General features: G+C 62.2%; 107 protein-coding genes, 2 tRNA genes and 2 pseudogenes (2 of these 111 running past the window's edge). 45 read left to right on the top strand and 66 right to left on the bottom strand.

The genetic code is table 11. The annotated features are described in order from the left end of the window. A protein-coding gene (locus tag NKI46_RS09325; protein WP_352562511.1) for a cytochrome P450 crosses the window boundary here: on the top strand, positions 1 to 3,237 show its 3' portion. 1,086 nt of this gene lie to the left of the window's left edge; the window shows 3,237 of its 4,323 coding nt (coding positions 1,087-4,323); its start codon lies off the left edge, out of view; the stop codon is at positions 3,235 to 3,237. Between the two features lie 30 nt (positions 3,238 to 3,267). Here the strand turns inward: NKI46_RS09325 and NKI46_RS09320 are convergent, their stop codons facing one another. After that, positions 3,268 to 3,954, bottom strand: a complete 687-nt coding sequence (locus tag NKI46_RS09320; RefSeq protein WP_352745858.1) for a Crp/Fnr family transcriptional regulator — start codon at positions 3,952 to 3,954, stop codon at positions 3,268 to 3,270. 507 nt (positions 3,955 to 4,461) lie between these two features. Here NKI46_RS09320 and NKI46_RS09315 point away from each other — a divergent pair. The 5 genes from NKI46_RS09315 to NKI46_RS09295 all read left to right on the top strand — a co-directional run bounded on the left by NKI46_RS09315 (position 4,462) and on the right by NKI46_RS09295 (position 12,285). Continuing rightward, the gene (locus NKI46_RS09315; protein ID WP_352459003.1) at positions 4,462 to 6,726 is read left to right on the top strand and encodes a DNA/RNA non-specific endonuclease; all 2,265 of its coding nucleotides are present in this window, start codon (positions 4,462 to 4,464) and stop codon (positions 6,724 to 6,726) included. 16 nt (positions 6,727 to 6,742) lie between these two features. Further along, positions 6,743 to 7,726 carry a trypsin-like peptidase domain-containing protein gene (locus NKI46_RS09310; protein WP_023696135.1) on the top strand — a complete coding sequence of 328 codons (984 nt, stop codon included), beginning with the start codon at positions 6,743 to 6,745 and terminating at the stop codon, positions 7,724 to 7,726. A 304-nt stretch (positions 7,727 to 8,030) separates the two neighbouring features. Then, positions 8,031 to 9,161 carry a hypothetical protein gene (locus NKI46_RS09305; protein WP_156929790.1) on the top strand — a complete coding sequence of 377 codons (1,131 nt, stop codon included), beginning with the start codon at positions 8,031 to 8,033 and terminating at the stop codon, positions 9,159 to 9,161. Beyond that, positions 9,158 to 11,818 (top strand): DNA/RNA non-specific endonuclease, encoded by a 2,661-nt coding sequence (locus NKI46_RS09300; RefSeq protein ID WP_352745853.1) that lies wholly within the window; start codon positions 9,158 to 9,160, stop codon positions 11,816 to 11,818. The genes NKI46_RS09305 and NKI46_RS09300 overlap by 4 nt, the downstream gene beginning before the upstream one ends. A 194-nt stretch (positions 11,819 to 12,012) precedes the next feature. Then, positions 12,013 to 12,285, top strand: a complete 273-nt coding sequence (locus NKI46_RS09295; protein WP_352745851.1) for a hypothetical protein — start codon at positions 12,013 to 12,015, stop codon at positions 12,283 to 12,285. A gap of 86 nt (positions 12,286 to 12,371) precedes the next feature. On the opposite strand, the gene NKI46_RS09290 is transcribed toward NKI46_RS09295, so the two are convergent. The 5 genes from NKI46_RS09290 to NKI46_RS09270 form a co-directional block, all read right to left on the bottom strand. Beyond that, on the bottom strand, positions 12,372 to 13,292 hold the full coding sequence (locus NKI46_RS09290; protein ID WP_023738840.1) for a DNA adenine methylase: 921 nt from the start codon (positions 13,290 to 13,292) through the stop codon (positions 12,372 to 12,374). After that, positions 13,289 to 13,696 carry a hypothetical protein gene (locus NKI46_RS09285; protein ID WP_023738841.1) on the bottom strand — a complete coding sequence of 136 codons (408 nt, stop codon included), beginning with the start codon at positions 13,694 to 13,696 and terminating at the stop codon, positions 13,289 to 13,291. The genes NKI46_RS09290 and NKI46_RS09285 overlap by 4 nt, the downstream gene beginning before the upstream one ends. Continuing rightward, on the bottom strand, positions 13,693 to 14,625 hold the full coding sequence (locus tag NKI46_RS09280; RefSeq protein WP_023738842.1) for a ParB N-terminal domain-containing protein: 933 nt from the start codon (positions 14,623 to 14,625) through the stop codon (positions 13,693 to 13,695). The genes NKI46_RS09285 and NKI46_RS09280 overlap by 4 nt, the downstream gene beginning before the upstream one ends. A gap of 449 nt (positions 14,626 to 15,074) precedes the next feature. Beyond that, positions 15,075 to 15,149 (bottom strand) — tRNA-Val (locus NKI46_RS09275). 128 nt (positions 15,150 to 15,277) lie between these two features. Further along, complete coding sequence (locus NKI46_RS09270) at positions 15,278 to 15,961, bottom strand: phosphoglycolate phosphatase (protein WP_023738844.1); 684 nt, start codon at positions 15,959 to 15,961, stop codon at positions 15,278 to 15,280. 155 nt (positions 15,962 to 16,116) lie between these two features. On the opposite strand from NKI46_RS09270, the gene rpiA reads away from it, so the two are divergent. The 3 genes from rpiA (at position 16,117) to gor (ending at position 18,968) form a co-directional block, all read left to right on the top strand. Continuing rightward, positions 16,117 to 16,848, top strand: a complete 732-nt coding sequence (rpiA, locus tag NKI46_RS09265; RefSeq protein WP_023738845.1) for a ribose-5-phosphate isomerase RpiA — start codon at positions 16,117 to 16,119, stop codon at positions 16,846 to 16,848. Beyond that, entirely contained in the window at positions 16,835 to 17,452 is a 618-nt protein-coding gene (locus NKI46_RS09260) for a DUF2059 domain-containing protein (protein ID WP_023668979.1), read from the top strand. The genes rpiA and NKI46_RS09260 overlap by 14 nt, the downstream gene beginning before the upstream one ends. 124 nt (positions 17,453 to 17,576) lie before the next feature. Continuing rightward, the gene (gene gor, locus NKI46_RS09255) at positions 17,577 to 18,968 is read left to right on the top strand and encodes a glutathione-disulfide reductase (protein WP_023738846.1); all 1,392 of its coding nucleotides are present in this window, start codon (positions 17,577 to 17,579) and stop codon (positions 18,966 to 18,968) included. A gap of 74 nt (positions 18,969 to 19,042) precedes the next feature. Here gor and mgtE read toward each other — a convergent pair whose 3' ends face one another. Further along, positions 19,043 to 20,410, bottom strand: a complete 1,368-nt coding sequence (gene mgtE, locus NKI46_RS09250) for a magnesium transporter (protein ID WP_352745847.1) — start codon at positions 20,408 to 20,410, stop codon at positions 19,043 to 19,045. A 290-nt stretch (positions 20,411 to 20,700) separates the two neighbouring features. Then, positions 20,701 to 22,587 (bottom strand): ABC transporter ATP-binding protein/permease, encoded by a 1,887-nt coding sequence (locus tag NKI46_RS09245; protein WP_352745844.1) that lies wholly within the window; start codon positions 22,585 to 22,587, stop codon positions 20,701 to 20,703. Between the two features lie 441 nt (positions 22,588 to 23,028). Between NKI46_RS09245 and NKI46_RS09240 the strand changes: the two genes are divergently transcribed. Further along, entirely contained in the window at positions 23,029 to 23,625 is a 597-nt protein-coding gene (locus NKI46_RS09240) for a hypothetical protein (RefSeq protein ID WP_352745842.1), read from the top strand. A gap of 125 nt (positions 23,626 to 23,750) precedes the next feature. Here the strand turns inward: NKI46_RS09240 and NKI46_RS09235 are convergent, their stop codons facing one another. Then, positions 23,751 to 24,431: a DsbA family oxidoreductase gene (locus NKI46_RS09235; RefSeq protein ID WP_352745839.1), complete on the bottom strand. Its 681-nt coding sequence runs from the start codon at positions 24,429 to 24,431 to the stop codon at positions 23,751 to 23,753. 49 nt (positions 24,432 to 24,480) lie between these two features. After that, a complete protein-coding gene (locus NKI46_RS09230; RefSeq protein WP_352745836.1) occupies positions 24,481 to 26,301 on the bottom strand; it encodes an extracellular solute-binding protein in 1,821 nt (606 codons plus the stop codon). Between the two features lie 260 nt (positions 26,302 to 26,561). Here NKI46_RS09230 and NKI46_RS09225 point away from each other — a divergent pair, with 260 nt between their 5' ends. Next, positions 26,562 to 27,185, top strand: a complete 624-nt coding sequence (locus NKI46_RS09225) for an invasion associated locus B family protein (RefSeq protein WP_023668972.1) — start codon at positions 26,562 to 26,564, stop codon at positions 27,183 to 27,185. A gap of 81 nt (positions 27,186 to 27,266) precedes the next feature. Here NKI46_RS09225 and hspQ read toward each other — a convergent pair whose 3' ends face one another. After that, on the bottom strand, positions 27,267 to 27,590 hold the full coding sequence (gene hspQ / locus NKI46_RS09220; RefSeq protein WP_023668971.1) for a heat shock protein HspQ: 324 nt from the start codon (positions 27,588 to 27,590) through the stop codon (positions 27,267 to 27,269). A gap of 224 nt (positions 27,591 to 27,814) precedes the next feature. Here hspQ and NKI46_RS09215 point away from each other — a divergent pair, with 224 nt between their 5' ends. After that, positions 27,815 to 28,777, top strand: coding sequence for an AEC family transporter (locus tag NKI46_RS09215; RefSeq protein WP_352519922.1), 963 nt, complete (start codon positions 27,815 to 27,817; stop codon positions 28,775 to 28,777). On the opposite strand, the gene NKI46_RS09210 is transcribed toward NKI46_RS09215, so the two are convergent. Then, positions 28,754 to 29,965 carry a UbiH/UbiF family hydroxylase gene (locus tag NKI46_RS09210; protein WP_352519923.1) on the bottom strand — a complete coding sequence of 404 codons (1,212 nt, stop codon included), beginning with the start codon at positions 29,963 to 29,965 and terminating at the stop codon, positions 28,754 to 28,756. The two genes, NKI46_RS09215 and NKI46_RS09210, sit on opposite strands and share 24 nt — an antisense overlap. Before the next feature lie 95 nt (positions 29,966 to 30,060). On the opposite strand from NKI46_RS09210, the gene NKI46_RS09205 reads away from it, so the two are divergent. From NKI46_RS09205 to NKI46_RS09170, 8 genes are all read left to right on the top strand, one after another. Further along, positions 30,061 to 30,948, top strand: a complete 888-nt coding sequence (locus NKI46_RS09205; RefSeq protein WP_023734009.1) for a DUF2182 domain-containing protein — start codon at positions 30,061 to 30,063, stop codon at positions 30,946 to 30,948. A 14-nt stretch (positions 30,949 to 30,962) separates the two neighbouring features. Beyond that, positions 30,963 to 31,577, top strand: coding sequence for a DUF1326 domain-containing protein (locus NKI46_RS09200; RefSeq protein ID WP_352519924.1), 615 nt, complete (start codon positions 30,963 to 30,965; stop codon positions 31,575 to 31,577). Continuing rightward, entirely contained in the window at positions 31,574 to 32,404 is an 831-nt protein-coding gene (gene pcsA, locus NKI46_RS09195) for a phosphatidylcholine synthase (protein WP_023668966.1), read from the top strand. The genes NKI46_RS09200 and pcsA overlap by 4 nt, the downstream gene beginning before the upstream one ends. A 17-nt stretch (positions 32,405 to 32,421) precedes the next feature. Next, positions 32,422 to 33,399: a quinone oxidoreductase family protein gene (locus NKI46_RS09190; protein WP_023668965.1), complete on the top strand. Its 978-nt coding sequence runs from the start codon at positions 32,422 to 32,424 to the stop codon at positions 33,397 to 33,399. Between the two features lie 209 nt (positions 33,400 to 33,608). Then, positions 33,609 to 35,186, top strand: coding sequence for an ABC transporter ATP-binding protein (locus NKI46_RS09185; RefSeq protein ID WP_023816059.1), 1,578 nt, complete (start codon positions 33,609 to 33,611; stop codon positions 35,184 to 35,186). Beyond that, positions 35,183 to 36,307 (top strand): ABC transporter permease, encoded by a 1,125-nt coding sequence (locus NKI46_RS09180; protein WP_352745831.1) that lies wholly within the window; start codon positions 35,183 to 35,185, stop codon positions 36,305 to 36,307. The genes NKI46_RS09185 and NKI46_RS09180 overlap by 4 nt, the downstream gene beginning before the upstream one ends. Next, positions 36,307 to 37,227 carry an ABC transporter permease gene (locus NKI46_RS09175; RefSeq protein ID WP_023668962.1) on the top strand — a complete coding sequence of 307 codons (921 nt, stop codon included), beginning with the start codon at positions 36,307 to 36,309 and terminating at the stop codon, positions 37,225 to 37,227. Before NKI46_RS09180 ends, NKI46_RS09175 begins: the two co-directional genes overlap by 1 nt. 50 nt (positions 37,228 to 37,277) lie before the next feature. Continuing rightward, positions 37,278 to 38,345, top strand: a complete 1,068-nt coding sequence (locus NKI46_RS09170) for a BMP family ABC transporter substrate-binding protein (RefSeq protein WP_023682527.1) — start codon at positions 37,278 to 37,280, stop codon at positions 38,343 to 38,345. 139 nt (positions 38,346 to 38,484) lie between these two features. On the opposite strand, the gene rimO is transcribed toward NKI46_RS09170, so the two are convergent. The 6 genes from rimO to NKI46_RS09140 form a co-directional block, all read right to left on the bottom strand. Next, a complete protein-coding gene (gene rimO, locus NKI46_RS09165) occupies positions 38,485 to 39,798 on the bottom strand; it encodes a 30S ribosomal protein S12 methylthiotransferase RimO (protein WP_023691314.1) in 1,314 nt (437 codons plus the stop codon). Positions 39,799 to 39,937: 139 nt separating this feature from the next. Next, on the bottom strand, positions 39,938 to 40,597 hold the full coding sequence (locus NKI46_RS09160) for a TerC family protein (protein ID WP_023668959.1): 660 nt from the start codon (positions 40,595 to 40,597) through the stop codon (positions 39,938 to 39,940). A gap of 262 nt (positions 40,598 to 40,859) precedes the next feature. Then, positions 40,860 to 41,267: a DUF930 domain-containing protein gene (locus NKI46_RS09155; protein WP_032904882.1), complete on the bottom strand. Its 408-nt coding sequence runs from the start codon at positions 41,265 to 41,267 to the stop codon at positions 40,860 to 40,862. A gap of 119 nt (positions 41,268 to 41,386) precedes the next feature. Then, positions 41,387 to 42,313, bottom strand: a complete 927-nt coding sequence (locus NKI46_RS09150; protein ID WP_352745828.1) for a glycosyltransferase family 2 protein — start codon at positions 42,311 to 42,313, stop codon at positions 41,387 to 41,389. Then, positions 42,314 to 43,534: an FAD-dependent oxidoreductase gene (locus NKI46_RS09145; RefSeq protein WP_352745825.1), complete on the bottom strand. Its 1,221-nt coding sequence runs from the start codon at positions 43,532 to 43,534 to the stop codon at positions 42,314 to 42,316. 43 nt (positions 43,535 to 43,577) lie between these two features. Next, the gene (locus tag NKI46_RS09140) at positions 43,578 to 43,967 is read right to left on the bottom strand and encodes a sugar 3,4-ketoisomerase (RefSeq protein WP_352745822.1); all 390 of its coding nucleotides are present in this window, start codon (positions 43,965 to 43,967) and stop codon (positions 43,578 to 43,580) included. Between the two features lie 431 nt (positions 43,968 to 44,398). On the opposite strand from NKI46_RS09140, the gene NKI46_RS09135 reads away from it, so the two are divergent. Next, entirely contained in the window at positions 44,399 to 45,121 is a 723-nt protein-coding gene (locus tag NKI46_RS09135) for a hypothetical protein (RefSeq protein WP_023668954.1), read from the top strand. Positions 45,122 to 45,468: 347 nt separating this feature from the next. Here the strand turns inward: NKI46_RS09135 and NKI46_RS09130 are convergent, their stop codons facing one another. Further along, the gene (locus NKI46_RS09130; RefSeq protein WP_023668952.1) at positions 45,469 to 45,660 is read right to left on the bottom strand and encodes a DUF3606 domain-containing protein; all 192 of its coding nucleotides are present in this window, start codon (positions 45,658 to 45,660) and stop codon (positions 45,469 to 45,471) included. A gap of 186 nt (positions 45,661 to 45,846) precedes the next feature. Between NKI46_RS09130 and NKI46_RS09125 the strand changes: the two genes are divergently transcribed. Then, positions 45,847 to 46,008, top strand: a complete 162-nt coding sequence (locus tag NKI46_RS09125) for a hypothetical protein (protein ID WP_352654748.1) — start codon at positions 45,847 to 45,849, stop codon at positions 46,006 to 46,008. Between the two features lie 136 nt (positions 46,009 to 46,144). Here the strand turns inward: NKI46_RS09125 and NKI46_RS09120 are convergent. After that, a tRNA-Ser gene (locus NKI46_RS09120) sits at positions 46,145 to 46,234 on the bottom strand. Between the two features lie 212 nt (positions 46,235 to 46,446). Further along, on the bottom strand, positions 46,447 to 46,926 hold the full coding sequence (locus NKI46_RS09115) for an MgtC/SapB family protein (protein WP_352745819.1): 480 nt from the start codon (positions 46,924 to 46,926) through the stop codon (positions 46,447 to 46,449). A gap of 295 nt (positions 46,927 to 47,221) precedes the next feature. Here NKI46_RS09115 and NKI46_RS09110 point away from each other — a divergent pair, with 295 nt between their 5' ends. From NKI46_RS09110 to NKI46_RS09080, 7 genes are all read left to right on the top strand, one after another. Beyond that, positions 47,222 to 48,430: a septal ring lytic transglycosylase RlpA family protein gene (locus NKI46_RS09110; protein ID WP_352745817.1), complete on the top strand. Its 1,209-nt coding sequence runs from the start codon at positions 47,222 to 47,224 to the stop codon at positions 48,428 to 48,430. A gap of 102 nt (positions 48,431 to 48,532) precedes the next feature. Then, a complete protein-coding gene (locus NKI46_RS09105; RefSeq protein WP_023738862.1) occupies positions 48,533 to 49,699 on the top strand; it encodes a D-alanyl-D-alanine carboxypeptidase family protein in 1,167 nt (388 codons plus the stop codon). A 72-nt stretch (positions 49,700 to 49,771) separates the two neighbouring features. Beyond that, complete coding sequence (gene tmk / locus NKI46_RS09100; protein WP_023668949.1) at positions 49,772 to 50,446, top strand: dTMP kinase; 675 nt, start codon at positions 49,772 to 49,774, stop codon at positions 50,444 to 50,446. Beyond that, the gene (locus NKI46_RS09095) at positions 50,443 to 51,498 is read left to right on the top strand and encodes a DNA polymerase III subunit delta' (RefSeq protein ID WP_023730621.1); all 1,056 of its coding nucleotides are present in this window, start codon (positions 50,443 to 50,445) and stop codon (positions 51,496 to 51,498) included. Before tmk ends, NKI46_RS09095 begins: the two co-directional genes overlap by 4 nt. Positions 51,499 to 51,588: 90 nt before the next feature. Further along, positions 51,589 to 53,139 carry a methionine--tRNA ligase gene (gene metG, locus NKI46_RS09090; RefSeq protein ID WP_023738863.1) on the top strand — a complete coding sequence of 517 codons (1,551 nt, stop codon included), beginning with the start codon at positions 51,589 to 51,591 and terminating at the stop codon, positions 53,137 to 53,139. Then, positions 53,139 to 53,927 (top strand): TatD family hydrolase, encoded by a 789-nt coding sequence (locus tag NKI46_RS09085; RefSeq protein WP_023728031.1) that lies wholly within the window; start codon positions 53,139 to 53,141, stop codon positions 53,925 to 53,927. The genes metG and NKI46_RS09085 overlap by 1 nt, the downstream gene beginning before the upstream one ends. A 3-nt stretch (positions 53,928 to 53,930) precedes the next feature. Further along, on the top strand, positions 53,931 to 54,740 hold the full coding sequence (locus NKI46_RS09080; RefSeq protein ID WP_023738864.1) for an MBL fold metallo-hydrolase: 810 nt from the start codon (positions 53,931 to 53,933) through the stop codon (positions 54,738 to 54,740). A 55-nt stretch (positions 54,741 to 54,795) separates the two neighbouring features. Here NKI46_RS09080 and NKI46_RS09075 read toward each other — a convergent pair whose 3' ends face one another. Beyond that, positions 54,796 to 55,521 carry a GNAT family N-acetyltransferase gene (locus tag NKI46_RS09075; RefSeq protein ID WP_245260427.1) on the bottom strand — a complete coding sequence of 242 codons (726 nt, stop codon included), beginning with the start codon at positions 55,519 to 55,521 and terminating at the stop codon, positions 54,796 to 54,798. A gap of 333 nt (positions 55,522 to 55,854) precedes the next feature. Between NKI46_RS09075 and NKI46_RS09070 the strand changes: the two genes are divergently transcribed. Next, positions 55,855 to 56,436: a hypothetical protein gene (locus NKI46_RS09070; protein WP_023738865.1), complete on the top strand. Its 582-nt coding sequence runs from the start codon at positions 55,855 to 55,857 to the stop codon at positions 56,434 to 56,436. 75 nt (positions 56,437 to 56,511) lie between these two features. Here NKI46_RS09070 and NKI46_RS09065 read toward each other — a convergent pair whose 3' ends face one another. The 9 genes from NKI46_RS09065 to NKI46_RS09025 form a co-directional block, all read right to left on the bottom strand. Then, positions 56,512 to 56,841 carry a hypothetical protein gene (locus NKI46_RS09065; RefSeq protein WP_023696110.1) on the bottom strand — a complete coding sequence of 110 codons (330 nt, stop codon included), beginning with the start codon at positions 56,839 to 56,841 and terminating at the stop codon, positions 56,512 to 56,514. Beyond that, a complete protein-coding gene (locus NKI46_RS09060) occupies positions 56,838 to 56,987 on the bottom strand; it encodes a hypothetical protein (RefSeq protein WP_023738866.1) in 150 nt (49 codons plus the stop codon). The genes NKI46_RS09065 and NKI46_RS09060 overlap by 4 nt, the downstream gene beginning before the upstream one ends. Before the next feature lie 44 nt (positions 56,988 to 57,031). Then, positions 57,032 to 57,940, bottom strand: coding sequence for an alpha/beta fold hydrolase (locus tag NKI46_RS09055; protein WP_352459153.1), 909 nt, complete (start codon positions 57,938 to 57,940; stop codon positions 57,032 to 57,034). Positions 57,941 to 57,992: 52 nt separating this feature from the next. Further along, a complete protein-coding gene (locus tag NKI46_RS09050; protein WP_031253419.1) occupies positions 57,993 to 58,769 on the bottom strand; it encodes a DUF8605 domain-containing protein in 777 nt (258 codons plus the stop codon). 107 nt (positions 58,770 to 58,876) lie between these two features. Continuing rightward, positions 58,877 to 59,653, bottom strand: coding sequence for a pyrroline-5-carboxylate reductase (locus NKI46_RS09045; protein WP_023710519.1), 777 nt, complete (start codon positions 59,651 to 59,653; stop codon positions 58,877 to 58,879). 23 nt (positions 59,654 to 59,676) lie between these two features. Next, positions 59,677 to 60,555, bottom strand: a complete 879-nt coding sequence (locus NKI46_RS09040; protein ID WP_023738870.1) for an aldose 1-epimerase family protein — start codon at positions 60,553 to 60,555, stop codon at positions 59,677 to 59,679. A 175-nt stretch (positions 60,556 to 60,730) separates the two neighbouring features. Continuing rightward, positions 60,731 to 61,447, bottom strand: a complete 717-nt coding sequence (locus NKI46_RS09035) for a Bax inhibitor-1/YccA family protein (RefSeq protein ID WP_023738871.1) — start codon at positions 61,445 to 61,447, stop codon at positions 60,731 to 60,733. A 38-nt stretch (positions 61,448 to 61,485) separates the two neighbouring features. After that, positions 61,486 to 62,262, bottom strand: coding sequence for an anti-sigma factor family protein (locus NKI46_RS09030; RefSeq protein WP_023710522.1), 777 nt, complete (start codon positions 62,260 to 62,262; stop codon positions 61,486 to 61,488). After that, positions 62,259 to 62,792 (bottom strand): sigma-70 family RNA polymerase sigma factor, encoded by a 534-nt coding sequence (locus NKI46_RS09025; RefSeq protein WP_023688465.1) that lies wholly within the window; start codon positions 62,790 to 62,792, stop codon positions 62,259 to 62,261. Before NKI46_RS09025 ends, NKI46_RS09030 begins: the two co-directional genes overlap by 4 nt. A 175-nt stretch (positions 62,793 to 62,967) precedes the next feature. Here NKI46_RS09025 and NKI46_RS09020 point away from each other — a divergent pair, with 175 nt between their 5' ends. The 3 genes from NKI46_RS09020 to mazG all read left to right on the top strand — a co-directional run bounded on the left by NKI46_RS09020 (position 62,968) and on the right by mazG (position 65,620). Next, complete coding sequence (locus tag NKI46_RS09020) at positions 62,968 to 63,405, top strand: DUF3592 domain-containing protein (RefSeq protein WP_023706554.1); 438 nt, start codon at positions 62,968 to 62,970, stop codon at positions 63,403 to 63,405. A 129-nt stretch (positions 63,406 to 63,534) separates the two neighbouring features. Next, positions 63,535 to 64,719 carry an amino acid aminotransferase gene (locus NKI46_RS09015; RefSeq protein ID WP_023691284.1) on the top strand — a complete coding sequence of 395 codons (1,185 nt, stop codon included), beginning with the start codon at positions 63,535 to 63,537 and terminating at the stop codon, positions 64,717 to 64,719. Positions 64,720 to 64,795: 76 nt separating this feature from the next. Next, positions 64,796 to 65,620 (top strand): nucleoside triphosphate pyrophosphohydrolase, encoded by an 825-nt coding sequence (gene mazG, locus NKI46_RS09010; RefSeq protein ID WP_023738872.1) that lies wholly within the window; start codon positions 64,796 to 64,798, stop codon positions 65,618 to 65,620. A gap of 6 nt (positions 65,621 to 65,626) precedes the next feature. On the opposite strand, the gene hflX is transcribed toward mazG, so the two are convergent. From hflX to dusB, 8 genes are all read right to left on the bottom strand, one after another. Further along, entirely contained in the window at positions 65,627 to 67,018 is a 1,392-nt protein-coding gene (gene hflX / locus NKI46_RS09005) for a GTPase HflX (protein ID WP_023738873.1), read from the bottom strand. Further along, positions 67,019 to 67,264, bottom strand: a complete 246-nt coding sequence (gene hfq, locus NKI46_RS09000; RefSeq protein WP_006202172.1) for an RNA chaperone Hfq — start codon at positions 67,262 to 67,264, stop codon at positions 67,019 to 67,021. A gap of 145 nt (positions 67,265 to 67,409) precedes the next feature. Beyond that, on the bottom strand, positions 67,410 to 68,270 hold the full coding sequence (locus NKI46_RS08995) for a D-amino-acid transaminase (RefSeq protein WP_352745807.1): 861 nt from the start codon (positions 68,268 to 68,270) through the stop codon (positions 67,410 to 67,412). A gap of 102 nt (positions 68,271 to 68,372) precedes the next feature. After that, positions 68,373 to 69,734, bottom strand: coding sequence for a nitrogen assimilation response regulator NtrX (gene ntrX, locus NKI46_RS08990; protein WP_023668929.1), 1,362 nt, complete (start codon positions 69,732 to 69,734; stop codon positions 68,373 to 68,375). Then, positions 69,724 to 72,012, bottom strand: coding sequence for a sensor histidine kinase NtrY-like (locus NKI46_RS08985; protein WP_352745804.1), 2,289 nt, complete (start codon positions 72,010 to 72,012; stop codon positions 69,724 to 69,726). Before NKI46_RS08985 ends, ntrX begins: the two co-directional genes overlap by 11 nt. A gap of 144 nt (positions 72,013 to 72,156) precedes the next feature. Beyond that, positions 72,157 to 73,614 carry a nitrogen regulation protein NR(I) gene (gene ntrC / locus NKI46_RS08980; protein WP_352745802.1) on the bottom strand — a complete coding sequence of 486 codons (1,458 nt, stop codon included), beginning with the start codon at positions 73,612 to 73,614 and terminating at the stop codon, positions 72,157 to 72,159. Next, positions 73,611 to 74,756: a two-component system sensor histidine kinase NtrB gene (locus tag NKI46_RS08975; protein WP_352745799.1), complete on the bottom strand. Its 1,146-nt coding sequence runs from the start codon at positions 74,754 to 74,756 to the stop codon at positions 73,611 to 73,613. Before NKI46_RS08975 ends, ntrC begins: the two co-directional genes overlap by 4 nt. Then, positions 74,753 to 75,775 (bottom strand): tRNA dihydrouridine synthase DusB, encoded by a 1,023-nt coding sequence (gene dusB, locus NKI46_RS08970; RefSeq protein ID WP_352745796.1) that lies wholly within the window; start codon positions 75,773 to 75,775, stop codon positions 74,753 to 74,755. Before dusB ends, NKI46_RS08975 begins: the two co-directional genes overlap by 4 nt. A gap of 139 nt (positions 75,776 to 75,914) precedes the next feature. Between dusB and NKI46_RS08965 the strand changes: the two genes are divergently transcribed. Both NKI46_RS08965 and NKI46_RS08960 read left to right on the top strand, forming a co-directional pair. Next, on the top strand, positions 75,915 to 77,138 hold the full coding sequence (locus tag NKI46_RS08965; RefSeq protein ID WP_352745794.1) for a bifunctional 2-C-methyl-D-erythritol 4-phosphate cytidylyltransferase/2-C-methyl-D-erythritol 2,4-cyclodiphosphate synthase: 1,224 nt from the start codon (positions 75,915 to 75,917) through the stop codon (positions 77,136 to 77,138). Then, positions 77,135 to 77,644, top strand: a complete 510-nt coding sequence (locus tag NKI46_RS08960; protein WP_352745791.1) for a CinA family protein — start codon at positions 77,135 to 77,137, stop codon at positions 77,642 to 77,644. Before NKI46_RS08965 ends, NKI46_RS08960 begins: the two co-directional genes overlap by 4 nt. On the opposite strand, the gene NKI46_RS08955 is transcribed toward NKI46_RS08960, so the two are convergent. The 11 genes from NKI46_RS08955 to eno form a co-directional block, all read right to left on the bottom strand. Beyond that, on the bottom strand, positions 77,620 to 78,081 hold the full coding sequence (locus NKI46_RS08955) for a type II toxin-antitoxin system RatA family toxin (protein WP_023835245.1): 462 nt from the start codon (positions 78,079 to 78,081) through the stop codon (positions 77,620 to 77,622). The genes NKI46_RS08960 and NKI46_RS08955 overlap by 25 nt on opposite strands. 11 nt (positions 78,082 to 78,092) lie before the next feature. Further along, on the bottom strand, positions 78,093 to 79,058 hold the full coding sequence (gene lipA / locus NKI46_RS08950) for a lipoyl synthase (RefSeq protein ID WP_023668921.1): 966 nt from the start codon (positions 79,056 to 79,058) through the stop codon (positions 78,093 to 78,095). A gap of 208 nt (positions 79,059 to 79,266) precedes the next feature. Next, positions 79,267 to 79,524 (bottom strand): GlsB/YeaQ/YmgE family stress response membrane protein, encoded by a 258-nt coding sequence (locus tag NKI46_RS08945; protein WP_023668920.1) that lies wholly within the window; start codon positions 79,522 to 79,524, stop codon positions 79,267 to 79,269. A gap of 102 nt (positions 79,525 to 79,626) precedes the next feature. After that, the gene (gene lpdA / locus NKI46_RS08940) at positions 79,627 to 81,075 is read right to left on the bottom strand and encodes a dihydrolipoyl dehydrogenase (RefSeq protein ID WP_352745788.1); all 1,449 of its coding nucleotides are present in this window, start codon (positions 81,073 to 81,075) and stop codon (positions 79,627 to 79,629) included. A gap of 22 nt (positions 81,076 to 81,097) precedes the next feature. After that, a complete protein-coding gene (locus tag NKI46_RS08935) occupies positions 81,098 to 81,739 on the bottom strand; it encodes an SGNH/GDSL hydrolase family protein (RefSeq protein ID WP_352745785.1) in 642 nt (213 codons plus the stop codon). Then, positions 81,736 to 82,155: a hypothetical protein gene (locus NKI46_RS08930; protein ID WP_352745784.1), complete on the bottom strand. Its 420-nt coding sequence runs from the start codon at positions 82,153 to 82,155 to the stop codon at positions 81,736 to 81,738. Before NKI46_RS08930 ends, NKI46_RS08935 begins: the two co-directional genes overlap by 4 nt. Positions 82,156 to 82,169: 14 nt before the next feature. Next, positions 82,170 to 83,591, bottom strand: coding sequence for a pyruvate dehydrogenase complex dihydrolipoamide acetyltransferase (locus NKI46_RS08925; protein ID WP_352745783.1), 1,422 nt, complete (start codon positions 83,589 to 83,591; stop codon positions 82,170 to 82,172). 18 nt (positions 83,592 to 83,609) lie between these two features. Further along, entirely contained in the window at positions 83,610 to 85,031 is a 1,422-nt protein-coding gene (locus NKI46_RS08920; protein WP_023734036.1) for a pyruvate dehydrogenase complex E1 component subunit beta, read from the bottom strand. Between the two features lie 15 nt (positions 85,032 to 85,046). Continuing rightward, entirely contained in the window at positions 85,047 to 86,093 is a 1,047-nt protein-coding gene (pdhA, locus tag NKI46_RS08915) for a pyruvate dehydrogenase (acetyl-transferring) E1 component subunit alpha (protein ID WP_023682559.1), read from the bottom strand. Between the two features lie 195 nt (positions 86,094 to 86,288). Next, positions 86,289 to 86,612, bottom strand: a complete 324-nt coding sequence (locus NKI46_RS08910; protein WP_352745779.1) for an FtsB family cell division protein — start codon at positions 86,610 to 86,612, stop codon at positions 86,289 to 86,291. A gap of 137 nt (positions 86,613 to 86,749) precedes the next feature. Continuing rightward, positions 86,750 to 88,024, bottom strand: coding sequence for a phosphopyruvate hydratase (gene eno / locus NKI46_RS08905; protein WP_023688446.1), 1,275 nt, complete (start codon positions 88,022 to 88,024; stop codon positions 86,750 to 86,752). Positions 88,025 to 88,127: 103 nt separating this feature from the next. Here eno and NKI46_RS08900 point away from each other — a divergent pair, with 103 nt between their 5' ends. Continuing rightward, positions 88,128 to 89,708, top strand: a complete 1,581-nt coding sequence (locus NKI46_RS08900; protein WP_352459013.1) for a glycoside hydrolase family 19 protein — start codon at positions 88,128 to 88,130, stop codon at positions 89,706 to 89,708. Positions 89,709 to 89,817: 109 nt separating this feature from the next. Then, complete coding sequence (locus NKI46_RS08895; protein WP_023668910.1) at positions 89,818 to 89,940, top strand: hypothetical protein; 123 nt, start codon at positions 89,818 to 89,820, stop codon at positions 89,938 to 89,940. Between the two features lie 82 nt (positions 89,941 to 90,022). Here NKI46_RS08895 and NKI46_RS08890 read toward each other — a convergent pair whose 3' ends face one another. The 6 genes from NKI46_RS08890 to NKI46_RS08865 all read right to left on the bottom strand — a co-directional run bounded on the left by NKI46_RS08890 (position 90,023) and on the right by NKI46_RS08865 (position 93,115). Then, positions 90,023 to 90,388: a PRC-barrel domain-containing protein gene (locus NKI46_RS08890; protein ID WP_023668909.1), complete on the bottom strand. Its 366-nt coding sequence runs from the start codon at positions 90,386 to 90,388 to the stop codon at positions 90,023 to 90,025. Between the two features lie 84 nt (positions 90,389 to 90,472). Continuing rightward, positions 90,473 to 90,676, bottom strand: a complete 204-nt coding sequence (locus NKI46_RS08885; protein ID WP_023668908.1) for a dodecin family protein — start codon at positions 90,674 to 90,676, stop codon at positions 90,473 to 90,475. A 97-nt stretch (positions 90,677 to 90,773) separates the two neighbouring features. Further along, positions 90,774 to 91,652, bottom strand: coding sequence for a 3-deoxy-8-phosphooctulonate synthase (gene kdsA, locus NKI46_RS08880; protein WP_027050832.1), 879 nt, complete (start codon positions 91,650 to 91,652; stop codon positions 90,774 to 90,776). Beyond that, the gene (locus tag NKI46_RS08875) at positions 91,649 to 92,521 is read right to left on the bottom strand and encodes a VOC family protein (RefSeq protein WP_023738883.1); all 873 of its coding nucleotides are present in this window, start codon (positions 92,519 to 92,521) and stop codon (positions 91,649 to 91,651) included. Before NKI46_RS08875 ends, kdsA begins: the two co-directional genes overlap by 4 nt. Before the next feature lie 55 nt (positions 92,522 to 92,576). Beyond that, positions 92,577 to 92,867 carry a Dabb family protein gene (locus NKI46_RS08870; protein ID WP_023696086.1) on the bottom strand — a complete coding sequence of 97 codons (291 nt, stop codon included), beginning with the start codon at positions 92,865 to 92,867 and terminating at the stop codon, positions 92,577 to 92,579. Positions 92,868 to 92,980: 113 nt separating this feature from the next. Continuing rightward, positions 92,981 to 93,115, bottom strand: coding sequence for a hypothetical protein (locus tag NKI46_RS08865; protein WP_023696085.1), 135 nt, complete (start codon positions 93,113 to 93,115; stop codon positions 92,981 to 92,983). A gap of 259 nt (positions 93,116 to 93,374) precedes the next feature. Here NKI46_RS08865 and NKI46_RS08860 point away from each other — a divergent pair, with 259 nt between their 5' ends. Further along, positions 93,375 to 94,625, top strand: coding sequence for an SAM-dependent methyltransferase (locus NKI46_RS08860; RefSeq protein WP_023696084.1), 1,251 nt, complete (start codon positions 93,375 to 93,377; stop codon positions 94,623 to 94,625). A gap of 60 nt (positions 94,626 to 94,685) precedes the next feature. On the opposite strand, the gene NKI46_RS08855 is transcribed toward NKI46_RS08860, so the two are convergent. Further along, on the bottom strand, positions 94,686 to 96,665 hold the full coding sequence (locus tag NKI46_RS08855) for a bifunctional 2',3'-cyclic-nucleotide 2'-phosphodiesterase/3'-nucleotidase (RefSeq protein WP_023738884.1): 1,980 nt from the start codon (positions 96,663 to 96,665) through the stop codon (positions 94,686 to 94,688). A 141-nt stretch (positions 96,666 to 96,806) separates the two neighbouring features. Then, a pseudogene (locus tag NKI46_RS08850) lies at positions 96,807 to 98,073 on the bottom strand (NAD(P)/FAD-dependent oxidoreductase). A 181-nt stretch (positions 98,074 to 98,254) separates the two neighbouring features. Here NKI46_RS08850 and NKI46_RS08845 point away from each other — a divergent pair. Then, on the top strand, positions 98,255 to 98,920 hold the full coding sequence (locus NKI46_RS08845) for a 5-formyltetrahydrofolate cyclo-ligase (protein WP_352745775.1): 666 nt from the start codon (positions 98,255 to 98,257) through the stop codon (positions 98,918 to 98,920). On the opposite strand, the gene NKI46_RS08840 is transcribed toward NKI46_RS08845, so the two are convergent. After that, a complete protein-coding gene (locus tag NKI46_RS08840; RefSeq protein ID WP_023668897.1) occupies positions 98,917 to 99,390 on the bottom strand; it encodes an Lrp/AsnC family transcriptional regulator in 474 nt (157 codons plus the stop codon). The genes NKI46_RS08845 and NKI46_RS08840 overlap by 4 nt on opposite strands. A 155-nt stretch (positions 99,391 to 99,545) precedes the next feature. On the opposite strand from NKI46_RS08840, the gene ald reads away from it, so the two are divergent. Beyond that, positions 99,546 to 100,661, top strand: coding sequence for an alanine dehydrogenase (gene ald / locus NKI46_RS08835; protein ID WP_352745773.1), 1,116 nt, complete (start codon positions 99,546 to 99,548; stop codon positions 100,659 to 100,661). A gap of 274 nt (positions 100,662 to 100,935) precedes the next feature. Continuing rightward, positions 100,936 to 102,171, top strand: coding sequence for an outer membrane protein (locus tag NKI46_RS08830; protein ID WP_081725379.1), 1,236 nt, complete (start codon positions 100,936 to 100,938; stop codon positions 102,169 to 102,171). Positions 102,172 to 102,561: 390 nt separating this feature from the next. Here NKI46_RS08830 and NKI46_RS08825 read toward each other — a convergent pair whose 3' ends face one another. The 6 genes and pseudogenes from NKI46_RS08825 to NKI46_RS08800 form a co-directional block, all read right to left on the bottom strand. Then, the gene (locus tag NKI46_RS08825; protein ID WP_023736671.1) at positions 102,562 to 103,029 is read right to left on the bottom strand and encodes a DUF1203 domain-containing protein; all 468 of its coding nucleotides are present in this window, start codon (positions 103,027 to 103,029) and stop codon (positions 102,562 to 102,564) included. Positions 103,030 to 103,167: 138 nt separating this feature from the next. Continuing rightward, positions 103,168 to 103,272, bottom strand: a pseudogene (locus NKI46_RS08820) (OmpA family protein); the annotation flags it as partial. Between the two features lie 19 nt (positions 103,273 to 103,291). Next, positions 103,292 to 103,855 carry a GNAT family N-acetyltransferase gene (locus NKI46_RS08815; RefSeq protein ID WP_023682574.1) on the bottom strand — a complete coding sequence of 188 codons (564 nt, stop codon included), beginning with the start codon at positions 103,853 to 103,855 and terminating at the stop codon, positions 103,292 to 103,294. A gap of 5 nt (positions 103,856 to 103,860) precedes the next feature. Next, positions 103,861 to 104,712: a 3-mercaptopyruvate sulfurtransferase gene (sseA, locus tag NKI46_RS08810; protein WP_352745771.1), complete on the bottom strand. Its 852-nt coding sequence runs from the start codon at positions 104,710 to 104,712 to the stop codon at positions 103,861 to 103,863. A gap of 95 nt (positions 104,713 to 104,807) precedes the next feature. After that, the gene (locus NKI46_RS08805; RefSeq protein WP_352745768.1) at positions 104,808 to 105,551 is read right to left on the bottom strand and encodes an alanyl-tRNA editing protein; all 744 of its coding nucleotides are present in this window, start codon (positions 105,549 to 105,551) and stop codon (positions 104,808 to 104,810) included. After that, complete coding sequence (locus NKI46_RS08800) at positions 105,551 to 106,585, bottom strand: cysteine synthase A (RefSeq protein WP_023738892.1); 1,035 nt, start codon at positions 106,583 to 106,585, stop codon at positions 105,551 to 105,553. The genes NKI46_RS08805 and NKI46_RS08800 overlap by 1 nt, the downstream gene beginning before the upstream one ends. A 214-nt stretch (positions 106,586 to 106,799) precedes the next feature. On the opposite strand from NKI46_RS08800, the gene NKI46_RS08795 reads away from it, so the two are divergent. Both NKI46_RS08795 and NKI46_RS08790 read left to right on the top strand, forming a co-directional pair. After that, entirely contained in the window at positions 106,800 to 107,621 is an 822-nt protein-coding gene (locus NKI46_RS08795) for an SDR family oxidoreductase (RefSeq protein ID WP_023710548.1), read from the top strand. 70 nt (positions 107,622 to 107,691) lie between these two features. After that, a complete protein-coding gene (locus NKI46_RS08790; protein WP_352745765.1) occupies positions 107,692 to 108,672 on the top strand; it encodes an alpha/beta hydrolase in 981 nt (326 codons plus the stop codon). Positions 108,673 to 108,766: 94 nt separating this feature from the next. Here NKI46_RS08790 and NKI46_RS08785 read toward each other — a convergent pair whose 3' ends face one another. Beyond that, on the bottom strand, positions 108,767 to 110,203 hold the full coding sequence (locus NKI46_RS08785; RefSeq protein WP_031193338.1) for a DEAD/DEAH box helicase: 1,437 nt from the start codon (positions 110,201 to 110,203) through the stop codon (positions 108,767 to 108,769). A gap of 410 nt (positions 110,204 to 110,613) precedes the next feature. Between NKI46_RS08785 and NKI46_RS08780 the strand changes: the two genes are divergently transcribed. Together NKI46_RS08780 and NKI46_RS08775 are read left to right on the top strand one after the other, a co-directional pair. Beyond that, a complete protein-coding gene (locus NKI46_RS08780; RefSeq protein WP_023682585.1) occupies positions 110,614 to 112,146 on the top strand; it encodes an acyl-CoA carboxylase subunit beta in 1,533 nt (510 codons plus the stop codon). A gap of 6 nt (positions 112,147 to 112,152) precedes the next feature. Then, positions 112,153 to 112,582, top strand: partial view of a M48 family metallopeptidase gene (locus NKI46_RS08775; RefSeq protein ID WP_352745762.1) — the beginning only. It continues 641 nt past the right edge of the window; 430 of the gene's 1,071 nt are visible here — the first part of the coding sequence; the start codon lies at positions 112,153 to 112,155; the stop codon falls past the right edge of the window.

Raw genomic sequence — 112,582 nt, 5'->3', positions numbered from 1 at the left:
TTCGACACATCGCGCCCGTATCGCGACTACATGGTGTTCGGCCACGGCATTCATCAGTGCATCGGCGCCGAGATTGCCAGGATCCAGATCGGCGAAAGCCTGCGCGCCCTGTTCCAGAAGCAGGGCGTGCGCCGCATGCCCGGCAAGGCCGGGCGGATGACCCGCATCGGCGCCTATCCCGAAACCCTCAAGGTCGATTTCGAACGGGCAGAACTCTGCCGCACCGTAACGCAGTCCATGGTGACGGTGGTCTGCCCGGTCACCCGATCCGCGTCGCTGGATGCTGTCCGCGACAAGGTTGCCAGCCTCGGCAACCCGGCCGTCGAAGATATCCGCACCGCGCTCGATATTGCCGGCACCGTCCACTTCACCAGCCTGACCGTGGTCGGCACCGGCGAGATCGGCGCTGATTCCGGTCAGGAAAAAGGAGCTCTGGTTCTCGAGATTTCCGGTGACGGCAGCATCGACGATGTCATCGATGCGGTCACGCACGCCATCGGGCACCGGCTGCGGCCGATCTTCAAGGATGTCTGCGATCTGCGCGACGGCGGCGCATTGAACGATTTCCTGCGCAAGCACAATGTCGACATATCGCCGTCCTTCGGCAGCAATGCCGGACTGGTGTTTTCGGGCACGCCGGGGCACTCGGTCCAGCGTATCAAGGCCGAGCAGCAGCTTTTCGAAGCCGTCCGCGACATCGTCGAGCGGCCACGCAAAGGCGCCGGCAACGCTCCTGCCGTGCTCGCTGAAGTTCGCCAGCATGTCCAGTCATTAGGGACGTTTGCCTGGGCGTTCGAGCCGGCCGAGAGCCTGCTGGAAAAGCCGCCGGGTCATTGGGGCCGTGCCCTGATGACGACGTTGCTGGTACCACCGGTCTTCGTCACGGTGGCGATCATCTGGGCTGCTTGCTGGTACATGACCTACAGTGTGGTGTTCGGCAGATCTATCGACATCAGTTCCCAGGAAATCTCCTTCACCGCCATAGCCGTAGCAATCACCTCACTTCTGTTGTCGGGACTTGGAGTGTTGGTGGCAGCGGCGCTGCTGGCGTTTTCGTGCTTGCTGGCGCTGCGACGCCGCGAGGACAGGGATCGGCCGGAAAGCACATCGATCGGCATATCTGAATTGAACGCGATACTCGTCAAGGAGGGCCACGCGGCACAGAACCATCTGACTGCGATTTCGACGATGAAGGCCGGCATCCTGCGGCGGCTGGCGCTCAGGTTTTCTTTCTACCTGATCTCGATAGCTGCCCAGAAGGTGTTCAAGCCAGGCTTCCTCAACACCATCAACACGATCCATTTCGCCCGCTGGATACTGCTGCCCGGCTCCAACCGATTGATGTTCTTCTCCAACTACGGCGGCAGCTGGGAAAGCTATCTTGAGGACTTCATCGCCAAGGCGTCCGCTGGCCTGACCGGCGTGTGGAGCAACACCGTGGGCTATCCACGCACACGATGGCTGTTCCTGGACGGCGCGCGCGACGGCGATCGTTTCAAGCGCTGGGCGCGGCGCCAGCAGGTGCCGACCCTGTTCTGGTACTCCGCCTATCCCCAAATCAACACAGAGCGCATCCGGATCAATTCCCGGGTCAGGCGCGGCATTGCTTCCGCCGTCGGCAACGAGGCGCGCGACTGGCTGAGCTTGTTCGGTTCGCTACGGCGCCCGGCGAGCGAAACGACCACCGTTCAAAAGACCACTTCGCTGCTGGCCAATATCAGCTCTGCCTTTCCGGCGCCTCTCGAACAGCAGCTGGAAACCGGCGAGATCCAGTCCATCTTCTTCGGCCCGCTCGGCCCGCTCGCTTATTCGCATATGCTTGCGATCCGGGTGCCGGACAAGTTGCCGGCGCCCAAGCGCAGAGCCTGGCTCGATTTCGTTGTCGAGCAGACGAGTTTCGGCGAAGGCAGGCCCGCCGGGCGAGCTATGATAGTCGCCTTTGGTCCCGGTGGCCTGCGGCAGTTTGGGCTCGACGAGGGTGTGGAGGGCGATCCACTGGAAACATTTCCGATCGCCTTTCGCCATGGCATGGGCAATCCCGAGCGTGGGCGCATACTGGACGACCGAGGCCGCGACGGCCCGGACGAATGGGAGTGGGGGTCGTTGGAGAACCCTGTGGACCTGGTCATCGTCTGCTATGCTGAAGACCTGGGACGGTTGAAGACCGAGATTGCCACCGTGAGACGAAAGACGACCGGTGCAGGCATGAAGGTCGTCGCCGAACTGCCGCTCGCCGTAAACCGGGGTCCGACCGACACGAAGACGAAATCGTCCGACGGGGCAAAGCGTGACGATCGGTCGGAACGTGGGCCAGCCTACGAGCATTTCGGTTTCGCGGACGGGATTTCGCAGCCGATTGTCCGGGGCACGACCCGCGCCAGCAGGGGCGCCGCGCCCATGCATCTGGTCGCGCCCGGCGAGTTCCTGTTCGGCTATCGTGATGAGCATGGGTTCTATCCAGCCTCGCCCTCGGTAAGCGCATCACGCGATCGGACCGGAATCCTTTCGCAGGTGCGCCGTAGCCGGCTGATTCCGGGCCTGCCGCCACCGCCGCGCGATTTCGGGCGCAACGGTTCATTCCTGGTTATTCGCCAGTTCGAGCAGCACGTCGACGTCTTCAACAACTACTGCAAAAAGGCTGCAGCCTTGGTCGCGAGCCAACTCGGCAACCAAGCCATCACGCAAGACTGGATTGCCGCCAAGATGCTCGGCCGCTGGCAGAACGGTAGCTCGCTGGTGCGCAACCCCGATCATCCGGGACGCGTCATCGACAACAACTTCGCCGCTGGCGCCGAGGATCCGCAAGGCCATCGCTGCCCGCTTGGTGCCCACATTCGCCGTTCCAACCCACGCGACACGCTGGGTGAGGACCGCGATACGCAGATCAATATCGGCAAGCGCCATCGTATCCTGCGGGTCGGCCGTACCTATGAGAAGCAGGACGGCAAGAATGGCAAGGTCGAAAAAGGGCTGCTGTTCATGTGCCTCAACGCCGACATAGAGCGCCAGTACGAATTCATTCAGCAGACCTGGGTTTCGTCGGCCACGTTCCAGGGCCTCGTCGCTGAAAAGGACCCGACGATTGGTTCGCGCGGCGGTGATGGCAGGTTCACCATTCCGTCATGGGAAAAGGTCACGACGCTCCGTGACATGCCGCAATTCGTCACCACCAAGGGTGGTGGATACTTCTTCATGCCCAGCCGCTCGGCGCTGCGCTACCTGATTTCGCGGCTCTGAGTCTTAGCCGGGGCTGATTCGGGATCGGCGTCAGTCGTCGTCCTGCGATTCGGCGATATGGCGCAGCGCCCCGGTGTCGGTGATGCGCAGGCCGCCGCGTTTGATGGCAATGAACGAGCGGTTGCGCCAGTCGTTGAGCGTCTTGTTGACGGACTCGCGCGTGGCGCCGAGGAACTCTCCGAGTTCCGATTGCGAGATCGGAATCCAGCCGGCGCTGTCGGCCATCACCTTGGCCAGGAAGACCAGGCGTTTGGCGAGCCTCGCCTCGATGCCGAAGAAGGCCTGGTCGCCGAGTTCGCCGCTGACCCAGCGCAGCCGGGCGCACAGAAGTTCGATCATCGCGCGTGCCAGCGGTGGATTTCTCTCAATGCGATCAAAGAGTTGTGTCCTGCTGAGCGAAACCAGCTCTGAAGAGGTCAGGCAGATGGCGGTGGCGGTGCGTGGCCGCCCGTCAAGCGCGCCGATCTCGCCGACGAGGCTGCGCGACAGCTCGATATTGGCCACCAGCTTCTGCCCGCCAGGCGAATAGATCGAGATTTCCACCGTGCCGCTCATCACCCCGTAGATCCGGTCGGCGGCATCTTCCTGGACGAACAGATGCTGGCCGGCGGCGTAGCGCTCGACCTTGCAGCCGCTGAACAGGATATCGAACAGCTTTGGATCGATGCGTGCCAGGCGCGGCAGATCGTTTCTGTCGTTTGGGCCGCCAAAAGCCATGTTCCAAATTCCCAATTGCCGCAATCGGCGAAGTTTAAGGGCCGAAGTCTAAGGCAAGAGTGCACCGCGTCAAAGGCCGGCGTTCATCCCTTGCGATTACGCCTTCTAAAGGCTTGGCGCAGTGGTCGCGCCCAGTGCCTGGCTCGTGCCGGGCGGAAAGCCGCCTGCACCCGCGGCGACAGGAGCCGCGCGTGCAGGCGCCAACTGATAAAAATGGATAGGTGATAAAATTTCTGTAAAACCGAGCGGCCGCAATGGCCCTTCCACCCGTTGCGATAGGTGGGCGCAACAGCGTGAGCGTCTGTGACGGAGATCACATACGGCATCGCTGAAATAATGCGAGCGTCATACATCGCGCGAGCGACTGCGGCAAAGAGACATGCCGACGTTGCACTCCGGTCATCTTCGACGCGAGTTGATTTGTTTCCTTGCCTGCCAATCAGAATTGCACCAGTCTAAAATGGGGCAATACAGTTCTTTACTTCGACAGAACCTTTGAGGGCGACTATGCCGGTCAGCAGAGAGCAGCGAATCCGTCAATATCTCGATCTCGTCACCGGGGGCGAGGGGACTGAATCGGTCCTCGGCAACATGGAGACGATGGCAGGCGGCGGCCTGGAATCCCTTGCGCCTGCGGAAGCCGGCAAGACGGAGGCGGCGTTTGAATCGGCGCGCGCTGGCCTGGAGAGCCTCGCGCGGGGCGCCGAAGTCGCGCCCGAGCAGCTTTCCGATCTGGAAGCCATAATCATCCCGGAGTTGCGGCCGGTCTATGACATCAAGGATGGCACCTTTACGACGCTGACTTTCGACGGCGCTCCGACACCTGGCCATTCGCTGTGGACGAAGCTTACCAGCGAGGCCGCATTGAAGCAGCGCATCGAAGCCGCCCTGCCGGCGATCGGGCGTATCGAACTGTTGTGGGACACCAATATCCCTTACGGCGGCACGGGCTTCGTCGTCGGCCGCAACCTGTTGATGACCAACCGTCATGTGGCGCAGATATTTGCGGACGGCCTTGGCGACCGCAATGTGCAATTCATCAACGGCCGCGCCGCCGGCATCGACTTCAAGCGCGATTCGGCGGCAGGAAACGTCTTCAAGATCCGCAATGTCCGGATGATCCATCCCTATTGGGACATGGCGATTCTCGAAGTCGAAGGCCTGCCCGACAACATCACGCCGCTGTCGCTCGCGGTCGCCGACGCGCGCGATATGCTGCGCCAGGAAGTCGTCGCCATCGGCTATCCGGCGTTCGACAATCGCAACGCGGTCGATGTCCAGAACGAGCTCATGCGCGATCGTTTCCAGGTCAAGCGCCTGCAACCGGGCATGCTGCAGGGCGGCTTCGATACGGAGAGTTTCGGCAAGATCGTCAGCGCGGCGACACATGATTGCTCGACCACTGGCGGCAACTCCGGCACCGCCATGATCAACCTCGCCACCGGCGAGGTCGTGGCGCTGCATTTTGCCGGCCGCTATCTCGAGCGCAACTACGCCGTGCCCACCGGCGCGCTCGCCAAGGACCAGCGTGTCGTCGACCTCGGCCTCAATTTCGCCGGCGCCGCCAGCGGTGGCCCCAACGATTGGGGCGCATGGTGGAACAAGGCGGACAGTGGGTCGCCGGCCGAGGGCGTAAACCTGGTTGAAGTCGGCGGCGCCCAGCAGATCCCGGGCGTCGCCACCCAGACGCCTCCATCCGGAGGCGTCGTCGTTTCGCCGGGCGGCAGCGTCACCTTCGAAGTGCCGTTGCGCATCACCGTCTCGCTCGGCGCAACGCCTGGCCATGAAGCGGTCACGGAATCGGTCGAACTGGAAGCGGCCAAGCCGACCCCTCCAGGCGGCGCATTCGTTCCCAAAACGGTCGCGGACTATGCCGGCTATAAGGGCTACGACGAGAAATTTCTCTCTGGCGGCACTAAACTCGCGCCGGTCGTTGTGCCGATGCCTGAGGCCACCGACCTCTCAGTGCTGGCGCCGCTCAAGGCCGGCGGCACGCAACTCGACTACCAGAATTTTTCGCTCAAGATGCACGCCAAGCGGCGGCTGGCGCTGTTCACCGCCTCCAACGTCACCGACGAGAGCAATCTGCGCGAGCCGGAAAAGGGCCGCAACTATTCGCGCGGCGGCCTGTTCAGCGAGCGCTGGTTCCCGGATCTGCGGCTCGACGACAAGTACCAGATCCCCGACGTCTTCTACACCCAGGATCAGGGCGCCTTCGACAAGGGCCATATCGTCAGGCGCGATGACGTGGCCTGGGGCAGCACCTTCGAGCTTCTGCTCAGGGGCAATGTCTGCTCCTTCCATGTCACCAACTGCTCGCCCCAGGTCGAAGGCTACAACCGCTCCGACAGCGGCGAGAAGAACTGGGGCGATCTTGAGAATCACGTCCTGTCGGAGGCGGCCAGCGAGCGGCTTTGCGTCTTCGCCGGCCCGGTCCTCGCTGAAGACGACCGGACCTTTGCCGGCAAGGGTCCCAAAGGCACCAGTCTCCGCGCGCCGGTGCCGCGCCGCTTCTGGAAGGTGGTGGTCGCCCGCGTCAGTGACGGCATCGCCAGCTACGGCTTCGTGCTCGAACAGGATCTGTCGGACACGGAACTGGAGTTCACGGTCTCCGAAGAATTCATCGGCGCCATGTACCCGCTGACCGAAATCTCCGAAATGACCGGCGTCACCTTCGACCAGTCGCTGGTCGATGCCGACCAGTACGAAACGGTTCGCGGCACCGAAATTGCCATGCGGGCGGGATCACGCAAGCGGAAGAAGAAGGCTTAGGGTCGGAGGGAATCCCATGACCGAATGGACGCAATCCGAACTGAACAGTCTCAACCGCATCCTCGCCAACCTTTACCCGATGATCGGCGACGGCGTGCGTGTTGCCAAAGGTGTCGGTCTTTCGACGGCCCAGATCGCCTTTGACAACAAGGCGATCAACAACTGGTTTGCGATTGTCCAGCGCGCAAAGCAGGAGACCAGGGCCGACGACCTCGTCGCCTTTGCACTCGATGAGAATCCCGGCGACCAGGCACTGCTGCAGGCAAAGCAGCACGCCCCGCCGCCGCCGGTCGAAGGCCCCGCGACCGCCAATTGGAGCGGCGCGACGGCGCCGGCCCAGCTCGAAAAAATCCTTGGCGACAAGAGCACGCTGGTGCCGATCAGCTATCTCGAACTCGGCCTTGTCAGGGCAAGATCGGTGGTGCGCATCAAGCGTGCGGATGGCAGCTCCGGCACCGGCTTCATGACCACCGGCGGGATACTGATCACCAACAACCATGTCTTGCCTGACGGCGCTTCATTGGCGGGCACGGTGGTCCAGTTCAACTATCAGCGCACCGTTGCCGGGCTCGACGCGCCGCTCGACCAGTTCGACATCGACACCGCCGTGCCTCTTCGTACCTCCAAGGACAATGATTGGTCCGCCGTCCGCATCAAGGGCGATGCCTCCAAATGGGGCGAGTTGGAATTGAAACCCATGACCGTCAAGGCCGGCGATCATGTCAACATCATCCAGCATCCCGGCGGTGCGCAGAAACAGATTTCGTTTGTCGCCAATGTCGTGGCCTTCGTCGGCGGCGGCCGCGTCCAGTATCTGACCGACACACTGCCGGGTTCGTCGGGCTCGCCGGTCTTCGACACCGACTGGAACCTGATTGCGCTGCATCACAGCGGAGGCTGGCTCACCGAGCCCAACGCGCCTGCCAAAAGCACATATTATCGCAATGAAGGCATCGCGATCGACACCATCATCCAAGACCTCGCGGCAAAGCCTGTGTAGATGGTGAGCTATGCAGACCGATGGCGCAGCTCGATGCGCGGCGATTTGGGACTACGGCATGTAAATTTTTTCGGATGTGACGGTTTATAACGCCACACACCAAACACCAGGGAGTTCAGAGATCAGCGCCTATTTCGACCTCAGGCTTCAACTGGCTGATCTCTACCCATTGCCTCCCGATTGGTTGCAGGTAACCAAGGACGCTGGGATCGTCGCTGGCGCCATCAACCTCCAGGGGGCGGCGCTTACAGTCTGGTTCAACATCCTTGACTATGCGTTGACCAATAAACTGTCGCAGGCGCTTATGACTGCCGTCGTGGCGCAAAATCCGCAGTGCGCGGCCCGGTTCAAGGCCTATCTGGACGAACTCGCCGCGGGCCAGAAACCGACGGCCGAGTTGCCCGGCCTGACGACCGACGATCGGGTCAACACCGCGCTCGCAGGCTTCAACGCCGTCAACCAGCAGTCCAAGGACATTCAGGCCACGCTTGCCGCCGACAACGGCCTCACCAATGTCACCAGCCAGATCGATGTCCTCAAGACCTACAAGGACCTGCATGACCATCTGCAGAGTTTTCAATACGGCATCGGCAGCTTCCAGAACCTGCTGGTCGCCGCCCGCGACATGGGGGCCGACCTAGAGCAGGTCCGCGTCATGCGCAATTTCCTCAAAATATTGAAGCTCTTCTGTGTCTCTATCGGAGAGTCGGTCATGGAGCTGCCGGCGGGGCCGGCGCTTCACGATATCGAGCAGGCCTGGCTCGACGACCTCAAGGCGGCTGCGATCAAGTTGCAGGCTGCCATCGATAACAAGTCTCCGGACGCCTACGACGCGCTGTTTGACGTGCGCACCGTGCTGCGCGTCGTGCCGTCGCGGCTCAACCAGCAGATTTTCGTCACGGCAAAGAACCTGCCCTTCGGACTTTTGGCCACCGGTCTAGATACGATAGCCGGCAAACTTCCTGCAGAAGAGCCGTCCGTGCCCTTGATCAAGGCCGCGCATGACGCGATCATGGTGCTGTCCTCGACCATCTATGCGCGCGTCGTCGAGCACAAGCTATGGCAGGACATCGACAACAAGCTGGCCAGCCTTACCGACATGATCGAGCCGATAGAAGGGGGCGCTGCGGCGGACAGGTCGCTGCCGTTCCAGTTTTCGCCGCTGTGGCGAAACCTGGAAGTGAAGGTCAAGGTTCTTGCCGACCTCGACCCCACTGGAGCGTGGCGGGCGACGCTCGTCGACTACTCCACCGACGTCAACGACCAGCTATCGCGCGAGACCGTCGATGCCGCCTTCATCCTTGCCTTCGAAGCCTATCGGGACGAGGCCCAGCAACGCTTCGTCCAGGTCGATCTGGCGCTGAAAACGGAATGCGCCTCGATCGTCCGCGTCAGCACGCCTTTGCACAAGATCATTGAGGACCTGGGGCCATGAGCGATGAACTTGCGACAGGCACGGAGACCGAAACTCCGGCCGATTTTATTTCGCTGAGCGACATCCGGATCGCACATCTCGAGCTGATGCGCATCGCCAGCAGCAATGAAGCCGTCGACCCATCGATGAGCCGCAGCGACAAGGCCGGCGCCGAGACGACGGAAGCCAGCATCGACAACACGGCCCCCGATGCGCAGGCCATCCGCGACTTCCTGGCCAAGGCACGGCGCGCCGGCAGCTCCATCGCGCGGGAATCCGACCGGCGCGCGGCGCAGCGCATACTCGATTATTGGTCCGCCGAACTGGTCACGCGGCCGGGCATCACCTCAGCCGACGTCAGCCCGGCGCGGCTCGCGTCTTTCGCAGGTGGCGGCGGCCTTGAAACGGTCGCTGTCGCGGCGGACGATCCGGGGTCGGTTGCAACGGATGCCATTGTCGGGCCGGCCAAAGCCGGCCCCACGGCCTCTGGGTCCAACGAGCAATCCGCATCCGACGACGAACTGAGTTCGGACGAACTGACCGAGCGCTTTCGCATCCGTGTGGCCGCTCAGGCCAGGCAATGGAAGAACACCGGCTATGCCGGTTATCTCCTGCGCGGCGAAGCGCTGAAGGAGGCGGCGGAGCTGCCGCAAGGTGCCGACATTGCCGAGTTCGTTGAGGCGAGCGCCAAGGCGGAGACGGACAGCCAGAAGCAGCGCGATCGCAGCAAGAACCTGCTGATCGCCGTGTTCGCCACCCTAACCGCAATCCTCGCTGGAACCACCTACTTCGCATTTAACCAGAGGAATGATGCTGTTGTTGCCCGTTCCAATGCCGAGCAGGCACAATCCAAGGCCGAGACCGCGGCGAACGAGGTCGCGGAACTCAATAAGCACCTAAGCGCCGCTCTCGCGGAGGCAAAAAACGCACGCGTACAGGCAGAAGCCGCGCGTGACGTTGCCTTGAAGAATGCCGAGGACGCTGCCAAAAGACTGCGTGAGCAGCAAGACACGCAGGCCACCTTGCGGTCTGCCATCGGGCTTGTGATCGACCAGCTCAAAGACGGCAATATATCCCTCGAAAAACTGACGCCCGATTTGAAGCAGGCGGTGCTTGTTGAACTGGCAGGCCGGATCAAAAGCAGTGAGATCAGTCTCAGCGAGTTGCCGGCGCCGCTGCAAAGCGCGCTTGAACCGCTGCTCGGCAAAGTTACTGACAAGCGGCCCAATGTCCTTACGGGCTATAAGGTCGATTTTATCCAGGCCAACATCGCCCTGCCCAGGTTAACCGGCGATTTGGCGAGCGATACCTCGAGGACGCCGCTGGACTATATCAACTACTCGCTGGTGATGGGCCGAAGTCACCGCATGGCCATCTACTCGGCGGTCAATCTGGATCGGTCGCAAAGGATGACTTTGCAGGTCACCGGCAGCGGATTGAGGTATGATAATCGACTGCTGGATGATTTGCAGCCGGATCGTGCCTGGTACCTCCGGCCGGACCGGCGCTGGCTGCCAGCACGATTGGCGAACGCAAGCGACATCGCCTGGGGTCCCGAATTCACGGTCGATGCGGCAACGGCGGCGCTCAAACTGGCCCAGTATACCTATGTCCTGCCCAACACGATGCCGCAGTCCAGCGCTTTTTACGAGACGAAGTGGGCGCCGCTCGAAAACTGGGTGCGCACGCAGCACAATCCGCTGGCCAATAAGGTGACCATCTTCAGCGGTACGATCTTCAACCCCACCAGCCACCCGATCGATGGCGTGCCGGTCCCCAACGCCTATTGGAAGCTCGCCGTCTCTTCCGTGCCGGCTGCCGTGAAGGACGAGGCGAGGGAGCCTGACTTCGTCGTCGATGCGTTCCTCATTCCGGGCGACGCCACGGGCGAGTTCAACGTCGAACAGTATCGGCTCCCGGTTGCCGAGCTTGAGAGACGCACGAGCCTGAATTTTGGCACGCTCATCGAATGGACGGATTCGGTGAAGAACCCCGGCCCGAATGGAACCGCAGCCGACGATCTGGCGGGGCGTGTCAAACTGCTCGACAGCGCCGACGGCGCCACCGATGCGCTGCGCGGTGAATTGATTGCCGCACTCGGCAATGCGGATCTCGCGGTGCCCGAACGGCGCAAGATCGTCGCAGCTCTTGTCGAGATGGCCGGCCTGCAAAGCATGACAGGGCTGACGCCTGCCCGGCGCAGCAACGTGCTCGAGACCTTGCTCAGTGTTCCGCCTGACCTGTGGAACCGCCCGGACTGGCTGCCTGTGTTCGCCGCCGCGCGCCGCGCTGTCGCAGATCTCGACATATCCGCAGCCGGCGGTCAGGCGATCATCGGCGACCAGGACCGCGAGGTGCTCAACACATTGAAGGATCGGCTGCGTATCCAGCAGCACCCGCAGACGGTTTACGTTCAGTTCGACGGGATGACGCGCGATGGCGCCCAGGCGCTCTCCGCCAAAATGCGCGCCTTGGGCTGGGGCATCCCGACACCCGGCGAGGAACAGGTGGACTCCGCTGCCGGCAAGAACGAGGTGCGCTATAATCCGGACGCCGACGCCGACCGCTACGCCGCCGAACTTCTCGCCGCCGACCTCACTGCTGCCGGCCAGGCGGTAATCGCCCGAGCGGTACCGATTATCGGCGCCAACACACTGGAGATCTGGATCAGCATCTGAGCAATTCCAGGAAAAGTGTGAAACGGTTTTCCCGGGAAAAGCGCGAAGCGCTTTCCCTTGGGAATTGCGTCAAACAGGGAGTAGCCGGCTGCGAGCCGGGGCCGTGGGGAAAGAAGTCGTTCGCCAAAAAGCCGTGATGCAACGTTTCAAAATAGCGGCGATAATACGGGCCGGTTTCACTTAAGGGGTTTACCATGCGCACGCGTCACGCCGTCATGCTTGCACTTTCCGTACTTTCCATTCCTGCCGTCTCCATGCCGCTGCAGAAAGCCAGCGCGCTGGAGCCTGAAAAATACACGGTCTATTGCGCCAACGACCACATCGAGTTCTCGTTCTGGGATCTCGAGCAGATGAAGGTGCGCAACGGCTCCGATGTCTGCCAGTTCCAGAGCTACACCAGCTACTCAAGCGCGTTGAATTTCGCGCAGAAGAATTTTGGGGGTGAGGGGGCGAGCTGTAGTTGCTAGTCTAACGTCCGCTGCCAACCGATACTCTGCGAAGTGAAGCCGGGCGCTAGACACGAAATCTCCGAAAGACCGTGCGCCCGAATCGATCAACTGGCCAGGTTGAACTCCGCTTGTGGCAGGGGCGCCTGCAGCCCTCCTTCAGCAAGTGAAGCCGGTTTGAGACAGTCAGACATGAACATAACCTCTTTGCCCTGCCTTCCGTTTCGGACCGAATAGCTCAAGTTGTACTCAAGCATCTGGTGGGCATCATACAACTCGCGGATCGCCGGCTCGTTATCGTAAGAGACTACCCAAGGGATTGCGGAATTGAGTTGAACGATCACATCGCGAAGCTTGCCATGATCCTCTTGACGGTAGAAGTCGTAGTAAAGGTCGCGCCCCTTCCGATAGTATGGAGGATCGATATAGATCAGCGGGCGATCATCGCCGGCAATTTCCGTCACATTCCGGATAAGCTCCGCCGCATCCAGATTCATCACCGTGATCTTCGAACGATTTTTCGCGATTCTCATGACCCGAGCGGCGAGTTCTTGACGATTGAAACGGGCATCGAGACCATAGGCGGACCTTTGACTGTGCCCTCCGATCATGCCGGCGTTGAGGACGCCAGAATGGTTCGTTCGGTTGAGGAAGAACGTGGCAAACCCAATTTCGAAGGAGATCCGCCCCTCAGCTTCTTGAAACACTTGTCGCTGGTTTAACCACTCTTCGGTCGTTAGCTCAATGTCGAGAATCTTCTGCTGAAACCGGTCGGGTTCATCCAACAGAGCTCTCCAGAATGCGTAGATCGGGGCGCTCAGGTCGTTGAGTATGATGTGCTCGACGTAGCCATGCAGAAGCAAACATAGCCCCACACCGCCACCGCCTGCGAACGGTTCGACATAGGTTCCGTCTAGGAGCCTATTCTTTCGAACAAGTGCTTTAAAGTACGGGGCGAGCTTGGCCTTTCCCCCTGGATAGCGTAGCGGAGACGCATGGTGAGAGGCGCGGGCGCTCTTCGGCGTCATTTGCAGGCCGCTTTGAAAAACGCCTCCACGCCAGACCAGGCGCCAATAAGATCGTTTTTTGATGGAAACATGGCCGGGTTATGCACGTACTCGTGTAACCGGGCGACGGATATCACGCTATCCTTACCGGTGAGCGAAGCCCTTGCTGCGGTCAACTCCTGTTTCGTCAGAGCCGAACTGAGATGCTGCAGCACGGCCTCCACTTTCTCTCCTAGGCTGAATGTCTTCCCCGCGTTCTTCCCCGACGTGTGTTTCGTTAAGATCGAATGGGAAGAGCAATATATCTCGACGACCGCTTCGACAAAACTTCGCAAAGAAATAGCGCCGGCAATCGTGAATTTGTCGATGTTCAGGTTTCGCAGCTCATAAAAGAGCTGAGCTGCTTTCGTGTTCGATATCGTCAACCCAAAGGTCTTTGGGACAAGTGTCTTTCGGCGCAATGGGCTTGGAAAGGGGGGCGGGGGAGGGGTGGGGGTGAAGGCTGGGCCTTTACTACAGCCTTCACGGACTCGGCCGCCTTGAGCTTCGGTCCAGATGGCATCGCCGATTTGGGAATGCCGTCGACGTAGGTGATCTGCTGTTCCTTGGTTTTGACCGCATCGACCTTGATCGTCTTACTAGCCAGGTCAAGAACAATTTTCTTGATGATCTTGATCTGTTCGCTGGTCGGGTAAGCGAAATAATACTCTCCATCGACGATCTGTATGCCTATTTTCTGGCGGACTGCTGGATTGGAAATGATACGGTCGAGCGTGGTAATCGGGAAATTGCTCGCAATGGCAGCCTGCTCGGCCGGTGTCAGATTTCCCTTCTGACGCACGAATTCCAATAGATCAAGTGTGCGATCTCCGCGAAAACGGGCCGTCTGAACACCATTCCAATCAACTATTCCCCGGCCGCTGTTCTGTCCGGTGTGCCGGAGCTCTATCCAACGTCGGGCAGTGTCTCGGTCGGGCATGACCACGCCAGAGATGGGCTCGACCGTTTTCGTGTCAAAATCGTCCGCAAGGTCGGTCAGCTTAGTTCGAAGCGAGTCTGGAATCTTCATATCTTCCAGCAACGACGGATTGGCGAGAATCTGCAAGGCCGCTGTTCGTCGGTTACCCTCAAGAGCGACATATTCGTTTTTCTTCGAGTCGGGCTTTAGAACCATCATCCGGTCCATGGGGTTTAGCCCAAATTTCGCGATATCGGCGGCAAGCTCCGCTATCTTGGTCCCCTGATCATCGAGAAGTGCCTGACGGATGTTGATTTGACCGTCTTCCGTCGAGATGCGCGGATTTTCGTGATCCAAGCGAAGCTCAGAAATTTTCAGCCCAATAGGTTTCGGCATTAGTCCCCTCCCATACCTGGCGTGGGATTAAGCCTGGGCGTGAAAAAAATTCAAGCTATCCAATGCAGAGTTGTTGCGAAATATTCCCGGCGGTGATCTGGATACTATTCTGGGCGACACTCGCTTACTTGAGGGCAGTATTGTTTTTGGGCCCGGTGCCGTTATCCCGATCTTCGACTCGTGAAATCGGCGTCGCGTTAGGGAGCATCCACGTGAGCTGCCAGACATCGTCGTTCTCTCACCTGCGGAATACGTCAACCCGGTATGGCCCGAGGAACGTGAGTTCGAGTGCGAGTGGCGGTTCTAAATCGGGCAGGATCTCATCAAGATTTGGCATGCCTTCACTGTCCAACAAAAAGCAGATCGCCGGAAATGTCTGAAGGATGCGATTGTTTCTGTACGGTTTCCGTACGCGGAGGAAAATCAACATGCCTAAGTGCTTGAAAAAATGGTGGGCGATGCAGGGATTGAACCTGCGACCCCACCCGTGTGAAGGGTGTGCTCTCCCGCTGAGCTAATCGCCCGCTCGTTGCCCGAAGGCCAAGCGAGCCGCGATATAAGGGAGGCAGGGTTGTGAAGTCAAGGCGATGCGCCGGCCTTCTGTGCCTGAAATAGCCGAGGACAGGCGCTGCCGCGCAATCACCTGTTTCGCTCAGCCGGCCGCCGCTGCAATCAGCCGTTCCGCCAGGTCGAGCGTCAGCGCATCGAAATGCGAAATCACCGCCGATGGCTCGAATTCCCTGACATGGCGGTCGGTGTAGCCGAAATCGACGGCGACCACCGGAATGCCGGCGGCCTTGGCCGTGTCGATGTCGGTCTGCGAATCACCGACCATCAGCGCATGGTGCGGCTCGCCGCCGGCGAGCCGGATGGTTTCGGTGAGATGGCGCGGGTCGGGCTTGCGGAAGGCGAACGTGTCCTGGCCGGCGATCGCGGCGAAATGCTTTGTCAGGCCGAGCGCCTCGATCAGCGCTTTCGAATTCGCCTCATATTTGTTGGTGCAGATGGCGAGCAGATAGCCGGCCTTCTCGAAGCGGGCGATGGCTTCGACGACACCGGGGTAGGGGCGCGACTTGCCGGGGATGTTGAGTGTGTAGTGGTCGAGGAACACCTTCAGCAGCCTGTCGTGCTCCTCCACCGCCAGCGATTTCTGCTGCGCGGTATGCGCGCGCTCGATCATCACCCGTCCGCCCTGGCCGACAAAACGCCGGAAGCCGGCCTCGTCGACAGCGGCAAGCTCGCTGGCGGCAAGGCTGTGATTAAGGCTGTCGAGCAGATCCGGCGCCGTGTCGATCAGCGTCCCGTCGAGGTCGAACACGATGATCGGTTGGGTCATGGCCTATCCTGTGGCTGATGCATTGCAGGCAGGCGATAGCGGCTGCGCTTCTTTCAGGCAAGCCGGTGGGAGCCAAAGTCTTTGACCCTGCGGGCAAAAGTGCTAGGAGCGCGCATCCAGAAAAATCAGAACCAAGCCAAATCCCCGGGGCGAGCATGGATGCGAGGCAGTTGAAGGTCGAGGCCGCGCGGGCAGCCCTTGCCCATGTCAGCGACGGCATGCGGCTCGGCATCGGCACCGGGACCACGGCCGACGAATTCGTGCGGCTGCTGGCCCAAAAGATCGCCACGGGCTTGACCGTCATCGGCGTGCCGACGTCGGAGCGCACTGCAGCCCTTTGCCGCGAACTTGGCGTGCCGCTGTCGACGCTTGAGGAAACGCCCGAGCTCGACCTTACCGTCGACGGCGCCGACGAGATCGACGCGGCGCTGACGCTGATCAAGGGCGGCGGCGGCGCGCTGCTGCGCGAGAAGATCGTCGCGGCGGCGTCTCAGCGCATGATCGTCATTGCCGATCGCTCGAAGATGGTCGACACCCTTGGCCGGTTTCCGTTGCCGATCGAAGTCAACCAATTCGGCCTGCGCGCCACCGAAATCGCGGTCGCGGCAGCGGCCAAAAGTCTCGGCCTTTCCGGCCCGGTTACATTGAGGATGACGGGGGGCCAGCCTTTTGTTACAGACGGCGGCCATTTTATCCTCGATGCATCTTTTGGCCGCATTCCGGATACAAGAGCGCTTTCGAATGCTCTCCATGCCATTCCTGGTGTGGTCGAGCATGGTCTTTTCATCGGGCTGGCGTCAGCGGCCATCATCGCCGGCGGCGACGGCATCCAAGCCGTCCGTGCCGCCCGAAAACCAGGGAGTTCTACCGATCATGATGTTGCATAACCGGGTTCGCAATCTTTGCGCCGTTCTGGCGGCTTCGGCCGTTTTCGCCTTCTCCTCCCCGGCGTTCTCGCAGGAGATCACGGAATCGCATCTGAAGGCGGCACGGGCGGCGGTCACGGCAATCCACGCGACCGACTCGTTCGACAACATCCTGCCGCAAGCGGCGGCCTCGCTCGAGCAGCAGCTTATCCAGAAGAACCCTGATATGCAGGAGCTGATCGGCAAGACCGTCAGCGAAAAGGCACTGGCGCTGGCCTCGCGCCGTGCCGATCTGGAGAAGGAAGCAGCGCTCGCCTATGCCAAGGTGTTCTCCGAGAAGGATCTCACCGACATCGCCGCCTTCTACAATTCCGATGCCGGCAAGAAACTGCTCGACAACGGCCCCAACGTGACGCGCGAACTGGTCAAGGCCGCCGACATCTGGCAGAACGGCCTGGCGCGCGATCTCGCCCAGCAGGTCGGCGAAACGCTGGCAGCCGCCGCGAAGGCCGCTGCTCCGGCCGCGCCTGCGCCGGATAACGCAACTGCCCCCGCCGATGGCGCTGCACCTGCCGACGGCGATGCGCCCGCAGACGGTGACCAGCCGGAAGCGCCGAAGAACTAAGACGTCTGATTTCGCCACCGGCATCCTTGCCGCTGGACCAGAAAGCCCGGTGGAAACCGGGCTTTTCTTTTGGCTTCATGCAGCCTACCTGTCTCAAACATTTCTTGGGGCAAGGAACAGCAGCATGGCCGGCTACGACTACGATCTCTTCGTCATCGGCGGCGGCTCCGGCGGGGTGAGGGCGGCGCGCGTGGCGGCAGCGCTCGGCAAGCGTGTCGGCATCGCCGAGGAATACCGCTATGGCGGCACCTGCGTCATCCGTGGCTGCGTGCCGAAAAAACTCTATGTCTATGCCTCGCAATTTCCCGAGCATTTTGCCGACGCCGCCGGCTATGGCTGGACGGTGCCGGAGGCGAGCTTCGACTGGCCGACGCTGGTCGCCAACAAGGACCGCGAGATTGCCCGTCTGGAAGCGATCTACGAAAAGAACGTGAAAGGCGCCGGCGGCGAGACGTTCCACTCGCGCGCCATGCTGGTCGACCCGCATGTCGTGCATCTCCTGGGCGATGACCGCACCGTCACCGCCGACCAGATCCTGATCGCCACCGGCGGCCGGCCGGCGCCGCACCCGGCGCTGCCCGGTCACGAGCATTGCATCTTTTCCAATGAGGTTTTCGACCTCAAGCAACTGCCGAAGGCGATCATGATCGAGGGCGGCGGCTACATCGCCGTCGAATTCGCCAATATCTTCCATGGCTTGGGCGTCGACACCACGCTGGTCTATCGCGGCAAGGAGATACTGTCGCGCTTCGACATGGACCTGCGGCGCATGCTGCACGAAACCATGGAAAAGAAGGGGATCAAGATCCTCTGCCACGCCGTGTCGGAATGGGTCCGCAAGCGGCCGGACGGCAGGCTGGATGCGTTGGTCACCGGCGGCAAGGTGCTGACAGTCGACCAGGTCATGCTCGCCATCGGCCGCCTCCCCAACACTGAGAATATGGGCCTGGAAGGCGTCGGCATCGAACTCGGCAAAACCGGCGCCATCGTTGTCGACCAGTATTCCCGCACCAACATCGACAACATCTGGGCGATCGGCGACGTCACCAACCGCGTGCAGTTGACGCCTGTGGCGATCCACGAAGCCATGTGCTTCATCGAGACCGCATTCAAGGGCAATCCGACCGCGCCCGACCACGACACCATTCCGACCGCCGTCTTCTCACAGCCGGAGATCGGCACCGTCGGGCTGTCCGAGGACGATGCCGTCAAGCGCTACTCCGACATCGAAATCTACCGCGCCACATTCCGGCCGATGCGGCACACGCTGTCGGGCCGCGACGAAAGGATGCTGACGAAGCTGGTGGTCGATGGCGCCACGCGAAAAGTGCTCGGCGCGCACATCCTCGGGCCGGACGCCGGCGAGATGGCGCAGTTGCTCGGCATTCCGCTGAAGGCCGGCGTCACCAAGGATGATTTCGACCGCACCATGGCCGTCCACCCGACGGCAGCGGAGGAACTGGTCACCATGTACAAGCCCACCTACCGCGTGAAGAACGGCGTGCGGGTCGATTGACGCCCGCGCGCTCGATCTTGAAGAACCCCCCATGGCAGCCGCTGTTGCCACCGAGATGGGAGGCCTGAAGCTTATTACAACAAAGTGCCGCGCAGGATGACCAGCGCCACCGAGAAATAGATCACCAGGCCGGTGACATCGACCAGCGTGGCGACGAACGGCGCCGAGGCGCTCGCCGGATCGAAGCCGATCCGTTTCAGCGCGAACGGCAGCATCGACCCCGACAGCGAGCCGAAGGTGACGATGCCGACAAGGGCTGCCCCCACGGTCGCCGCGATCAGCGGCCAATGCGGCCCATAATCGTAGAAGCCCATATACTGCCAGAGCGCGATGCGGCAGATGCCGACCACGCCAAGCATGGCGCCGAGTACCAGGCCGGTTGGCAATTCGCGCAACGCCACCCGCCACCAGTCACGAAGGCCGATCTCGCGCAGCGCCAGCGCGCGAATGACGAGCGAGGTCGCCTGCGAACCGGAATTGCCGCCCGAGCTCATGATCAGCGGAATGAACAGAGTGAGCACGATCGCCTTCTCCAGTTCGCCTTCATAGCTTTGCATGGCGTTGGCGGTCAGCATCTCCGAGATGAACAGCGCGCACAGCCAGCCGCCGCGCTTCTTGATCATCGCGAGAAAGCTCATCTTCATGTAGGGCTCGTCGAGCGCCTCCATGCCGCCGAAGCGATGCGCGTCCTCGGTCGTCTCCTCGATCATGGTGTCGATGATGTCGTCGATGGTGACGATGCCGAGGATCTTGCCATCGTCGACGACGGGAACCGCGAGCAGGTCGTATTTGGAGATCGTCTGCGCCAGTGTTTCGCGATCGGTCAGCGGCGTCACCGTCACCGGGGCGCGATCCGGCGCCACCGACAGGATCGGATCGTCCGGCTCGCCGGTGATCAGCCGGCGCAGGCCGGTCGAGCGCACCAGCACATGCGTGTCTGGATCGACGATGTAGATGGCGTAGACGGTCTCCCGCGTCCGCTCCACCTTGCGGATGTAGTCGAGCGTGCGCCCGACGGTCCAGTCCGACGGCACGCTGACGAATTCGGTCGTCATGATTGAGGCGGCGCTGCCTTCGGGATAGCCGAGAATGGAAAGCAGCGTTGCCCGCAGCGGCGGGACCAACCCGCCGAGCAGCTCGGAGCGCGCCGGTTCGTCCAGTTCGCGCAGGATATCGGCGGCGCGGTCGACCGACATGGCGGTCAGGAGCTTGCACGCCTTGGCGCGCGGCAGCGCCTCGGCCAGATCGGAGGCGCCGTCGAGTTCAGGCTGGTCGAAGATCTCGACCAGCCGCTCGAACGGCATTTCGCAAAGCAGTTCTATCGCGGTATCGCGAGATTCCCGGTTCAGGGCCTCGACGACATCGGCGACGTGATCATTGGCAAGGATACGCGCGATAGCGACGGCATCGTCGCCCGCTACGACGGGGGTAAATTCGTTCATGGCTCACTCCTTGCCGTCCGGCGGGACGTGAGCCGTTAGAGGTCACATCGAGGCGGACGGCGGTTGCGTTCGACTACTGTCGCCAGGCATGGCGCGGTGACCTTTCTGCTCGCGGGTTCGAGTTGGAATTCAGCGAGCGGGCGCAACATAGGAGCGCATCTTGGCGAGTCAATCGCGGGGGTGGAGGAAAACAGCCGGGAGCCGGCCCAATCGCGAGACTGTGATGATTATTGAAGGGGGAGGGAGCGAGTGCCCCGCCGCCAGTGGCGGAACGCGCTTCGGCGTGGCTGCTATTTCTGCTTCAGCCGGCGTGAAAAACGCATCCATTTGTCCTCGACCGGCCGCGGCTGCGTAAGGATGGTGGTGAGCTCGCGCGGAAGGTTCGGAACAAGCGGCCTCTTGGTGGCGACGCCGTCGGCGATCGCGACCACGCTATGGTAGAATTCCTCGCCCGAGGCCGAACGTGGCGGCACCGCCTCGTGCATGATGCTGATCACCGTGACATCGGGACAGTTGTCCTTGATGGCCTGGTGGAAGGCGATCTTGCCATCCGGATCGAGCGCGCCGGTCGCTTCGTCGAGGAACAACAGTCCCGGTTGCTGCAGCACGATGCGGGCCACAACCAGCTTCTGCTTCTGGCCTCCGGACAGCAGCTGGTCCCAGATCTTTCCCTCGCGGCTTTCATCGGCCATGTGTTCGATGAAATCGCCAAGGCCGGCCTTGTGCAGGGCTGCCGCGACCTGCGCATCGCCATAGTCGTCCTCGGAGCCGGGCAGGGATACCAGCTGCTTCAGCGACACCTGCTGCAGCTTGACCTCCTGGGCGGCATAGAAGCTCCTCACACCGTCAGGGAAGACGATGGTGCCGCGGCCATAAGGCCACAAGCCGTTGATCGCCTTGATCAGCGAAGTCTTGCCGCAGCCGGATTCGCCCTTGAGGAATGCCCACTCGCCGCGCCGAAAGCGCAGATTGGCTGCGCTCAGGAACGGCGTGGCGTCTTCACCCTGATGCGCCAGTTCAAGCTTCTGGATGGTCAGGCCGAAGACCGGGTTCTGGCTGGCATAGTGGAAGTCGGAACGGCCGGTCTGGCTGTAGAATTCCTGCGGCTGTTGGACGTTTTCAATGGCGTGCGCCAACTCGATGACGCGCTGGCTGTTGGCCCGCAAGGTGGCGAGACTCGGCATGACATGGATGAACCAGGAACATTTGCTGATCAGCGCGTTGACCTGCTCGGAACCGGTTATGTAGCCCTTGAGGTCGACGCCGTTGTGGATGAACGGCACCAGACCAGGTCCGTAGGCGACAACTTTGGCCCCGACGAAATTATAGACCGATTCGAATCCCGCATAGAGGGTGTTGACGATGTTGAGCTTCGACCAGGTGGTATCGATATCGAGATAGAGCCGTCCATGTATCGTCTTTTGCACGTCTTCGCCTTGCGACGCCGACACATGGAAACTGCGGCGCAACAAGGTGATCAGCTCGCTGCGATAGGTGCCTTCGGCCTTCTGCATCCTGACATTGAGCCACTCCAGCATTCCGCCAAGTTTGATCGCGATCCAGGTATTGACGGGCACATAGATGGCAACCGCCAGCAGAGCGAGGACGGCGCTGCCATAGCTGCCGAGGGCATCCAGGCCTTTTACCTCCACGGAATTCGCCAGCAAAGCGCCGCCGACAAAATAAAGTGAGGTGAAGACGCCGAAGACACCTTGGGCAAGCCCGATGGCGCCGCCCGCCATGTCTTTGATCGATTCCTGCACGCGCTGATCAATGTTGTCGGGCGCTGGCGCATCTGGCGAGCCATTCTGAGCGTGGTAGTGCGTATGGTTGGTATCGAGCAGCGCCGCATTGAAACGCGCGTTCAACCAGGCGCGCCATTTGCGATGCAATGTCGCCGATACAAATTTGCAGGCGCCCATGATTCCCATGTCCTTGAACACGACCAGCAGCACAAGCAGGCCGGCATTGGTAAGCACCGATTCAAGGGGCGTGGTATTCGCGGCGTCGTGAAAAAAAGCGATTGAGGCTGCCAGTTCGCCCGCCAACACGGTAAACCAGACGTCGGCCTTGCTCGACAGGGCTATGATGAGTGCGAGGACGACGGTGAGAGCCCAGGCCTCTCTCCACCGGTCCGAGAACCAGTAGGCCCGCATCAGTCCCCAGAAGGTCCGCATCGACGATACTGGCGTCAGGGGCGACGGCCCGGCGGGGGCGTCGCGGTTCCAAAGTGCCGATATTGAACGTCGCGGTCTGTCGACCCGAATCACAATCCCGCCCAAACCTTTTTTAGTTTTGTTACGGATAGTAACACCAATTGATCATTTTCTATGAATTTTATCCCGGCGAATGTGAGGCAGCCCACCCCCGTTGCCATGAGGCAACAGTTGGTGCTGCGAGACCGCCGTCTTTGGGCCGAATTTGTCCTTTGTTTCAATGTGTTGCGAGAACGCTCAGATGTGCGAAAATATTCGCTGAGGGAAGGCTCATACACGGCTTTGTGACCAAAAAGGCCTGCCCGTCGGCCGGTTTTCCCACCGCGCGCTAACCGGATCGCCCGAAAAATTGCCGTCCGTGATCGCCCCAGGTCGCCCGAATCATTTCACCGGCCATCATGGTTGGGCACGCAAGATCGTCGCTCCTGTAAAGCGACTGTTCATGAGGGGCACGCGCTTTTTAGCTGCAGCTCAACACCGTTTGACAATCAAGCGCACTGGAATGAACCTTGTCGGGCACTGTCGGCACCAATGCATGTCCGGTCCCCAACAAGGAAGCTCCCCAATGCTTGCACACGCAGCCGTTCCCGCAATGGTGACGCTCTTGCCTGGCTGCCTCTTGCGCATGCCGTCAGCCAGACCATTCCGGCAAGCGCCGAAGGGCAAATCGAGTTCAATGCTCCGTCCGGCAACATCGGCTGCATCTACACGCCGAAGGGCGGCACCAGCACCTACGAACCACAGGATGGCGGTCCGGAACTGAGCTGTTCGCGCGTCGAGCCCAGCTACGTCACCGTGATCCTTGGGCCGAACGGCCCGGCGACATTGATCAAGAATCCGGGAGAGCAGGGCTGCTGCAGCGATGTCGCGAAGCTGGCCTATGGCAACAGCTGGAGCAAAGGGCCGTTTACCTGCCAGTCGTCAACCAAGGGACTGACCTGCACGGGCAGCAACGGGCATGGCTTCTTCCTCAGCAAAGCCAAGGTGACGGTGAAATAACCCGAGCATGATCCCGAAAAGTGGTTGCCGGTTTTATCGGACAAACGGGAAACCGTTTTGTCCAGAGATCATGCTCAAACAAGGAGATAGAGCCCATCCCGATTTCCATCGGGATGGAACAGGCTCTAGCCGGCCTTTTCCAGTTCGCCCTTGGCCTTTGCGGCCGCGACTTGGCGGATGGCATCAGTCAGCGTGTCGGCGTCCTGCGCGCCCATGACGGCGTATTTGCCTTCGAGCAGGAAGCACGGCACGCCAGTGATCCCCATCCGCGATGCCGTGGCGATTTCTGTGCGCACCTCCTCGACGTCGGCATCGGTCGGCAGGAGCGTTTCGACCACGGCAGCGTCCATGCCGGCCTCGCGGGCGGCATCGATCAGCACGGCGTGGTCGCCAATATTGCCGCCTTTCTCGAAATACAGTTGGAACAGCCGGCGCACGAGCCGGTTCTGCACGGCTTCACCGGCGGCACCGGCCCAGCGGATGACACGATGCGCGTCCAGCGTGTTGGCGGCGACCTTGATGGCGTCGAAAGCGAAATTGATGCCTTCGGCTTCGCCGAGCGGCTCTATGCGGGCATGCATCTGACGGATGCGCTCGTCGCTGCCGAATTTGGCCAGCATGTATTCGCGCCGGTCCTTGCCCTCGGATGGGATGGTCGGGTCGAGCTGGAACGGCCGCCAGCGCACATGAACCTGGACGTCGCCAGCAGCGGCGATCGCCTTGTCGAGCCGCCTCTGGCCGACGAAGCACCAGGGGCAGACGACGTCGGAGACCACGTCGATGGTAATGGAATTGTCATCGCTCATCTTGATCTCCTGCAGCCGAACGTTTCAGCGAGACCGATCTCGGCCACGCTCAGTTCGGCTTGCGCCACCAGGTCGGCCATTGATAACCGAATATGGGCGTCTTTTTGGGATGGTCCAGATAATTCCAGTAGGCGAGCCATTGCTGCGCGTTGTACTGCATCGGCACCATGTAGTTGCCGGAGATCAGCAATCGGTCGAGCACGCGCACGGCGGCGACATAGTCGTCCTTGGTCCGTGCTCTAAGCATCGCGTCGATCGCCGCGTCGACCGCTGGATCGGCGACGCCGGCCAGATTGAATGAACCTTCTCTTTTGGCCTCTGAAGAACCCCAGCGAAGGTTCTGCTCCATACCGGGAGACAGCGAGTTGCTGAACCCGCTCGACCCGACAAGAACCTCAAAGTCGAAACGCTGCTTGCGCGACTGGATCTGGTCGGCTTCGAGGCTGCGGATGGTCACCGCGATGCCGATCTTTTCCAGCGAGCGCTGATAAATGGCGGCAAAGCGTTCCTCGTCCTGCGAGGCCGTCAGGATCTCGAAACCGAAGGGAGTTCCCTTTGGGTCCAGCAGGACACCATCCCTAACGGCGTAGCCCTGACTCTTCAGCAGGTCGAACGCCACCTTCATCACCTTGCGGTCCTGGCCGGTGCCGTCATTCACCGGCGGGCGCCAGCTGCCGTCCATGACATCGGCCGGCACGCGGCCGGGGTAGGGCGCCAGCAGCGCCTTTTCCCTGTCGCTGGCCGGATGGCCGAGCGCGGAAAGTTCGGAATTCTGCCAGTAGCTCATCGTGCGCGTGTACTTACCGCCGAACAGGTTCTTGTTGGCCCATTCGAAGTCGTAGAGCATGCCGAGCGCGCGCCGCACCTCCGGATTGGAAAACTTCTCCAGTCGCGTGTTGAACAGGAAGCCGGTCACCACGGGCGGTATGCCGGTGTCGAAGGTCTCGGCGATCACCTCGCCGCGATGGAAGGCGGGAAAATCGATATCGCGCTCGCGCTTGACCGGATCGCCCTCATCGTAAATGGCGCAGATGCCTTTCTTGAACGCTTCAGTCTTGGCGTTGGCGTTGAGGAAGTACTCGATGGTGATCTGGTCGTAATTGTCGAAGCCGCGCTTGGAAGGGATGTCCTTGCCCCAGTAATTCGGATTGCGCTTGAAGACGATGCGCTGTCCCGGCTGCACCTTGTCGATGGTGTAGGGACCGCTGCCGATCACCGGCTTCAGCGTCGTCTTGTCGAAGGTATCCTTGTTGAAGGCGTGCTTTGGGATGATCGGCGTCAGCGCGATGATCAAGGGGGTCTCGCGATTGGCCTTGTCATTGAAGGTGAAGCGCACGCTGTGATCGCCGGTCTTTTCGAGCTTGGCGACCAGGCTCATGCGATCCCTGTAGGGAGGGCGGCCCTTGTCGGTGAAGACATCATAGGTGAACAGCACGTCATCCGGCGTCACCGGCTCACCGTCCGACCACTTCGCATTTGGATTAAGGTGGAATTCGATCGATTTGCGCTCCGGGTCCATATCGGCGCTGTCTGCGAGCAGGCCATAGAGGGTGAAGGCCTCGTCGTAGTTGCGCATCATCAACGGCTCGAAGACGAGATTGCCGAAAATGAGGTCCTGCATGCCGCGCGCCGTGGTGCGCAGGCTCTTCAGGATGAACGGGTTCAGATTGTCGAAGCTGCCGACGACGCAGTAAGTGATGTTGCCGCCCTTCGGCGCATCGGGATTGACGTAGTCGAAATGCTGGTAGTCGGCTGGCAGCGCCGGCTCGCCCTGCATTGCGATGGCATGTCTCGGTTCCGACATCGCCACGCCGGGTGCAAAGGCGAAGAACGAAATTGCGGCGATCAGCCAAACAAGAATGCGGCCCATGACCGTCTCCTTACTGGGCGGCTTGATGATTCGGAGTGCACCCTAACATGGCGCCGCGGCGCTCCGGCCAGATACATCAACCCAAATCGCACGACCCAAATTGCGAGGCCAAGAATTGCAGGCGGCGGGCTGGATTCGGCTGCTCATGCAGTGTAACACGCGCTCCGAAGTCATTCTGTTGCCTCAATTCGGCAACAGGTAGCAGGACCACACGGCGCGAAGAAGCCGGTCCCGGGATCATTTGAGAGGAAATGCACGACATGACGAGCCTGAACAGCAACGCATACCGCCTTTCGGTCCTGGCCGCGGGCGTGGTCGGCTTTCTGGGCGCCGGACTTCCCACCGCTTCGGCACAGCAACAGATTCCGCAGGGTTGGTTCAAGGCCTGCACCAAGCAGGAAGATGTCGACATCTGCAATGTCCAGAACATCATCACTGCCGGCAACGGCCAGTTCGTCACCGGCGTCAGCCTGATCGAGTTGAAGGGCAAGGTAAACCGCAAGGTCTTCCAGGTCACGGTTCCCCCAGGTCGCCTGGTGCCCCCCGGCATCGCCCTGCAGATAGACGCCGGCAAGGCGACGAAGCTGGATTATGTCATTTGCTTCGCCGACCGTTGCGTTGCCGAAGTGCCGCTGACCGACGCGCTCGTCGCGTCCTTCAAGAAGGGACAGGCGATCACGCTGACCTCGATCAACTTCCAAAGTCAGCCAAATCCCATCAAGGTTGCCTTGACCGGCTTCAGCGGCGCCTTTGACGGCGCGCCGCTGCAGCAGTCGGACATCGAGGATCGGCAGAAAAAACTTCAGGATTTCGTCGTCAAGAACAACCAGGACTTCGCCAAGAAGCTCAAGGACGAGCAGGCCAAGGCCAAAGCCGCCAACTAATCGCCGGGACAGATACCGGAGCGACAAAAAGCGGGGTCATGCCCCGCTTTTTTGTTGTCGTCACGTCGATGCAAGGTGATGTCAGTGTCTCGACTGGCGTTTTGGCTCATAGCGTCCGTCCGGCCGCTTGTCGAACATCTCGCCGATCTGTGGATGCCGGACCGGCTCACCTGACTGGTCCTCGAGCAGGTTCTGCTCGGAGACATAGGCAATGTATTCGGTTTCCGAGTTTTCAGCGAGCAGATGGTAGAACGGCTGGTCCTTGCGCGGCCGCACGTCGGCCGGGATCGCCTCGTACCATTCATCGGTGTTGGCGAATTGCGGATCGACATCGAAAATGATGCCGCGGAATGGAAACAGCCGGTGGCGAACCACTTGTCCGATCGAGAATTTGGCTGTTTTCATCGTACTCACCACTAAGCCTCTAGAGCGCCCGGCGTCCCCTCGAATGTGCGAAGAGCGCTCTAAGACTTTGAATTTACACACACCGTGGCCAAAAATCGAGCCCGACTTAGGTCTGGGATCAGGCTTTATTTGGCGCAGATGGCGTGTCAGTTCAATGCCGAAGCGCTTGACGCCTGATGAAGCTACGGGCTAGCCCGGTCCCGGGGTTTCGGGCCAGGGCAAAAATGTCTGACATTGTCGGTCTTGTTCTTCCGTTCTTCGGGCTGATTTTCATCGGCTTTCTGGTCGCGCGCATGACCAGGCAGCCGCTGGAAGCGCTTGGCTGGATGAACACCTTCATCGTCTATGTCGCGCTTCCTGCCCTGTTCTTCCAATTGCTGGCCCGCACGCCGTTCGAACAGTTGACCGAATGGCGCTTCATCTTCGGCTCGGTATTTTCCACCTACACGATCTTCTCGATCATGTTCGTATGGTCGGTGACGGCGTCGCGCGGCGAGATCGCCCAGTCGACGATCAAGGCGCTGGCCGCGGCCTACGGCAATATCGGCTATATGGGGCCGGGGCTGGCGCTGCTCGCCTTCGGCGAACAGGCGGCGGTTCCCGTCGCGCTGATCTTCTGCTTCGAAAATATCATGCATTTCGCCATCGCGCCGATGATGATGGCGCTGTCGGGCGACGACAAGACATCGCCGTGGCGGCTCATCCTCGGCGTAGTCAGGAAAATCGTCCTGCACCCGTTCATCATCGCGACCGCGCTTGGCGTCGGCGCCGCCTATCTCGGCTTTCACCCACCGCAGCCGGTCGATCGCCTGCTCGAATATCTGTCTCGGGCGGCCGCCCCTTGCGCCCTGTTTGCCATGGGCGTGACGCTTGCGCTCCGGCCCCTCAACCGCGTGCCGCATGAGTTGGCGTCGATCGCGGCGCTGAAGCTGATCCTGCATCCATCGCTCTGCTACGTCGTGCTGAGCTGGATCGGGAACTTTTCCGAAATCTGGGTTTTTTCGGCCGTGCTTTTGGCGGCATTACCGACCGCAACCAATGTCTTCGTCATCGCCCAGCAAGATGGCGTCTGGGTGCAACGCGCGTCGGCCAGCGTGCTGATTACTACCTGCCTCTCGGTGCTGACGGTGACCGGGCTGCTCTACATGATCCGCCACGGCATCTTACCGCCGGACCTGTTTCCCTGAACCGCCGGTAAGCGCCGCAAAGCCGCTGCCCGGCCTCAAGCCTTCGCGCATGAAAAAGGCGCGCAGCGGCGCGAAACTGCCGAGCACATTGAGGCCGGCGCTGCGTGCCATCTGCGCCGGCAGCATGTCCGACAGCAGCGACATGTTGAGCAGGTTGACCGCGCCCGAACGCGCCAGAACGTCGGGACGGCGCCTGGAATCATAGGCGGCCAGGGCCCTTGCGGCGCCAGGGTCGCCGCGATTTTCGCGTGCGATTCCAATCAGATCCTCGACGTCCCTGATGCCGAGGTTTAGACCTTGGGCTCCGATCGGCGGGAACACATGTGCAGCCTCGCCGACCAGCGCCACACGGTTTTGCGCGAAGCGCCCCGGTGATGCCGCTGAAAGCGGGTAAATTTGTCGGCCGGGCTCGACCGACACCCGGCCCAGCATCGACTGCATCTGCTGCTCGACACGCTCGGAAAGCGTCGCGTCATCGAGTGCGGCGAGGTCCTTCGCCGCCTCCGGTTTCACCACCCAGACGAGGCTGGAGCGGTTGCCGGGCAGCGGCACCTGGGTGAACGGCCCGGTCTCTGTGTGGAACTCGGTCGAGGTGAAGCCGTGTTCGCTGCGATGGCCAAAATTCAGCACCAGCGCCGCTTGGCGGTAGGATCGCACCGAGGCCACGATGCCTGCCGCCTCGCGCGCCGGCGACAGGCGCCCATCGGCAGCGACCGCAAGCGCGGCCGAGACTTCGCGACCATCAGTCAAGACGGCATGCGCCTGATCGGCGTCCAGACGCCAACTCTCGACCATCGACGTCAGCCATTCGATGCCGGGATGCGCCGCGACGGACTTGGCCAGCGTCGGGTTCAGCGCACTGTTGGGCAGGTTGAGCCCGAACTGCTCCTCGCCGATCTCTATGGCGCGAAAAGTCACCACCGGGCTGCGGATCAGCCGGCTGGTCGCATCAACGATGCGCATGACCTTCAGCGGCGCGGCCTTCGGCGCAAGTTCGGCCAGCACGCCCAGCCGATCGAGAACCTTGAGAGCAGGGTTCATCAGCGCCGTGGTCCGGCCATCGGGCCCGCCTGCTTCGGGTCCGACCAGGGTTACCGGAAAGCCCGCCTCGGCGAAACCGAGCGCCGCGATCAGTCCGGCAGGGCCGCTGCCGGCTACCAGTATCCGTGCTGTCTCGCGATGATCCAAATTGGACTTCCAGTTTGCGATGCAGGTGTCTACCCATGGATATAGGTCAGACCATGCGGCTTGATCAACGCGGCGATTAGGCTCATTCGGTTGTCATGACCGGCCAGCAGGACGATTTCAGCCATCTCGACCGCGCCGGCCGCGCCACGGCAAGCCTGGCCCGCAGCCCCCGCCTGACGGTCAACATCGCCATCGCCGGCGGCATTCTGCTCGCCTGGTTCATTCTCGGCGCCATGGCGATCCGCGACGCCGAAGGCCGGCTCCCCGGCGTACCAGGCGATGTGGTCCTGCGATATCTGCCGCAACTGCCGCTGCCGGATGTCCTCGACCGCTTCTTCGGCATGTGCCTGACGCCCGCACCACTTGATGCCGGCGGCGCACAGCTTCTGGCGTTGATCGTGATGTGGTTTTCGATGGCTGTGGCGACGATGCTGCCGTCGGCGGCGCCGATGATCCGTACCTATTGTGAAATCGCCGACACCGCCCGCATCAAGGGCGAACCGGTGGTCCACCCGCTGGTCTTGGCTGCCGGCTACCTCTCGACATGGCTTGTCGCCTCTATCGGCTTCGCGGTGCTGACGTTGCTCGTCCACGCATTTACGTCCTCCGCTCGATTGCTCGATCCGGTGAGCGGCCTTGCCGCGGCGGCCGCGCTGCTGGTTGCCGGCCTCTACCAGTTCAGCAGCCTCAAGCAGGCCTGCCTGACAAAATGCCGGAACCCGTTCTCGACACTGTTTTCCAACTGGAGCGCGGAGCCGGGTGGCATCTTCCGGCTAGGGCTGAAGCAGGGCCTGTGGTGCCTCGGCTGCTGCTGGGCGCTGATGCTGGTGATGTTTGCCGTCGGCGCGATGAACGTGTTCTGGATGGCGCTGATCGGCCTGTTCACCTTGATCGAAAAACAGACCACCGGCAGCCTTCCAACCCGAGTGGCCGGTGCGATACTGCTTGTCTGGGTAGTCGCCCTGCTAGTAGTCTCGGCATGACGGGGGATAATTCCATGGCAGAGCAAGGCTGGGCAATGAAAGGAGAGCTCGTACTCTCCTGCAATTGCACGGTTTTTTGTCCTTGCGTGCTGTCGCTTGGCAGCCATCCGCCGACGGAGGGTTATTGTCAGACCTGGGCGGGCTTCCGCATCGACGCAGGCCATTTCGGCGAGGTCGACCTGTCCGGCCTCAATCTCGGTCTGGTCATGGAAATCCCCGGCTATATGAGCCGCGGCAACTGGACCGCAGGCCTGTTCATCGACAAGCGCGCCTCCGTCTATGCGGTGAAAGCGCTGACCAGGATCTTCACCGGGAAGGCCGGCGGAACAACCTCGCTGTTGTCGATCCTTGTCGGCAAGTTCCTCGGTGTCGAGCAGGTGCCGATCACCTACGAGACGCGTGACAAGACCCGTATTTTCCAGATACCGAAGATCATCGACGGGGCGGTCACACCGATTCCCGGCAAGGATCGCGAGAAGGATACCGTGATCGGCAACTCGGAATACTGGATCGCGCCGGAGATCATCGTGGCCAGGTCCGACAAGAGCAAGATGCGGGCGTTCGGCCACAACTGGAACTTTGCCGGCCGCTCGGCCGAAATCTGCAAACTGGATTGGCGGGGCCCGTGAGCAAGAACACAACCGCCAGGAATGCCGCCAAAAAGATCACCGACCGGATACCCAGGCCGAAGAAAAAGGTCACCTGGCCGCAGGCGCGGGCATTCTCGGTGCATCTGTTGACCGCGTCTGGCTCGTTCCTGGCCTTCCTGTCTCTGGTGGCGGCAAGCGAGCAACGCTGGACGGCGATGTTCTGGTGGCTGGGGCTGGCGCTGTTCGTCGACGGCATAGACGGGCCGATCGCGCGCAAGCTTGAGGTCAAGGAGATCCTGCCGACCTGGTCGGGCGAACTCCTCGACAACATCATCGACTATGTCACCTACGTGCTGATCCCGGCCTTCGCACTCTACCAGCGCGGCTTCATGGGCGAAGGGCTGTCTTTCCTGTCGGCGGCCATCATCGTGGTGTCCAGCGCCATCTATTATGCCGACACCGGAATGAAGACGAAGGAGAACTTCTTCAAAGGCTTTCCGGTGGTCTGGAACATGGTCGTGTTCACGCTGTTCGTCATCGAACCGGGACAGTGGGTGTCCTTCGGCGTCGTCGTGGCGGCCGGCATCCTCACCTTCGTGCCGATCAACTTCATTCACCCCGTGCGGGTGGTGCGGCTGCGGCCAATCAATCTTGGCATGACGCTGCTCTGGTGTGCTTTCGGTGCGCTGGCGCTGGCGCAGGCGGCCCTTGCCGCCTTCTACGACCAGATCGGCGTTTTGGGCGAACAGGTCAGCGTCTTTACCAAGGTCGGCATCACCATCACCGGACTTTACCTCGCCTGCATCGGCGGTATCATGCAGTTCTTCCCCAAACTCGGCGCCAAGCCGGACACTAAGAAAGCCTGACCGCAGGAAAGCCCACAATGTCCAAAGCAGTCCGTATCCACGCCCATGGCGGTCCGGAAGTCCTGACCTATGAAGACGCCGATCCGGGACAACCCGGCGCCGGGCAGATCCTGGTCAGGCACACCGCGATCGGCCTCAATTTCATCGATGTCTATCACCGCATCGGCCTCTATCCGCCGCCCGGCGGCTTCCCGCTGATCCCCGGCGGCGAGGCGGCAGGTGTGGTTCTCGAGGTCGGTGCAGGCATCGACTGGCTGAAGCCGGGCGACCGCATCGCCTATGCCGTCAACGTCGGCGCCTATGCCGAACAGCGCGTCGTCGCCGCCGACCGCGTCGTCAAGGTGCCGGACCGCATCAGCGACGAACAGGCCGCCGGCATGATGCTTAAAGGCATGACGGCGGAGTATCTGTTGCGCCGGACCTTCAAGGTGAAGGCAGGCGACACCATCCTGTTCCATGCCGCCGCCGGCGGCGTCGGGCTGATCCTGGGACAATGGGCAAAACATCTCGGCGCCACCGTGATCGGCACGGCAAGCTCAACCGACAAGATCGAGCTCGCCAAGGCGCATGGCTTCGGCCATGTCATCAACTACAAGGAGCAGGATTTCGTCGCCGGGGTCGCCGCCATCACCGGCGGCAAGAAATGTGACGTCGTCTACGATTCGGTCGGCAACGACACATTCCCGGCCTCGCTCGACTGTCTGAAGCCGCTCGGCATGTTCGTCTCTTTCGGTCAGTCCTCTGGACCGATCCCGCCATTTTCAATGTCGCTGCTGGCGCAGAAGGGCTCGCTGTTCGCTACCAGGCCGACTTTGTTCGTCTACAACGCCAAGCGTGAAGACCTCGAAGTCTCCGCCGCGGCATTGTTCGACGTGGTGTTGAGCGGTGCGGTCGAGATCAAGATCAACCAGCGTTATGCGCTGAAGGACGCGGGCAAGGCGCAAGCCGATCTCGAAGGGCGCAAGACCACTGGCACGACCATACTGATCCCCTGATCTGCCTTGCTTTTCAGCGTTTTGCCGCGACGCCAGGCACTGTTTACCCGAAAAACCGGACGATCGGTTCGTTGTGCGAAGCAGGTCAATCTTTACCCCTTGAGTTTCCGCTGAAATTCTTGAAGCTCTTTCAAGGTGGGTGCTGCTTTCGCACGAGAGCGGCCAGCGCATACCATGTGGCGGGAACACAGAACATGTCCGGGAACCGGATGGGAGGCACTGTGAGTGCAGATCATGATGGAGCGAACCTGCTTGAGGTTCGTGGCCTGACCAAGATATTCGGCACGTTGACGGCGTGCGATCATATCGACCTCAACATCGCCAAGGGCGAGATCCACGCGCTGCTTGGCGAAAACGGCGCCGGCAAGTCGACGCTGGTCAAGATGCTGTTCGGTTCGCTGGAGCCCAATTCCGGCGAGATATTCTGGAACGGCGAAGCGGTGCGCATCACCAGTCCGGGCATGGCGAAGAAGCTCGGCATCGGCATGGTGTTTCAGCACTTTTCGCTGTTCGAGGCGCTGACCGCGGCCGAGAATATCGCTCTGTCTCTGGATGACGGCTCACCGATCAGCTCGATCGCGGCCAAGGCGAGGGCGCTTTCCTTCAGCTATGGCCTGCCGCTCGATCCGGACTCGCTGGTCGGCGATCTCTCGGTCGGCGAACGCCAGCGCATCGAGATCATCCGCTGCCTGTTGCAGACGCCGCAGCTCATCATCCTCGACGAGCCGACCTCGGTGCTGACGCCGCAGGAAGCCGACAAGCTGTTCGAAACGCTTGAGCGCCTGCGCTCGGAGGGCAAATCCATCCTCTACATTTCGCACCGGCTGGAAGAGGTCAAACGCATCTGCGACCGCGCCACCGTGCTGCGTCACGGCAAGGTCGTCGGCCATTGCAATCCGCGCGAGGAAACGGCTTCGTCGCTGGCTCGCATGATGGTCGGCAACGAGGTGAAGGCCGTGGTGCGTGCGCCGGCCGAAGGCATCGAGACCGCGCAGCCGCTGCTCGAAATTCGCGCCCTCAGCCGCAAGCCGGCAACGCCGTTTTCGATTCCGCTGAAGAATATCAACCTCACTGTGCGCGCCGGCGAGGTGATCGGCATTGCCGGTGTCGCCGGCAACGGCCAGGGCGAGTTCTTCGAATCCGTCTCCGGCGAGGTGCTGCAGCAGGACGCCGCATCCGTGCGCATCCGCGGCAAGGATGCCGGCTCGCTCTCGATCACAGGCCGGCGGCTGATGGGCGCTGCCTTCGTACCGGAAGAACGCCTCGGCCATGGCGCCGCGCCGCGCATGAAGCTTTCGGAGAACCTGCTCCTGTCGCGCCACGCCACCGACGGCAAGGTTTTTGTCGGCGCCGGCGGCGCCGTCAAAAGCGGTGCGGTCTATGCCGCCGCCCAGCGCATCATCGTGGCGATGGATGTGCGCAAGAGCGCGCCCGATCCGGAAGCTGCGGCCCTTTCGGGCGGCAATCTGCAGAAATTCATCGTCGGTCGCGAACTCGACCGCAGCCCTGCCGTCATGGTCGTCAACCAACCTACCTGGGGCGTCGACGCCGGCGCCGCCGCTCATATCCGCCAGGCGCTGATCGAACTGGCGCGCAGTGGCTCGGCGGTTCTGGTCATCAGCCAGGACCTCGATGAGCTGTTCGAGATTTCGGACGCGATCGCGGTCATGCACAACGGCGAATTGTCGAAGCCGCTGCCGATCGCCGAGGCCACTTTCGAGAAGATCGGCCTGTTGATGGGCGGCGCCGAGCCCGGCCACGCCGAACATGGTCTGGAGACGGCATGATGCGCCTCGAACTCGTCAAACGCCCACAGCGCTCGATGCTGTTTTCGGCGCTGTCGCCTTTCATCGCCTTCGCTCTGACGATCATCGCCGGCGCGGTTCTGTTCGCGCTGCTCGGCGTCAACCCGCTGACTGCTTTCGGGATTTACTTCATCGAGCCGATCAGCCAGGTCTGGCAGCTGCATGAGCTGGCGATCAAGGCCGCGCCGTTGATCCTGATCGCGGTCGGCCTGTCCGTCTGCTACAAGGCCAACATCTGGAACATCGGCGCCGAGGGACAGTTCATCCTCGGCGGCATTTTCGGCTCGGCCATTCCGGTGCTGTTTCCCGGGTTCGAAGGCCCGCTGGTGCTGCCGCTGATGCTGTTGTTCGGCATGGTCGGCGGCGCCGCCTACGCTGCAATCCCGGCTCTCTTAAAGACGCGCTTCGGCACCAACGAAATCCTGACCAGCCTGATGCTGGTCTATGTCGCCCAGCTTTTCCTCGACTGGCTGGTGCGCGGTCCCTGGCGCGATTCGCAGGGCCACGGCTTCCCGCAGACGATCCAGTTCAACGACTCGGCGGTCCTGCCGGAACTGATGCCGGATGCCGGCCGCGCAAATTGGGGTTTTGTCTTCGCTCTCATCGCAGCCGTGCTGATCTGGGTGCTGATGAGCCGCCTGCTCAAGGGTTTTGAGGTCCGCGTGCTCGGCTCCAGCCCGAGGGCAGGGCGGTTCGCCGGCTTCGGCCTCAACCGCATGGTCTTCTTCGCCTTCCTGCTGTCAGGCGCGCTGGCCGGGCTTGCCGGCATTTCGGAAGTCTCCGGCGCCATCGGCCAGCTGCAGCCGGTGATCTCGCCCGGCTACGGCTTCACAGCGATCATTGTCGCGTTCCTCGGCCGGCTCAATCCGCTCGGCATCGTCGCCGCCGGCCTGGTGCTGGCGCTGACCTATCTCGGCGGCGAGGCGGTGCAGAGCGCGCTCGGCATCTCCGACAAGGTGGCGCGTGTGTTCCAGGGCATGCTTTTGTTCTTCGTGCTCGGTTGCGACACGCTCATCCATTACCGCATTCGCATGGTCGGCATGGCGCTGACGAAAAGCGCGGCGAAGCTTGAAGCCGCGCCGAAGTTGAAGGAAGCCCGCTGATGGACATCGCCGTCAACATCCTTTTGACCATCGCCACGGCGGCAACGCCGCTTTTAATAGCGGCAATCGGCGAACTCGTGGTCGAGCGCTCCGGCGTGCTCAACCTCGGCGTCGAAGGCATGATGATCATGGGCGCCGTCGGCGGCTTCGGCGCCGGCTATCTCACGGGATCGCCCTGGATCGGCCTGTTGGCGGCAATTGCCATGGGCGCGGTGTTCTCGCTGCTGTTTGCGGTGATGACGCTGTCGCTCGCCACCAACCAGGTGGCGACCGGCCTGTCGTTGACGCTGCTCGGCCTCGGCCTGTCCGGCATGATGGGGACCAGCTTCGTTGGCCAGCCCGGCGAGCGGCTGCCAAACCTCTACGTTCCGGTGCTCACCGACATTCCCGTGGTCGGCAGGTTGCTGTTCGGCCAGGACCCGATCTTCTACATCTCGATCGCGCTGACGGCGGCCGTCATGTGGTTCCTGTTCAAGACCCGCACCGGCCTCACCCTGCGCTCGATCGGCGACAGCCACACATCGGCGCATGCACTCGGCATCAAGGTCATCCGCTACCGCTATCTCGCGGTCATCTTCGGCGGCGCCTGCGCCGGCCTTGCCGGCGGCCACCTGTCGCTGGTCTACACGCCGCAATGGGTGGAGAACATGAGCGCGGGCCGCGGCTGGATCGCGCTGGCGCTGGTCGTCTTCGCCTCCTGGCGGCCGTGGCGCGTGCTCGCCGGCGCCTACATCTTCGGCGCGGTGTGGATCGGCCAGCTTCATGCACAGGCATTTGGCATTCCGGTGCCTTCGCAGCTGCTTTCTTCTCTGCCCTATCTGGCAACCGTCGTGGTTCTCGTTCTAATCTCGCGCAACAAGCGTCTGACGATGATGAACACGCCGGCTTCCTTGGGGCAGCCATTCGTTCCGGATCGTTGACAACAAAAACAAACGGGAAGCTCCAAGGCTAAACTCAGAGAGGTAACACAATGAAAAAACTGCTTATCGCGTTGATGACCACGACCGCCGCCATGTCACTGGCGGCGTCGGCGCAGGCCGCCGACAAGTTGAAGGCATGCTGGGTCTACACCGGCCCGATCGGCGATTTCGGCTATTCCTACCAGCACGACCAGGGCCGCCTCGAGGTGGAGAAGGCGCTCGGCGACAAGGTCGAAACCGCCTATCTCGAGAACGTCTCGGAAGGTCCCGATGCCGACCGCGCTTTCGAGCGTCTGGCGCGCGAAGGCTGCAAGATCATCTTCGGCACCTCTTTCGGCTTCATGGACCCGGAAGTGAAGGTCGCCAAGAAGTTCCCCAAAGTGATGTTCGAGCACGCCACCGGCTACAAGACCGCTGACAATCTCGGCATCTACAATGCGCGCTTCTATGAAGGCCGCTACGTGCTCGGCCAGATCGCCGCCAAGGAATCGAAGGCAGGGGTCGCCGGCTATATCGTTTCTTTCCCGATCCCCGAAGTGGTGATGGGCATCAACTCCTTCATGCTAGGAGCGCAGTCGGTCAACCCGAACTTCAAGGCCAAGATCGTCTGGGTGAACTCCTGGTTCGATCCGGGCAAGGAAGCCGACGCGGCCAAGGCGCTGTTCGACCAGGGCGCCGACATCATCGTCCAGCACACCGATTCCACTGCGGCACTGCAGGTGGCGGAAGAGCGCAAGCTGCACGGCTTCGGCCAGTCCTCCGACATGATCAAGTTCGCGCCGAACGCGCAGCTGACCTCGCTGACGGACGAATGGGGGCCGTACTACATCAGCCGCGTCCAGGCAGCGCTCGACGGCACCTGGAAGCCGGACAATGTCTGGCTCGGCATCAAGGACGGCGCCGTCAAGCTGGCGCCCTTCACCAACATGCCGGACGATGTGAAGGCGATGGCCGAGGCAACCGCGAAGAAAATCGCAGATGGCTGGAACCCCTTCACCGGACCGGTCGCCAAGCAGGACGGCACGCCGTGGCTCAAGGACGGCGAAGTAGCCGACGACGGCACGCTGCTCGGCATGAACTTCTATGTGAAGGGCGTCGACGACAAGTTGCCGCAGTAAGTATCGGAAACGCAAAGGAGAAGGGGCGCCGCGCGGCGCCCCTTTTCATTTCGCGGGCTGCACGCCTCGACTGCGAAACCGCGCCGAGGGCCGTGCCAAAAATCCGAGGGCGCCGGGGAGGCGCCTTTTTGGTGATTTTCTAAACCGCCGAGCCGTAAAGGTCGTAGGCGTCGGCGCGGTCGATCTTGACCGTGACGATGTCGCCTTGGCGCAGCGGACGGCGCGACTGGATATGCACCGAACCGTCGATCTCGGGCGCGTCGTATTTTGTCCGGCCCTTGGCAGACGTGCCATGCGCCTCGTCGATCAGCACGGGCAGGCGCTTGCCGACCTTCTTGGCCAGCTGCGTCGCCGAGATCTTCTGCTGGCGCTGCATGAAGCGATGCCAGCGCGCTTCCTTGATCTCCTGCGGCACCTGTTCGAGGCCGAGATCGTTGGAGCGGGCGCCGCGGACCGGCTCGTATTTAAAGCAGCCGGCGCGATCGATCCTGGCCTCGTCCAGCCAGTCGAGCAGCATCTCGAAATCCTCGTCGGTCTCGCCGGGGAAACCGACGATGAATGTCGAGCGTATCGCCAGATCCGGGCACACCTCGCGCCAGCCGCGAATGCGCTCCAGCGTCTTTTCGCCATGGGCTGGACGGCGCATGTTCTTCAGCACCTGCGGCGAGGCGTGCTGGAAGGGGATGTCCAGATAGGGAAGGATTTTTCCATCCGCCATCAGCGGGATGACATCGGCGACATGCGGGTAGGGGTAGACATAGTGCATGCGTACCCAGATGCCGAGCTTGCCCAGCTCCTCCGACAGGTCGAGGAATTTCGCCCGCACTTCGCGGTCGCCGAACATCGACGTCTGGTACTTGATGTCGATGCCGTAGGCGCTGGTGTCCTGCGAGATGACCAGCAGTTCCTTGACCCCGGCCTTGGCCAGCTTCTCGGCCTCGCGCAGCACATCGGCCGCCGGGCGCGAGACGAGGTCGCCGCGCAGTGCGGGAATGATGCAGAAGGTGCAGCGGTTGTTGCAGCCTTCGGAAATCTTGAGATAGGCGTAGTGGCGCGGCGTCAGCTTGACGCCTTGCGGCGGCAGAAGGTCGATATAGGGATCGTGGCTGGGCGGCGCCGCCTCATGCACCGCGGCCATCACGCTCTCATAGGCCTGCGGGCCGGTGATGGCGAGGACGTTGGGGTGCTTCTCTCGGATGACGTCCGGCTCGGCGCCGAGGCAGCCGGTGACGATCACCCGGCCGTTTTCCGAAAGCGCCGAACCAATGGCGTTGAGCGATTCGTCGCGGGCCGAATCGAGAAAGCCGCAGGTGTTGACGACGACAAGGTCGGCGCCGTCATGCTTGCGCGCGATCTCATAGCCTTCGGCGCGCAGGCGCGTGATGATGCGCTCGGAATCCACAAGCGCCTTCGGGCATCCAAGGCTGACGAAACTGACGCGAGGCGCAGACATGAGAAACATTCCGGGTTTTTCGGGATCGGCGGCCAGTACCACACTTATTGCGGCATTGGTATGGGCAGCGGCTGCGGCGAACGCGACCACTGCCTCCGGCAGATACCCGTAATATACAGAAGCTGTAGGACCGGCAGAGTCAGCTCACCACAGGACTGACATGCGGCCAGACCTCGACAACGCCGCGATAGACCATATCGATCGCGACGTAGAGAATGATCAGCAGGCCGACATAAGCGATCCAGCGGTGGCGGTGCAGCAGCTTGGCAATGAAGCTCGCGGCCAAGCCCATCAAGGCGATCGACAGCACCAGGCCTATGACAAGCACCGGAAAATGATCGCGCGCCGCACCGGCGACCGCCAGCACATTGTCCAGCGACATCGAAACATCGGCGACGACGATCTGCAGGGCCGCCTGGCCGAGCGTCTTGCGCGGCGCCTTGCCACCCACCGTTCTGTCGCTGTTGAGGTCGGAATCGGACAGCGCCTCGGTCGCCTCGAACTCGTCGGCATGCGACGTCCGCAGCTCGCGCCACATCTTCCAGCACACCCACAACAAAAGGATGCCGCCGGCCAGCAGCAGGCCGACAATGGCAAGAAGCTTGACGGTGACGGCGGCAAACAGGATGCGCAGCACCGTCGCTGCCAACACGCCGATCAGGATGGCTTTCTTGCGCTGCTCGACCGGCAGGCCGGCGGCGGCAAGGCCGATGACGATGGCATTGTCGCCGGCAAGCACCAGATCGATGGCGATGACCTGGAGGAGGGCCGTCATGCTTGCAGCGCTGAAAATGTCCATCGACCGGAGCCCCTTGCTGTATCGGCGTGTTCGTCGTCGGATATGCCGACGCCCTAACGTGTATGGTTCCCGCGCGTCAAGAGACTGCCGGCGCAATTCCAGGAAAAGTGCGTAGCGGTTTTCCGTCCGGAATTATGCAAAAACAAAGAGTTAGAGTGGGTCAGCTGCTCCATAAAAAGCTGAACCGCTCTAACGGCCGACGCTGAAAGCCACGGGAATAGGGAAGGTCGTTCTGCCAGAGAGAATTCTGGTCGCAGCGAATTCAGTCGTAGAGATTGTACTTCGCCCAGTCGGCTTCCGGAATCTCGTCGCCGATGCGGTAACGGAACTGCAGGACCTCCATATGGTCCGGCGCCGTCTCGCATTTGAACTTCAGCCGGTACCACTGTCCCTTGCTGCGGAAGGCAGCACCCGGGCTGCGGATGACATCGGCTTTCATTTCCGGCGTCGCGAAGGCGTAGGCGACGACGCGGTCTGCCTTGTACTTGTGGTCGTCATGGCTGATGCGGTCGAGCACTTCGGCGTCGCATCTCTGCTCCAGCCGGGTCTCCGGGTCGAGTTTCAGCAGGCCGGCGCGCAGGGCGGCGTCCATCGCGTGGGCGGGCCAGGCCAGCGTCACCGAGGCCAGCGCCGCAAGGAATAGTTTTTTCATGGGCGGGAGAACGACCATAACTCGCGTGAAAAATCAACCGGAGTGCCATTTTGGGGCAGCCGGATATGCGCGGAAATCGTCGTTGGCCGGGCAGGGTGTCTTGACGCAGCCGCTTTGACACGTCGCCGGCGCCATTCTTAATTGTCCGGGCTGCCATGCACCGATTGCCTGTTTCGCCGTCTTTCCGCTTCTCGCGATCGCGGCAGCCACCGCCACGGCCGCAAGGCGATATAGGCAGCGAGGAAGGCTCTTTGTGCAAGGCCGGCCTCGCTGTGCCAGACCTCCCTTATCCCCGCCGCCCTCAATGCCCTTCGTTGGGTGCTGTTGCGTTCCCAGCGCCGGCTGATGCTGCCCGCCCGATAGTATTTGTGGCAGAGCACTTGCGGCACGCGGACAAAGCCGCCGAGCAGCGACAGATGCAGAAGCCAGGTCCAGTCGGCGCTGAATTCGCCTTGGCTGTTGGGCTTGATCCCGCCGCTGCGGTGGAACGCCCAGGCCCTGAATACCCCACGGTTGGGGACCCACCATCCATGCGGCTGGCGCGCCATCACCCGGCCACGCGCAAAACCGTCCTGCAAGCCCTCCAGCAGGTCGAACTTCCACGTGGCACTTTCGCCTCTGACTTCGATCACTTCGACATCGCTGAACGACAGTACGGCCTCGGGATTGGCATCGAGCGCCCGCACCAGCGCCTCGATATAGGTTGGATCGATGACGTCGTCATGGAAGGCAAAGAACATCAATTCGCCGCTGGCATTGGCCATCAGATCGTTGGAGTTCTTCAGCCATCCCAGGTTTTTGTCCCGGCGCAGGATACGGACATCGTCGCGGCCGCCGGCGAAGGCCGAAACGATCTCGAATGTCGCGTCGGTCGAATTGTCCTCGCCGACCAGGATCTCGATATTGTCCCAGGTCTGCGCGGCGAGGCTGTCCAGCGTACGCGAAATGAATGCCGCCGAATTGTAGCATGGCACCAGCGCCGTGACCTTCGGCCGCCAGCCGGATCGAAGCTCGACTTGTTTCTGCGCTACCTGCTTCGCGCCGCCGTGTTCTGTCTCACCCATTCACTCGATCCCGCAGATTTGCCGCGCCAGCCTGTCGGCAAGCCACGGCGCCGTCGAATATTTACCTGTGTCGACCGAGATGTAGTTGCCCAGGCGGTTGACCCCGAATTGGTCGCGGCGATGGATCGTGGCTTTCGGGTCGCTGAGCGAACCACGCCCTTGCGCAAACACGAAGCCGCCGCGTACCTCAAGCTCCTCGGCATCGTCGAACATGCTGGAAACACTGGGCAACAACCGGGCGAGCGTGGCGCGAACGTTGCCGATGAACCGCTGTCGTGCGTCGGCATCGAGCGCTTGCGGCGTTTCGATCGACAATTCGCCACTCTCCGCAAGCAACCCGCTCGGGTACCAGGAGAGATAGAAGTTGCGCCCGTCATAGTTTTTTATGTCGCCGAACGGGCCAAGGGCGACGACCGCGCACGGCACATCGACAGGCTGGCTGGTGCGGCCGAACAGGCAAAGCCGGTAGCGGTGCGACCATCCGGGAACCGGTTCGATGCCGGCCGTGCGGTCGACAGCCAGCCGCCCCTCCCATAGGCAATTGACGACGATGTCGAACGCCTCGCTTTTCTCGCCTGCGACCGCCACGCGCCATTTCCCGTCAATTCCGTCCACCGGCTGTGCCGACAGGACTTTGGCCGCCATTCGCAAGCTGGTGTTGGGTTCACTCCGAAGCACGGCGCAAAGCCGGTCGGCAACCCATCGCGTGTTGACGGATCGCTCCGGCACCTGGAAGCCGCCGACGATCTGGTCCGAGTTGGTGACATCGGCCAATTCAGTTTTGGAAAGCCGTTTCGACCGCGCCGCCGATACGTCGGCAAGGTAGCTGGTGGCGTCAGCGTGGCTGCGCACCAATACATCTACACGTTCAAAGATCGCCCCCAGCGCCTCGGCAGCGACGATCGAGTTGCGATGGACCAGATAAAGGTCTTCCGAAAGGGTCGTGTGCGCTTCCAGATTGCTTCCGATCAGCTCGGAAACAAGCCTGCCGAAACACAGTCCTCCCGAAAGCAGATGCCGGGCGGTCAGCAGCGAGGGATCGTTCCCGTAGAGATAGCCGAGATGAATCTTGCCCTCGTTCCAACGGCTGGCGCAGGCCATCGGCTCGCTCTCCTTGTCGAAGAGGGACACCGCGTAGCCTCTGCGGGCCATCATGAGAGCGAGGCTGGCGCCCATGATGCCGGCGCCGAGAATAGCCATTCTGCCGCGAGGCGCTGTCATGTCCTGGCGCGCATCGCGGCCTCTCCTTTCCCGATGAGTGTCATCAGGGGTTCGATACGTAGTTTTCAGGGTCGTATTCGGTATCGCAGAAAACCAGCAAAGACGGGTTCTCGCCTTCATAGGTCTGCAGCGCCCACACCGGGGCATCGACCAGCACCGCGCGGTTCGATGCGGTGAGCGTCAGCCGTTCGGTCTGTTCCTGATAGCGAAATTCGATGCCGATCTCGCCCGACAGCTGCATCATCAATTGCCGGCCCGAGCCGTGTGCATGTCCGCCCCGCGACGTGCCGCGCGGCGCGGTGACGACGAACGCCCGCACGGCTTGGAAATTGTAACCGCTGAACTCGATAGCGGTCAGCATTCCCCTGGGATCGCAATGTAACGACGTGGGGATCTCGGTGACCTTGCCGCCAAAGAACGTTCGATGCTGCATAACGTAAGCCCGCCAGATGCCGGTCGAAATTTACCTCAGACTAGCGCTTATATCAAAAGGCAGAGAATACAACCACTTAGGCGGTGTTTTGGGACACAGCAGCGGATCGATGTCGAGCTCGGCCTCAGGCCGATACGGTGCCGACTACCGAAGGTCGCCGCGCCGTCACGACTTCTGAGTCGCGGCCGAAACCACGGCTTAAGACCTTGGTCCGAGCGGTCTAGGACCTTTGAGTTCGGAAGGCCGGCCGGTCCCAACGAGGGTGATCTACTTCAGCAATTTCAAAGAGTTATGCTGGTTGGCGTTTCGCCGGCCGGCCGCTTCGTTGTCGCAATGAGAGCACAGCTATATCCAAGTTTACCCTTTGTGTTAGCGATTCCTCATGTTGCCCGCTATAGCGGTTAGTGGCGGTGGCAATCTCGGAGGTAGTTATGACATCCCGAAAGACCCTTTTTGCTGCATTTGCGGTGTTCTCGCTTCTGGTGTCGCCGGCCCTGGCTGCTGCTGGTGGCAACGGCCATGGTAACGGCCATGGCAATGGTAACGGTAACGGCAATGGCAATGGCAATAGCGGAGGAAACGGTAATGCTGGCGGCAATGGCGGAGGCGGCGGTTCGCTCGGCAAGTCGGCATCCGCCAAGGGCCAGGTCGCCAAGGCCGCTACCGGTTCAGTGTCCAAGGAAAAGAATATCCATGCCAAGCTGGGCCGATTGAACTCACTGCAGCGCAACGCCAACGCCTTTATGCACTCCAAGAGCAAGAACTTCGCTGGCGTGCAGGCTTTTGTGACACAGTCGGCAATAGCCAAGAACGCTCAATCGGCGCTCGATGCCGCTAATCAGGCGGTTGCCGACGCCAAAGCGGCGCTCGACGCGCTGAATGCGAAAGCGGCTGACCCGAATACCCCGCCCGAAGATGTCCCGACGCAGGCCGACCTCGATGCAGCACAGGCAGCGCTCGATGACGCCACCCAGGATGCGGCCGCTGCTCAGACCGCCGCCACAGCTGCCGCTGCCAACGTCCCATCGATCGATGCAGCCCTTGCCCAAATGGCCAACAAGCCCGTTGACCCTGAGGTGACAGATTGGGCCAATAGCGTACTTGCCGACAAGATCGACCAAGTAGCCGCCAAGCTGGCGCCGGCCGCGCCTTAAGGCCCCATGCGGCGGCAGCGATCCAATCGACGATAAGCCGTCGGGTCCGCCCGGCGGCTGCACCTTTCTCGCCTATCTGCAGCGTTGGTCCCAATGCAGGTCCGAGATTCTGGTCATGGCTATTTTGCAAAATCTCCAGCCGGGCCGCCGTCCTCAAGGCTGAATTCATGCGTGCTTCGCGCATCTTCATCGACCACACGAAACCAATGCTCCTGAAGCGCTCTAGGCGACACCCTTTGGCCCGTGACCTTCTCTACCGCAGATAACGGATCATCGGCGCTCGTGGCCTGAGTTGAGACACACTCCTCTCCATGCCACTCTTCCACCTGGTACTCTGGCATGCCGGCCTACCTACCGCTCCCCAGAGCCTTCGCTTCCCGCTCCAGCGTCTCGCGTCGGTTGCCGTGCTTCGCGATCAATTCCTTGACCTGCTGCGGGGTGATGCCGGCCTTGGTGGCGAAATACTCGACTTCATAATCCTCATCGGCAGAGACGCGGTCCCGATCGCGGAAGTCCGTCTTCGTTTTGTCGTCGGCCATTTGCTTTGCTCCTGGTTGAATGATCAACCGCAACGTGCAGCCGCAGCCTTTTGTTGCAGCGGAGCCCGGATTTCCGAAACGGTCACATGGGAAAACGGCCCTCAGTCGCAGGAGGTGCTGGTGTTGCTGTAACTTTGAACGGAACGGTTCTTCTCCTTGACGGTTGTGACGTGAAGGAGATGTTTCATGTTTGAAAGTGTCATGTGGTTGATCGTCGTTGCTGGTGGGCCACTGTTGCTGGCCCTACTGATTGCATACGTTCTTATGACCCGACGCCACCGTGGTCCTGCAGAACGCATGGAAAGCGACCGCGCGACCAAACGGCTCTATAGCCAGGACGAACGTTGATCCTTAGGCTGGCGCAACGTTTGCGCCCACGCTGGCCCGCTGCCTCACGGTGGCGGGCTTCTTCGTTTTCGGAAATTAGGAAAGATTTGGCCCTCTTTGAAAATACAGAGGCAATTCAGCACGATAGCCAAATATCTGGCGGAGGGAGTGGGATTCGAACCCACGGTGGGCTTGCACCCACGCCGGTTTTCAAGACCGGTGCCTTAAACCGCTCGGCCATCCCTCCGTCGTGATCTTTCAATCATTTAGGAACATCAACCGACCCACTGAACGACAGTTGGTATCAAATGACACCTATGCCTTCCGGACCAGCTTGCGGTTCATTTCTCTAGAGCGTTGCGCAGCGCCAAGTCAACCACCGGCGCTGCCCTGGACAATAGGGGGTGGCCTTCGTTGCCCGAACGGGGCTGCGAACCCATTTTTTCGAACGCGAGGGCTCTAATTGCGATCCTTGCTGCCGACCTGCACAAGTTGCAGAAGACCCAGCACAACAAGTGCGAGGACAGTTGCCAAAGCCGCGATCTGCCAGAACCCGAGCCCAACCGCCAGGCCTATGGCGCCTGCCAGCCACATGCCCGCCCCGGTGGTAAGCCCTTGAACCTCGCCCTTGGAGAAGAAGATCAGGCCGGCGGCCAGAAATGCCACGCCGGCAATCGTGGCTTCGATCAAGCGGATAGGATCAATGGCGATTTCCTGACCATCGAAGACGTGAAGGTGAGTAATCTCGATCGTGAGGATGGCAATTAGAGCCGTCGCAACACAGACCAGGATGTGTGTCCTCAATCCGGCCGGCCGGTTGCGCCATTCGCGTTCGATGCCAACGATGGAGCCAAGGACGGCCGCGAGCAAAAGCCTGGCTGAAATTACGGAAAAGGGCAGCCACGTCTGTTGCCCAAAACGTTCAATGAATTCATCCATGAGGCGCAGAACGTATCTCGGGTCGGTCGGTTCCAGGCAGCCGCGCTTCGTGCCATAGATTCACATTCAGACTCCAAGGGCCTGGGCTAGGTCTCGGATGCTGCTCCACAGGCCCGACCGACCCAAGAACTCCGCCACATTCCTGCCCGGTTCCGGACACAATCGATTAATACGCTGATAAACAATTCCTGCGCACAAGGGATGGGGATTGGCGCGTCGCAGGCATTGCTCATCTGGCTCCGCCGAAATTCTAGAAGCGGCGCCTGTGTCGAGACGGTAGGGGACATCGGAAAACATGCAGACCACGACGCATCGGCGTCTTCGTCGCGCTCCTGCTTTGGTGTTGTGCGCTCTTTCGGCTGCGTTGCTGGCCGCGTGCGCGTCGCCGCAGTCCGAGCCGAAAGCCATGGTCTACAAGAAGCCTCGCTCGAAGGAATATTTTGCCGAGACCGAATACGGTGTGAAGGCCAGCCCGCGCGTTCAGTACATGCGGCGCGGCGGCGGCCGCGACCAGTTGGGCAAGCCCTATCAGGTGCGCGGCAAGTGGTATTACCCCAAGGAAGACAAGCGCTACGCCAAGGTCGGTCTCGCCTCCTGGTATGGCGATGCCTTCCACGGTCGTCTCACAGCCAATGGCGAAGTCTACGACATGACCCATCTGACGGCGGCGCATCCGACCATGCCGCTGCCAAGCTACGCCCGTGTCACCAACACCGAGACCGGAAGCTCGGTCATCGTGCGCGTCAACGACCGCGGCCCCTATCACGAGGGACGCATCATCGATGTCTCGGAACGCGCCGCGCAAATGCTCGACTATGCCAAGGTCGGCACGGCCAGGGTCAAGGTGGAATATATCGGTCGCGCACCGCTCGACGGCAATGATGACCAGTATCTGGTGGCCTCCTACCACCCGGGCAACAATCGTCCGGATCCGTCCGACGGCTTGCCGACCGGGGTCATGGTGGCGATGAACGGACCTTCGCCGAGCCTATCTGTTGGCGCACCCCCTGCCGTAGTGCCGTTTCCTGGTCAGTTGACGAATTCCGACACACAGCCAGTGATGTCGATGCAGGCACCGGGCTCAAGCGATGTGACGCTGCCGGAATTCGGGCCGATCGTGCCTCAGCGCCCGGAATCGCCCTTTGCCGTGGCTTCGCTCTCCTATGCGGATGAGCGCGCACAGCGCGCCGACGTCTTTGCAGCGCTTGACGACCGGGGCATGTCGCCAGCCGACATCCTGCAATCGTGGAAGAAATCCAACCCGCAGGCATCGCCTGCCGTTTCCGACTATGTCGCCGCCGGATCCTTCGACGATGCTGCCGAGGCAAAGCGGGTGGCTGCGGCTCTCGAACCGTTCGGCAGGACCGAAATCCAGAGCACCGAACTCGACGGCAATGACTGGTACGCGGTCAATCTCTATCCGGATGGCCATGGCAATGTCGACGACCTCTTGCGCGCGGCATGGTCGCATGGCGCGCCGGACGCGCTGGCTGTGCGCAACTGACCAACAAAGGCACGCCGGTTTTGTCATTGCGCGGTTGATCCGCCGGGAAGAAGCCTGATAGCGTTGCGGCAAGTTTCTGCCGGCTAACAGTCGAGCCTCTTCATGCGATTTCGCCTTTTCCACCCTTTTGCCGGGCTTTTTGGCCTTGGCTTCTTGCTTGCCGCGCTGGTTCCGGCCAACGCGCAGCTTTTCGAAACCAAGGCGACGCAGGCTTTCATGATCGATGCCGAAACCGGCACGGTGCTGTTTTCCAAGGATGCCGACCAACCGATCCCGCCGGCCTCGATGGCCAAGCTGATGACGATGGAGATGGTCTTCAACGCCATCAAGTCGAAGCGCATGAGCCTCGACGACACCTTCGTGGTTTCGGAAAATGCCTGGCGCAAGGGCGGTGCGCCTTCGGGAACGTCGACCATGTTTGCCAAGCTCAAATCGGCGATCCGGGTCGAGGATCTGATCCAGGGGGTCACCATACAGGCCGCCAATGACGGCTGCATGGTGCTGGCCGAAGGCATGGCCGGTTCGGAAGAGAATTTCGCGGCGCAGATGAACGATCGCGCCCGCCAGATCGGGCTCGCGAAATCGACATTCGTCAATTCGACTGGCCTGCCGGCCGACGGCCAGCAGACGACGGTGCGCGAACTGGCGCAGCTTGGCCTGCATATATGGCGCGAATATCCGGATCTCTATCTCTATTACGGCCGGGCCGATTTCACCTGGAACAAGATCTCGCAAAAGAACCGCAACCCGTTGCTGGCCATGGGCATCGGTGCCGATGGGCTGGCGGTCGGGTCGAGTGAGGCGGGCGGTTTCGGCATCGTCGGCTCGGTCAGCCATGACGGGACCAGGGTGTTCGCGGCGATGAGCGGATTGGCCAACGATCGCGAGCGCGCCGAGGAAGCGCGCAAGCTGCTCGAATGGGGCGTCCGCTCCTTCGAGAAGACCGAGATTTTCGCCAGCAACGAAGTGGTCGGCGAGGCCCAGGTGTTCGGCGGCGCCAAATCCAGCGTAGCGCTGAAGGCAAAGGCGCCGATCGACGTCCTGCTGCCGATCGCCAACCGCGACAAGCTGACCGCCAGGATCGTCTATCAGGGGCCGGTATCGGCGCCGGTGGAGGAGGGGCAACCCGTCGGCGCGCTGCGCGTCTGGATCGGCGATACGCTGAGCCAGGAAACGCCGCTTTTCGCCGCCGAATCGGTCGGCGTCGGCACACTGCCGCAACGCGCGTTTGATGCCGCCAGGGAACTGGCCGTAGGCTGGCTGCGTTGAGTTCCCGCGGCGTGGACCTTTTCTCGGGCGCGGACTAAGACACCAGCGCAAAGCAGGACAAAGGCCTTTCGATTGGCAAGCGGATTTTTCATCACCTTCGAAGGCGGCGAGGGCGCCGGCAAGTCGACGCAGATCGAGCGGCTGGCCCAGAAGATGCGCGCCAAGAAATACGATGTCCTCCTCACCCGCGAACCCGGGGGGTCACCCGGCGCCGAGGCGGTCAGGCACGTGCTCCTGTCCGGCGCCGCCGAGCCTTTCGGGCCGAAGATGGAGGCGCTGCTGTTTGCCGCCGCACGCTCCGACCATGTCGAGCAGGTCATCCGGCCGGCGGTGGAGCGCGGCTCCATCGTGCTTTGCGACCGTTTCCTGGATTCGTCGCGCGTCTATCAGGGCGTCACCGGCGGCCTCGATCCGGCTTTCATGGAAGCTCTGGAGGAGGTCGCCATCAACGGCATGATGCCGGACATGACGCTGATCCTTGACATTGACCCCGCCGAGGGCTTGCGGCGCGCCGCCGCGCGGCGTGGCGCCGAGGACGGTCCGGACCGCTTCGAAAAGGAGACGCTGGACATCCACCAGCGCCGCCGTGACGCCTTCCTGGCGATCGCAGCCGCCGAGCCGGACCGCTGCATCGTGATCGACGCGTCGGCGCCTCCCGCTGCGGTGGAGGATGTCATCACCGCGGTGGTGTTCGCCGCACTTGAGGCGAGGGCGCCCGCGCGCAACCGACAGGCGGCGCCCGCATGATCTTCGAACGCATCGCTCCCGAGCAGCACGACACACTGGACGGTGTACCGGAGCCGTCCGAGACGCTGCGCCTGGTCGGCCATGAGCAGGCGGCCGCGATGCTCGCTGCCGCCTATCGCTCGGGAAAACTGCCGCATGCGTTGATCTTTGCCGGGCCGGTCGGCATCGGCAAGGCGACGCTTGCCTTTCACCTGGCGCACCATCTGTTGAAGCATCCGGCCTTCGACCAGGCGCCGGATGTGTTTGCCGTTCCCGATCCGGCCTCACCGCTGTTTCGCCAGATCGCCACAGGGGCGCATCCCGGCGTGCTGCATCTGACCAGGCCGCTGAACGACAAGACCAAGAGCTTCAAGACGGTCGTCACCGTCGACGAGATCCGCAAGGTCAACCGCTTCCTGTCGCTGACCTCGCATGACGGCAGCTACCGGGTGGTGATCGTCGATCCGGCCGACGACATGAACACCAACGCCGCCAATGCCTTGCTGAAGAACCTTGAGGAGCCGCCGAGCCGCACGCTGTTCATCCTCATCGTGCATGCGCCGGGCAGCCTTTTGCCGACCATCCGCTCGCGCTGCCAGATGGTGCGGCTGACGCCGCTCGATGCCGGCAGCCTGATGAGCGTTCTGGAAACCGTCGAGCCGCCGCCACCTTCCGATCCTGCCGCGCGCGCGGCATTGGCGGAACGGGCAGGGGGCAGCGCCCGCAATGCGATCCTTCTGACCCAATATGGCGGGCTGGAGATTGCCGGCACGCTCGACGCCCTGGTCACGTCGGGCAAGAGCGACATCGCCGGCGCCTATCGCCTTGCCGAGGCCGTCGCCGGCCGCGACCAGGCGATCCAGTTCGACATCTTCAACCGCCGCGCGCTCGATCTGCTCTCCACCGGCGCCAGTGAAGCCGCGCTGGCTGGGGATCTCGCGCGGGCGAAAACGCTGTCCGACACTTGGCACGAGGCGCTGAACGCCATATCTGAGACCGATACCTACAATCTTGACAAGAAGCAGCACGCCTTGACCATGATCGACCGCCTGAATTCCGCAATGCGAATGTGACCGGTTTCGGCATTGCGGCGGGATGGCAATCGCCGTCTCGATGCGATATCCACCGCTCACATTCATTCGGCCATTCATGACGGTTAATTCATGTCACGCGACACATTCTACATCACGACACCAATTTTCTATCCGAACGGCAAGCCGCATATCGGCCACGCCTATACGGTCATCGCGACCGACGCGCTGGCCCGCTTCCAGCGCCTGGACGGCAAGGACGTGCTCTTCCTCACCGGCACTGACGAACACGGCCTCAAGATGCAGCAGACGGCCGAGAAGGAAGGCATAACGCCACTCGCGCTTGCCGACCGCAACTCGGCGATCTTCCGTTCGATGACAGAGGTCCTGGGCGGCTCGAATGATGATTACATCCGCACGACGGAACCACGCCACTACGAGTCGTGCCAGGCGATCTGGAAGGCGATGGCGGCCAATGGCGACATCTATCTCGACCGCTACAGTGGCTGGTATTCGGTCCGCCAGGAAGGCTATTTCGAAGAGAGCGAAACCACGCTCGGCGACGACGGCGTGCGCCGCGAGCCGCTTGGCTCGCCGGTCGAATGGAATGAGGAGGAAAGCTACTTCTTCAGGCTTTCCGCCTATCAGGACAAATTGCTTGCGCTGTACGAAAGCCAGCCCGATTTCGTCGGTCCGGCCGAGCGCCGAAATGAGGTGATGAGCTTCGTCAGATCCGGCCTCAAGGATATCTCGGTCTCGCGCACGACCTTCAATTGGGGCGTGCCGGTGCCCGGCGACGACAAGCATGTGATGTATGTCTGGGTCGATGCCTTGACCAACTACATCACCGCTGCCGGCTATCCCGACACCAAGGCCGAGCAATGGCGCTACTGGCCGGCCACGCACATTATCGGCAAGGACATCGTCCGCTTCCATGCCGTCTACTGGCCGGCTTTCCTGATGTCGGCCGGCATCGAACTGCCGAAGCGCGTCTTCGCGCATGGCTTCCTGTTCAACCGCGGCGAGAAAATGTCGAAGTCGGTCGGCAATGTCGTAGACCCCTTCACCATGGTCGAGCATTACGGCCTCGACCAGGTGCGCTATTTCTTCTTGCGTGAGGTGCCATTCGGCCAGGACGGCAGCTACAGCCATGACGCGATCGTCAACCGCACAAATGCCGATCTCGCCAACGGTCTCGGCAATCTGGCGCAGCGCTCGCTGTCGATGATCGCCAAGAACTGCGGCGGCGTGGTGCCGCATCGCGGCGAGCTGACCGAAGCCGACAGCGCGATCCTCGACCAGGCGGTGGAAGCGCTGGGTACCGCGCGCCAGGCGATGGCGGAACAGGGCATCCATCTCGCGTTGGCGGCGATCTTCGGCGTTGTGGCGGAAGCGGATCGCTACTTCGCCTCGCAGGCGCCCTGGGCGCTGAAGAAGACCGATCCGGCGCGTATGGAAACGGTGCTGTGGACGACCGCCGAACTGGTGCGGCGCGTGGCATTGCTGTGCCAGCCCTACATTCCGGGGTCGGCCGGCAAGCTGCTGGACCTGCTGGCGGTGCCGGCGGACAAGCGTGACTTCGCGCATGTCCATGCCGACTATGCGCTGGTGCCCGGCACGGCGCTGCCCGCGCCGGAGGGCGTGTTTCCCCGTTATGTCGAAAACCCTGAGGCGAGCGCCTGATGCTCGTCGACAGCCATTGTCATCTCGACTTTCCGGATTTCGCCGAGGAGCGGGCGGCCATCGTCGCCCGCGCAAAGGCTGCCGGTATAGGTCGCATGGTGACCATCTCGACACGCGTGAAGCGGTTTGCGCAAGTGCTTGAGATTGCCGAGAGTTTCGACGAAATCTATTGCTCGGTCGGCACCCATCCTCACAATGCCGGCGAAGAGCTGGATGTGACGGCTGAGGACCTTGTGCGCCTGTCCGCGCACCCGAAGGTGGTGGCGATCGGTGAGGCCGGGCTGGATTATTTCTACGACAAGGCGCCACGCCACGCGCAGGCGCAGGGCTTTCGCACTCACATATCGGCCGCGCGCGAGTCCGGGCTGCCGCTGGTGATCCATTCGCGCGATGCCGACGACGATATGGCTGCCATCCTCGAAGACGAAACAGGGAAGGGCGCCTTCCCCTTCATCCTGCATTGTTTTTCGTCGGGGCGACGGCTGGCAGAGGTCGGCGTGGCGCTTGGCGGCTATGTGTCCTTCTCGGGCATACTGACCTTCAAGAACTCCGCCGATTTACGCGCCATCGCAGCCGATGTGCCGCATGACCGGCTGCTGGTCGAGACCGACGCGCCGTATCTGGCGCCGGTGCCGTTCCGCGGCAAACGCAACGAGCCGGCCTATGTCGCGCATACAGCCAAGGTGCTGGCGGAGACGGTCGGCGTTGGCGAAGCCGAGATCGCGACGCTGACGACGGCGAACTTCTTCCGGCTGTTCGGCAAGATGCCGCGGCCCGCCGGGCTCTGACGCATGAGCGACCGGCTGCGCCTCACCATCCTCGGCTGCGGCTCGTCACCTGGCACGCCGCGCATCACCGGCGATTGGGGCAATTGCGACCCGGCCAATCCGAAAAACCGGCGTACACGCTCAGCCGCGCTCGTCGAGCGGATAGCAGCCAACGGCGCCAGAACCACGGTCGTCATCGACACCGGGCCTGATTTCCGTGAGCAGATGCTGATGGCGGCGGTCCGGCGCATCGACGCCGTCGTCTATACGCATCCGCACGCCGACCACATCCACGGCATCGACGATCTGCGCGGCTACGTGCTGGAGCAGCGCCATTTGATCGATGTCCATGCCGACCAGCCGACCATGCTCAGGCTGCGCGAAGCGTTCGGCTATTGCTTCGAGACGCCGCTTGGCAGCTCCTATCCGCCGATCGTCAGGCCGCACATCATCGATCACGCAAGGGCGGTGACGATCGAAGGCGAGGGCGGTGCCCTCACCCTCGAGCCGCTGCCGCAGATCCATGGCGACATCATTTCGCTCGGCTTCCGCATCGGCGGGCTGGCCTACTGCCCCGATATAAGCGACTTCCCGGATACCACCGCCGAGCGGCTGCGCGGCCTGGACATGCTGGTCATCGATGCCTTGCAGTACCATACCCATCCCAGTCATCTGTCGCTCGGTCAGGCGCTTGGCTGGATTGAAAAACTGGCGTCGAAACAGGCCGTGCTGACGCATATGCATGTGCCGCTCGACTATGCCACGGTGAAGGCCGAGGTGCCGGCCAACGTCACTCCGGCCTATGACGGCATGGTGATCGAAATTCCTTTATGAGACAGCATGATACGAGCAGATCTTTATAAGGACGTTCGGTTCTTCAGTGCGAAGATCAGCAGCGTTCCAATCCGCTCATAGCCCATGCGGGGATAAAGCAGCGCTCCGGCGTCGCCAACAGCATCGAGCACCGCGACCCATGCGCTTTGTCGTCATGCAGCATTTTGGCCATCAGCGCCTGGCCGATGCCTCGACGCCGGTGCGAAGGCTCGACAAACATTGCCGAGCACCATGTGGCGCCGACGGCGTCTATGCTGCGCACACGCCCGACGATGGCGTCGCCATCGAGCGCCACATACTGGCGAAACGGCGCATCGTCGCCGAGTTGATCGTCTGGAAGTGTCCGCCTGCGTATGACCTTTCCCAGTTGTGCAGCGCGTTCAGCCGTCCTCACGCGTTCGATAGAGACGATTGCTGGCGGGTCTGGAATTTGGCGCAGCGACTGGACGAAAAAGCCTTCCGTCCGCAGCAGCCGGTAGCCGAGCGCCTTGTAGGCCGTTCGCGTTGGTTCGTCCGGGCCATCATTCGCGATCACGACCGAAACGGCAAAGCTCGGCCGCGCATGCTGCCGCACGATGGCATCGGCTTCCTCGGCGGCGACGTCATGGACGATCCATTCTTCGTCACGGTAATCGCGTGCATTCTTGCGCTCGGCATCGCGCATCAGCCACAAGGGTCCGACGCGGCTGGCCTCGTAGGGAAAGGAACGGCTCTTATCGGTACTGAAGCCGTGCACGAACACTTCGATCGCCGCTTCGATGTCACGCTTTCCTGTCGTCATCGACACAGCGTAGCGTTGGCCATCGGCTCAAGGCAACACGCGTCGATCATGCCAAGCCTATGAAAGTCCGCGTCATTTCCCAGCTGCAGCCTCATGTAATAAGTTCCATAATCTATCTTATGCGACTTTCATATGTGGCTGCTGCTTCCATTAGCGGCGTGCCAATATACGCCCTGCTGACTGAGATGCAGGCCGGCGGCTCACTGGGCGGTCACCATCCCATGGCTGCGATACAACGCATGATTTGCCGACAACGTCCCAACGGGTACCCTCAAGGGCATCCATCTGGCAGCGATGTGGCCTGCTGACGCGCGGTTCGTATAGCTTCCCCGAATGGAATCGTTCCCCGAGGTCATCACTCACAACTACGATCCCCGTCGAGGACCGTGCAGAAATGTTTGCGAGCTTTCCGAAGAGCAGGCAGAACGGGTTCTTGACGAGATCAGAGCGTCTGGGCTGCGCGCTATCAAACCAAACTACTTGGAGAGGCGACGATTAACGGAGGAATGGCTCATTCGAGAACGGCGCCGACTGCTTGGGCCCACGAAGCTAGAGCGTCCGGTCTATTTCTTTCTTGGCGACTTTGCCGACGGCAAAGACCCGTCACGGCCAAGCCGACTCGTTATGCGACTGCGAGAGTTCCCACCGGAGACGCTCACTTTCACCTATCCGGACAGCATGGCAAGTCTCCCGATCGCGACGCGTGACGATCTTCGCCCCCAACGAAAGCGATACCACGGGCAAGTGTTTACTCTTGGTGAGATCGAAGCCGTCGTGGCCGAATTTGGGATGCCCGGTGAGCGCTGGAAGACCGATCCAACGATGAAGTACGACAAGTTCATCGAGGTGCAGGTATGGGATGATCGCCTCATTAACGAGCGGCTGCTTCAGGTCGGTTCCCCCCTCTCCCCTTAGCGATTGGGATGGCGCCTTCGCAAAGGCCTCGACTTCCTGCTCGACGGGCTGGCACCAGGATAACGAACAGGAGCGTCATCCCGAGAAGCTTTCCAGGAGGCCGCTGAAGGCTGCTGCGATTGCAACAAGATGGAAGACGCCAAGGGCCAGCCATCTGGAGCCGCCGGCGCCCGCAACAAATGCCCCATAGGCGGGAAACTGCAGCGCAGCCAATCCGATCGAAAGGCCGGTGATCGTAGTGTTGGTCAACAGCGTTGCCAGCATGGGGACCGGATAGAGAAGTCGCGCCAGCCCATAGTCGCCATGCCCGGCTCCGGCCGAATAGAGCGCCAGGAAAAAGGCGACGGGCGTGATGCCGAGGCCGACAAGGAACCCTGCCCGCGAGGAGAATTTTGGCGACGTCATCTGGCCATGGCCACGGCAGCGGACGGGTCGCGGTCGTCAGGCGCGAGCTTGGACGAAGTGACAAGCAGCTTCTCCTGATCGGCCCGCGACTTCGGCTCGATCGCGATTTGCAGCAGTGGCCAGGGCGCGGCAGACTTTTCCATCATGGCGCCATGGTTGCAGATCGATCCGATGGCCGCAACGGAGGGGTCTACGCCCGGCCCGTCCCTTTCGCTTCCTGACTGTGGACGCGCGCCAGAAAATCGCGCACCAGGGGAAGCGCCTCATCGAAATGGGTTTCGAGCAGCCAGTGGCCGGCGCCGCCGATGAGATGAAGTTCTGCTTCCGGCAAATCGCGGTGGTAGGCATGCGCCGATTGTGCCGGCATGTAACCATCCTCGGGGCCCCAGACAATGAGCGTCTGCGGTTGGTGCTCGCGCAGATAGCTCTGATAGCGCGGGAACCAGCCGAGGTTCGCCTCCAGCTTCTCCATCAGGCCGACCGCGAGCCGCCGGCGGATCGGCGTGTCCATCAAAGGCCAGTGGAGTTTCCAAAGATCGGGAGGCACGCGCTCGGCTACAGCGTAATCCACCTCTCCGACAAACTCGTGCCGGAACCCCTCCTCGCTCACCGCCTCTTCCAACGGCCGGTGCTTTTCGGGCGTCTTTTCCTTCCAATAGGCTTTTATCCCAGCGTATTTCGGCCCGAGAACATCCTGGTATATATCGCCGTTCTGGATGATGAGTGCCGCGATGCGCTCGGGATGTGCGATGGCGTGGCGCAGTCCGATCTGCGAGCCATAATCGTGCAGCCAGAGAGCATAGCGCGACATGCCGAGCGCATCGGCGAAAGCTGTCAGAAACTCGGCATAGGCATCGAAATCATAGCCAAAAACCAACATTTCGGGCGTGGCGCTATAGCCAAAGCCGGGAAAGTCCGGCGCGAATGTATGCCAGCGATCGGCAAGTGCCGGCATCAACCGTCGGAATTGATAGGACGAGCACGGATAGCCGTGCGGCAGGAGAAGGACGGGAGCATCAGGCGGGCCGTCTTCGCGATAGAAGATGCTGTTTCCGTCAATGTCGATCCGGCGATGTTGCAATTCTACCTCCTTGCTCAAAGCTTGCCCGCCACTTTGTTTACGGTGCTCCGGCAAGAAGGTTCCCTTGAAGTCAGGGCGTGACGGCTTCCGGCTGTCCATTCCCCGACAGGATCTGCAGCGTTCCGCGCGTGGCGTTGCGGAACGCATCGTCGAAACTGACGCCACGTACCTGCCAGCGATAGTCCTTATCCTTGAAGCTGAGCCGCCAGTCGCCGACCCAGCCCAGCGCTTCCTGGCGCCATACCAAAGTGCCGGCAAGCAGGGCGTCCCCATCCAGCGTGTTGGCCACGTCGGCGAGCGCGACGTCGGACGGCCGAGGCAACTCCAGCGGCAAACCGGTCCGGTGCGCCGCGTCCGCCAGCGCAACGCGCATATCCGCCGCAAGCTCGCCGCCGCCATCGCGCACCAGCGTGAAGCCGTCGCCTTTCATCGGCCTTACATCCAGCAGTGCGACGATTTTTGGCCGCGGCACCGCCCACGGTTTGCGCCCGAGCGACGCCAGCAAGGCATCGATCTCGTCCGGGTCGAAATCGGCGGTGATGTAATGCGGCCGGTCGTGGGTGCCCTGCTCGTCATGCGGCGGGCGGTTGTTGAGCAGGTCGCGGTAGCCGACACCAGTGACATAGTCGGCCGCGTGCCGGCTCATGTCCGCAACACGCGGGTCGCCGATCAGCCGCGGGTCGCCGGAAACCTTGACCAGCACCTCTTCAAGGCACGGCGCCAGGCCCCACGCCCGGTTCTCCTCGCCAGTGCCGCTGGTCACCGACTGCGCGCGGTAGATGCTGGCGCGGTCGATGTCGGCGGCAGCGACCGGAAAGACAATCAGCACAGCCAGCGCCGCTGCCACAAAGCCCAATTTCAAGCATCCAGGCACCCGCCGACCCTCCCGAAACGGTCCGGAACATCCGTTGGAGCCATACTCCTGATCATCAGGGAACTTCAAGGTGCCGCCCATCAAGGCGTATCGCCGACGATGCGCCGGTGTACGCCGTCCAGGCTCTCGGTGAGCGCCTCGAACACGTTTCGCGCCGTGAGTTCGCGAAGAACCTGTTCGTTGATGCCGCCGCGCGTCGCATAGTCCTGCGCCAGATGCATGAAGTCGGCATCCGGCGACATATCAGGAGCGCTTCCCAAGGCTTTGAAAAGCGAGGCGATGTAATCGCGCCCCTTCCCTTCCTCCACGCCATTCCTCTTGAGCCAGCTGTTGATCGTATCGAGGTATCTGAAGTAGCTGGCATAGGTTGCGGTGGCCACGCTCAACGCGTTGAATTCGGCTGAGTTCTCGACCTCGATCACTTTCCCCAGATTGCCGAACAAGGCAGCGACAGTGGCATCCGGCGGGCAGATGATCGTTGCCCCCAGCCGGTGGGCGATCATCGGCATGGGCAGCGCTTTCGTCACCTGGTGCGCGGGTGCGGTCAAGCGGGCAATCTCCTCGCGCGGCAGCGTGGCGATCAAGCTGATGAGGTGATGCTCGCGCCGAAACCGCAAACCCGGCAGGACGTCATGCGCAATTTGCGGCCGGACAGCCAGCATGACCAGGTCGCATTGATCGAGAACCGCCTGATTGTCATCAGCGATACGCACATCCGGATAACGGGCTGCCAGCTCTGCGGCGATCTCTTCATTGCGCGGCGACAGCAGCACGGAGACGGAGTTATCCGCGACGGATTTGAGCCCGCTGACAATGGCCGCTGTAAGGGCACCCGTGCCGATGAAGCCAAGTTTCATCGCGCCTGTCTCTGGTTCATCGGTCACAGCGGCGCATGCTCGAGCCGTACCTGATAGCTCAGCACGCGCTTTTCACCGGGCGCGATCAGCATCACGCCCGGCTTGTCCGCGAACTCACCATCGAAATCGACGGGGCTGGCGAGGCCATGCCAGGGTTCGATGCACAGGAACGGAGCGCCGCCCGGCTTCGACCAGATGCCCAATTCCCTAAAACCCTGCCACGACATCTCGATCGCCGCACCGTTACGGGCGGCATAGCGCACGCTGGTGCTGGCCGGCCGGTCGAGGATCACGGCGTCTGCCTCGAACAGCTGTTCGGAAAGCGCCAGCGTTTTGCCTTCGATGGGCGTCGGCTGTGGTGCAGCCACCACCAGGCCATCCTTCAGCCGGCGGATCGGCGCCGGCTCGTTCTGGGCAAAGGTCAGGTGGTAGTCTGTCTTGGCGAGCCCCGGCTGCAATGGCCAATTGAAAGCCGGATGTGCACCGATGGAGGCTGGCAGCGTCTCGTCGCCGGTGTTGGCAATCTCGAAGCTCACACCAAGTTCGCGACGCTCGAGCGTGTAGGTGATGGCAAGGCGAAAGGCGAACGGATAGCGCGTGCGTGTATCGGCATCGTCGGTCAACACCAGCGCGCAGGATCGGGGGCTCGCGTCAGCCCACACAAATGGCTTGTCGCGGGCAAATCCGTGCTGCGTCAGGGGATAGACCCGGCCCCGATGGCGAAGCTGGTCCCCCTTCAGCCGGCCGACGATCGGAAACAGCACCGGCGAATGCCGCCGCCATTCCGGCCCGGCCTGCCACAAAAACTCCAGACCCTCGGCATTGCGCAAGGAGACGAGCTCGGCCCCCTGCCCGACAATGGTTGCCGAGATGCCGTCGCCGTGAAGCGTCACTTGTTCCATGCGTTCTCGCGGAAAGCTGCGTGCGAGCGGCAGGTTAGCAAAAGCCCCCATGGACTCAAGGGCGCAGCGACATCGCGCTGATAGAGGAGCGATGTCTCGACGGCAAAAACGACAGTGGCCGGAGATTCTCCTCCGGCCACTGCGAGATCGAGATTGTTGCCCTGCTACGGTTCGACTATTCGCGTTCGCCGGTGAAGTTCAGCAGCAGCTGGAAGATGTTGACGAAGTTCAGGTAGAGCGACAGCGCGCCGAAGACGGCGAGCTTCTGCTGCGATTCCGCGTCGAAATTCTCCGCATACTGTTCCTTGATCGTCTGCGTGTCCCAGGCGGTCAGGCCAACGAACACCGCGATGCCGATCACCGAAATGGAGAACTGCAGCGCGGTCGAGCCAAGGAAGATGTTGACGACGCTGGCGATCACCACACCGATCAGGCCCATGATCAGGAAGGACGAGAACTGGGTCAGGTCGCGCTTGGTCGTGTAGCCGTAGAGGCTGGTGGCGCCGAACATCGTGGCGGTGATGAAGAAGGTGCGCGCGATGCTGGTGCCGGTGAAGACCAGGAACACCGAAGCCAGCGACAGGCCCATCACCGCGCAGAAGGCCCAGAACATCAACTGGGCGCTCGCCGCCGACATCGTCTGCATCTTGAACGAGAACAGCAGCACGAAGGCGAGCGGCGCCAGCATCACCACCCATTTCAGCGGGCTGGAAAAGATCGGCACGTAGAGGGCCGGCGTCGAAGCGACCACCATGGCGACGATGCCGGTGACGACGAGGCCGATGCCCATATAGTTATAGACACGCAGCATGTGGCTGCGCAGGCCCTCGTCATAGACGGCGCCGGCGCGCGCGCCAGTGCCCATGCGGTATCCGAGGTCAGGGGTATTCATGCGGGTTCTCCTTATGTGGTCTCAGTAAAGTGTCCTGATCAGTAAAGTGTCTTGGCAAGCGTCTCGGCGGCGCGGTCGAGGTCGTGGACATCGCTGCGCGCGACGACCGCGTACGCGACCTCGCCGATCTGGAAATAGGCAGAGGAGATGTCGCCGGAGGGCGCGATGGCAGGCTTGACCACGTCGAAGGTTCCGGGCCGGATCGCAAACAGCGAGACCAGCCCCATATCCTTCGTCTCCAGCGCCACTTCGACGCTCGGCCCGAAGCGCGACGGATAGATCTGCACGTCGCGGACCTTCCAGTCCTTGGGCAGCGATGGCATGACGATTGCGGTGGCGGCGCGGATTTCGTCGCCATTGTAGTTGGGCGCCTCCAGCTGCGAGGGCATCGCCTCGCGCATGAGCGTCGTCTTGTGCGCCCGGATCGCTTCTTCGACATAGGCGGGCGGCGGCGGCGAAGCCACGACCTTGGTCACCAGCAGCGGCCCGAAGAGGCCGTTCGCCAGCCAGCCGGCAGCGACAAAGACGGCGACCGCGGCCACCCGCTGCAGCACGGCGAAGACGCGGCGACTGGCCAGTCCCCTGCCCAGCCGGCGCGCGACTTCAGTCGTCGCCGGCCGCGCCATGCCTGTGGAAGCAGCCAGCGCCAGGCGCAGTTCGTCGCGCGTCCTCAAGTCGGACATCACCCGCGCCGCAGCCTCCGGACGAACTGAGAGGAACGCCTCGACCTCGATGCGGCGCGCGACATCCAGCTGGTCGTCGACATAAGAATCGAGATCGGTATCGGTCACCGGGTCCCGCAACAGGTCAGTCATGACGGGTCTCCCACGATCCTCAGATGGCTTTTGGCCGGCGAAGGTGCAGCGTTTTCCATCTCGCGCAGTGCTGCGCGCGCCCTGCCGATGCGCGACATCAGCGTGCCCAGCGGCACCCCGCTGGCGTCGGCGGCCTGCTGGTAGGAAAGGCCCTCGATGGCGACCAGATGCAGCGCCGAACGCTGCTCCTCCGGCAGACTGAAAAAGGCCTCGCGCACCTGCGCCAGTCGCACGGAATGTTCCTGAGGCGCCGGGGTGCTGGCATCGGTGAGATAGCCGGCCTGCTCGACACGCGCTGCTTCCGACCGGCGCGAGCGCATCTTGTCGATGAAAGCGTTGTGGACGATCGACAGCAACCATGCCCGCAGATTGCCGCCCGAGCGGAATGTGTCGCGCCGCTCGTAGGCGCGCACCAGCGCATCGTGCACCAGATCCTCGGCGTCAGTGCCGTCGCGCGTCAGCGAGCGTGCGTAGCGCCTGAGCGAACCCAGCTGTCCGACAATATCGAAGCGTGGCATCGACCGTTTCATGCCCCGTTTACGAAACAGGCGGGGATCTTAATCCATCGCCACCAAAACTTTTTTGCGTCGCCACAATAGGCATCATGCAATCAGAAGTCCGCTGCGCACTTATCCATCTCCCGTGCGGCAGATGTTTGCTTTATGGATGAAGTCTAGCCTTATCCGTCTGTCCCAGGAGCAAAAGATGGCCAATGGTAGTCGTGTAACGGGTTTTGCAGCGTTGCCGATCGTCGGCAGGGTGTTCATCATCTTTGGCATTGTCGGACTGATCGCTTCCGGCGTGCTGGCCATCGTCGAGATGTACGGCCCTCGTACCGCTTCGGCGACAGGCAGGATTGTCGCCGCCGAATACAATCCCCGCATCGAGTTCTCGACCGCCGACGGCACCGTCATCCGCTTCAACAATGCCGTCCACAGCTCGTTCTGGGGTGATGGCGACAGCGTCCCTGTCGCTTACGACCCAACCAATCCGCAAAATGCCTCCGTCGACAGCTTCGCCGGACGCTGGTTCCTTGCCGGGCTGGCCGGCATGCTCGGCGGTTTCTCCCTGCTGACCGGCATCGGTCTCGCCGTGATTGGACGGGTGCTTATCCGGCGGATTGGAATGAACCCGTCGCCATAGCCGCCGACCCCTGCCGTACAGACAAAGCTTGGCGTAACGGTCCAGTACGCTAGCGGACTGGCGCAGATGGAAGCACTGGCGAAACGCGGCCGCTTTGCGTATTACTCCGCCGCCATTGGAGCCGTATTGATGTTCGAGACCCTGCAACCTGCCCCGGCTGACAAGATCATCGCCTTGATCGGCCTCTATCGCGCCGATCCGCGCCCCGGCAAGATCGATCTCGGCGTCGGCGTCTACAAGGACCGCGACGGCAGGACGCCGGTCATGCGCGCCCTGCGCGAGGCCGAGAAGCGGTTGCTGCAGGACCAGGACACCAAGACCTATCTCGGCCTTGCCGGCGACACCGGCTTCAACACGGCGATGGTCAAGCTGGCCTTCGGCCCCGCTGCCGACATGACGCGCATCCGCGCCGCGCAAGCGCCTGGCGGTTCCGGCGCGCTGCGGCTGGTGGCGGAGCTGTTGAAGCGGACCCGCCCCGACGCAACCGTCTGGCTGTCGGACCCGACATGGCCGAACCACCCGCCGGTGATGCGCGGGGCCGGCCTCAAGGTGCGCGATTATCCCTATTTCGATGCCGTTTCCGGCGCGGTGCGCTTCGACGAGATGCTGGCAACGCTTGGCGCAGCCGAGCCCGGCGATATCGTGCTGCTGCATGGCTGCTGCCATAACCCGACCGGCGCCAATCTCGATATCGCGCAATGGGCCAGCGTCACCGATCTTGTCGTCGAGCGCGGGCTGTTGCCCTTTGTCGACATTGCCTATCAGGGCTTTGGCGAAGGCCTGGACGCCGATGCGGCCGGCTTGCGCCTTCTCGCGGGCAAGGTGCCTGAAATGGTCGTTGCCTCGAGCTGCTCGAAGAACTTTGCCGTCTACCGCGACCGCGTCGGCGCGGCGATGATCCTGGCGAAGGATGGTGCGCAAGCCGATGTGGCGATGAGCCAGATGCTGGCGGCGGCGCGCGCCATGTATTCGATGCCGCCGGACCATGGCGCCGCCGCCGTGCGCATGGTGCTGGAAGATGATGGCCTTCGCGCCGACTGGGAGGCGGAGCTGGAGGAGATGCGGCTGCGCATGCTGAGGCTGCGCGTCCAGTTCGCCGACGCGCTGCGCCGGCAGTCCAACTCCGACCGCTTCGACTTCATCGCCAGCCATCGCGGCATGTTTTCCAGGCTTGGCCTGACCGAGGCGCAAGTCGAGCGGCTGCGTGCGGAGTATGGCGTCTACATGGTCGGCGACAGCCGCATCAACGTCGCCGGCCTGCCCGAGGACGGCATGGATGACCTCGCCAAGGCGGTTGTGTCGGTACTCGGCTGAAGCTCGCTGTGGACAATCTCCCCTCTCCGGCTGACGCCGTTGGCCGCACGACAGGCAGCGGGATAGCATTCGCCGCATGAAACCTTCGCGCGACATTTCCCGGCTGATCGAGATCATGGCGGCGCTCAGGGCGCCGAAGACCGGTTGTCCCTGGGACATCGAGCAGGATTTCTCGACCATCGCGCCCTATACGATCGAGGAAGCCTATGAGGTGGCCGACGCCATTGCGCGCGGCGATCTCGACGATCTGCGCGACGAACTCGGCGATCTCCTGCTGCAGGTCGTCTACCACGCGCAGATGGCTGAGGAAGCCGGCGATTTTGCCTTCGGTGATGTGGTCGAGGCCATCACCACCAAGATGATCCGCCGCCATCCGCATGTCTTCGGCGACGAGAAGGCGCGCAGCGCCGGCATGGCAAAGGGCATGTGGGAAAAGATCAAGGCTGAGGAAAAAGCCGAAAAGCGAAGCGCCCGCCTCGCCCGCGGCCTCGACCCCGAAGACAATGGCAAGGGGTTCCTGGACAGCGTGCCCGTCGCCCTGCCCGCTTTGACGCGGGCGCTAAAGCTGCAGGAAAAGGCTGCCCGTGTCGGTTTCGACTGGAGCGAGGCAGCACCCATCCTCGACAAGATCGAGGAAGAGATCGGCGAATTGCGCGAGGCGCTGGCCAAGGGCGAAACGGCTGAGATCAAGGACGAATTCGGCGACATGCTGTTTGCCGTCGTCAACCTGGGCCGTCACCTCAACCTCGATTCGGAAGCGGCGCTCAGCGGCACCAACGAAAAGTTCCGCTCGCGCTTCCACTATGTCGAGCGCGCGATCGATGCATCGGGAAGCACGCTCGAAAAAGCCACGCTGGACGAGATGGAAGCGCTCTGGCAGCAGGCCAAGAGCGCGAAATAATCAGGCTTACTGCCTGTTTTTGCGGTGCAATCGGCTTTCGATCTCATGCCGCGCGCTGTGCGTAGCCTTGAGTGCAATGGTTGCGCTGCCATCCTCATTGTCTACCCGCGAAACGACGTCGCCATTGCGGTAGAGCCAGTCGACAAGGCCGAACTGCGCCGGTTCGATCGTCACCGTCAATTCCTCGAGTTCGCCCGACATCCTGGTCTCGATCAGCGCCTTCAGCGCATCGATGCCTTCGCCGGTGACGGCCGAGATGGCGATCGGCGGCGCCTTGTTGGCGTCAGTGCCGTCGGCAAGCAGACGCTCGCGGTTGCCGTCGTCGAGCAGGTCGACCTTGTTCCACACTTCGACGACGCGCTTGGCATCGCCGGCATCGACGCCGAGATCGGCGAGAATGCGCTCGACGTCCTCGGCTTGCGCTGCGGTATCCGGATCCGAAATATCGCGCAGGTGGATGACCAGATCGGCCTCGACGACCTCTTCCAGCGTGGCGCGGAAGGCGGCGACCAGATGCGTCGGCAGGTCCGAAATGAAGCCGACTGTGTCCGACAGGATGATCGGCGTGCCGTGCGGCAGGCGCACGCGGCGCAGCGTCGGGTCGAGCGTGGCAAACAGCATGTCTTCGGCCAGCACGTCGGCCCCGGTCAGCCGGTTGAACAGCGTCGACTTGCCGGCATTGGTGTAGCCGACGATCGCCACCACCGGGAACGGCACCTTCTTGCGCTTGGCCCGGTGCAGGTCGCGGGTGCGGCGCACCGTTTCCAGCTCATGCTTGAGCTTGATGATTTTTTCCTGCAGCTGCCGCCGGTCCGATTCGATCTGGGTTTCGCCGGGGCCGCCGAGGAAGCCGGCTCCGCCGCGCTGGCGTTCAAGGTGGGTCCAGCTCCGCACCAGGCGGCCCTTCTGGTAGTTGAGATGGGCAAGTTCGACCTGCAGCGTGCCCTCCTTGGTCCGCGCGCGCTCGCCAAAAATCTCCAGGATCAGTCCGGTGCGGTCGAGCACCTTGGCATTCATTTCTTTTTCGAGATTGCGCTGCTGCACCGGCGTCAGCGGATGGTCGACGATGACCACCTCCGCGTGACCCTCTTTGACGATCTCGGCGAATTCCGCGACCTTGCCGCTGCCGAGCAAGGTTGCCGGGCGTGGATCGTTGACGGTGACCACCGCCGTGTGGATCAGATCCAGGTTGATGGCGCGGGCAAGGCCGACCGCTTCGTCGTGGCGCGCATCCGCCGAACGCGTCAGCCGTGGACGGTTCGTTTCGTCATCGTTGCGCTGATGCCGGGTAAGCACCGGCACAATGACAACCGCCCGGGTCGGACCTGTGGCTTCCGTCCCGGAATTATGTGCTGGTTTCCCGCGGACGCCGCGGTCCGCGTCTTTTTCACGTGCCAATCAGGCGCCCTGGCTTTCCTCGCCATCGAACATCTGAACCGGCTGGCTCGGCATGATCGTGGAAATGGCATGCTTGTAGACGAGCTGGGAGTGGCCGTCACGGCGCAGCAGAACACAAAAATTGTCGAAGGAAGTGACCACGCCGGTCAGCTTGACGCCGTTGATGAGAAAGATGGTGAGTGGATTTTTGCTCTTGCGAACAGAATTCAGGAACAGGTCCTGAAGGTTTTGCGATCGTTCCGCCATTGTTCTTGTCTTTCGCCGATCCCCTTCGGTTTGCAGGCCAATGCGCCAAATTAGCGGGCACATGTCAAGCTTGCAAACACCCCCTTGCCGTCAGTAACGACAAGCAGAACGAGATATATTGATGTGCAGTCCGTCTGTGCGGTTATCAGGCTGGACTTTTTTCCGCAACGTCAAAAAAGGCTTGCCGCAATGAAAGTGTTATCGAACCGGGGTGCCCATTGGCGACCGCGGCACCGTCGATTGCCACGACCGGCATGGCGATTGTCGTTGCCGAACTGATGAAAGCTTCTCGCGCAGCCTTGGCTTCAGTGACTGAAAAACCGCGCTCCTCGATCGTCAACCCGAGATTTGCCGCCACTTCGAACATGGTCGTGCGGGTGATGCCGCGCAGGATGCCATGCTCCGCCGGCCGGGTAACCAGAACGCCGTCCCTTGTAACGATCCAGGCGTTGGACGAGCCGCCCTCCTTGACGTTGCCATCGGTGTCGACGAACCAGGCTTCCTGGGCGCCGGCCTCCTTGGCTTTCTGCTTGGCCAGCACGTTGGGCAGCAGGCCGGTGCTCTTGATGTCGACCCGGTCCCAACGGTTTTCCGGCACGGTGATGACCTTGATGCCCGCCTCGGCTCGCTTGGCGGCCGCCGCCGGGTCGGCCTTTCTGGCCGTAATCACCAGCGATGACGGTGTATCGGCCGGGAAAACGAAGTCGCGGCTGGCAACACCGCGCGTAACCTGGACATAAACCAGGCCGTTGACGACGTGGTTGCGCCGCACGATCTCGCGCAGAAGAAGCGGCAGCACGCCCTTGGTGACCGGCCAGTCGATCGACAATTCGCTAAGCGAGCGGTTCAGCCGGGCAAGATGGCGCGGCATGTCGACGATAAAGCCCTGCGCCACCTCGCAGACCTCGTAGACGCCGTCGGCGAACTGATAGCCGCGATCCTCGATATGCACGGCAGCGTCGGCATGGGCGACATAGCGCCCGTTCACATAGGCAATGCGCGGCATGGGTTATCCCTCAGAACAGTCTCGCTATTTCTAGGCGATTCCGCCGCTGCCGTAACCGGCAATTGCACGGGCCACGGCCCGCTGGACCAACAACAATGGGGATCAGACCCCCAGCGACTTCAGTTTCCGGTGCAGCGCCGAGCGCTCCATGCCAATGAATTCCGCCGTCTTCGAGATGTTGCCGCCGAAACGGTTGATCTGGGCGATCAGATAGTCCTTCTCGAACTGTTCGCGCGCCTCGCGCAGCGGCAGCGCCATGATGTGCTGGTCGGACTGGTTCGGCGTGCGCGGCATGACATCGCCGATCTCCGACGGCAACAGGTCGGCGGTGATCGGCGCATCGATATCGTCGCCACGCGCCAGGATCATCAGCCGTTCGACATTGTTGCGCAGCTGGCGGACATTGCCCGGCCAGTTGTGCGCCTGCAGCACGGCAAGCGCATCGTCGCCGATGCGGCGCGGCTTGATGCCGGCCTGGCGAGCGATCTGCTTCATGAAATTGTCGACGAGATAGGGAATGTCCTCTCGCCGCTCGGCCAGGCCCGGCACCATGACCGGAACCACCGCCAGGCGGTGATAGAGGTCTTCGCGAAAACGGCCGTCGGCGATCATCGCCTCCAGGTTCTGCGAGGTCGAGGAGATGATGCGGACGTCGACCTTGACCCGCTTGGTGCCGCCGACCCGCTCGAACTGCTGTTCGACCAGCACGCGCAAAATCTTGTTCTGCGTCTCGCGCGGCATGTCGGCCACTTCGTCGATGTAGAGAATGCCGCGGTGCGCCTCTTCAAGCGCGCCGACCTTGCGCTCGGTGCCGTTCGATTCGGTGCCAAACAGCTCGATCTCCATGCGCTCGGGCGTGATGTTGGCCGCGCTCAGCGTCACGAACGGCGCGCCCTTGCGCGTCGACAGCGTGTGGATGGCGCGCGCGGCGAGCTCCTTGCCCGAGCCGGACGGACCGATGATCATGACGCGGCTGTTGGTCGGCGCCACGCGCTCGATGGTCTGGCGCAGCTGGCTCATCGCCGACGACATGCCGATCAGGTCGAAGGTTTCGCCGCTGCGCTGCTTGAGGTCGGACACCTCGCGCCGCAATTTCGAGGTTTCGAGCGCCCGCTCGGCGATCAGGATCAGCCTGTCGGCCTTGAACGGCTTCTCGATGAAATCATAGGCGCCGCGGCGGATGGCCGACACCGCTGTCTCGATATTGCCGTGGCCGGAGATCATCACCACCGGCAGGCTCGGATGCATCGTCTTGATCTCGTCGAGCAGCGCCAGCCCGTCGAGGCGCGAGCCCTGCAACCAGATGTCGAGGAAAATCAGCCGCGGCGCCCGGTCGGCGATTGCCGCGAGCGCGCTGTCGGCATCGAATGCCGTGCGGGTTTCATGCCCTTCGTCGCTCAATATGCCCGCGACGAGTTCACGGATGTCTTCCTCGTCATCGACGATGAGAATATCAGACGCCATTACCGACCTTTTCAGTTTCTCGTTCGTGTTCCGTTTCGCCTTGATCGCGTGGCGGCGCGGTTGCGGCAGCTGGCGGCAGGATGATCGAGATCATCGCGCCGCGTCCACCGTGGAAATCCGCAGGCGCATCGTGCAATTCGAGCCGCCCGCCATGGTCCTCCACGATCTTCTTGACGATGGCGAGACCGAGCCCGGTGCCCTTCTCGCGCGTCGTCATGTAGGGCTCGAGCAGCCTTTGGCGGTTCTCGCGTGGCAAGCCTTTGCCATTGTCGATGACGTCGATTCTGATCGCGCCATTCTGCCGGGCAGCTTGAATCCGGATTATGCCGTGCGAACCGTCCTTTTGTTCCAGCCCGTCAATCGCCTCGGCCGCGTTCTTGATGACGTTGCCGAAAGCCTGCGCCATCAATCGGCTATCGAACGTGCCCTTGAGCGGTTCGTTGCCGAACACGCGTTCGAAAGCAATGTCGGCGCGGCTGACTTCGACCAGGAACGACGCCTCGCGCAGCGATTCACGCAGATCGATGGCTTTCATCTCGGGCTTGGGCATGCGGGCGAAAGCCGAGAACTCGTCGACCATGCGGCCGATATCCTCGACCTGCCGGATGATCGTGTCGGTGCACTGGTCGAAAATCTCGCGGTCCTCGGTGATGACCTTGCCAAAGCGGCGCTTGATGCGCTCGGCCGAGAGCTGGATCGGCGTCAGCGGGTTCTTGATCTCATGTGCGATGCGCCGCGCCACATCCGCCCACGCCGACGAGCGCTGCGCCTGGACCAGATCGGTGATGTCGTCGACCGTCACGACGTAGGATTTCTCCTCCTCGCCGTCGTCGCCGGCCTCGATGGTGATCTGCACGTTGAAGGTACGCTCGGCGCCGGTGCGATAGAAGGTGACCTGCTCGCGATAGACCGGCTTGCCGGATTTGCGGCCGATCTCGAAGACACGGCCGACATGCGGCAGCACGGCGGACAGGTTCTGCCCCAGCGCCGCCGTGGCCGATATGGCCAGCATCGTTTCGGCCGATTTGTTGACGATGGAGACGATGCCGTAGGGATCGACGCCGATGACGCCGGCGGTGACGCCGGCCAGCACCGCTTCCGAGAAACGACGCCGTTCGTCGATCAAATCCTTGGCCGACAGGATCTCGTTGCGCTGCGATTTAAGCTCCAGCAGCATCTTGTTGAACGTATCGCCAAGCGAGGCGACATCGCCGTCGGAAGGCCGTACCGGCACGGCGACATCGAGATTGCCGGTCGCAACCTCGTCAGCCGCGCCGATGAGTTGACGGATGGGCCGCACCAGACGGTCGGCCACCGCTATGCCGGTCCAGATGGCCGACAGGATGATGATCAGCGTCAGTGACAGATAGGGCAGCGCGAACGCCACCTGCGACGTCCGCCTGTTGTCTTCCAGGCCGCGATATTCGGCGGTGTTGGACTGGACGATCGCCCTCGCCTTGATCACTTCGGGGTCGACCAGGCGATTGGTGTAGAGGTAGAGGCCTTCGATCTCCCGCAGCTTGATGATGGCGCCCATGATGTTGCGCGTCTTCGGCTCGATCAGCACCGGTTTGCCGTCGGCCGCGGCGCTGACCGCGCCCTCCGGCGGTGGCGGCATAGAGAAATCCGCATCGGTCTTCGCGCTCATGACAAAGGAGCCGTCTTCCCTGACCAGCGCCGCATGCACCAGGCTCCTGCCCACGGCTTCCTTGTTCATCAGGTCGAGAAAGCCGGTTCGATCGAGGCCGTAAAGCGTGCGCGAGGCGTCGAGATCATAGGCCATCGACAGCGTCGTGCCCTGAAGATTACGAGCGTTTTCCTGCACATAGGCGTCGGCGATCGACAGCGACGAGTTGACGATCGCCTTGGTGCGGATTTCGAACCAGCGGTCGAGGCCGATATCGAGCGTGATTGAGGCGATGATGGCCACCATGATGGCGGGGATGGCCGCGACCAGCGCAAACATCGTCACGATGCGCACATGCAGCCGTGACGCCGCCTTGCCGTGCCGGCGCGCCATGGTGATGCGATGCACCTCGCGGCCGACGAGGGCAATCAGCGCCAGCACAAATAAGGCATTGGCCGCAATCAGCGTCAGCGTTGTGTTTGCGTCTGGCGTGATCGGCGTGGCGCCGACAAGAATCGCAAACGAGATTGCCGCCGTAACCAGCGCGCCGGCAATTGCCACAACGCCGGGCAACGCAAGCAGCCGCCGTCCATCCCTCTGGCCGGGTCTGCTGAAAAGCGGTTCGTTTGATGTCAGAGCTTGCGAAGCCATGTCGCCGTCTAAGAGCCAGTGATTGCGTCGGATGTATGCAACGCATTGTGGCGATTATGCAACAAGTGTGGCCGTGACGGAAATCTTTCGGCCGCCGATCCCCTGAAAAGGGGACGACCTCGCGTCACTTCGGGCGCCAGGCGCTCATGATCTCGACGATTTGTAGACGTTGACGCCCAGCTCGCGAATCTTCTTGCGCAGCGTGTTGCGATTCAAGCCGAGCAATTCGGCCGCCTTGATCTGGTTGCCGCGCGTTGCCGTCATGGAAGCGAGCACCAGCGGATATTCGATCTCGGACAAGATGCGCTGATAGAGACCTGCCGGCGGCAACTCACCGGCGAAAGAGGCAAAATAGCGCTGCAGGAAGTGCTCCACCGCCTGGCCGATGGATAGATCGTCCGGAATCAAATTGCCGCCGCCGGGAACGACCGGTCTTTCGCCTGTCTTCAGCTCGGCTTCAATGATCTCGGCTGATATTTCGTCCTGCGAATAGAGCGCCGCAAGCCGGCGCACCAGGTTTTCCAACTCGCGCACGTTTCCCGGCCACGGATAGCGCTTCATCAATTCGATGCCGCCGGTCGAGATGCGCTTGGTCTGCAAGCCTTCGCTGGCGCCGATCTTGAAGAAATGCCGCACCAGATCGGGAATGTCTTCCGATCTCTCACGCAAACCCGGCAGCCGAAGCGGCACGACATTCAGGCGATAGAACAGATCCTCGCGGAAAAGCCCCTGGTTGATCAGCGTGCGCAGATCCTTGTTGGTAGCGGCGACGATGCGCACATCGGTCTTGATCGGGGTGCGCCCGCCGACCGTTGTGTATTCGCCCTGCTGCAGCACGCGCAGCAGCCGCGTCTGCGCCTCCATCGGCATGTCGCCGATCTCGTCGAGGAACAGCGTGCCGCCCTCGGCCTGCTCGAAGCGGCCGGTCGAGCGGTTCTGTGCGCCGGTGAAGGCGCCCTTCTCGTGGCCGAACAGCTCCGATTCGATCAAATCGCGCGGGATCGCCGCCATGTTGATGGCGACGAACGGACCGCCGCGGCGGCGGCCATATTCGTGCAGCGCGCGCGCCACCAATTCCTTGCCGGTGCCGGACTCGCCCGAGATCATCACCGTCAGATCGGTCTGCATCATGCGCGCCAGCATGCGGTAGATGTCCTGCATGGCGGCCGAGCGGCCGACCAGCGGCATGGCGTCAGGCTGTTCTTCCGGTCGCGTATCGATCTTCGGTCGGCGCGGCTCTGACAGCGCACGATTGACGATGTTGAGCAGCTCGGTCAGGTCGAACGGCTTCGGCAGATATTCATAAGCACCTGTTTCGGAAGCACGAATCGCCGTCATGAAGGTGTTTTGCGCGCTCATCACGATGACCGGCAGCTCCGGCCGGGCCTTCTTGATGCGGGGCAGCATGTCGAAGGCGTTCTCGTCCGGCATGACAACGTCGGTGATCACCAGATCGCCCTCGCCCGCCGCCACCCAGCGCCACAGCGTCGAGGCGTTGGAGGTCACGCGCACCTCATGGCCGACGCGCGACAGCGCCTGATTGAGCACGGTGCGGATGGCCGCATCGTCGTCGGCGACGAGAATATTGCCGCGAACCGTCATTTGCGGTCTCCTTCGCCTTCATCATCGGCAGTGTCGATGGGTGTTTCTTTCCAGGCCGGCATCAGGATTCGGAAGGTGGTGCCGCGCGGCGTCGAATCGCATTCGATGATGCCGCCATGCTCGCCGACGATTTTCGCCACCAGCGCCAGGCCGAGCCCCGAGCCGTTCGGCTTGGTGGTGATGAACGGATCGAACAGGATCGGCAGAATATCTTCCGAAACGCCGGACCCATTGTCGCGCACGCAGAATTCAAGCGGTAGCGACACACGGTCCTGGGTTCCGGGAACGGAAACGCGGATGCCCGGCCTGAACGCGGTCGACAGCACGATCTCGCCCTGCGGGTCGCCGCCGATCGCCTCGGCAGCGTTCTTGACCAGGTTGAGAAACACCTGGATCAGTTGGTCGCGGTTGGCGAAAACCGGAGGCAATGATGGATCATAGTCCTCCAATATCCTGATTCTCTTGGCAAAACCGTTCTTCGCGATTGCCTTCACATGATCCAGCACGACATGGATGTTGACAGGATAGCGGTCAATCGGCCGCTCGTCGGAAAACACTTCCATGCGGTCGACGAGGGAGACTATGCGATCAGTCTCGTCAGTGATGAGGCGGGTCAGCGCGCGATCCTCGTCGGACGCCGAGAGTTCGAGCAGCTGTGCGGCGCCACGTATGCCGGACAGCGGGTTCTTGATCTCATGTGCCAGCATGGCGGCAAGGCCGGTGACCGAACGCGCGGCACCCCTGTGTGTCATCTGGCGGTCGATCTTGTCGGCCATCGAGCGTTCCTGGAACATCACCACGATTGAGCCTGGGAATTCCGGCACCGGCGCGACATAAAGATCGACGACCTTCTCGATTCCGAGACGCGGCGATGACACGTCGACACGGTATTCGTTGACCGGCGCACGGCGCTCGCGCACCTGGTCGACCAGCTGCAACAGCGGGCTGCCGAACGGGATCAGCTTGGAGAGTGTGTTGCGGGCAAGCATGTTGGCACTTGAGCGGAAGAAGTCTTCCGCATCGGCATTGGCGTAGGTGATGAACCCGTCCGGATCGACCATGATGACGGGACGGCGGATGGTGTTCAGCACTATACTGGCGGCATCCGCCATGTCGGAGCTCGGTGTGACCGTGGCCTTCATGCGGCGCTCCGCAAGGGCGTGGCTTCGCCGGAAAACACCTCATGCAGCAAGGCAATGACGCGGGCGGGTTCGAAAGAGGTGAGGATGGCTTTCCGCCGCCCATCGGAAACGCCAGCAGCGTGGCGGTCGAGATACCAGCCGAGATGCTTGCGCGCCTGGCGCAAGCCGCTTTCGACGCCGTAAAGCGTCAGCATGTCCTCGTAGTGGGAAACGATGTAGTCGGCCATGGCTTGCGGGCTTTCCGGCACGCCGGAGAGCGCGTCGCCCGCAGCCGTCGCCGCAATGCGGCCCGCCGTCCATGGCGCGCCATAATGGGCACGACCGATCATCACCGCGTCGGCGCCCGACTGTTCAAGGATTTCGGCGGCCTCCGCGGGCGAGCCCACATCGCCGTTGGCGACCACCGGGATCGAGACGGCGTCCTTGATGCGGGCGATGGCGCCCCAATCGGCCTTGCCTTGATAAAACTGGCAGCGCGTGCGCCCATGCACGGTCACCATTTTAACACCGGCCTCTTCGGCGCGGCGCGCCAAGACGGGTGCATTGAGCGCATTGTCGTCCCAGCCGAGCCGCATCTTGACCGTGACCGGCACCTGGACCGCGCCTACCACCGCTTCGATCAGCGACAGCGCATGGTCGAGATCGCGCATCAGCGCCGAGCCGGCATAGCCGCCGGTCACCTTCTTGGCCGGGCAGCCCATATTGATGTCGATGATGTCGGCGCCCTCGCCGGCAGCGATGCGCGCGCCCTCGGCCATGTGCTCGGCCTCGCGGCCGGCAAGCTGAACCATATGGACGGGCAGCCCGGAATGACGGATGCGCAGGTCGCAGCCGGCCCTGCCCTTGGCAAGCTCGCCGCTCGCCACCATTTCCGACACGACCAGGCCCGCGCCATGCGCGTAGGCGCGCTGCCGGAACGGCTCGTCCGTTATTCCCGACATGGGCGCGAGGAAGACGCTGTTGCGGATCGTCACGCCGCCAACGTCGAGCGGCGAAGCCAATTTTGTCACTTCAGGCATGCACAAAAACCAAGCATATCGGATTGCTGCACATTCTCTAGCCATAAGAAAGGCATTGTGCAACGCGCAATGACGTCACATTGCGGCGCATTTGGGAAAATGCTGGCCTTCGCCATAAGCCGCGACTAAGCCTCTCGGCATGACAGACGCAAGCGAAAAACCGGCCGAGGCGACGACCGACAAGGTCGGCGTGGTCATCGTTGCCGCCGGTCGCGGCGCGCGTGCCGGAAAGGCCGACGGGCCGAAGCAATATCAACGCATCGGTGGCCGTGCCGTCATCGCGCGCACGCTGGAGACGTTCCTGGCGCATCCCAAAATTGGCCCCGTCGTCGTCGCGATCCATGCCGATGACCACGCGCTTTTTGACAAGGCAGCCGGCGTATATGCCGAGCGGGTTACCGCCGTGGTCGGTGGCGAGTCGCGCCAGGCATCGGTCCGGCTCGGCCTGCTGGCGCTGAGGGACCGTACGCCCGGCCGTGTCCTTGTCCATGACGCGGTGCGGCCGTTTGTCGACGCGGTCCTGATCGACCGTACCATCGCCGCCATTGGCGAGCGCCAGGGCGCGCTGCCCGCTTTGCCCGTCGCCGATACGCTGAAGCGCGAGTCGGCGACCGGCATGATCGAGGAGACGGTGCCAAGGGCCGGCCTTCATGCCGCGCAGACGCCGCAAGGCTTTCCGTTCTGGCCGTTGCTCGCCGCGCACGAAAAGGCCCATCATCTCGGCAAGACGGATTTTACCGACGATGCCGCGATCGCCGAATGGGCGCATATTCCGGTGAAAATCGTTCAGGGGTCGCCGGACAATGTCAAACTGACCTGGGCAAGGGATATTGCGATGGCGGATCAGCGGCTTACTGGCGAGCGTTTTCCAGACATTCGCACCGGCAATGGCTATGACGTGCACGCCTTCGAGGCAGGCGACCATGTCACTCTGTGCGGCGTCGCCATTCCGCACGGCAAGAAGCTTTCGGGACATTCGGATGCCGATGTCGGCCTGCACGCGCTGACCGATGCGTTGCTCGCCACTTGCGGCGCCGGCGACATCGGCACGCATTTCCCGCCTTCCGATCCGCAATGGAAGGGCGCGGCGTCAAAGATCTTCGTCGAGCATGCGGCCAGGTTGGTGCGCGAACGCGGCGGCCGCATCGCCAATGCCGACATCACGCTGATCTGCGAGGCGCCGCGCGTCGGCCCGCATCGCGAGGCCATGACCAACGCGTTGTCGGCGATGCTGGGCATTTCCAGCGATCGCATCTCCGTCAAGGCGACGACCAACGAAAAACTCGGCTTTGTCGGCCGCGAGGAAGGCATCGCCGCCATCGCCACCGCCAGTGTCGTCTTCCCCGGGGAGGTTCCCGCATGAACAACAGCGATCTTGCCAACGCCCTGCTCCAGGTCTGCCAGCAGCGCGGCATCATGCTGGCGACGGCCGAGAGCTGCACCGGCGGCATGATCATCTCGGCACTGACCGACATTGCCGGCTCGTCCGCTGTCGTCGATCGCGGCCTCATCACCTATTCCGATGAAGCAAAGATGGAGATGCTCGGCGTCTCGCCCGCCACACTCGAGGCGCATGGCGCCGTCTCGCGCGAAACGGTTCTGGAGATGGCGGCGGGCGCTCTGGCGCGCTCGCGCGCCGGGCTGGCGCTTGCCGTCACCGGCATTGCCGGCCCAGGCGGCGGTTCGCCGGAAAAACCGGTCGGCCTCGTCTGGTTCGGGGTTGCCCTAAGACGTGGGCCGGTGGCTGCCAAGCTCAATATGTTTGCCGACAATGGCCGCGACTTCATCCGCCGCGAGACGGTCAAGCATGCGCTGGAGATCGGGCTGCGCGCGCTCGGCGACACTCATGAGATGGGCGTCGTTCCGTAGATGACGTCCGCACGTTTTTCGAAGGCTTCTGAAAACATGCGGAAGGCGCGATCGAACATGGTGCCCATCACCACGCCGAGGATGCGGCTCTTGAACTCGTAGTCGATGAAGAAGCGGACGTTGCAGCCGCCGCCGTCGGCCGGCTCGAAGCGCCAGATATTGCTGAGATATTTGAACGGTCCATCGATGTATTTGACATCGATTGTGTTCTCGTCCGGCTTCAACAGCACCTGCGTCGTAAAGGTCTCGCGGATCGCCTTGTAGCCGATGCTCATATCGGCGAGGAGAATGGTGCGGCCGTCACGCTCCTTGCGCGAGCGCACCGTCAGCGCCTCGCACAGCGGCAGAAATTCAGGATAGGTCTCGATATCGGCGACCAGCGCAAACATCTGCTCCGGCGTGTGGGCAACGCGGCGTGTGGCTTCGAATTTCGGCATTGAAGCAGGATTTAACTGGCTTTTTTGAGCTGCGCCTCACGCGCCGCCCGCAGCCTGGCGAAATCGTCGCCGGCGTGGTGCGAGGAGCGCGTCAGCGGGCTCGACGCCACCAGCAGGAAACCCTTGGTCTTGCCGATCGTCGCGAAGGAGCTGAATTCCTCCGGCGTGACGAAGCGGATCACCGGGTGGTGCTTCTTCGACGGCTGCAGATACTGGCCAATGGTCATGAAGTCGACATTGGCCGAGCGCAGGTCGTCCATCAGTTGCAGGATCTCGTTGCGCTCTTCGCCGAGGCCGACCATGATGCCGGACTTGGTGAAGATCGACGGGTCGAGCTCCTTGACCCGCTGCAACAGCCGGATCGAGTGGAAATAGCGGGCACCCGGCCGCACCGTCAGGTAGTTCGACGGCACGGTTTCGAGATTGTGGTTGAAGACATCGGGCTTGGCCGCCACGACGATCTCCAGCGCGCCTTCCTTGCGCAGGAAATCGGGCGTCAGGATTTCGATCGTGGTCAGAGGTGTCGCTGCTCGGATAGCCCGGATGACTTCCGCAAAGTGCTGCGCGCCGCCATCGGCGAGATCGTCGCGGTCGACCGAGGTGATGACGACATGGGTCAGCCCCATCTGCTTGACGGCATGCGCGACACGCGCCGGCTCATCGGCATCGAGCGCGGTCGGAATGCCGGTGGCGACATTGCAGAAGGCGCAGGCGCGCGTGCAGATCTCGCCCATGATCATGAAGGTGGCGTGCTTCTTTTCCCAGCACTCGCCGATATTGGGGCAGCCGGCCTCTTCGCACACCGTGACCAGCTTGTGCGACTTCACGATCTCGCGGGTTTCGGCATAGCCCTTCGACATCGGCGCCTTGACGCGGATCCAGTCGGGTTTGCGCAGCACGTCCTGATCAGGCTTGTGCGCCTTCTCGGGGTGCCGCAGGCGCGGCGCGTTGGCGATCGTGTCGAGGACGGTGACCATCTCAAACCTGACTTGTTGGCGTCCGCCCGTCGGCGTCAGCCTTCAGAACGTCACTTAAGACTTTTCGGAGCAAAGAAAAAGGCTGCGGTGGCGCATGCCGCCACAGCCTTTTTCGCATAGCGGGGATCCAGAGCAATTCCAGGAAAAGTGTGACACGGTTTTCCGTCCGGAATTGCGTCAGAAGAACGAGATAAAACGGCGAGCCGTTTTAGCGGCGTATCAGCCGCCCGGCAAAGATCAGCAGGCAGGCGCCGATGAAGCCGGTGATCAGGTAGGCGAGCCAGCCGACACCGAAGGGTTCGATGTTGAGCGCCCTGAGAATTGCGTTCAGCACCACCGCGCCGACAATGCCCATAATGATGTTCATCAAGACGCCGGTATTGCTCTTCATGACCATCTCGGCCAGCCACCCGGCCAAACCGCCGATGATGATGGCCGCAATCCAGCCCACGCCATTCACGTCCATATGCCAACTCCTCCAGTGTCAGGTGAAAATGCATCCGGAAACGAACTGTCTTGCCGTAAGGTTCCTCCGGCGCATGCGTCTGAGTCTCGCGGCACCAATTTATCACGCGTTGAGCGCACGGCCATAGGCATCAAGCACGCTTTCCTTCATCATCTCCGACAGCGTCGGATGCGGGAAGATGGTGTGCATCAGTTCTTCCTCGGTGGTCTCCAGGTTCATCGCCACGACAAAGCCCTGGATCAGCTCCGTCACCTCGGCGCCGACCATATGCGCGCCGAGCAGCTGGCCGGTCTTCTTTTCGAAGATGGTCTTGATGAAGCCCTGGTCCTCGCCAAGCGCGATCGCCTTGCCGTTGGCGCCGAACTGGAAGCGGCCGACACGAATGTCCTTGCCTTCGGCCTTGGCCTTGGCTTCGGTGAGCCCAACCGATGCGACCTGGGGGTTGCAATAGGTGCAGCCCGGGATCTTCAGCTTGTCTGTCGCATGCACGCCCGGGAAATTGGCGATCTTTTCGATGCAGACCACGCCCTCATGCTCAGCCTTGTGAGCCAGCATAGGCGGCCCGGCGACATCGCCGATGGCGTAGATGCCGGACACATTGGTCTTGCCGTAGCCGTCAATGACGACACAGCCGCGATCCGTCTTCACGCCGAGCGTCTCGAGGCCGAGATTCTCGATATTGCCTTGCACGCCGACGGCCGAGATCATGCGGTCGGCGGTGATCTTCTCGACCTTGCCGTCCTTCATCTCGACATGTGCGGTAACCGAGTTGGTGCCCTTCTCGACCTTGGTCACCTTGGCCTCGAGGATGATTTTCATGCCCTGCTTCTCGAACTGCTTCTGCGCGAATTTCGAGACCTCGGCATCCTCGACCGGCATCACCGCCGGCAAAAGCTCGACCACCGTCACCTCGGCGCCCATGGTGCGGTAGAAGGAGGCGAACTCGATGCCGATGGCGCCCGAACCCATGACCAGCAGCGATTTCGGCATCTCCTTCGGCACCATCGCCTCGAAATAGGTCCAGATCAGTTTGCCGTCCGGCTCGATGCCGGGCAGCGCGCGCGGCCGGGCGCCGGTGGCGAGAATGATGTGCTTGGCGGTATAGGTCCCCTCGCCCTTGACGCCCTTCGGCACCGGCGGCTGCGGCTCCATCGGTTTCTTGGCGGTCTTGGAAACGACGATCTCACCGGGCTTGGAGAGCTTCGCCTCGCCCCAGATGACGTCGACCTTGTTCTTCTTCATCAGGAAGGCGACGCCGCCATTGAGCCTCAACGACACTTTGCGCGAGCGGTCGACGACAGCGGCCGCGTCGGCGCTGACCTTGCCGCCTTCGAGCTTCAGGCCGTAGTCCTTCAGATGGTCGGAATAGTGCATGATCTCGGCCGAGCGCAGCAGCGCCTTGGTCGGGATGCAGCCCCAGTTGAGGCAGATGCCGCCGAGATGCTCGCGCTCGACGATGGCCGTCTTGAAGCCGAGCTGGGCGGAGCGCACCGCCGTGACATAGCCGCCGGGGCCTGAGCCGATGATTATGACGTCGTAGGATTCAGCCACGGGGTTTCTCCCTGATTTTTCTCTAGAGTTCCAGCATCACGCGCACCAATGGCGCCAATGCCTCACCTATATTGCGCGTGTTTTCCGTGTCGAGATGGACCCCATCGATCGGTGTGGTCTCGGCTACGGTGCCGGCATCGAAAAAGCCGCAGCCGGCCTCGTCGGCGAGCGCGGAATATTGCGGCGCCAGCCGCTTCGAGGCCTCGTCGCCGCCGGCAAACATTTCCTTGAATTCGGCATTGTCGGTGCGGCTGACCGCGGGTGGCGCAACGATCAGGATTTGCGGCGCGGCCCAGTCGAACGGATAATCGTGGCCGCGTACGATGTCGATCAGCCGCTGCACGCCTTGCTTGGCCGCGACCGGATTGCCGTGGATCCAGGGCTTCATGTCGTTGGCGCCAAGCATGATGATGATCAGGTCGAGCGGCGCATGGCTGGTCAGGATCGCCGGCAGCACCTTGGCGCCATTGCGGTCCGCACCAGCCAGGTGATCGTCGAAAGCCGTGGTGCGGCCGTTCAGACCTTCGGCAATGACTTCGATATCATCGTCGCCCAGCGCCGCCTTGAGCACGCTCGGCCAGCGGTCCTCCAGCGCATGGCGCCCGAGGCTTGCCGCGTCATAGCCCCAGGTCAGGGAATCGCCGTAGCAGAGGATCGTCTTCATGCACCCGCACCCGCCTCCGCCTTAAGCCCGCGCCGCACGCGCCATCCCACGAACAGCCACTGCACGATAACCGTGGCGATGCTTGGCAAAATCAGACCGGCGACAACGGGGAGATCGCCCGACCACTGGGCTTTGCCCGGCGGCTGAGAGAAGGTCCAGGCAATCAGCCCGATCCCGGCCAGCACGAACAACGCAACCCCAACAAGCCCCGTCAGATTGATCGCCCTTTGTAGGTTTGGCACCAATTGCGCGATGAAAAACGCCACCGTCGCAACGATAGAGACCAGCGCCGAGGCCATGAAGACAAGGATGAATTCCGAGGTCGCATTGGTGGCGATTGCCAGCCACAGCGCCACCAGCCCGCCGGCCAGGCCGGAAAGGATCAGGGCGAAAAGGCTGGTGACGAATTTCCGCACAGCCTTTTTCCTTCCTAGACCAGCATGCCCATCGGGTTTTCGATCATGCGCTTGAAGGCGACCAGAAGTTCGGCGCCGAGCGCACCGTCGACGGCGCGGTGATCGGTCGACAGCGTCACCGACATGATATTGGCGATTTTGATCTCGCCGTTCTTGACCACCGGCCGCTGCTCGCCGGCACCCACCGCCAGGATCGTCGCATGCGGCGGGTTGATGACGGCGGCAAAGTCCTTGATGCCGAACATGCCGAGATTGGAAACCGCCGTCGTGCCGCCTTGATATTCCTCAGGCTTCAGCTTGCGGCTGCGGGCACGACTCGCCAGATCCTTCATCTCGTTGGAGATAGTGGACAGCGTCTTTTCGTCGGCGTGGCGGATGATCGGCGTGATCAGGCCGCCGGGGATTGACACGGCAACGCCGACATCGGCGTGCTTGTGCTTGACCATGGCGCTTTCGGTCCACGATGCATTGGCATCCGGCACCGCCATCAGCGCCATCGCCATCGCCTTGATCACCATGTCGTTGACCGAGAGTTTGTAGACGGGAGCCTCGCCCTTGTCGGTCTTCTTCGTCGGAGCAGCCGCATTGATCTGTGTGCGCAGCGCCAGCAGCGCATCGAGCTCGCAGTCGAGCGTCAGGTAGAAATGCGGGATGGTTGTCTTGGCCTCGACCAGGCGGCGCGCAATGGTCTTGCGCATATTGTCGTGCGGGACGAGCTCATAGGACCCTTCGGCAAACAGCTTCAGCACCTGTTCGTCCGACATCGCCTTGGGTGCCGCAGCCGGAGCCGCAGGTGCCGGAGCGCCGGCAGGTGCGGCTTTCGCGGCCGGTGCAGCCTTGGCGCCACCGCCGGCAATCGCCGCCTCGACATCGGCCTTGACGACACGGCCATGCGGGCCGGTGCCGGTTACGGCGGACACATCGACGCCGGCGTCCTTGGCGATGCGCCGAGCCAGCGGCGAGGCGAAGGTGCGCTCGCCTGACGATTGGCTGATCTCCCCCTTTGTGGGGGAGATGGCCGGCAGGCCAGAGGGGTGCGCGACAGACTGAGAGGTCGGCGGGGCAGCGCCCCCCTCTGTCGACTTCGTCGACATCTCCCCCACGGGTGGGGAGATTGACGCCTTATCCTGCTTGGCATCGGCTTTCGCGGGCGCGGCATCGCCGCCGCCCTTTGCCGCTGCACCTGCATCCTCACCTTCGCCGGCGAGAATGGCGATCAGCGCATTGACCTTGACGCCTTCGGTGCCGGCCGGAACGACCAGCTTGGCGACCGTGCCCTCATCGACGGCCTCGACTTCCATCGTCGCCTTGTCGGTCTCGATCTCGGCGATCACGTCGCCCGGCGAAACCTTGTCGCCCTCCTTGACCAGCCACTTGGAAAGATTGCCCTCTTCCATCGTGGGCGACAGCGCCGGCATGGTGATGTTGATTGGCATGATGTCCTCCCGACCGGCTCAGCGATACGTGACGGCTTTGACCGCCTCGATGACCTCGCCGACATTGGGCAAGGCCAGCTTTTCGAGGTTCGCCGCATAGGGCATCGGCACGTCCTTGCCGGCGATGGTGATGACCGGCGCGTCGAGGAAATCGAAGGCGCGCTGCGACACCTGATTGGCGATGTGGTCGCCGACCGAGCTTTGCGGGAAACCTTCTTCCACCACGATCAGGCGGTTGGTCTTCTTTACGGAGGCAATGACGGTGTCGAGGTCGAGCGGGCGGATGGTCCGGAGATCGATGATCTCGGCATCGATGCCCATGCCGCGCAGTTCGGCTTCCGCCTTGATGGCATAGGTCATGCCGATGCCGAACGAGACGATGGTGACGTCCTTGCCCTGCTTGTGAATGCGCGCCTTGCCGATCGGCAGCACGAAATCATCGAGCTTCGGCACGTCGAAGGACTGGCCGTAGAGGATTTCGTTTTCAAGGAAGATGACCGGGTTCGGATCGCGGATCGCCGCCTTGAGCAGGCCCTTGGCGTCGGCAGCCGTGTACGGCATCACCACCTTCAGGCCGGGAATATGGCTGTACCAGGCGGCATAGCACTGCGAATGCTGGGCGCCGACGCGGGCGGCCGCACCGTTCGGTCCGCGGAACACGATCGGTGCGCCCATCTGGCCGCCCGACATATAGAGCGTCTTGGCCGCGGAGTTGATGATCTGGTCGATCGCCTGCATGGCGAAGTTGAAGGTCATGAACTCGACGATCGGCTTCAGGCCGGCCATCGCCGCACCGACGCCGACGCCGGCAAAGCCGTGCTCGGTGATCGGCGTGTCGACGACGCGGCGCGGCCCGAATTCCTGCAGCAGCCCTTGCGTGATCTTGTAGGCGCCCTGGTATTCCGCGACCTCCTCGCCCATGACGAAGACATCGCCGTCGCGGCGCATTTCCTCGGCCATGGCATCGCGCAAGGCCTCGCGCACCGTGGTCGAGACCATCTCGGTGCCGGCGGGAATATCCGGATCGGCGGCAGGTTTGGCTGCCGGAGCGGCGGGAACTGCCTTCGGAGCCTCGCCGGCATCCTGGGGAGCCGCTTTTGAACCTTCCTCGGCTGCATCGGTCCGCTGACCGCCAGCGGAAACGGCATCCTGGGTTGAGGCAGGCTGGCCGCTCTTTTCGACATCGCCTGCACTTTCGCCGTCCTGCAGCAACACGGCGATCACCGCATTGACCTTGACGCCTTCGGTGCCGGCGGGAACCACGATCTTGCCGATCGTGCCTTCATCGACGGCCTCGACTTCCATCGTCGCCTTGTCGGTTTCGATCTCGGCGATGACATCACCGGCGACGACCTTGTCGCCCTCGTTCTTCAACCATTTGGAAAGATTGCCCTCTTCCATGGTCGGCGAGAGAGCGGGCATGAGAATTTCGATCGGCATGTCCTTGCCCTCCCGTTACAATACGATGTCGGTCCAGAGCTCGGACGGATCCGGCTCTGCGTCGTGCTGGGCAAATTCGGCGGCGTCGGCGACGATGTCGCGGACTTCCTTGTCGATGTTCTTGAGTTCGTCCTCGGTCGCCCACTTCTTGGCCGTCAGCCGCGCCTTGACCTGCTCGATCGGATCATGATCCGAGCGCATCTTTTGCACTTCTTCCTTGGAGCGGTATTTCGCGGGATCCGACATCGAGTGACCGCGATAGCGATAGGTCTGCATCTCGAGGATGATCGGACCGTTGCCGGCACGGCACCATTCGGTCGCCTGATCGCCGGCGGATTTGACCGCACGCACATCCATGCCGTCGACCTGAATGCCGGGAATCTTGAACGAGGCGCCGCGATGCGAAAAATTGGTTTCGGCCGACGAGCGCGACACCGAAGTGCCCATGGCGTAGCGGTTGTTCTCGATGATGTAGATCACCGGCAGCTTCCACAGCGAGGCCATGTTGAAGCTTTCATAGACCTGACCCTGGTTGGCTGCGCCATCGCCGAAATAGGTCAGCGACACATTGTTGTTGTCGCGGTAGCGGTTGGCGAAGGCGAGACCGGTGCCGAGCGAGACCTGCGCGCCGACAATGCCGTGGCCGCCGTAAAAATGCTTCTCCTTGGAGAACATGTGCATGGAGCCGCCCTTGCCCCTCGACAGGCCACCACGGCGTCCGGTCAGCTCTGCCATGACGCCCCGCGGTGAGAGTTCCATCGCCAGCATGTGGCCATGGTCGCGATAGGCGGTGATCATCTGGTCGCCGTTGATCAGCGACATCTTCATGCCGGTGACGACCGCTTCCTGGCCGATATAGAGGTGGCAGAAGCCGCCGATAAAGCCCATGCCGTAGAGCTGGCCGGCCTTTTCCTCGAAGCGGCGGATAAGCAGCATGTGCCGGTAGGCGGCAAGCTCCTCGTCCTTGGTGAAGTCGGCCGGCTTGGGGGCGGAAAGCCCCGTTGATTTGGCGGATGTCGATTTAACGGATTTGGCAGGCGCTTTTTTGGCGGCGGTGGCCATGCATCACTCCCTGTTGGCGTCTCTTTGCGGACACTAAAGCAGACCATGTCTGCTCCGGGGAGGATCAGCTCCTCCCCACCGATTGGAAGGAAGCTAACATGCGAGACCGCGTTTCGCCATGCAGAAAAACGCATGGCTGGCATGCATCTAAATGCCTAGAATCATTGGAAATAAAAACGATTAACCGAAATTAGGTTATTTCAAATTGGCCGGCAGCATGATGGTGATTTCATCGGGCTGGGACATATTGAGCGCCCGGCGTGCCTGCTCGTCGAGCATATCCTTTTCAAGCGTACCCTCATGCATCAGCTGGACGCGCCGCTCCAGATCGACCCGGCGCGCCTTGATGGCATCGTACTTGGCCTGCAATTCGATGGTCTGCGCTTCGAGCTGATATTTGGAATTGATGCCGAACTCGCCATGATAGGCATGGAAGCCGAAATAGGCCAGGAACGCCACGCAAAGCGACGGGATGATCAGCCGGCCGGTGTTTCTCTGCTTGTGCTGGCGTGTCCACATGGTCGCAATCCTCTGACCTGTCTATCTCGCCCGATTGTGCTTAATGGACGGTTACGGACAGGTGCATTAGCCAGCGCCCGCAACGAAAAAGGGCGGGAAAATCCCGCCCTTCGTCGTTTTCGCCAGTTCAGCAGAATTTAAGCTTTGATTACCGACTTGCCGGCGTAGCGCGCCTGCTTGCCGAGCTCTTCCTCGATGCGGATCAGCTGGTTGTACTTGGCCATGCGATCCGAGCGCGACAGCGAACCGGTCTTGATCTGCCCGCAATTGGTGGCGACGGCGAGGTCGGCGATGGTCGAATCCTCGGTTTCGCCCGAACGGTGCGACATGACGGCTGTGTAGCCTGCCTTGTGCGCGGTCTCGACAGCGTCGAGCGTTTCGGTGAGCGAGCCGATCTGGTTGACCTTGACCAGGATCGAATTGGCGACACCCATGCGGATGCCGTCGCGCAGCCGCGCCGTGTTGGTGACGAAGAGGTCGTCGCCAACCAGCTGCGTCTTGTTGCCGATCAAATCGGTCAGGTACTTCCAGCCCTCCCAGTCGTCCTCGGCCAGGCCGTCCTCGATCGAGATGATCGGATAGTCGGCGGCGAGCTTGGCCAGGTACTTGGCCTGCGCCTTGGGATCGCGGGTCTTCTTCTCGCCCTCATAGACGTAATTGCCGTCCTTGAAGAATTCGGTCGCCGCACAGTCGAGACCGAGCGCGATCTCTTCGCCCGGCTTGAAGCCGGCCTTCTCGATTGATTCCATGATGAAATCGAGCGCCACCGGCGCACTCTTCAGATTGGGCGCGAAGCCGCCTTCGTCGCCGACATTGGTGTTGTGGCCGGCATCCTTGAGCTTCTTGCGCAGCGTGTGGAAGATTTCCGAGCCCCAGCGCACGCCTTCGCGCAGCGTCGGCGCGCCGACCGGCAGGATCATGAATTCCTGGAAATCGATCGGATTGTCGGCATGCGCGCCGCCGTTGATGATGTTCATCATGGGCACCGGCAGCAAATGCGCCTTGGTGCCGCCGACATAGCGGTAGAGTGGCAGGCCGGCGGCTTCCGCTGCTGCCTTGGCGACCGCCAGCGAAACGCCGAGAATGGCGTTGGCGCCGAGCCGGCTCTTGTTGGGCGTGCCGTCGAGCTCGATCATGGTCTGGTCAATGTGGATCTGGTTCTCGGCTTCCATGCCGCCGATCGCCTCGAACAGCTCGCCATTGACGGCCTCGACCGCCTTGAGCACGCCCTTGCCGAGATAGCGGGCGCCACCGTCGCGCAGTTCGACGGCCTCATGCGCGCCGGTCGACGCGCCGGACGGCACCGCGGCGCGGCCCATCGAGCCGTCTTCGAGAACGACGTCGACCTCGACGGTCGGATTTCCACGGCTGTCCAGGATTTCACGCCCGACAATGTCGATGATGGCGGTCATTGCGATGTCCCCGATTGATCGATTGAAAGCGTCGCGCCCCTCTTAGCCAAAGTGCCGCAAAAGGCAATCAGGAATGGCATGAAATAATAGTGACGATCGCCCCATGCGCTCAGGCCGTGGGGCATGGGCGACGCCATCTGAACGCAAACAGCCCGCCCTGACGTCATATGTCTGGCGCCGCATGGGGCGGGTGCCCCTCCCCTTTGATCGCGGCAATCCCTTATCACAAAATACCAGGCGGCACGCAAACTCCAGCAGATGCTTCAAAAGAGGCTACCGCCAACGTGACAAACTTCACAATGCAGAGAATTCGAAGATGTTAGCGTCACATCTACAACGCGAACTATTTGGCGACCACAGTGAAATCAACACACTTGAACTCTTTGGGGAGGCGGCAATGGCAGCGATTTCAGGCACTGGCTGGGAACTTCTTATTAGCCGCAAAGTCGAGCATATGAGGGGCACCAGACGCAGGACGGTTGGTACCTATAAAGTCTTCCACAACGGCACGGCAGTAACGGGTCTATCGGGGTTCGTGTGTGAATCTCGCGGCCCAGGCGACAATTCCAAAGAAGACAATGGCAGGCGCATCGAGCCCGGCACCTATCCGCTGGCGACACAGGCCGGAGGCAAATATGTGACCATAGGCTACACTGGCGCCAAGACGCCACCCAAACCTGGACTCGAACTGCTGAAGACCAACAAGCGCACCGAAATCCTGATCCATCCGGGCGTCAATTTCCTGTCCAGCGTCGGATGCATCAACCCGACGAAGAAGGTGAGTGGTCCGCTTTCCGACATGGATTTCACGGAGAGCCGGACACGCGTAATCGCCCTCATTGACGATCTGAAAACCTTTGCCGGCGGTGGCTTCCCGAAAAGCAACGGCAAGCGAATTCCCAATGCTTCGGTGGTCGTCGAAGGCGAACCGGTGCTGTCGACCGAGAGTGTCGAGAGCGTGCTCGAAGCGGTTGCGGGCGATCCGAACAAGGGTTTGCCGGCAGCGGTCTTCCAGAAATTCGCGCCGAGACCGACAAGCGGTTCCAAGCGAACAATCTATGACGGTTACATCGGCGCCTTTACCTCCGACAAGGGCCTCAAGACACTTGGCGATCATGGCGTGTGCAACAATTATGATCGGCTGATGCATTTCTTCGCTCAAGCGGCGATGGAAACCGGTGGCTTCACCCTCATTCGCGAATCCCTGTCCTACACGACCGTGGCGGCAATCCGGAAAGCATGGAGGTCGCGAGCCGCGGGCAAGACCGATCAGTGGATCGAGGACAACCTGCTGCGCAAGCCGCAAGCCCTGGGCGACTGGGCCTATGGCGACCGCATGGGCAATGTGAAAGGAACGTTGGACGGCTTCAATTTCCGCGGCGGCGGTACGTTCCAGACCACCGGACGCGACGCGTACACGGCCAAGGGCAAGCTCGCCAAGGTCGACCTCGCCAATCATCCTGAACTGATCGAGGATCCGCAGATTTCGCTGCTCGCAGCTTGCGCCGAATGGAAAGGCTCAGGCTGCAATGCCTTTGCTGATTCCGGCCTGATCAAAAAGATCTCGCGCGCGATCAACGTCGGCAACGCCAATTCAACCACGCAGGCCAATGGCGAAGCGGATCGGATCGCCTGGCACGAAAAGGTTTTCAAGGCGGTGAAGAATGCCGGACTCCTCGGCTGAGCATGCCTCGGATCACGTTCGACAACACCACGTCATCATAATTCAGAGATAACAATCTCTGTGTCGACTAGGATGGTGATGCGCGGGGCGAAACAGGAGGAGTTTCGCCATGTCCGAGTTGAGCGGTATCGTGAGTTTGTTCCTGATCGCGGCGGCGTTCCTGACGTCCTGCGATACGCAGCAGCCGCCAAGGGCGGCGACGCAGCTGTCCACGTTTCATGCGGCAGAATAATTTAGAAACTGTCGGGTTGCACTGAAAAGGCCCCCGTTTCGGAATTCGGGGGCCTTTTCACGTCAGGCGTCAGCGCAGCTGATCAATGCCAATACGGCGTGACCTTGTAGTAATCATAGGAAGCATCACGCGCGGCCTCGCCATCGGCGCCGGCCAGTTCATTGATCGAATAGGCGGGTGCTGCCTTCAGCTGCTCCTTCGAGAACGGCACGACATAGCCGCCCTTGTCCTCGTCATAGTCGAGGCTCGCCCACGGAATGGCGTGATACTTCTCGCCAATGCCGAGAAATCCACCGAACCCGATCACCGCGAACATGATGCCGTTCGACGTCTTGTCGAGCATGATGTCCTCGATGCTGCCGATGCTCGTGCCTTCGGTGTTGTAGACCGACGTGCCGATGACGCGCGAAGCGGCGATGGCTTCGGTGTGGCCTGTCTGGGTGGTCATGGCTGCTGCTCCTCATGTCGTTGATCGATACTTTGACAATGAGGGGCGCGGGCGAAAGTTCCCGTTTTTTCGAGCGGCGGGCGGTTACTCCGCGAGGATGAACGTCACCTTCATGTTGACGCGATAGGCCGCGATCCTGCCGTCCTCGACGACGATCTTCTGGTCCTGGATCCAGGCGCCTTCGACGTTCTTCAGGGTCTTTGAGGCGCGCTCAATCCCCTTCTCGATGGCGTCCTGAAAGCTCTTTTTCGACGACGACGTGATTTCGGTGACGCGGGCGACGGACATGGCTTCCTCCTGCCAAGACGCTCATTTGCAGCAGCGAGCCTACAGCCGGCTTATGCCTTCCACAAGCAGGGCAGCGCGCGCGCCATAGCCGAAACCATCAGCCTCGGTTCAGGTCAGCAGCATTCTTGGCGATGCGGTCGAATGCCATCAGTCTTTCGAGCAGCGCCGGCATGTCCTTCAGCGGCAGCATGTTGGGCCCGTCGGAGGAGGTCGAATTGTCGGGATCCTGGTGGGTCTCTATGAACACGCCGGCGACGCCGACGGCAACGGCAGCCCGCGCCAGCGTCTCGACAAAGCGGCGCTCGCCACCGGAGGAACCGCCCTGCCCGCCCGGCTGCTGCACCGAATGGGTGGCGTCGAAAATCACCGGCGCGCCGATCTCGGCCATCACGGGCAAAGCCCGCATGTCCGACACCAGCGTGTTGTAGCCGAAGGAAGCGCCGCGCTCGGTGGTCAGCACATTGGGGTTGCCGGAGCCGGTGATCTTGGCCACCACGTTCTTCATGTCCCAGGGCGCCAGGAACTGCCCCTTCTTGACGTTGATCACCTTGCCGGTCTTGGCGGCGGCGACCAGCATGTCGGTCTGGCGCGACAGGAACGCCGGAATCTGCAGCACATCGACATGGTGTGCGACGATCGCGCACTGCTCCTCGGTGTGGACATCGGTCAGAATGGGAACCGAAAATTCCTTGCGCAACTCGTCGAACACCGGAAGCGCCGCGTCCATGCCGGCGCCGCGCGTTGCCGACAGCGAGGTGCGGTTGGCCTTGTCGTAGCTGGTCTTGTAGACGAGGCCGATGCCGAGCTTGCCGGTCAGTTCCTTCAGCGCGCCGGCCATGTCGAAAGCGTGCTGGCGCGATTCGAACTGGCACGGGCCGGCGATCAACGCCAAGGGCCCGCTGTTGTCGAAGACGACGTTGCCGACGGTTACCGACGAATTCGGCGCCAGCGAATTGAGCCCTTGCGGCTTGCTCATGGGGTCTCCCGGAAGATGAAAGCCGCGCCCTGTCCGGATGCCGGCTGCACGACGATTTCGTTGCCCGCTATATCGTGCCCGACGGCGTTGTCTGCAAGCAGCCTCGCGACAGCGCCGACACTGCGGACTGAAAAGACAATCGCGGCGAAGCGAACTCTTGTCGGCGCACCGGCCGGAATGTCGAAGCGCGCGGTGAAAGCCGCAGGATCCAGAACGGTCAGACGCGCATTCGGCAGGTCGAAGACCGCGCTGCTCTGCTGCTCCGAGCCAACCACTGTCGAGATCAGGCTGATCTGTGTGGAAGGCACATCGCTGACCGCAACGACTTCGGCAATGCCGGTCACGCCGTTGGCATGGGCCTGCAGTGCCGTACGGTCGATTTGAGGGGCGTTGATCCGCTCGCAAGCGAACAGAAAGGCGTCCGTCGTCTCGGCGCCGGCGGCGAAAGCCAGTTTGAACGAGGCCATGTCGCTCTTTCCGGCCGTGTCGGTGAAGGCGCGGGAAAAGCTCAGCACGTCCCCCGCCGACAGACCGACCGAGACATAGCGCGCATGATCCGCATCGGCATCATCGGTGGCCAGCACCACGGCGGAAAAGCCCTCATCGCCCAGCCTGGCGCGATAGAGGCGGTCGCGCGCGACAAAGACATTGCCGCCGGCGATCGCACTCGCTGCCACCTGTTCATTCCCAACCGCCAGCGGTTCGAGATAGGTGCCGTCGGCAAGGAAGACGCAGCAATTTTCGGTGCCAAAGGGATGAACGCCGGTTGGCGCGACGATGAAGCCAAGCGATGTCAGCCGCGCCCACGCCACGGCGAGGCTCGCCGTCGGCAGCACCAGATGGTCAAGCGGATGGGTCGTGCTGGTCATGCCGGCGCGGTGTGCATCATTCCCGAAATTGGTTCAAGGCCTCTTGCCGGCCCGATCAGGCCGTCGCCACGATATCGGCCGAATAGCGCAATTCGCGCAAGGGTTTGACCCGGCTGGTCGTCTCGGCATAGAGCGGGTGCGCCTTGTATGCGGCAAGCGCGGCATCATCCTCAAACTCGGCATAGACGACCACGTCGATCGCATCCGACAGCGGATCGACCTTGGTGTTGAGCGTCACCTCGAAGAGGCTTGAATGCGGGATCTTGCCCAGTGTGAGCAAGCCCGTACGCACGGCCTCGACATCGTCCTTGCGCCGCGCGCTGAAGAAAACGATATGCCGGATCACGCCTGCCTCCACGTTCGATTTGCGGCATGTTTTGTGTGAGCGGGACCGTCGCGTCAACCGCCACGATGTCGCGCCCGGCAACGCCGGCAGGCGACTTTGCAGAGGCGCAAAAGCTAGGCCCCGCCGGTGACGTAGCGCACGACGCGCGACATCTCCCTGACCGTCGTGTCGAGATAGCGGCCCTGATTGTAGAGGCCGTCCCAGATCAGGAAAAAGGCGATGGCGACGATGACGATGACATAACGCATGGCTGAAACTAACGTATGTGGCTGTTCGTAACCATAGCGATTTCGCCGAGGGCCGCGCTCTCCCGCGGATTCTGGCCTCAGGCCGGCAAGCTGGGCCAGCGCCGCACGAAGCTTGCCTCTTGAAGTTTCGGCCAATGCCATGGAAGATTGTGGCGAAAATTTAAGCAGGCTACGGCGTTCGCGCCTGGCGAATGAAAGTGGAGGATGTGGAGGCCGGCAGATCTTGCGCCGCCCCCGCGGAAGTCCAGGGGGGTGTGAGATGGCTGTCAGGGAATACAAAGGCATCGGCGACGCCATCAGGCTGGACGAACTCAATTTCGCCGAGATCGTCAAGGGCCTGCCGGCCAAGGCGCGCATGGTGCTGTCGGCGGCGATGAAATTGCCGCGCGGTTCGCTGAAGGTGAGGATGCCGGATGGCCGGGCGGTGCTTGTCGGCGGCAACGGACCCGGGCCGGATGCCGAGCTGGTGTTGAAGAACTGGCGCCTGCCCGGCCGTGCCTTTTCCGGCGGCACCATCGGCGTTGCCGAATCCTACATGGACGGCGACTGGGAAAGCCCTGATGTAACCAGCTTCCTGGAACTGTTCGTCGTCAACTCGGCCGTTGGCGAACGCATTGCCGGCGGCGCCAGCTGGCTCATCAACACGGTCCAGCGCATCCGCCACTGGTTCAACGAAAACACCCGCACAGGCTCGAAGCGCAACATCTCGGCGCATTACGATCTCGGCAACGCCTTCTACAAGCAATGGCTCGATCCCAGCATGACCTATTCGTCGGCGCTCTATGCGACCGGCGCCAACGACCTGGAAAGCGCTCAGGCCGCCAAATACCGCGCGCTGGCCAAGGATACGGGTATCGGCAAGAAGGACCATGTGCTCGAGATCGGCTGCGGCTGGGGTGGTTTTGCCGAATTTGCCGCGCGCGAGATCGGCTGCCGCGTCACCGGCCTGACCATCAGCCGCGAACAGCACGATTTCGCCAAGGCGCGCATCCAGAAGGCGGGACTGTCTGACAAGGTCGACATCAAGCTGCAGGATTACCGAGACGAAACGGGCACTTACGACCGCATCGCCTCGATCGAGATGTTCGAGGCGGTCGGCGAAAAATATTGGCCGGTATTTTTCGGCAAGATGAAGGCATGCCTGAGGCCCGGCGGCACCGCCGGCCTGCAGATCATCACCATCAACGAGGCCGCCTACGACACCTATCGGGCGCGGCCGGATTTCATCCAGCGCTATGTCTTCCCAGGCGGCATGCTGCCGACGCCGTCGATCCTGAAGACGCTGGGCAGCGACCATGGCCTTGCCCATCTGCGCGAGCGCGTCTTTCCGGACGACTATGCCCGCACGCTTGCCGAATGGCGCAACCGCTTCTGGGCGTCGTGGGAAAAGATCGTCCCGCTCGGCTTCGACGACCGCTTCAAGAAGCTTTGGGAATTCTATCTCCACTATTGCGAAGCCGGCTTCAGGGCCAGCTACATCGACGTGCGCCAGGTGGTCTACAAGGCCTGATCCGAAGCGTGATTGAGCGGGCGTATGCCCGCTCGTTTTCCCTGTTAGCTGCACGTTGCCTCAAAGCAGGATGCGATACTTCGCAAACCCGGATTCGCCCTCGCCGGCCGGCTCGATCTTGAGCGATTTCACTCCCGATATAAAATCCTTCGCTTTGGGGCCGGTCTCGAACACGACGCTGGTGCCGGGCAGCGGCGTGAACGACCAATTGTCGTCGGCCGAGGGATTGATCGTGCCTTCGCTGACGACGTAGCGCACGATCACGTCGCGGTTGGTGTCCGGCGCCTCGTAGATGATCTTCGAGGCATTGATGTCGGGGAAATTGCCGCCACCGCCGGCGCGGTAATTGTTGGTGGCGACGACGAATTTCGCTGCCGGATCAATAGGCTTGCCGTCGAAGCTGAGGCCGACGATGCGGTTCGAGCCGGCATTGGCGACGCCACCCTTGGCATCGTATTTCGGCAGCTGCGACAGGTCTATTCCGTAGCTGACGCCATCGATCACATCGAAATTGTAGGACGGGAATTCGGTGTCGATGAGCGCCTGGTCGGCCTTGCCCGGCTCGATCTTCCTGAAAATGCCGGCCGACATTTCCAGCCATTCCTTCACTTGCGCGCCGGTGATTTCGACGGCGCGCACCGTGTTCGGATAGAGATAGAGGTCGGCGACGTTCTTGATGGCGAGGTCGCCCACCGGCACGTCGGTATAGTAGTCGGCGCCGTTGCGCCCGCCGGCCTTGAAGGGTGCTGCCGCCGACAGCAGCGGCACATCCTTCCACTGCGTGCTCTTCAATATGTCCTTGAGGTACCAGCTCTGCGCCTGGTTGACGATCTGCACCGACGGATCGTCGGCGACCAGCGCGAAATAGGAATAGAGCGGCGCCGAGGTCTTGCCGACCGGTCGGCGGACATAGGCAAGTGTCGCCTCATGGTCCGCCTTCAGCGCATCGACGACGCGCTGGTCGTCCGCCACCGTCGGCTTGTTTGCCTTGTCGACGCGCTGGTAGATCGGCCTTGCCTCCGATGTGGCCGAGGCTACGCGCCATTTCGATCCGTCCCGTTCCAGAAGCAGATCGATCAGTCCCATATGCGAGCCCCAGAAACCGCCCATCACGGCGGGCTTGCCCTGCAGCGTGCCTTTCTCGGTGTCGACGCCTTCGAGCGCCTGAAAATCCTTCTTGCCGGGGAAGACCAAATGCTGATGGCCGGTGAACACCGCATCGATGCCTTCGACGCCGGCGACGAAGAAGGAGGCGTTCTCCATGCCGTCGCCCTGCTTGATATCGATGCCGGAATGCGAGAGCGCGATGACGATGTCGGCGCCCTCCTCCTTGATCTGCGGAACCCAGGCCCTGGCCGCCTCGACGATATCGCGCGTCCTGACATTGCCTTCCAGGTTCTTCAGGTCCCAGACCATGATCTGCGGCGGCACGAAGCCGATGATGCCGATCTTGATCGGCTGCTCGGCGCCCGACCCGTCCTTGATCTTCTTGTCGAGGATGACATAGGGCTTGAGGTAGAGCTTGTCGTCGCGCGGGTTGGCGGCAAGCTCGGTGCCGCGGATCAGATTGGCGCAGACGAACGGGAAATTGGCCCCGGCCAGCACCTTGTCGAGGAACGACAGGCCGTAGTTGAACTCGTGATTGCCGAGCGTCGAGCATTCATAGCCCAGCAGGTTCATGCCCTTCATGATCGGATGCAGATCGCCTTCCTTGAGGCCCTTCTCATAGGCGATGTAATCGCCCATCGGATTGCCCTGCAAAAGATCGCCATTGTCGATCAGCATCGCATTGGTGGCTTCCTTGCGCACCGCCGCGATCAGTGAGGCCGTCCGCGACAGGCCCATCGTGTCGTTGGCTTTGTCTGCGTAGTAGTCGTAAGGCAGCACATTCACATGGATGTCGGTGGTCTCCATAATCCTCAGATGCGCCTGATTGGCCTGCGCGCGGGCGGAAAACGGATGGAGCATGATCAGCGCCCCGCTGGCGGCCGTACCGGCAAGAAAACTACGGCGGGAGACGGGGTAATTGAGATGCGGCATTGGTTTTCCTTCCCAGCGACGTGACAAGATCCCAGCCCCGGGCGGAAGCTTCGCGCCGAAAACCGGCCATGTCCATCGGGAAGTCAGTCGATCAGCAAAAGGTGACGGCTGGATGAATATCCTTGGCCGCGGTTGAGAACCTCAGCCCTTGTCATCGTCGCCCTGGGTGATCAGCCGCGCGCTGCGCTGGCCGGTGAAATAGATCCAATAGCCAGCTAAGCGACACCGAGAGCCGGTTGCGGAAACCGATCAGGAAGTAGATATGCGCCACGCCCCACAGCCACCAGGCAAGCCATCCCGTGAGCTTGATCGAGCCGAAATCGATCGCGGCTGCCCACTTGCCGATCGTCGCCAGGTCGCCGGCATGTTTGTAGCGGAAAGGCCGCGGCGCGCCATCGCCGGCCAGCCGCGCCCTGATCGTCGCGGCGACATGCTTGCCCTCCTGCTTGGCCGAGGGCGCCACGCCGGGCACCGGTTTGCCGTCCGGCCGCAAGACATGCGCGGTGTCGCCGATGACGAAGATTTCAGGACTGTTCGGCACGGTCAGATCGGGCTCGACCATTACCCTGCCCGCCCGGTCCACCGGCGCGCCCAGCCACTCTCCCGCGGGGGAAGCCGCCACGCCGGCGGCCCACAGGATGGTTCGCGCCGGCAGATGCGTATCGCCAAAGACGACGCCTTCGGCATCGAGGCGCGTGACGGCGCGGCCAAGCTCGACCGTGACGCCCCGCCGCTCCAGCGCCTTGCGCGCATAGTCGGACAGCTTTGGCGCGAAATTGGCGAGGATCCTGTCTCCGGCCTCGACCAGCACCACACGCGCCTCACGCGTGTCGATGTTGCGGAATTCGCCGCGCAGCGTTTCATGCGCGAGTTCGACAATGGTGCCGGCAAGCTCCACGCCGGTCGGGCCGCCGCCGACGATGACCAGTGTCAGCAGTGCCTGGCGCTTGGCCGGATCGGTCTCGCGCTCGGCCTGCTCGAAGGCGAGCAGGATGCGCCGCCGAATGGTGGTTGCGTCTTCGAGCGTCTTCAGCCCGGGCGCGAAAGGCTCCCATTCGTCGTGGCCGAAATAAGCATGACGCGCGCCGGTGGCGAGCACCAGCGTGTCGTAGGGAACAGAACTGCCGTCCTCAAGCAGCACGCGTTTGCCTGGACGGTCGACGCCGGTGACGTTCCCGAGCAGGGTCGTCACGTCCTCGCGCTTGCGCAGCAGATGACGGATCGGCCAGGCAACTTCCGAGGTCGCCAGCGAGGTGGTCGCCACCTGGTAAAGCAGCGGCTGGAAAAGGTGATGGTTGCGCTTGTCGACCATGGTGATGCGCACGGGTGCGCCGGCCAGCGCCCGGGTGAGTTCGAGACCGCCGAACCCTGCGCCGACGACAACGACATGATGGCTGGTTTCACTCATCGCATTCACCCCTGTTTGTCTCTCTTTATCTAGTGATTTTTGTGCACCGCAACAATGTCGCGGCGCGCTAGACTGCCGCGCGTAAGGCTGCCCAGGACTCGTCGCCGGATGTCGCGAATGCCTATGTCGGCAAGCCTGGACGGGTATAGCCTTGCAGGGGCTGGAACCACGGGAGTGAAGCATGGCCAACGACGATGACAAAGATCGCAAAGGGCGGGCGCAATATTCTTCGCCGCCTTGCTTCATGCACGAACTCGATCCGGAATTTCGCGCGCCATTGACCGACTGGACCGATGTGCGCCGTTGGCGCAAGGCCGAGCGCGAGCGTCTGATCGCGGCACGGTTGGCGGTTTCGGCCGATGCGCGGGTGGCGATGTCGCGGGCTATCACCGAAGGCCTCGACGCGGCAATCGGCGACATTGCCGGCCGCATGGTCAGCCTCTATTGGCCGTTTCGCGGCGAGCCGGACCTGCGGCCGTGGATGGCGTCGATCAACGAACGCGGCGGCCGCACGGCACTGCCAGTCGTCATCGAGAAAGGCCAGCCGCTGATCTTCCGCGCTTATGTGCCCGGCGACCGGCTGGAAAAAGGCATCTGGAACATCCCGATCCCGGCCGAAGGCGAGCCGGTGCTGCCCGACATCGTCATCTCGCCGATCGTCGGCATCGACCCGCGAAACTACCGCCTGGGCTATGGCGGTGGCTTCTTCGACCGCACGCTGGCTGCCATGCCGTTCAAGCCATTGGTCATCGGCGTCGGCTACGAACTGCAGCGCATAGCCACCATCTACCCGCAGCCGCACGACATCCCAATGGATAGGCTGGTGACCGAGACTGCTCAGGGCTAGGCCAGTTCCGGCTTCATGCCCATCGCCGTGCGATCGACGATCTCGCGCAGGGCAAACGACGAATTGATCTTGGTCACGTGCGGCATCGCCGACAGCCACTCCTTGTGGATGCGCTCATAGTCGACCAGGTCCTTGGCGGCGATGCGCAGGATGTAGTCGTATTCGCCCGACATCAGGTGGCACGACAGCACATTCGGGCAGCGCTTGATCGCCGCCTCGAAATCCGACAGCGTCTTTTCGAACTGCCCCGACAGCGATATGTGCACGATCGCCGTCATCTGGTGGCCGAGCGCGGCATTCGAAAGCCGGGCATGATAGCCGCGGATGGTGCCGGATTTCTCCAGATTGTCGAGCCGGCGCGAACAGGCCGACTGCGACAGGCCGACCCTTTCAGCGAGCGCCGCATTGGGTATGCGGCCATCCTTCTGCAGTGCCTCGAGAATGGCGATATCGATCCTGTCGAGCGGCATTTACAGTGATTCCTGCGAAAATTATGCAATTTCGCGCAACGATTATCGAAACACGTCACCTCGCGCAAGCGCATTCGCAAACACCTGCGCAACGATTCGTGGTTCACTCGGTTGATACAGGGAACGAGCCCGAAGGGCCGGATCAGGAGAAGACTATGCGCGTCGGCTGCCCCAAGGAAATCAAGAACCACGAATACCGAGTCGGCCTGACGCCGGGCTCCGTCCGCGAATATGTCGCGCATGGCCATGAAGTGCTGGTCGAAAGCGGCGCCGGCGCCGGCATCGGCGCCGATGACAATGCCTACCGCGCCGCCGGCGCCACCATCGCCAGGACCGCCGCCGACGTGTTCGCCAAGTCCGACATGATCGTCAAGGTCAAGGAGCCGCAGCCCAACGAATGGGCGCAGCTGCGCGAGGGCCAGATCCTCTACACCTATCTGCACCTGGCCCCGGATCCGGAGCAGACCAGGGGCCTGCTCGCGTCCGGCGTCACCGCAATCGCCTATGAGACCGTAACCGACGACCGCGGCGGCCTGCCGCTCTTGGCGCCGATGTCGGAAGTTGCCGGCCGCCTGTCGATCCAGGCCGGCGCGACCGCGCTGCAGAAGGCCAATGGTGGCCGCGGCGTGCTGCTCGGCGGCGTGCCCGGCGTACTGCCCGGCAAGGTCACGGTGCTCGGCGGCGGCGTCGTCGGCCTGCATGCCGCCCGCATGGCGGTCGGCCTCGGCGCCGACGTCACCATCATCGACCGCTCGATCCCGCGCCTGCGCCAGCTGGACGACCTCTTTACCGGCCGCGTCCACACCCGCTACTCCACAGTCGAGGCGCTTGAGGAAGAATGCTTCTCGGCCGACATCGTCGTCGGCGCCGTGCTCATCCCGGGTGCTGCTGCACCCAAGCTGGTCACTCGCGAAATGCTGTCGGGCATGAAGAAGGGCTCGGTGCTGGTCGACGTCGCTATCGACCAGGGCGGCTGCTTCGAGACTTCGCACGCCACCACCCATGCCGAGCCGACCTATGAGGTCGACGGCGTGATCCATTACTGCGTCGCCAACATGCCGGGCGCCGTGCCGGTGACCTCGGCGCACGCGCTCAACAACGCGACGCTGCATTATGGCCTGCAGCTGGCCGACAAGGGCCTGAAAGCGCTGGTCGACGACCACCATTTGCGCAACGGCCTCAATGTCCACAGGGGCAAGATCACCAATCGCGCCGTCGCCGAAGCACTCGGCTATGAGCTGGTCGAACCGAAAGTGGTTCTGGCTGCCTGACAGACGCCTTAATCGACTCAAGCAGTTCTGCCTCCCTCACCCGCCGGTTGCGCCGGCGGGTTTTTTATTGGCCGCGTGCTCACAAATTGCGGGCTCTAAGGCAACATCACGGCGAAACGGCCCGGCTTGGCGGTGCTTTTGCCTGCCGATGTGGCATTTTTGTCATTCCAATATTGGCGAGCGTCCTGTTAGAACACGGACGGGTTTGTTCTTATGCTAAGGGGCTAAAATGTTCATCTCTGCTAAATCCGTTCTTCTCGGGGCCGTTTCGGCAATGGCTTTGATATCGGTAGCGCATGCCGCCGATGTTGTGCAGCCGGTGGAAGAACCTGCCGGTTTCAACTGGAGCGGCGCCTATGTCGGCATCGGCGGCGGCTTCGGCGCCACCGTGCATCGCATCAGCGTCGACCCGGTGATCGACTTCAACGGGATCGGCGGCAACGGCGTGTTTGGCGAAATCACCGCCGGCTACGACTATATGGTCTCCGAGCGCTTCCTGCTCGGTGGCTTCATCGACGCCAACATCGGGAATATCGGTCCGTCGATCAGCCTTCCGGGCGCTGATATCGACCTGACGAACGCTTATGGCTTCGACGTCGGCTTGCGCGCCGGCTATCTCTTGAACCCCGATACGCTCGGCTATGTGCTCGGCGGCTACACCTGGAACCATTTCAAGCTCGAGGGTTCGGGCTTTGCCGACGGTCTCGATTTCACGGAGAACCGTGGCGGCTATGTCGTCGGCGTTGGCATGGAAACCGTGCTGCGCGGCAACTGGACGATTAAGACCGAGTACCGCTACGCCAACTATGGCGACGACTCGGTGGCTGACCTCGGCATTATTGGCGGCCCGGGAACCTCTCTGGATGTCGAGCCATCCAGCCACACCTTCCACATCGCGGCCAACTACCGCTTCGGCGCCCAGAATGGCGGCGGGGCCTCGTTTGCTGCTCCGACCTACAACTGGACCGGCTTCTATGTCGGCGGCGCGCTTGGTGCCGGCACCGTGGTGCATGACCTGACGCTCGCCAGCGCCCTCGAATTGGATGGCATCGGCGGCGAAGGCGTGTTCGGCGAGGCGAGCATCGGTTACGACCATGATTTCGGCGGCTGGGTCGCCGGCGTTCTGGTCGACGCCCGCTATTCCGGCATACGCTCGAAGCTGGACATTCCGGGTGGGTCGATCAAGGGCGATACCGACTATGGCTTCGATGCCCTGGCCCGCATCGGCGCCAAGGTCAACGAATCGACGCTGGCCTATGTCCTCGGCGGTTACAGCTGGCAGCATTTCGACCTGCATGCCTCCTCGCCCGTTGGCGACATCGTCGACTGGGGCTCGAGCGGCTTCTCGGTCGGTGGCGGCCTGGAAACGGCCGTTTCCAGCAACATGACGCTTGGTCTCGAATACCGCTATTCGCAGTATGAGAAAGAGGATTTCGGGTCGGACGGCTTCCTCACCGACGAGCCTTCCTTCCAGACCGTTCGCGTCGGCGCGAAGTATAAATTCAACTAAACGCCGCACACACACACGGCAAAGGCCCGTCGGTCAATTCCGGCGGGCTTTTTCTTTGCGCAAAATTCCTGGCGCCGGCATTGAACAGGCTGGCGGACAACAAAAAAGCGGAGCCAAAGCCCCGCTTCCTTGGTCATCGAGATCCCCGCCGGTTCATCCGCGGTCGGCAATCCATCGACGCTGGTCTTTTAGCGCGAGAATGCGACGGGAGTACGACAAGTCCCAACCGGCATCGGCGTGAGTCGCCATGCCGGCGACGATCGCGGTGCTGTGTGAAGTGCTTCACATCCGCCATTCGAAAAGCATGCGCAGACAGAGCTGCCAACTTGACGGCTCGTGCCGTCACACGGTTCCCAACTGCCCGCCAGACCACCGGCGGGCATCTTTTTGTCAGAAACGCTCGATGCGGCACTGATAACAATTGTTGCGCGCCGAGCGGACGTGGACATAGGCGATGTCAGCGCGCTCAAACAGCGTCTCTGCCCGCGCCGCAATGCCGCCAGTCGGAATGACGCCGCCGCTGCCATAGACGATGCGGTCATCCGCACCATAGCCGCGCACGATATAGTCGCTGCTCTCAAGCATCTCTGGAAGCGCTTCCGTCTCGGCTGCGCGTTCGCATTCCTGCGCATGCAGGAAGATCGGTCCTGTCTCGGCGTAAGGCTGCAACGCCGGAAACGGCCGATAGGCCATGATCAGATAGCCATCGCCTTCGGCGACGTTTCTCAGGCAATGCCGGCACGGCACCCCGTCGCCATCTGAAACCTTCCGCTCCGGCGTTTGCCCGTAGGCGTCCGGCCCGCCGCGCTGCAGCGCTCTCACATCTTCTGTCGGCAAGGCTTTGAACTGGACGGTCATGGCTAAAATCTCCGGTGTGGTGGTTGACCGGAAATTATGCCCCCGCCGAGGTGCTTCCCACCCGATTCCTGTCAACTGTCAGCAGCCCGGCCAGTCTCAGGCCGGACTGCTTCGGCATTGGGCAGGTCCCGCGCCGGCTCAGCGGATGAAATCGTCGAAGCGGCGCAGCGTCACCCGGCGCCTGCGCCAGTTCTCGTCCTGGGTCCGCACGAGCAGGAATTCCTCGCCATGAACGGTCGGTTCGGCCTTCAGTCGGAGAAAGTCACGGCCGCATGACGCTGGCCGAGCGCTCGGCGAACGACAGCGGATGCACGGTCTCCTTCTTTTGCGCCACCGGCGCAAAACCGAGCTTCTGGTAGAGCGGCAAGGCAGCCGGATGGTCGAGCGTGCAGGTCTGCACCGTTACCCGTTTCGGCCCATACGACCATGCTGCGGCAATCGCCGCACCGAGGAACCAACGGCCGATGCCTTGCCCGGTCGCATGTTCCATCATGCCGAAATAAGCGAGTTCGACTTCCTCTGGCAAATGCGGCTTGAGGTCGAAGAACCCGGCCGGCGCGCCGTCGAGATAAAGCACCCTGATGTCGCGGTCCTCGCGGTGGATGCCGGCGGCAAGCTCGTCATCGTCCAGCCTCAGCACATTGACCCAGTGCCATTTGCGTCCGACCCGATCCATCAGATAGCGGTAGAAATGCAGCGGAATGTCCTTGGTCCTGAGCAGCGCGATCTGCCTGTTGTAGGGCAACGGCGGCGAATAGGCCGGCGGCACATGCATTTCCAGAAACGTGACCGTAACCTCGATGTCGTCCAGCGCGCCATTTTCCATCGCCATCATTCCTTGCCCGTCACCACGGGCGTGTCTGCCAGCCCGCCCCATTCCGTCCATGAGCCGTCGTAGAGCCGGTTGTCGGTGTGGCCGAGCGTCTCCAGCGCCAGAGTGACGACAGCCGCCGTGATGCCGGAACCGCAAGAGGTGACGACCGGTTTCGACAGATCGATACCGGCATCCTCAACGGCCTTGCGCAACTGGTCCTTCGACAACAGCGCGCCATCCAGCGACAGCGCCGAATAAGGCAAATTGTGCGCGCCGGGCATGTGGCCGGAGCGAACACCCGCGCGGGGCTCTGGCTCGGCGCCGGTGAAGCGGCCCGCGCCTCGGGCGTCCGCAATCTGGCTCTCGCCAGTCTCGACGATGCGGCGCATGTCGGCAAGGCTGGCGACGCGAGCGGCATCGAAATCGGCATGAAACACATTCGGCGCGATCTTGGTCGGCTCCGCCGTCACCGGCCGGCCCGCCGCCTTCCAGCGGTCGAAGCCGCCGTCGAGCACATAGACCTGGAACACGCCCATGACGCGGAACATCCACCAGGCGCGCGGCGCCGAGAAGAAACCCGGACCGTCATAGACGACAATGGTGTCGTCGGCCGAAATTCCCATGGCGCCTACATATTGCGCCAAATGCTGTGGCGAGGGCAGCGTGTGCGGCAGCTTGGCATCAGGATCGGAGGCCGCATCATGATCGAAGAATCGCGCGCCCGGAATATGCGCAGCCTCATACTCGGCGCGCGCATCGCGCTCCTGCGCCGGCAGATACCAGGATGCATCGACGATCGTCAGGCCGGGCTCGCCAAGACGGCTCTGCAACCAGTCCGCATCGACGATGAAAGAGCTGTCATCGGCCATTGTTCTTCTCCTGCTCCGCCTTGGCGAAGCATTGCTTCCTGTTGACCATGATCTTCCCCGAAAACCGGCTTCCACTTTTCGGGATCATGGTTCGTTCAAGCCACCGGCATTGGTCCGAAGCGAATGCGAAAACGCCGGTTTTCGCGGCCCTTCTTCTCGATCTTGCCGATATGGATTTCACCGACTTCGCCGGTGCTTTTGACATGGGTGCCGCCGCAGGGCTGGCTGTCGATCGAAGCGTTGTCGCCGATGCAGACCAGGCGGATCTTGCCGGTGCCGGCGGGCGGCCGGACATTCTTGGATTTCACCAGGCCAGGATTGGCTGCCAGTTCCTCGTCGGTGATCAGCCTGATGAAGATCGGATGATCGGCTCGCACCAGCTCCATCAGCCCGGCGGTGACGTCTTCCCTCGTGAAGCCGGCATCGGGAGCGTCGAAGTCGACGCGGCTGTCATCTTCGGAAACCGCAGCACCGGTAATCGGAAACGGACAGACTACGGTGAGCAAATGGCAAGCTGCGTGCATGCGCATCAGGAGATGCCGCCGCTCCCAGCCGATGGCGAGTTTCACCTGCTCGCCGACCTCGGGTGCCGGTTGCTCCGGCGCCGGCACATGGATGATCTCGTCCTTGGTCTCGCCGGTGATGGTGGCGGCAATGGCGATGCGGCTGCCGTCGGCGCGCTCTAATGTGCCGGTATCGCCAGGCTGGCCGCCCGATGTGGCATAGAAGATGGTCCGGTCGAGAATGATGCCGCCGCGCTCGTTGATGGCGACAACGGTGGCGTCAGCCGCTCTGAGATAGGCGTCGTCGCGAAACAGCGCTTCTGTTCTGTGCGCCATCAGGCGACCTTCTCATACGGCACCGAAATTGTGCTGCGCTCATCCATCCAGCCCGGCACCGGCAGGTTCTTCTCGCGCAGGAATTCCGGGTTGAACAGCTTCGACTGGTAGCGCGTGCCATAGTCGGCAAGGATGGTCACGATGGTGTGGCCGGGGCCAAGCTCGCGCGCCAGCCGGATCGCGCCGGCAATGTTGATGCCGGTCGAACCGCCGACGCACAGGCCTTCTTCCTGGATCAGGTCGAAGACGATCGGCAGCGCTTCCTCGTCCGGCACCTGGAACGAGAAGTCCGGCGTGAACCCATCGAGATTTGCCGTGATGCGCCCCTGCCCTATCCCTTCGGTGATCGAGCTGCCGTCGGACTTCAATTCGCCACTCGTGTAGAAGGAATAGAGCGCCGCACCTAGCGGATCGGCGAGCGCGATCTTGACGTTGCTGCTCCTGGCCTTCAGCCCGAAGGCGACGCCGGCCAGCGTTCCGCCCGAACCCACCGCCGAGACGAAACCGTCGACCTTGCCGCCGGTCTGCGTCCAGATTTCTTCCGCCGTGGTGCGGATATGGCCGTCGCGATTGGCAACGTTGTCGAACTGGTTGGCCCAGATCGCGCCGTTCGGCTCCGACCTCGCCATCTGCTCGGCTAGCCGCCCCGACAGTTTCACGTAGTTGTTGGGGTTCTTGTAAGGCACCGCCGGCACTTCGATCAGCTCGGCGCCAAGCAGCTTGATCGTGTCCTTCTTTTCCTGGCTCTGGGTGTCGGGAATGACGATCACTGTGCGATAGCCCAGCGCCTTGGCAACCAGCGTCAGGCCGATGCCGGTATTGCCGGCCGTGCCTTCGACGATGACCCCGCCCGGCTTCAACAGCCCGCGCTGTTCGGCGTCGCGGATGATGAACAGGCCTGCGCGATCCTTGACCGACTGGCCGGGGTTCATGAACTCGGCCTTGCCCAGGATCTCGCAGCCGGTCTGCTCCGAGGCCTTGTTGAGGCGGATCAGGGGCGTGTTGCCGATCGCTTCGATCACAGAACGGGGCATCCGGGATTCCTTATGTAGCTGCGGCGAGACCCTAGAAACCCGAAGCGTGCGTTTCAAGGCAAGAATTCGCCTGGTCCAGTCGCATTTCGGGCACTGCAATCTCCCGCGGCCGCACAAAGCGCGATGACTATCATTTCGGCCAGTACGGAAAAGCGCTCTTTTCATTCGATTTTTTCACCGCTAGAGCACTAATGACAGATCGGCAGGGCGCAGAATGACACTTTACCGGGCCAACCCGAAGCACGGCGTCGCCTGGATAACCGGCGGCAGCAGCGGCATCGGCCGTGCGCTGGCCAAAGACCTCGCGTCAAAGGGCTTTGTCGTCGCGGTCACCGCACTCGACGGCGACCCACTCGACGCGCTCATCGTCGAGACGGCGCAGATGCCGGGACGTGTCGCCGCCTACCCTTGCGACGTCACCGATGAGCCGCGCATGGCAAGCACGGTGGCGGCGATTGAAAAGGAGCTCGGGCCGATCGTGCTCGCCGTCTTTAACGCCGGCAACTACATCGCCACGCCCGGCGAAGACCTCAGGGTCCGCGACTTTCGCCAGACCTTCGAGGTCAACTATTTCGGTATCATCAATGGCCTCGTCCCGCTCATGGAGCGCATGCGCATCCGTGCGCGCGGCCATATCGTGCTTGTCGGATCGGTTACCGCCTATTTCGGCTGGCCGACCACGGCGGCCTATGGCGGCTCGAAGGCGGCGATCAACATCCTGGCCGAGTCGCTGAAATACGATTTCGACAAGATGAATGTCCGGATCCAGGTGATGAATCCGGGCTTCATCGACACGCCGCTGACCGAAAAGAACATGCTGCCAATGCCGGGACTGATGCCGGTCAACCGCGCCTCGCGCCGCATGCTGCGCGGCATCGAGCATGGCGGCTTTGAGGTTACCTTCCCTCACCGGCTGAGTTGGGGGCTGAAGCTGCTGGCACTGCTGCCAAGGCCAGTCTGCCGGTGGTTCATCAGCACGGCGACCCGCTGGACAGGGCGGCCGCTGAATTTCGACCGCAAGCCGCCGAACGAATAGCTGTCCACAGCCCGGCTGTTGCCTGACTGCACCGGCCGCCATAGGCTTTAGAATTGTTGTGGTGTCTGAGATGGGGCGACGGATCGTGCTTGCGGTGCTGGGCGTCGTCATCATCCTTGTCCTGGCCCTCCTGCTTGGTCCGCGCGTTCCCGTCGACACAACAATCAGCTTCGACCCCAAGGTGATCGGCGACGATTCGCAAGCGTATATCGCGCGTGAAGAGGCTACCGTGCCCAACGTCCGCGACGCGCTCGAGAAAGAAATCATCTGGGCCGATCCGATGGTTCACGCCAAGACGCCATTGGCGATCGTCTATATCCATGGCTTTTCGGCATCGAAGGGCGAGGTTCGCCCGCTGGCCGACGAGGTCGCCGACCAACTCGACGCCAACCTTTTCTACACCCGCCTCACCGGTCATGGTCAGGACGGCGCTGCTATGGCGCAAGGCAGCGTCAATGCCTGGATCAACGACTATGAGGAGGCGCTCGCCATCGGCCGGGCCATCGGCGACAAGGTGATCGTCATCGGCACCTCGACCGGTGGATCGCTGGCGGCATGGGCGGCGACTGAGCCTGGCGCATCGGACGGCGTCGCTGCGATCGCATTCATCTCGCCGAATTTCGGCGTCAGGGCTGCAGGCGCCGAGCTGCTGACCATGCCCTGGGGCAGGCAGATCGCCGAGTTCGTCGGCGGCAAGGAGCGCAGCTTTCCGACCCGCAACGCGCTGCACGAGAAACTCTGGACGCACACATATCCAATGGCAGCCGTGCTACCGATGGCGGCGCTGACCAACCTTGCCTACGCAGCGCCTGTGGAGAAGGCAACCATACCGGCGCTGTTCATCTTCTCGGATTCCGACAAGGTGGTGCGCCAGGATCGCACCCGCGAAATCGCCGGCCGCTGGGGCGCACCGCATGAACTGGTGCCCGTCGACGACAATGGCGATCCCGACAACCACGTCATTGCCGGCGACGCGCTGTCGCCCTCGACCACGGCATTCCTGGCGCAGCGGATCGTCGTGTGGGTTCAGGCAATTGCCGGGCAGCCCTAAACGAAAAAGGACGGCCGAAGCATTGCCCCGGCCGTCCTCATATTCAATCGTCAGCAATCAAGCCAGGCTCGACGAGCCTGACCGGTTCGTCTGATCAGGCAGCCCGCGCCGCGGGCCGCTTGCCGCCGAAGCGGCGCTTGTTGTTGCCCTTGAAGGCCTTGGCGCCTTCCGGCTTGCGCTCGCTTGCACCCGCAAAGGCCGGCTTGTCACCAAAACGCTTCTTGGCGAAGCCGTTGTTCTGGCCACCGGGCCGCCTGCCGTCGCGACGTCCATTGCGGTCGTTGCGATCATTGGCGGGCTCGAAGCGCTCGTTCTTTTCGGCCGGATTGCGCACCGGATCCGGGCTGCCGAGATGGTCGGCAACGATCGGCAGCTTGCTGCGGATGATGCGCTCGACCTGACGCAGCTTGCTGTTTTCGGAAGGATCGCAAAGCGTGATGGCGATGCCGTCCATGCCGTTACGGCCGGTACGGCCGATGCGGTGGACATAGCTTTCGGCCTCATCCGGCAGGTCGAAATTCACCACATGGCTGATGCCGGGGACGTCGATGCCGCGCGCCGCGATATCGGTCGCCACGAGAATGCGCACCGAGCCCTCGCGGAAATCGTTGAGCGCCTTCTGGCGGGCGTTCTGCGACTTGTTGCCGTGGATGACGGCGGCCTTGAAGCCGTCGCGTTCGAGGTCCTTGGTCACCCGGTCGGCGCCATGTTTGGTGCGCGAGAAGATGATGACGGACTTCATCGCTTCGTCGGCGAGCATCGTCGACAGCACCTGGCGCTTCTGCTTGGTGCGGGCAAAGACAACGCCCTGCACGATTTCGGCAGCAGCGGTGCTCTGCGGCGCGACTTCGACGCGGATCGGGTTCTTCAACAGGCCCTTCGCCAGTTCGGCGATTTCATTGGGCATGGTGGCCGAGAACAGCACCGTCTGACGGTCGGGCGCGGTCGCCTTGGCGATCCGCTTGACGTCGTTGATGAAGCCCATGTCGAGCATGCGGTCGCCCTCGTCGAGCACCAGCCATTTGGTGTCGGAGAGGATGAGGTCGCCCTCGCGCACCAGGTCGGTCAGGCGGCCGGGCGTGGCGATCAGGATGTCGACGCCGGGCGCAACCTTCTTCACCTGGCTGAAGCGCGAGACGCCGCCAAGCACGAGAGCGGTTGAGACATGCGCGCCCTTGGCGAGGATCTTGATGGTGTCCTCGATCTGGACGGCGAGTTCGCGCGTCGGCGCCAGGATCAGCGCACGGGTGGTCTTGGCCCGGCGCTTGGTGCCGAGCGCGATGATCTTCGACAGGATCGGCAGCGCGAAGGCCGCGGTCTTGCCGGAGCCGGTCTGGGCGATGCCGAAGATATCACGGCCTTCCATCTGCGGCGGGATCGCCTGCGTCTGGATCGGCTTCGGCTCGGTGAAGCCGGCGCCATGCGTCGCCTTGAGCAGCGCGCCCGTGATCCCAAGAGCTGCGAAACCGGTGAGGTCCGCAGTGTTGCCGGTCGAGATCGCGTTACCGGCTGAGGTGTTTTCGTTGGTCAAAATAGTCTTCTTTCACGCGGTCTTGGCCGCAAACATCGATGGCGGCAGGGCGCAACCTGCCGCCGAAAAAATTGATATGAAACGACAAGGCGGGCGGACGGAAACGTCCACTCGGCTGCGCTGTCGTGCCCGCAGGCGTCATGCCACGGGGCTCTTTCGCCACTTCGTGATGTATCGGAAAGAGGGGCCGATATACCGGAAAGAGGGAAAACAGACGCAACCAGTCTCATTTGTCGAGAAGGCCGGAATCTCCCGGCCCAAGCGCCTATGGGCTGCATATGGCTGAGTTCGCCCCGGAATGCAAGGGGCGACATGTTGCAGCGCAGCAAAATCGACTGCGAAAGCGGCGCTTGCGCACGCCTGCAGCCATCATTACCACAAAGGCAGCTGCCATTTCTGGGGACCGAGCGATGAAGGACGTGCTGAAGGAACTTGAGCGCCGCCGCGAGATCGCCCGCATGGGCGGCGGCCAGGCCCGCATCGACGCCCAGCACAAGAAGGGCAAGCTCACCGCGCGCGAGCGCATCGATGTCTTTCTCGACGAAGGCTCGTTCGAGGAGTTCGACATGTATGTCGAGCATCGCTCGACCGACTTCGGCATGGAGAAAACCAAGATCGCCGGCGATGGTGTCGTCACCGGCTGGGGCACCGTCAATGGCCGTCCGGTCTATCTGTTCGCCAAGGACTTTACCGTCTTCGGCGGCTCGCTGTCGGAGGCTCACGCCGAAAAGGTCATCAAGGTGCAGGAGATGGCGCTACGCAACCGCGCGCCGATCATCGGCATCTACGACGCCGGCGGCGCCCGCATCCAGGAAGGCGTGGCGGCGCTAGGCGGCTATGCCGAGATTTTTCAGCGCAACGTGCTCGCATCCGGCGTCATTCCTCAGATTTCCGTGATCATGGGCCCGTGCGCCGGCGGCGACGTCTATTCGCCGGCCATGACCGACTTCATCTTCATGGTCCGCGACACCTCTTACATGTTCGTCACCGGGCCGGATGTGGTGAAGACCGTCACCAACGAGACGGTGACGGCCGAGAGCCTTGGCGGCGCGTCCGTCCACACGACCAAATCCTCGATCGCCGACGGCGCCTACGACAATGACGTCGAGGCGCTGTTGCAGATGCGCCGGCTGGTAGACCTTTTGCCCGCGTCAAATACGTCGGAGCTTCCTGAGATCGAGTGCTACCAGTCGGTCACCGACCATGATCTGTCGCTCGACCGGCTGATCCCGGACAACGCCAACAAGCCTTACGACATCAAGGAGCTGATCCTCAAAGTTGCCGACGAAGGCGATTTCTTCGAGATCCAGCAGAACTTTGCCAAGAACATCGTCACCGGTTTCGGCCGCGTCGAAGGCCGCACCGTCGGCTTCGTCGCCAACCAGCCGATGGTGCTGGCCGGCGTGCTCGATTCCGACGCAAGCCGCAAGGCGGCGCGCTTCGTGCGCTTCTGCGACTGTTTTTCCATTCCCATCGTCACCTTCGTCGACGTACCCGGCTTCCTGCCCGGCACCGCGCAGGAATATGGCGGCCTGATCAAGCATGGCGCGAAACTCCTGTTTGCCTACGCCGAGGCGACCGTGCCGAAAATCACGGTCATCACCCGCAAAGCCTATGGCGGCGCCTATGACGTGATGGCCTCAAAGCACCTGCGCGGCGATATGAACTATGCCTGGCCGACGGCGCAGATCGCGGTGATGGGGGCGAGAGGCGCGGTCGAGATCATCTACCGCAAGGATATTGGCGACGCCGAAAAGATCGCAGCTCACACAAAGGCTTACGAGGACCGTTTCCTGTCGCCCTTCGTCGCCGCCGAACGCGGCTATGTCGACGAGGTGATCATGCCGCATTCGACCCGCCGCCGCATTGCCCGGGCACTGCGCATGCTGCGCAACAAGGACATGCAGAACCCTTGGAAGAAGCACGACAACATCCCGTTGTAACATCCAATGTCGCGACTGATCATCAGCGCCGGTCGGCGGTTTGGCAGGTTCACGGTCCTGTTTTTCGTTGTTCCCGCCCTCGTCGTCTTCTGCGTCTGGATGTCCCTGCTCGACAACCATCCGATCTGGTTTATGGCCAGCGGCTTTGTCGTCATGCCGATCGCCACCACGGCCTTGGCATTTCTGTTCGGCACATTGTTTGCGGGCTTCCGACGCAGCAAGATCAAAGGCGTCAGTGAAGCAGAAGCGCCCGGCCTGTGGGCGCTGTGGCGGAGCGTCGCCGGACCGCGCCGTGCTGCGCGCACGGTTGTCATACTAGAGGGCAACCTGAACGCCAGCGTGCGCGAAGAGCGCACGCTTCTCGGCCTTCTCGGCAATCGGCTGTTTCTAACCATTGGCATCCCTCTCCTCGCAGTGACCGATGAAAGAGCGCTTG

Source organism: Mesorhizobium sp. M0615 (genome assembly GCF_040320805.1).
GTDB lineage: Bacteria > Pseudomonadota > Alphaproteobacteria > Rhizobiales > Rhizobiaceae > Mesorhizobium.
The sequence above is the reverse complement of the archived record's forward strand: the minus strand, read 5'-3'. Positions and strand labels throughout refer to the sequence as shown.

What these genes read in the sequence shown, in the direction of transcription:
- NKI46_RS09320 (WP_352745858.1), bottom strand. Translation starts at nt 3,954, where the DNA reads ATGGCTTTTGGCGGCCCAAACGACAGAAACGATCTGCCGCGCCTGGCA.
- NKI46_RS09315 (WP_352459003.1), top strand. Translation starts at nt 4,462, where the DNA reads ATGCCGGTCAGCAGAGAGCAGCGAATCCGTCAATATCTCGATCTCGTC.
- NKI46_RS09310 (WP_023696135.1), top strand. Translation starts at nt 6,743, where the DNA reads ATGACCGAATGGACGCAATCCGAACTGAACAGTCTCAACCGCATCCTC.
- NKI46_RS09305 (WP_156929790.1), top strand. Translation starts at nt 8,031, where the DNA reads ATGACTGCCGTCGTGGCGCAAAATCCGCAGTGCGCGGCCCGGTTCAAG.
- NKI46_RS09300 (WP_352745853.1), top strand. Translation starts at nt 9,158, where the DNA reads ATGAGCGATGAACTTGCGACAGGCACGGAGACCGAAACTCCGGCCGAT.
- NKI46_RS09295 (WP_352745851.1), top strand. Translation starts at nt 12,013, where the DNA reads ATGCGCACGCGTCACGCCGTCATGCTTGCACTTTCCGTACTTTCCATT.
- NKI46_RS09290 (WP_023738840.1), bottom strand. Translation starts at nt 13,292, where the DNA reads ATGACGCCGAAGAGCGCCCGCGCCTCTCACCATGCGTCTCCGCTACGC.
- NKI46_RS09280 (WP_023738842.1), bottom strand. Translation starts at nt 14,625, where the DNA reads ATGCCGAAACCTATTGGGCTGAAAATTTCTGAGCTTCGCTTGGATCAC.
- NKI46_RS09270 (WP_023738844.1), bottom strand. Translation starts at nt 15,961, where the DNA reads ATGACCCAACCGATCATCGTGTTCGACCTCGACGGGACGCTGATCGAC.
- rpiA (WP_023738845.1), top strand. Translation starts at nt 16,117, where the DNA reads ATGGATGCGAGGCAGTTGAAGGTCGAGGCCGCGCGGGCAGCCCTTGCC.
- NKI46_RS09260 (WP_023668979.1), top strand. Translation starts at nt 16,835, where the DNA reads ATGATGTTGCATAACCGGGTTCGCAATCTTTGCGCCGTTCTGGCGGCT.
- gor (WP_023738846.1), top strand. Translation starts at nt 17,577, where the DNA reads ATGGCCGGCTACGACTACGATCTCTTCGTCATCGGCGGCGGCTCCGGC.
- mgtE (WP_352745847.1), bottom strand. Translation starts at nt 20,410, where the DNA reads ATGAACGAATTTACCCCCGTCGTAGCGGGCGACGATGCCGTCGCTATC.
- NKI46_RS09245 (WP_352745844.1), bottom strand. Translation starts at nt 22,587, where the DNA reads ATGCGGACCTTCTGGGGACTGATGCGGGCCTACTGGTTCTCGGACCGG.
- NKI46_RS09235 (WP_352745839.1), bottom strand. Translation starts at nt 24,431, where the DNA reads ATGAGCGATGACAATTCCATTACCATCGACGTGGTCTCCGACGTCGTC.
- NKI46_RS09230 (WP_352745836.1), bottom strand. Translation starts at nt 26,301, where the DNA reads ATGGGCCGCATTCTTGTTTGGCTGATCGCCGCAATTTCGTTCTTCGCC.
- NKI46_RS09225 (WP_023668972.1), top strand. Translation starts at nt 26,562, where the DNA reads ATGACGAGCCTGAACAGCAACGCATACCGCCTTTCGGTCCTGGCCGCG.
- hspQ (WP_023668971.1), bottom strand. Translation starts at nt 27,590, where the DNA reads ATGAAAACAGCCAAATTCTCGATCGGACAAGTGGTTCGCCACCGGCTG.
- NKI46_RS09215 (WP_352519922.1), top strand. Translation starts at nt 27,815, where the DNA reads ATGTCTGACATTGTCGGTCTTGTTCTTCCGTTCTTCGGGCTGATTTTC.
- NKI46_RS09205 (WP_023734009.1), top strand. Translation starts at nt 30,061, where the DNA reads ATGACCGGCCAGCAGGACGATTTCAGCCATCTCGACCGCGCCGGCCGC.
- NKI46_RS09200 (WP_352519924.1), top strand. Translation starts at nt 30,963, where the DNA reads ATGGCAGAGCAAGGCTGGGCAATGAAAGGAGAGCTCGTACTCTCCTGC.
- NKI46_RS09190 (WP_023668965.1), top strand. Translation starts at nt 32,422, where the DNA reads ATGTCCAAAGCAGTCCGTATCCACGCCCATGGCGGTCCGGAAGTCCTG.
- NKI46_RS09185 (WP_023816059.1), top strand. Translation starts at nt 33,609, where the DNA reads ATGGGAGGCACTGTGAGTGCAGATCATGATGGAGCGAACCTGCTTGAG.
- NKI46_RS09180 (WP_352745831.1), top strand. Translation starts at nt 35,183, where the DNA reads ATGATGCGCCTCGAACTCGTCAAACGCCCACAGCGCTCGATGCTGTTT.
- NKI46_RS09175 (WP_023668962.1), top strand. Translation starts at nt 36,307, where the DNA reads ATGGACATCGCCGTCAACATCCTTTTGACCATCGCCACGGCGGCAACG.
- NKI46_RS09170 (WP_023682527.1), top strand. Translation starts at nt 37,278, where the DNA reads ATGAAAAAACTGCTTATCGCGTTGATGACCACGACCGCCGCCATGTCA.
- rimO (WP_023691314.1), bottom strand. Translation starts at nt 39,798, where the DNA reads ATGTCTGCGCCTCGCGTCAGTTTCGTCAGCCTTGGATGCCCGAAGGCG.
- NKI46_RS09160 (WP_023668959.1), bottom strand. Translation starts at nt 40,597, where the DNA reads ATGGACATTTTCAGCGCTGCAAGCATGACGGCCCTCCTCCAGGTCATC.
- NKI46_RS09155 (WP_032904882.1), bottom strand. Translation starts at nt 41,267, where the DNA reads ATGGTCGTTCTCCCGCCCATGAAAAAACTATTCCTTGCGGCGCTGGCC.
- NKI46_RS09150 (WP_352745828.1), bottom strand. Translation starts at nt 42,313, where the DNA reads ATGGGTGAGACAGAACACGGCGGCGCGAAGCAGGTAGCGCAGAAACAA.
- NKI46_RS09145 (WP_352745825.1), bottom strand. Translation starts at nt 43,534, where the DNA reads ATGACAGCGCCTCGCGGCAGAATGGCTATTCTCGGCGCCGGCATCATG.
- NKI46_RS09140 (WP_352745822.1), bottom strand. Translation starts at nt 43,967, where the DNA reads ATGCAGCATCGAACGTTCTTTGGCGGCAAGGTCACCGAGATCCCCACG.
- NKI46_RS09135 (WP_023668954.1), top strand. Translation starts at nt 44,399, where the DNA reads ATGACATCCCGAAAGACCCTTTTTGCTGCATTTGCGGTGTTCTCGCTT.
- NKI46_RS09130 (WP_023668952.1), bottom strand. Translation starts at nt 45,660, where the DNA reads ATGGCCGACGACAAAACGAAGACGGACTTCCGCGATCGGGACCGCGTC.
- NKI46_RS09125 (WP_352654748.1), top strand. Translation starts at nt 45,847, where the DNA reads ATGTTTGAAAGTGTCATGTGGTTGATCGTCGTTGCTGGTGGGCCACTG.
- NKI46_RS09115 (WP_352745819.1), bottom strand. Translation starts at nt 46,926, where the DNA reads ATGGATGAATTCATTGAACGTTTTGGGCAACAGACGTGGCTGCCCTTT.
- NKI46_RS09110 (WP_352745817.1), top strand. Translation starts at nt 47,222, where the DNA reads ATGCAGACCACGACGCATCGGCGTCTTCGTCGCGCTCCTGCTTTGGTG.
- NKI46_RS09105 (WP_023738862.1), top strand. Translation starts at nt 48,533, where the DNA reads ATGCGATTTCGCCTTTTCCACCCTTTTGCCGGGCTTTTTGGCCTTGGC.
- NKI46_RS09095 (WP_023730621.1), top strand. Translation starts at nt 50,443, where the DNA reads ATGATCTTCGAACGCATCGCTCCCGAGCAGCACGACACACTGGACGGT.
- metG (WP_023738863.1), top strand. Translation starts at nt 51,589, where the DNA reads ATGTCACGCGACACATTCTACATCACGACACCAATTTTCTATCCGAAC.
- NKI46_RS09085 (WP_023728031.1), top strand. Translation starts at nt 53,139, where the DNA reads ATGCTCGTCGACAGCCATTGTCATCTCGACTTTCCGGATTTCGCCGAG.
- NKI46_RS09080 (WP_023738864.1), top strand. Translation starts at nt 53,931, where the DNA reads ATGAGCGACCGGCTGCGCCTCACCATCCTCGGCTGCGGCTCGTCACCT.
- NKI46_RS09075 (WP_245260427.1), bottom strand. Translation starts at nt 55,521, where the DNA reads ATGACGACAGGAAAGCGTGACATCGAAGCGGCGATCGAAGTGTTCGTG.
- NKI46_RS09070 (WP_023738865.1), top strand. Translation starts at nt 55,855, where the DNA reads ATGGAATCGTTCCCCGAGGTCATCACTCACAACTACGATCCCCGTCGA.
- NKI46_RS09065 (WP_023696110.1), bottom strand. Translation starts at nt 56,841, where the DNA reads ATGACGTCGCCAAAATTCTCCTCGCGGGCAGGGTTCCTTGTCGGCCTC.
- NKI46_RS09060 (WP_023738866.1), bottom strand. Translation starts at nt 56,987, where the DNA reads ATGATGGAAAAGTCTGCCGCGCCCTGGCCACTGCTGCAAATCGCGATC.
- NKI46_RS09045 (WP_023710519.1), bottom strand. Translation starts at nt 59,653, where the DNA reads ATGAAACTTGGCTTCATCGGCACGGGTGCCCTTACAGCGGCCATTGTC.
- NKI46_RS09040 (WP_023738870.1), bottom strand. Translation starts at nt 60,555, where the DNA reads ATGGAACAAGTGACGCTTCACGGCGACGGCATCTCGGCAACCATTGTC.
- NKI46_RS09035 (WP_023738871.1), bottom strand. Translation starts at nt 61,447, where the DNA reads ATGAATACCCCTGACCTCGGATACCGCATGGGCACTGGCGCGCGCGCC.
- NKI46_RS09030 (WP_023710522.1), bottom strand. Translation starts at nt 62,262, where the DNA reads ATGACTGACCTGTTGCGGGACCCGGTGACCGATACCGATCTCGATTCT.
- NKI46_RS09025 (WP_023688465.1), bottom strand. Translation starts at nt 62,792, where the DNA reads ATGAAACGGTCGATGCCACGCTTCGATATTGTCGGACAGCTGGGTTCG.
- NKI46_RS09020 (WP_023706554.1), top strand. Translation starts at nt 62,968, where the DNA reads ATGGCCAATGGTAGTCGTGTAACGGGTTTTGCAGCGTTGCCGATCGTC.
- NKI46_RS09015 (WP_023691284.1), top strand. Translation starts at nt 63,535, where the DNA reads ATGTTCGAGACCCTGCAACCTGCCCCGGCTGACAAGATCATCGCCTTG.
- mazG (WP_023738872.1), top strand. Translation starts at nt 64,796, where the DNA reads ATGAAACCTTCGCGCGACATTTCCCGGCTGATCGAGATCATGGCGGCG.
- hfq (WP_006202172.1), bottom strand. Translation starts at nt 67,264, where the DNA reads ATGGCGGAACGATCGCAAAACCTTCAGGACCTGTTCCTGAATTCTGTT.
- NKI46_RS08995 (WP_352745807.1), bottom strand. Translation starts at nt 68,270, where the DNA reads ATGCCGCGCATTGCCTATGTGAACGGGCGCTATGTCGCCCATGCCGAC.
- ntrX (WP_023668929.1), bottom strand. Translation starts at nt 69,734, where the DNA reads ATGGCGTCTGATATTCTCATCGTCGATGACGAGGAAGACATCCGTGAA.
- NKI46_RS08985 (WP_352745804.1), bottom strand. Translation starts at nt 72,012, where the DNA reads ATGGCTTCGCAAGCTCTGACATCAAACGAACCGCTTTTCAGCAGACCC.
- ntrC (WP_352745802.1), bottom strand. Translation starts at nt 73,614, where the DNA reads ATGACGGTTCGCGGCAATATTCTCGTCGCCGACGACGATGCGGCCATC.
- NKI46_RS08975 (WP_352745799.1), bottom strand. Translation starts at nt 74,756, where the DNA reads ATGAAGGCCACGGTCACACCGAGCTCCGACATGGCGGATGCCGCCAGT.
- dusB (WP_352745796.1), bottom strand. Translation starts at nt 75,775, where the DNA reads ATGCCTGAAGTGACAAAATTGGCTTCGCCGCTCGACGTTGGCGGCGTG.
- NKI46_RS08965 (WP_352745794.1), top strand. Translation starts at nt 75,915, where the DNA reads ATGACAGACGCAAGCGAAAAACCGGCCGAGGCGACGACCGACAAGGTC.
- NKI46_RS08960 (WP_352745791.1), top strand. Translation starts at nt 77,135, where the DNA reads ATGAACAACAGCGATCTTGCCAACGCCCTGCTCCAGGTCTGCCAGCAG.
- NKI46_RS08955 (WP_023835245.1), bottom strand. Translation starts at nt 78,081, where the DNA reads ATGCCGAAATTCGAAGCCACACGCCGCGTTGCCCACACGCCGGAGCAG.
- lipA (WP_023668921.1), bottom strand. Translation starts at nt 79,058, where the DNA reads ATGGTCACCGTCCTCGACACGATCGCCAACGCGCCGCGCCTGCGGCAC.
- NKI46_RS08945 (WP_023668920.1), bottom strand. Translation starts at nt 79,524, where the DNA reads ATGGACGTGAATGGCGTGGGCTGGATTGCGGCCATCATCATCGGCGGT.
- NKI46_RS08935 (WP_352745785.1), bottom strand. Translation starts at nt 81,739, where the DNA reads ATGAAGACGATCCTCTGCTACGGCGATTCCCTGACCTGGGGCTATGAC.
- NKI46_RS08925 (WP_352745783.1), bottom strand. Translation starts at nt 83,591, where the DNA reads ATGCCAATCAACATCACCATGCCGGCGCTGTCGCCCACGATGGAAGAG.
- NKI46_RS08920 (WP_023734036.1), bottom strand. Translation starts at nt 85,031, where the DNA reads ATGCCGATCGAAATTCTCATGCCCGCTCTCTCGCCGACCATGGAAGAG.
- pdhA (WP_023682559.1), bottom strand. Translation starts at nt 86,093, where the DNA reads ATGGCCACCGCCGCCAAAAAAGCGCCTGCCAAATCCGTTAAATCGACA.
- NKI46_RS08910 (WP_352745779.1), bottom strand. Translation starts at nt 86,612, where the DNA reads ATGTGGACACGCCAGCACAAGCAGAGAAACACCGGCCGGCTGATCATC.
- eno (WP_023688446.1), bottom strand. Translation starts at nt 88,024, where the DNA reads ATGACCGCCATCATCGACATTGTCGGGCGTGAAATCCTGGACAGCCGT.
- NKI46_RS08900 (WP_352459013.1), top strand. Translation starts at nt 88,128, where the DNA reads ATGCGCTCAGGCCGTGGGGCATGGGCGACGCCATCTGAACGCAAACAG.
- NKI46_RS08895 (WP_023668910.1), top strand. Translation starts at nt 89,818, where the DNA reads ATGTCCGAGTTGAGCGGTATCGTGAGTTTGTTCCTGATCGCGGCGGCG.
- NKI46_RS08890 (WP_023668909.1), bottom strand. Translation starts at nt 90,388, where the DNA reads ATGACCACCCAGACAGGCCACACCGAAGCCATCGCCGCTTCGCGCGTC.
- NKI46_RS08885 (WP_023668908.1), bottom strand. Translation starts at nt 90,676, where the DNA reads ATGTCCGTCGCCCGCGTCACCGAAATCACGTCGTCGTCGAAAAAGAGC.
- kdsA (WP_027050832.1), bottom strand. Translation starts at nt 91,652, where the DNA reads ATGAGCAAGCCGCAAGGGCTCAATTCGCTGGCGCCGAATTCGTCGGTA.
- NKI46_RS08875 (WP_023738883.1), bottom strand. Translation starts at nt 92,521, where the DNA reads ATGACCAGCACGACCCATCCGCTTGACCATCTGGTGCTGCCGACGGCG.
- NKI46_RS08865 (WP_023696085.1), bottom strand. Translation starts at nt 93,115, where the DNA reads ATGCGTTATGTCATCGTCATCGTCGCCATCGCCTTTTTCCTGATCTGG.
- NKI46_RS08860 (WP_023696084.1), top strand. Translation starts at nt 93,375, where the DNA reads ATGGCTGTCAGGGAATACAAAGGCATCGGCGACGCCATCAGGCTGGAC.
- NKI46_RS08855 (WP_023738884.1), bottom strand. Translation starts at nt 96,665, where the DNA reads ATGCCGCATCTCAATTACCCCGTCTCCCGCCGTAGTTTTCTTGCCGGT.
- NKI46_RS08845 (WP_352745775.1), top strand. Translation starts at nt 98,255, where the DNA reads ATGGCCAACGACGATGACAAAGATCGCAAAGGGCGGGCGCAATATTCT.
- NKI46_RS08840 (WP_023668897.1), bottom strand. Translation starts at nt 99,390, where the DNA reads ATGCCGCTCGACAGGATCGATATCGCCATTCTCGAGGCACTGCAGAAG.
- ald (WP_352745773.1), top strand. Translation starts at nt 99,546, where the DNA reads ATGCGCGTCGGCTGCCCCAAGGAAATCAAGAACCACGAATACCGAGTC.
- NKI46_RS08830 (WP_081725379.1), top strand. Translation starts at nt 100,936, where the DNA reads ATGGCTTTGATATCGGTAGCGCATGCCGCCGATGTTGTGCAGCCGGTG.
- NKI46_RS08825 (WP_023736671.1), bottom strand. Translation starts at nt 103,029, where the DNA reads ATGACCGTCCAGTTCAAAGCCTTGCCGACAGAAGATGTGAGAGCGCTG.
- NKI46_RS08815 (WP_023682574.1), bottom strand. Translation starts at nt 103,855, where the DNA reads ATGGAAAATGGCGCGCTGGACGACATCGAGGTTACGGTCACGTTTCTG.
- sseA (WP_352745771.1), bottom strand. Translation starts at nt 104,712, where the DNA reads ATGGCCGATGACAGCTCTTTCATCGTCGATGCGGACTGGTTGCAGAGC.
- NKI46_RS08805 (WP_352745768.1), bottom strand. Translation starts at nt 105,551, where the DNA reads ATGGCGCACAGAACAGAAGCGCTGTTTCGCGACGACGCCTATCTCAGA.
- NKI46_RS08800 (WP_023738892.1), bottom strand. Translation starts at nt 106,585, where the DNA reads ATGCCCCGTTCTGTGATCGAAGCGATCGGCAACACGCCCCTGATCCGC.
- NKI46_RS08795 (WP_023710548.1), top strand. Translation starts at nt 106,800, where the DNA reads ATGACACTTTACCGGGCCAACCCGAAGCACGGCGTCGCCTGGATAACC.
- NKI46_RS08790 (WP_352745765.1), top strand. Translation starts at nt 107,692, where the DNA reads ATGGGGCGACGGATCGTGCTTGCGGTGCTGGGCGTCGTCATCATCCTT.
- NKI46_RS08780 (WP_023682585.1), top strand. Translation starts at nt 110,614, where the DNA reads ATGAAGGACGTGCTGAAGGAACTTGAGCGCCGCCGCGAGATCGCCCGC.